Source organism: Streptomyces sp. NPDC025638 (assembly GCF_055558775.1).
Genome location: NZ_JBVHLX010000010.1, coordinates 112327 through 207373, shown reverse-complemented (window position 1 = coordinate 207373; position 95047 = coordinate 112327). Strand labels below are relative to the sequence as shown.

80 protein-coding genes, 2 tRNA genes and 1 riboswitch (1 of these 83 cut by a window edge) are annotated in these 95047 nt (G+C 71.2%); of the genes, 49 read left to right on the top strand and 33 right to left on the bottom strand.

Annotation, left to right across the window (positions count from 1 at the left end):
• Positions 1–483 precede the first annotated feature (483 nt).
• A complete protein-coding gene (locus tag ACZ4EG_RS25805) occupies positions 484–999 on the bottom strand; it encodes a hypothetical protein (RefSeq protein WP_453553511.1) in 516 nt (171 codons plus the stop codon).
• 40 nt (positions 1000–1039) lie between these two features.
• The gene (locus ACZ4EG_RS25800) at positions 1040–2173 is read right to left on the bottom strand and encodes a magnesium and cobalt transport protein CorA (RefSeq protein ID WP_453553509.1); all 1134 of its coding nucleotides are present in this window, start codon (positions 2171–2173) and stop codon (positions 1040–1042) included.
• A gap of 489 nt (positions 2174–2662) precedes the next feature.
• On the opposite strand from ACZ4EG_RS25800, the gene ACZ4EG_RS25795 reads away from it, so the two are divergent.
• Positions 2663–3247 (top strand): suppressor of fused domain protein, encoded by a 585-nt coding sequence (locus ACZ4EG_RS25795; protein ID WP_453553507.1) that lies wholly within the window; start codon positions 2663–2665, stop codon positions 3245–3247.
• Positions 3248–3298: 51 nt separating this feature from the next.
• Here the strand turns inward: ACZ4EG_RS25795 and ACZ4EG_RS25790 are convergent, their stop codons facing one another.
• Complete coding sequence (locus ACZ4EG_RS25790) at positions 3299–4522, bottom strand: MFS transporter (protein ID WP_467792250.1); 1224 nt, start codon at positions 4520–4522, stop codon at positions 3299–3301.
• A gap of 169 nt (positions 4523–4691) precedes the next feature.
• On the opposite strand from ACZ4EG_RS25790, the gene ACZ4EG_RS25785 reads away from it, so the two are divergent.
• The 3 genes from ACZ4EG_RS25785 to ACZ4EG_RS25775 all read left to right on the top strand — a co-directional run bounded on the left by ACZ4EG_RS25785 (position 4692) and on the right by ACZ4EG_RS25775 (position 6982).
• Complete coding sequence (locus ACZ4EG_RS25785) at positions 4692–5333, top strand: DUF6758 family protein (RefSeq protein ID WP_316748169.1); 642 nt, start codon at positions 4692–4694, stop codon at positions 5331–5333.
• Between the two features lie 111 nt (positions 5334–5444).
• Positions 5445–6302 carry a PHP domain-containing protein gene (locus tag ACZ4EG_RS25780; RefSeq protein WP_467792249.1) on the top strand — a complete coding sequence of 286 codons (858 nt, stop codon included), beginning with the start codon at positions 5445–5447 and terminating at the stop codon, positions 6300–6302.
• A gap of 74 nt (positions 6303–6376) precedes the next feature.
• Positions 6377–6982, top strand: a complete 606-nt coding sequence (locus ACZ4EG_RS25775) for a MarC family protein (protein WP_467792248.1) — start codon at positions 6377–6379, stop codon at positions 6980–6982.
• 114 nt (positions 6983–7096) lie between these two features.
• Here the strand turns inward: ACZ4EG_RS25775 and ACZ4EG_RS25770 are convergent, their stop codons facing one another.
• Positions 7097–7249, bottom strand: coding sequence for a hypothetical protein (locus tag ACZ4EG_RS25770; RefSeq protein WP_184968404.1), 153 nt, complete (start codon positions 7247–7249; stop codon positions 7097–7099).
• Positions 7250–7420: 171 nt separating this feature from the next.
• Between ACZ4EG_RS25770 and ACZ4EG_RS25765 the strand changes: the two genes are divergently transcribed.
• A complete protein-coding gene (locus ACZ4EG_RS25765; RefSeq protein ID WP_467792363.1) occupies positions 7421–8314 on the top strand; it encodes an NYN domain-containing protein in 894 nt (297 codons plus the stop codon).
• Here ACZ4EG_RS25765 and ACZ4EG_RS25760 read toward each other — a convergent pair.
• Together ACZ4EG_RS25760 and ACZ4EG_RS25755 are read right to left on the bottom strand one after the other, a co-directional pair.
• Positions 8311–9222 carry an alpha/beta fold hydrolase gene (locus ACZ4EG_RS25760; RefSeq protein WP_467792247.1) on the bottom strand — a complete coding sequence of 304 codons (912 nt, stop codon included), beginning with the start codon at positions 9220–9222 and terminating at the stop codon, positions 8311–8313. The genes ACZ4EG_RS25765 and ACZ4EG_RS25760 overlap by 4 nt on opposite strands.
• A 118-nt stretch (positions 9223–9340) precedes the next feature.
• The gene (locus tag ACZ4EG_RS25755) at positions 9341–11737 is read right to left on the bottom strand and encodes a DEAD/DEAH box helicase (RefSeq protein WP_467792246.1); all 2397 of its coding nucleotides are present in this window, start codon (positions 11735–11737) and stop codon (positions 9341–9343) included.
• A gap of 485 nt (positions 11738–12222) precedes the next feature.
• On the opposite strand from ACZ4EG_RS25755, the gene ACZ4EG_RS25750 reads away from it, so the two are divergent.
• Entirely contained in the window at positions 12223–12981 is a 759-nt protein-coding gene (locus ACZ4EG_RS25750; RefSeq protein ID WP_467792245.1) for a ferritin-like domain-containing protein, read from the top strand.
• Between the two features lie 49 nt (positions 12982–13030).
• Here the strand turns inward: ACZ4EG_RS25750 and ACZ4EG_RS25745 are convergent, their stop codons facing one another.
• The 4 genes from ACZ4EG_RS25745 to ACZ4EG_RS25730 all read right to left on the bottom strand — a co-directional run bounded on the left by ACZ4EG_RS25745 (position 13031) and on the right by ACZ4EG_RS25730 (position 14963).
• Positions 13031–13300, bottom strand: coding sequence for a hypothetical protein (locus ACZ4EG_RS25745; protein WP_453553491.1), 270 nt, complete (start codon positions 13298–13300; stop codon positions 13031–13033).
• 230 nt (positions 13301–13530) lie between these two features.
• Entirely contained in the window at positions 13531–13758 is a 228-nt protein-coding gene (locus ACZ4EG_RS25740) for a DUF3107 domain-containing protein (RefSeq protein ID WP_467792244.1), read from the bottom strand.
• A gap of 168 nt (positions 13759–13926) precedes the next feature.
• Positions 13927–14571, bottom strand: a complete 645-nt coding sequence (locus tag ACZ4EG_RS25735) for a TetR/AcrR family transcriptional regulator (RefSeq protein WP_453553487.1) — start codon at positions 14569–14571, stop codon at positions 13927–13929.
• Positions 14572–14738: 167 nt separating this feature from the next.
• Positions 14739–14963 carry a hypothetical protein gene (locus tag ACZ4EG_RS25730; protein WP_453553485.1) on the bottom strand — a complete coding sequence of 75 codons (225 nt, stop codon included), beginning with the start codon at positions 14961–14963 and terminating at the stop codon, positions 14739–14741.
• Positions 14964–15130: 167 nt separating this feature from the next.
• Here ACZ4EG_RS25730 and ACZ4EG_RS25725 point away from each other — a divergent pair, with 167 nt between their 5' ends.
• From ACZ4EG_RS25725 to moeZ, 7 genes are all read left to right on the top strand, one after another.
• Positions 15131–16144, top strand: a complete 1014-nt coding sequence (locus ACZ4EG_RS25725; protein ID WP_467792243.1) for an alpha/beta fold hydrolase — start codon at positions 15131–15133, stop codon at positions 16142–16144.
• An 8-nt stretch (positions 16145–16152) separates the two neighbouring features.
• Positions 16153–17631, top strand: coding sequence for a DUF3152 domain-containing protein (locus ACZ4EG_RS25720; RefSeq protein ID WP_467792242.1), 1479 nt, complete (start codon positions 16153–16155; stop codon positions 17629–17631).
• 238 nt (positions 17632–17869) lie between these two features.
• Positions 17870–19543, top strand: coding sequence for a DUF3492 domain-containing protein (locus ACZ4EG_RS25715; protein ID WP_453553479.1), 1674 nt, complete (start codon positions 17870–17872; stop codon positions 19541–19543).
• Positions 19540–20850, top strand: coding sequence for a hypothetical protein (locus tag ACZ4EG_RS25710; RefSeq protein WP_467792241.1), 1311 nt, complete (start codon positions 19540–19542; stop codon positions 20848–20850). Before ACZ4EG_RS25715 ends, ACZ4EG_RS25710 begins: the two co-directional genes overlap by 4 nt.
• A gap of 193 nt (positions 20851–21043) precedes the next feature.
• Entirely contained in the window at positions 21044–22000 is a 957-nt protein-coding gene (locus ACZ4EG_RS25705) for an NAD-dependent epimerase/dehydratase family protein (protein WP_363294078.1), read from the top strand.
• Positions 21988–22740 carry a spherulation-specific family 4 protein gene (locus ACZ4EG_RS25700; RefSeq protein WP_467792240.1) on the top strand — a complete coding sequence of 251 codons (753 nt, stop codon included), beginning with the start codon at positions 21988–21990 and terminating at the stop codon, positions 22738–22740. Before ACZ4EG_RS25705 ends, ACZ4EG_RS25700 begins: the two co-directional genes overlap by 13 nt.
• 63 nt (positions 22741–22803) lie before the next feature.
• Positions 22804–23982, top strand: a complete 1179-nt coding sequence (moeZ, locus tag ACZ4EG_RS25695; RefSeq protein WP_467792239.1) for an adenylyltransferase/sulfurtransferase MoeZ — start codon at positions 22804–22806, stop codon at positions 23980–23982.
• A gap of 89 nt (positions 23983–24071) precedes the next feature.
• Here the strand turns inward: moeZ and ACZ4EG_RS25690 are convergent, their stop codons facing one another.
• From ACZ4EG_RS25690 to ACZ4EG_RS25680, 3 genes are all read right to left on the bottom strand, one after another.
• Positions 24072–25616 carry an alpha/beta hydrolase gene (locus tag ACZ4EG_RS25690; protein WP_467792238.1) on the bottom strand — a complete coding sequence of 515 codons (1545 nt, stop codon included), beginning with the start codon at positions 25614–25616 and terminating at the stop codon, positions 24072–24074.
• Between the two features lie 134 nt (positions 25617–25750).
• Entirely contained in the window at positions 25751–27289 is a 1539-nt protein-coding gene (locus tag ACZ4EG_RS25685; protein ID WP_467792237.1) for an alpha/beta hydrolase, read from the bottom strand.
• Between the two features lie 74 nt (positions 27290–27363).
• Positions 27364–30105: a lysylphosphatidylglycerol synthase transmembrane domain-containing protein gene (locus ACZ4EG_RS25680; RefSeq protein WP_467792236.1), complete on the bottom strand. Its 2742-nt coding sequence runs from the start codon at positions 30103–30105 to the stop codon at positions 27364–27366.
• 186 nt (positions 30106–30291) lie between these two features.
• On the opposite strand from ACZ4EG_RS25680, the gene ACZ4EG_RS25675 reads away from it, so the two are divergent.
• The 5 genes from ACZ4EG_RS25675 (at position 30292) to nudC (ending at position 40540) form a co-directional block, all read left to right on the top strand.
• A complete protein-coding gene (locus tag ACZ4EG_RS25675) occupies positions 30292–30678 on the top strand; it encodes an MGMT family protein (protein WP_453553465.1) in 387 nt (128 codons plus the stop codon).
• Between the two features lie 257 nt (positions 30679–30935).
• Entirely contained in the window at positions 30936–34325 is a 3390-nt protein-coding gene (locus ACZ4EG_RS25670) for an ATP-dependent helicase (protein ID WP_467792235.1), read from the top strand.
• A 123-nt stretch (positions 34326–34448) separates the two neighbouring features.
• Positions 34449–37988, top strand: coding sequence for a UvrD-helicase domain-containing protein (locus ACZ4EG_RS25665; RefSeq protein WP_467792234.1), 3540 nt, complete (start codon positions 34449–34451; stop codon positions 37986–37988).
• A 47-nt stretch (positions 37989–38035) separates the two neighbouring features.
• The gene (locus ACZ4EG_RS25660; RefSeq protein WP_467792233.1) at positions 38036–39439 is read left to right on the top strand and encodes a dipeptidase; all 1404 of its coding nucleotides are present in this window, start codon (positions 38036–38038) and stop codon (positions 39437–39439) included.
• Positions 39440–39595: 156 nt separating this feature from the next.
• Positions 39596–40540 carry an NAD(+) diphosphatase gene (nudC, locus tag ACZ4EG_RS25655; protein WP_453553457.1) on the top strand — a complete coding sequence of 315 codons (945 nt, stop codon included), beginning with the start codon at positions 39596–39598 and terminating at the stop codon, positions 40538–40540.
• Positions 40541–40615: 75 nt separating this feature from the next.
• Here nudC and ACZ4EG_RS25650 read toward each other — a convergent pair whose 3' ends face one another.
• On the bottom strand, positions 40616–40858 hold the full coding sequence (locus tag ACZ4EG_RS25650) for a mycoredoxin (RefSeq protein ID WP_263212324.1): 243 nt from the start codon (positions 40856–40858) through the stop codon (positions 40616–40618).
• Between the two features lie 181 nt (positions 40859–41039).
• Here ACZ4EG_RS25650 and ACZ4EG_RS25645 point away from each other — a divergent pair, with 181 nt between their 5' ends.
• The 5 genes from ACZ4EG_RS25645 (at position 41040) to ACZ4EG_RS25625 (ending at position 44930) form a co-directional block, all read left to right on the top strand.
• Positions 41040–43235, top strand: a complete 2196-nt coding sequence (locus tag ACZ4EG_RS25645) for an ATP-dependent DNA helicase UvrD2 (protein WP_467792232.1) — start codon at positions 41040–41042, stop codon at positions 43233–43235.
• A gap of 164 nt (positions 43236–43399) precedes the next feature.
• Positions 43400–43723: a hypothetical protein gene (locus tag ACZ4EG_RS25640; protein ID WP_453553451.1), complete on the top strand. Its 324-nt coding sequence runs from the start codon at positions 43400–43402 to the stop codon at positions 43721–43723.
• 173 nt (positions 43724–43896) lie between these two features.
• On the top strand, positions 43897–44265 hold the full coding sequence (locus tag ACZ4EG_RS25635; protein ID WP_019072119.1) for a WhiB family transcriptional regulator: 369 nt from the start codon (positions 43897–43899) through the stop codon (positions 44263–44265).
• A complete protein-coding gene (locus tag ACZ4EG_RS25630) occupies positions 44262–44585 on the top strand; it encodes a hypothetical protein (protein WP_467792231.1) in 324 nt (107 codons plus the stop codon). Before ACZ4EG_RS25635 ends, ACZ4EG_RS25630 begins: the two co-directional genes overlap by 4 nt.
• 135 nt (positions 44586–44720) lie before the next feature.
• Positions 44721–44930: a hypothetical protein gene (locus ACZ4EG_RS25625; RefSeq protein ID WP_467792230.1), complete on the top strand. Its 210-nt coding sequence runs from the start codon at positions 44721–44723 to the stop codon at positions 44928–44930.
• Positions 44931–44936: 6 nt separating this feature from the next.
• Here ACZ4EG_RS25625 and ACZ4EG_RS25620 read toward each other — a convergent pair whose 3' ends face one another.
• Together ACZ4EG_RS25620 and ACZ4EG_RS25615 are read right to left on the bottom strand one after the other, a co-directional pair.
• Positions 44937–46298, bottom strand: coding sequence for an ABC1 kinase family protein (locus tag ACZ4EG_RS25620; RefSeq protein WP_467792229.1), 1362 nt, complete (start codon positions 46296–46298; stop codon positions 44937–44939).
• Complete coding sequence (locus ACZ4EG_RS25615) at positions 46291–47505, bottom strand: TOMM precursor leader peptide-binding protein (RefSeq protein ID WP_467792228.1); 1215 nt, start codon at positions 47503–47505, stop codon at positions 46291–46293. Before ACZ4EG_RS25615 ends, ACZ4EG_RS25620 begins: the two co-directional genes overlap by 8 nt.
• 225 nt (positions 47506–47730) lie before the next feature.
• On the opposite strand from ACZ4EG_RS25615, the gene ACZ4EG_RS25610 reads away from it, so the two are divergent.
• The 4 genes from ACZ4EG_RS25610 to ACZ4EG_RS25595 all read left to right on the top strand — a co-directional run bounded on the left by ACZ4EG_RS25610 (position 47731) and on the right by ACZ4EG_RS25595 (position 51627).
• On the top strand, positions 47731–48327 hold the full coding sequence (locus ACZ4EG_RS25610) for a M48 metallopeptidase family protein (protein ID WP_467792227.1): 597 nt from the start codon (positions 47731–47733) through the stop codon (positions 48325–48327).
• A gap of 137 nt (positions 48328–48464) precedes the next feature.
• On the top strand, positions 48465–50162 hold the full coding sequence (locus tag ACZ4EG_RS25605; RefSeq protein WP_467792226.1) for a TerD family protein: 1698 nt from the start codon (positions 48465–48467) through the stop codon (positions 50160–50162).
• 11 nt (positions 50163–50173) lie between these two features.
• Positions 50174–50854: an AIM24 family protein gene (locus ACZ4EG_RS25600; RefSeq protein WP_467792225.1), complete on the top strand. Its 681-nt coding sequence runs from the start codon at positions 50174–50176 to the stop codon at positions 50852–50854.
• A 17-nt stretch (positions 50855–50871) separates the two neighbouring features.
• The gene (locus tag ACZ4EG_RS25595) at positions 50872–51627 is read left to right on the top strand and encodes an AIM24 family protein (RefSeq protein ID WP_263212342.1); all 756 of its coding nucleotides are present in this window, start codon (positions 50872–50874) and stop codon (positions 51625–51627) included.
• Between the two features lie 61 nt (positions 51628–51688).
• On the opposite strand, the gene ACZ4EG_RS25590 is transcribed toward ACZ4EG_RS25595, so the two are convergent.
• Positions 51689–52216 carry an NUDIX hydrolase gene (locus ACZ4EG_RS25590; protein ID WP_467792224.1) on the bottom strand — a complete coding sequence of 176 codons (528 nt, stop codon included), beginning with the start codon at positions 52214–52216 and terminating at the stop codon, positions 51689–51691.
• The gene (locus ACZ4EG_RS25585) at positions 52213–53649 is read right to left on the bottom strand and encodes a zinc-dependent metalloprotease (RefSeq protein ID WP_453553436.1); all 1437 of its coding nucleotides are present in this window, start codon (positions 53647–53649) and stop codon (positions 52213–52215) included. The genes ACZ4EG_RS25590 and ACZ4EG_RS25585 overlap by 4 nt, the downstream gene beginning before the upstream one ends.
• A gap of 192 nt (positions 53650–53841) precedes the next feature.
• On the opposite strand from ACZ4EG_RS25585, the gene ACZ4EG_RS25580 reads away from it, so the two are divergent.
• The 3 genes from ACZ4EG_RS25580 (at position 53842) to ACZ4EG_RS25570 (ending at position 57024) form a co-directional block, all read left to right on the top strand.
• Positions 53842–54954 carry an SDR family oxidoreductase gene (locus ACZ4EG_RS25580; protein WP_467792223.1) on the top strand — a complete coding sequence of 371 codons (1113 nt, stop codon included), beginning with the start codon at positions 53842–53844 and terminating at the stop codon, positions 54952–54954.
• A 170-nt stretch (positions 54955–55124) separates the two neighbouring features.
• The gene (locus ACZ4EG_RS25575; protein WP_453553432.1) at positions 55125–55586 is read left to right on the top strand and encodes a molybdenum cofactor biosynthesis protein MoaE; all 462 of its coding nucleotides are present in this window, start codon (positions 55125–55127) and stop codon (positions 55584–55586) included.
• Positions 55587–55926: 340 nt separating this feature from the next.
• Complete coding sequence (locus tag ACZ4EG_RS25570) at positions 55927–57024, top strand: YlbL family protein (RefSeq protein WP_453553430.1); 1098 nt, start codon at positions 55927–55929, stop codon at positions 57022–57024.
• Between the two features lie 72 nt (positions 57025–57096).
• Here the strand turns inward: ACZ4EG_RS25570 and ACZ4EG_RS25565 are convergent, their stop codons facing one another.
• Positions 57097–57639: a PPA1309 family protein gene (locus tag ACZ4EG_RS25565; RefSeq protein ID WP_453553428.1), complete on the bottom strand. Its 543-nt coding sequence runs from the start codon at positions 57637–57639 to the stop codon at positions 57097–57099.
• A gap of 164 nt (positions 57640–57803) precedes the next feature.
• On the opposite strand from ACZ4EG_RS25565, the gene ACZ4EG_RS25560 reads away from it, so the two are divergent.
• The 4 genes from ACZ4EG_RS25560 (at position 57804) to ACZ4EG_RS25545 (ending at position 63712) form a co-directional block, all read left to right on the top strand.
• Positions 57804–60770, top strand: coding sequence for a UPF0182 family membrane protein (locus ACZ4EG_RS25560; protein ID WP_467792362.1), 2967 nt, complete (start codon positions 57804–57806; stop codon positions 60768–60770).
• Between the two features lie 43 nt (positions 60771–60813).
• A tRNA-Met gene (locus ACZ4EG_RS25555) sits at positions 60814–60887 on the top strand.
• A 205-nt stretch (positions 60888–61092) separates the two neighbouring features.
• Entirely contained in the window at positions 61093–62961 is a 1869-nt protein-coding gene (locus ACZ4EG_RS25550) for a tetratricopeptide repeat protein (protein WP_467792222.1), read from the top strand.
• Between the two features lie 677 nt (positions 62962–63638).
• Positions 63639–63712 (top strand) — tRNA-Met (locus ACZ4EG_RS25545).
• 87 nt (positions 63713–63799) lie between these two features.
• Here ACZ4EG_RS25545 and ACZ4EG_RS25540 read toward each other — a convergent pair.
• Entirely contained in the window at positions 63800–64216 is a 417-nt protein-coding gene (locus tag ACZ4EG_RS25540; protein WP_363294104.1) for a Fur family transcriptional regulator, read from the bottom strand.
• Positions 64217–64342: 126 nt separating this feature from the next.
• On the opposite strand from ACZ4EG_RS25540, the gene ACZ4EG_RS25535 reads away from it, so the two are divergent.
• On the top strand, positions 64343–65812 hold the full coding sequence (locus tag ACZ4EG_RS25535) for a catalase (protein WP_467792221.1): 1470 nt from the start codon (positions 64343–64345) through the stop codon (positions 65810–65812).
• Between the two features lie 79 nt (positions 65813–65891).
• Here the strand turns inward: ACZ4EG_RS25535 and ACZ4EG_RS25530 are convergent, their stop codons facing one another.
• Together ACZ4EG_RS25530 and hisN are read right to left on the bottom strand one after the other, a co-directional pair.
• Positions 65892–66287: a CBS domain-containing protein gene (locus tag ACZ4EG_RS25530; RefSeq protein WP_263212359.1), complete on the bottom strand. Its 396-nt coding sequence runs from the start codon at positions 66285–66287 to the stop codon at positions 65892–65894.
• 149 nt (positions 66288–66436) lie between these two features.
• Positions 66437–67237, bottom strand: coding sequence for a histidinol-phosphatase (gene hisN, locus ACZ4EG_RS25525; protein WP_390708802.1), 801 nt, complete (start codon positions 67235–67237; stop codon positions 66437–66439).
• 174 nt (positions 67238–67411) lie between these two features.
• Between hisN and ACZ4EG_RS25520 the strand changes: the two genes are divergently transcribed.
• On the top strand, positions 67412–68020 hold the full coding sequence (locus tag ACZ4EG_RS25520) for a TetR/AcrR family transcriptional regulator (protein ID WP_453553420.1): 609 nt from the start codon (positions 67412–67414) through the stop codon (positions 68018–68020).
• Positions 68021–68118: 98 nt separating this feature from the next.
• On the opposite strand, the gene ACZ4EG_RS25515 is transcribed toward ACZ4EG_RS25520, so the two are convergent.
• The 5 genes from ACZ4EG_RS25515 to ACZ4EG_RS25495 all read right to left on the bottom strand — a co-directional run bounded on the left by ACZ4EG_RS25515 (position 68119) and on the right by ACZ4EG_RS25495 (position 72746).
• Positions 68119–68442 carry a DMT family transporter gene (locus ACZ4EG_RS25515; RefSeq protein ID WP_390708804.1) on the bottom strand — a complete coding sequence of 108 codons (324 nt, stop codon included), beginning with the start codon at positions 68440–68442 and terminating at the stop codon, positions 68119–68121.
• Between the two features lie 76 nt (positions 68443–68518).
• Positions 68519–69529 carry a ribosome small subunit-dependent GTPase A gene (gene rsgA, locus ACZ4EG_RS25510; RefSeq protein ID WP_453553418.1) on the bottom strand — a complete coding sequence of 337 codons (1011 nt, stop codon included), beginning with the start codon at positions 69527–69529 and terminating at the stop codon, positions 68519–68521.
• Positions 69530–69542: 13 nt separating this feature from the next.
• Positions 69543–70868, bottom strand: coding sequence for a 3-phosphoshikimate 1-carboxyvinyltransferase (gene aroA, locus ACZ4EG_RS25505; protein WP_467792220.1), 1326 nt, complete (start codon positions 70866–70868; stop codon positions 69543–69545).
• 163 nt (positions 70869–71031) lie between these two features.
• Entirely contained in the window at positions 71032–71754 is a 723-nt protein-coding gene (locus ACZ4EG_RS25500) for a M50 family metallopeptidase (RefSeq protein WP_390708807.1), read from the bottom strand.
• Positions 71755–71945: 191 nt separating this feature from the next.
• Positions 71946–72746: a DUF2249 domain-containing protein gene (locus tag ACZ4EG_RS25495; RefSeq protein ID WP_467792219.1), complete on the bottom strand. Its 801-nt coding sequence runs from the start codon at positions 72744–72746 to the stop codon at positions 71946–71948.
• A 72-nt stretch (positions 72747–72818) separates the two neighbouring features.
• Here ACZ4EG_RS25495 and ACZ4EG_RS25490 point away from each other — a divergent pair, with 72 nt between their 5' ends.
• The 13 genes from ACZ4EG_RS25490 (at position 72819) to ACZ4EG_RS25430 (ending at position 87655) form a co-directional block, all read left to right on the top strand.
• Positions 72819–73559: a helix-turn-helix transcriptional regulator gene (locus tag ACZ4EG_RS25490; protein ID WP_453553411.1), complete on the top strand. Its 741-nt coding sequence runs from the start codon at positions 72819–72821 to the stop codon at positions 73557–73559.
• Positions 73556–74740, top strand: a complete 1185-nt coding sequence (locus tag ACZ4EG_RS25485) for a hypothetical protein (RefSeq protein ID WP_467792218.1) — start codon at positions 73556–73558, stop codon at positions 74738–74740. Before ACZ4EG_RS25490 ends, ACZ4EG_RS25485 begins: the two co-directional genes overlap by 4 nt.
• Positions 74737–77445, top strand: a complete 2709-nt coding sequence (locus ACZ4EG_RS25480; RefSeq protein ID WP_467792217.1) for a multicopper oxidase domain-containing protein — start codon at positions 74737–74739, stop codon at positions 77443–77445. Before ACZ4EG_RS25485 ends, ACZ4EG_RS25480 begins: the two co-directional genes overlap by 4 nt.
• A 44-nt stretch (positions 77446–77489) precedes the next feature.
• Positions 77490–78305, top strand: a complete 816-nt coding sequence (locus ACZ4EG_RS25475) for an SOS response-associated peptidase (protein ID WP_453553405.1) — start codon at positions 77490–77492, stop codon at positions 78303–78305.
• Between the two features lies 1 nt (position 78306).
• On the top strand, positions 78307–78933 hold the full coding sequence (locus tag ACZ4EG_RS25470; RefSeq protein WP_467792216.1) for an alpha/beta hydrolase family protein: 627 nt from the start codon (positions 78307–78309) through the stop codon (positions 78931–78933).
• Positions 78934–79229: 296 nt separating this feature from the next.
• Positions 79230–79913 (top strand): RNA polymerase sigma factor SigR, encoded by a 684-nt coding sequence (gene sigR, locus ACZ4EG_RS25465; protein WP_453553401.1) that lies wholly within the window; start codon positions 79230–79232, stop codon positions 79911–79913.
• Positions 79910–80221, top strand: a complete 312-nt coding sequence (gene rsrA / locus ACZ4EG_RS25460) for a mycothiol system anti-sigma-R factor (protein WP_453553399.1) — start codon at positions 79910–79912, stop codon at positions 80219–80221. Before sigR ends, rsrA begins: the two co-directional genes overlap by 4 nt.
• Before the next feature lie 137 nt (positions 80222–80358).
• Positions 80359–81666, top strand: coding sequence for an HD-GYP domain-containing protein (locus tag ACZ4EG_RS25455; protein ID WP_467792215.1), 1308 nt, complete (start codon positions 80359–80361; stop codon positions 81664–81666).
• Positions 81663–82976, top strand: coding sequence for an HD-GYP domain-containing protein (locus ACZ4EG_RS25450; RefSeq protein ID WP_467792214.1), 1314 nt, complete (start codon positions 81663–81665; stop codon positions 82974–82976). The genes ACZ4EG_RS25455 and ACZ4EG_RS25450 overlap by 4 nt, the downstream gene beginning before the upstream one ends.
• Before the next feature lie 148 nt (positions 82977–83124).
• Positions 83125–84105 carry a tetratricopeptide repeat protein gene (locus ACZ4EG_RS25445; protein WP_453553393.1) on the top strand — a complete coding sequence of 327 codons (981 nt, stop codon included), beginning with the start codon at positions 83125–83127 and terminating at the stop codon, positions 84103–84105.
• Positions 84106–84256: 151 nt separating this feature from the next.
• Entirely contained in the window at positions 84257–84907 is a 651-nt protein-coding gene (def, locus tag ACZ4EG_RS25440) for a peptide deformylase (RefSeq protein WP_390708817.1), read from the top strand.
• Positions 84908–85202: 295 nt separating this feature from the next.
• Positions 85203–86288: an epi-isozizaene synthase gene (cyc1, locus tag ACZ4EG_RS25435; protein ID WP_467792213.1), complete on the top strand. Its 1086-nt coding sequence runs from the start codon at positions 85203–85205 to the stop codon at positions 86286–86288.
• Positions 86285–87655, top strand: a complete 1371-nt coding sequence (locus tag ACZ4EG_RS25430; protein WP_467792212.1) for a bifunctional albaflavenone monooxygenase/terpene synthase — start codon at positions 86285–86287, stop codon at positions 87653–87655. The genes cyc1 and ACZ4EG_RS25430 overlap by 4 nt, the downstream gene beginning before the upstream one ends.
• A 22-nt stretch (positions 87656–87677) precedes the next feature.
• Here the strand turns inward: ACZ4EG_RS25430 and ACZ4EG_RS25425 are convergent, their stop codons facing one another.
• From ACZ4EG_RS25425 to ACZ4EG_RS25400, 6 genes are all read right to left on the bottom strand, one after another.
• Positions 87678–88643 (bottom strand): helix-turn-helix domain-containing protein, encoded by a 966-nt coding sequence (locus tag ACZ4EG_RS25425; protein ID WP_467792211.1) that lies wholly within the window; start codon positions 88641–88643, stop codon positions 87678–87680.
• Positions 88644–88890: 247 nt separating this feature from the next.
• Positions 88891–89904 (bottom strand): ribonucleotide-diphosphate reductase subunit beta, encoded by a 1014-nt coding sequence (locus ACZ4EG_RS25420; RefSeq protein WP_467792210.1) that lies wholly within the window; start codon positions 89902–89904, stop codon positions 88891–88893.
• Entirely contained in the window at positions 89904–92267 is a 2364-nt protein-coding gene (locus tag ACZ4EG_RS25415) for a ribonucleoside-diphosphate reductase subunit alpha (protein ID WP_467792209.1), read from the bottom strand. The genes ACZ4EG_RS25420 and ACZ4EG_RS25415 overlap by 1 nt, the downstream gene beginning before the upstream one ends.
• Before the next feature lie 124 nt (positions 92268–92391).
• A riboswitch (cobalamin riboswitch) is annotated at positions 92392–92532 on the bottom strand.
• Between the two features lie 52 nt (positions 92533–92584).
• Entirely contained in the window at positions 92585–93091 is a 507-nt protein-coding gene (locus tag ACZ4EG_RS25410) for a GNAT family N-acetyltransferase (protein WP_453553381.1), read from the bottom strand.
• An 86-nt stretch (positions 93092–93177) separates the two neighbouring features.
• On the bottom strand, positions 93178–94806 hold the full coding sequence (mctP, locus tag ACZ4EG_RS25405) for a monocarboxylate uptake permease MctP (protein ID WP_467792208.1): 1629 nt from the start codon (positions 94804–94806) through the stop codon (positions 93178–93180).
• On the bottom strand, positions 94803–95047 hold the 3' portion of the coding sequence (locus tag ACZ4EG_RS25400; RefSeq protein WP_467792207.1) for a DUF3311 domain-containing protein. 28 nt of this gene lie beyond the right edge of the window; the window shows 245 of its 273 coding nt (coding positions 29–273); its start codon lies beyond the right edge, outside the window; it ends in the stop codon at positions 94803–94805. The genes mctP and ACZ4EG_RS25400 overlap by 4 nt, the downstream gene beginning before the upstream one ends.

Genomic DNA, 95047 nt, shown 5'->3' with positions numbered 1-95047 from the left:
GCGCCGGGCGGTGTGTGCGGTGCTTGGTCCCGGGGTTGGTCGTCGCGTCGCCGCGGTGGCGTTGCTGAGCGTGCGTTGCTCACCGAGGAGGCGTGGGAGTCCGACGGGGATCGGTCGGCGCCAGTGAGCGCATCGGCACTCACTGGCCCGGCGGCCTGGCGGCGTCTTGCAGCGGGTGGTGGCCGGGCCGGGCAGGCGTCGGGGTAGCGGCGCTGCGGAGCCTTCGGGCGCCGGGCGGTGTGTGCGGTGCTTGGTCCCGGGGTTGGTCGTCGCGTCGCCGCGGTGGCGTTGCTGAGCGTGCGTTGCTCACCGAGGAGGCGTGGAGGCCGACGGGGATCTGTCGGCGTCAGGCAGCGCGTCGGCACTCGGCCCCGTACGCCGAAAGCCCACCCGACACCCACGGCCTCCACAACGCGGCTCACCGACGGCGACTCGGTCCAGACGTCGGCAGGGAGCAGCGGTGCTCGCGGGCCAGCCGGTGAGTTACCTGCGTTTGCGGCGACCCGCGAGGAGCCTGGGGAGAGCCGCCGGGATCGGGTGGCGGGTCGTGGCCGGGGTCGGTTGGGGGGCCGCGGCCAGGTTGGTGGAGGGGAGCGGGGTCGTGGAGCCCGTCGGGGTCAGGCGGAGCACCCGGCACTCGCGGGCCCAGCGGGCGGTCATCGCCTCGCCGTCCGGGGCGTTGAGGCGCTTGCCCTTGAGCTCGGCCACCGCCGCCTCCCACTCGGCGGAGCCGGACGGCAGCTCGGACACGGACGCCGTCCAGGAGACGAGCCGGCCGCCCTTGTCCTTGCTGCGCACGGTCACCTCGGCGAAGCCCCCGTCGGCCAGCCCGGGGAGCGGCTGCTCCCCGGGGCCGTCACCGACCAGGCACACCGCACCTTCGTGCCACACATGCCACAGCGCACGGGCGGCCGGGGCGCCGGTGCCCTTGACCCAGATGAGGCCGGACTTCTTCGTGGCCTCCTCGACGAGGGCCTGGTCGAGCAGCTCGCTTGTCATGCGTTCAGCCTATCCGCGCGCCCCGCCGCCGTGGCCGCCCTCACAGCCAGCCGTTGCGCTTCAGTGTGCGGTGGATGCCCAGACACAGGGCCACCGTGATGCCCATGATCACCGGATAGCCGTACTTCCAGTGCAGCTCGGGCATGTACTTGAAGTTCATGCCGTACACACCGCACACCATCGTCGGCACGGCGATGATCGCCGCCCACGCCGTGATCTTGCGCATGTCCTCGTTCTGCGCGACCGAGGCCTGCGCGAGGTTGGCCTGGAGGATGGAGTTGAGAAGCTCGTCGAAGCCGAGCACCTGCTCCTGGACGCGGGCCAGGTGGTCGGCGACGTCCCGGAAGTACTTCTGGATGTCCGGGTCGACCAACCGCATCGGACGCTCGCTCAGCAGCTGCATCGGCCGCAGGAGCGGCGAGACCGCGCGCTTGAACTCCAGCACCTCACGCTTGAGCTGGTAGATCCGCGCCGAGTCCACACCACGCGACACCCCGCCCTTGCGGGCGGGCGAGAAGACCTCGGTCTCCACCTCGTCGATGTCGTCCTGCACCGCGTCCGCGACCGCGATGTAGCCGTCGACGACGTGGTCGGAGATGGCGTGCAGCACGGCCGAGGGACCCTTGGCGAGCAACTCGGGGTCGTCCTGGAGCCGGTGGCGCAGCGCCCGCAGCGAGCCCTGCCCGCCGTGCCGGACGGTGATGAAGAAGTCCCGGCCGGTGAAGCACATCACCTCACCGGTCTCCACGACCTCGCTGTTGGCGGTGAGCCGGTCGTGCTCGACGTAGTGGATGGTCTTGAAGACGGTGAAGAGTGAGTCGTCGTAGCGCTCCAGCTTCGGTCGCTGGTGCGCCTGCACCGCGTCCTCGACGGCCAGCGGGTGCAGCCCGAACTCGCTCGCGATACCGGCGAATTCGGCCTCGGTCGGCTCGTGCAGACCGATCCACACGAACCCGCCGTCACGGCGCACCAGCCGCATCGCCTCCTGCGGGGTCATCGGCTTGGCGCTCTCGACCCGGGCGCCGTCGCGGTAGACCGCGCAGTCGACGACGGCCGAGGGCGTCGAGGGGTCGCGAGTGGTGTCGTACGGGCCCGTGTCCATCCGCAGGCTGCTCTTGCGCAGCGAGGGACGGGAGGGACGGACCGCGGCACGCAGGTCGCGGATCATCGACATGGCAGGCTCCTTCGCAACGAGCAGCGAGGCACGCAAGGGCCGCTGCGACGGGTGGAACTGCCCGGAATGAGGACGTCCGTGCTACGGGATGTTTGGCACGTCCACAAAGCGGGGAGCACCGCTCCGTCGCGGTGGTGGGCTTCGCTGCTGATTCGACTACTGATGCAGATCAGACAGATCAGACAAAACGAAACGAAGTGCTCTTCCGTACGACGACTGGAGCGTGCACGCATGCGGGAGGCGGCAGCCAGGCAGACGAGCCGAAGCAGCTAGTTCAACGGCAGGAAGAGCGGGTGGTACTGCACGGTCGACTTCGGTCCATCGCAGCCCCACCTCCTCCGGCCGGTCCCTCGTAAGGGAGTCTCATCGGCGTCGGGACCCGATCGCGACGCTTCTGCGTGCTGTCCCGAACCACCGGCTCAGAGTATCAGCCGCCCATGGTGTCAAGGCGCGGCTTTGCCCGGTACTGACGAGTTCTATGCTCACCGCATGGTTGATGTTCTTCCTCTTGTCGAGGCGCGGTTGAGTACCACGCTCGGAGAACCGGACGCGCGCGCCGCGGTCACCTTCCTCGGTACGGACCGCATCGAGGTGCTCCGTTTCCAGGAGGGCGACATCGTCCGCTACGCCACGCTCGGCATGTCCGCGCACCCCATGACGGACCCCAACGCGATGCTCGCCGACCCGGTCGAGGGGCCGCGGGCGGAGCTGGTGCTGTCCGTCCGCGCCGGCCGCGCCGACACCGACAAGGTGCTCCGCCCGCTCGCCGTCCTCGGTTCGTCCCCGCAGGTGGAGGGTGTCGTCGTGGCTCCGGGCGCCTCCCTCGACGTGGGCGAACCCTTGTGGCCCGGCGCCCCGTTCACCTCGGTCCTGGTCGGTGAGCCGGGCGGGCTGGTCGAGGATCTGGAGCTCGACGAGCCGATGGATCCCGTACGGTTCCTGCCGCTGCTCCCGATGACCCCGAACGAGGCCGCCTGGAAGCGGGTGCACGGCGCCCAGGCCCTCCAGGAGCGCTGGCTCGCGAGCGGGACGGATCTGCGGGATCCCGCCCGCGGATCCGTCCCGCTCGACTGACGCCGGGCCTCGCGAGAGTGACCGATCTCACCAACGCAAGTCGGGATTCGGTCAGTTGGCAAAGACCGTGACGCCGTCCTCGGTGGCGTGCGCGGTCTCCAGCTCCTCGGCCTCGTTCGTGAGGGCCTCGCGTCGTACGAGCACCACGAGCGCGCCCAGCACCGCGGTGACCGTCGCGACCACGAACGGGATGCGCGCGTCGGTCCACTCCTCGATCTTCGGCGCGAAGTACGGCGCCGCGGCGGCCGCGAACCACCGCACGAAGTTGTAGCCCGCGCTCGCCACGGGGCGCGGCGCGTCCGACACGCCCAGGGCCAGTTCGGTGTAGAGCGTGTTGTTCACGCCGATGAAGGCGCCGGACAGGATCGTGCAGACGACGGCCGCGGTGTGGTTGCCGTAGCCGAGGACGAGCACATCGGCGGCGAGCAGCACCAGCGAGCCGCCGAGCACCTTCAGCGAGCCGAACCGCTTCTGCATCCGCGGCGCCACGATCACCGAGAAGACGGCGAGCAGCAGGCCCCAGGCGAAGAACACGGCGCCCGAGCGGTAGGGGGTCATGTTGAGCACGAACGGGGTGAAGGCCAGCACGGTGAAGAACGTGTAGTTGTAGAAGAACGCCGAGACGGCCGCGGAGGCGAGTCCGCCGTGGCCCAGCGCCCTGATCGGGTCCAGGACGGAGGTCTTGCGCGCGGGCCTCGGCTGTTCCTTCAGGAACGCCGCGATGCACAGGAAGCCGATCGCCATCAGGGTGGCCGTGCCGAAGAACGGATAGCGCCAGCTGATGTTGCCGAGCAGAGCGCCCAGCAGCGGGCCGCACGCCATGCCCAGGCCGAGGGCGGACTCGTACAGCAGGATCGCGGCCGCGCTCCCGCCGGCCGCCGCGCCGACGATGACCGCGAGCGCGGTGGAGACGAACAGGGCGTTGCCCAGGCCCCAGCCCGTCCGGAAGCCGACCAGTTGGCCGACCGAGTCCGACGTGCCCGCGAGACCGGCGAAGACCACGACGAACGCGAGGCCGAGCAGCAGGGTCTTGCGGCCGCCGATCCGGCTGGAGATGAAACCGGTCAGCAGCATCGCCACGGCGGTGATCAGGAAGTAGGAGGTGAAAAGGAGGGAGACCTGTCCGGGGGTGGCGTTCAGGCCCTGGGCGATGGACGGCAGGATCGGGTCGACCAGACCGATGCCCATGAAGGCGACGACGGAGGCTCCGGCCGTCGCCCAGACCGCCCTGGGCTGCCGCAGGATGCCGCCCGCACCCGTGTCGAAGGCGTCCATGTCCGCTCCAATCCCGAGGCTCCCGACGAGGAGATGGTTGCTATCTACACATACTAAGTTAGCTCGGCTAACTAATGCAAGATGCATCTTGTTTTGCGCGGTGACCGGTTCCGTCCGGACGGGTGATCGTCCTTGACGTGGGGGAGCGGGGGTAGGACCGTGGGGCCCTATGAGGGGCGAACCCAGTTGCCCGAAGTGTGGTGGCCGGGTCAGGGCTCCCGGACTCTTCGCCGATTCGTGGCAGTGCGATGTGCACGGGACCGTGCATCCGGTGCAGCCCGTGATCCCGCCCAGCGTCGAGGCCCTCGGCGTGGTGGTGCATCGCACCCAGGTGCCGGTCTGGATGCCATGGCCGCTGCCGGTGGGATGGCTGTTCACGGGCGTGGCCTGCGCGGGCGACGACCGCAGCGGCGGCCGGGCGACCGCGGTGGCCTGCTCGGGGCCCGGTCCGCTCGGCGGCATGGGCGAGATGATCCTGGTCGCCGAGGAGCTGGGTGTCGGTCTGGGTGCGCGTTACGCGGGCATCGACGGCCCGGATCCGGGGCCGTACATGAACGTCGAGAAGCCGCCCCAGGCCAAGGTGCTGGCCGCCGGCCGCCCGACCCCGCTCTGGCATGTCACCGGCTCCCCGGACGACCGCGCCGTGTTCGCCGGCGAGGCGCGCGGGCTGTGGCTGTGGGCGGTGGTCTGGCCCGAGCAGACCGGGCTGCTGATGTACGACGAGCTGGTGCTGACCGATCTGCGGGACGCGGGCGCCGAGCTGGACCTGGTGCCGTGCGGTGCGCTGTCGCCGAGACTGTTGCAACCCTGAGCGTTGCCTGTAGGGGGTGTATAGGGGGTGCGGGTGTGACAGGGCACCCCTGGGACCCGGCTATCCTTAGGTGTCCCCTTCCGTCCCGTCACCGCTTGGAGTGTCCGCGTCGTGCGCATCGATCTGCACTGCCACTCCACGGCCTCCGACGGTACGGACACCCCGGCCGAGCTGGTGCGCAACGCCGCCGCGGCCGGTCTGGACGTCGTCGCGCTGACCGACCACGACACCACCCGCGGATACGCCGAGGCCCTCGCCGCGGTGCCGGCGGGGCTCACCCTCGTCACCGGCGCCGAACTCTCCTGCCGTCTCGACGGCGTCTCCATGCACATGCTGGCCTACCTCTTCGACCCCGAGGAGCCCGCCCTGCTCGCCGAGCGCGAGCTGGTCCGGGACGACCGGGTGCCGCGGGCCAAGGCGATGATCGCCAAGCTGAACGAGCTGGGTGTGCCGGTCACCTGGGAACAGGTCTCGCGGATCGCGGGCAACGGCTCCGTCGGCCGTCCGCACGTCGCCTCCGCGCTCGTCGAGCTCGGTGTCGTACCGACGGTGAGTGACGCGTTCACGCCCGAATGGCTGGCCGACGGCGGCCGGGCCTTCGTGGAGAAGCACGAGACCGATCCCTTCGAGGCGATCCGGCTCATCAAGGGCGCGGGCGGCGTCGCCGTCTTCGCCCACCCGGCCGCCGCCAAGCGCGGCCGCACGGTGCCCGAGCCCAGGATCGCGGACATGGCCGCGGCCGGTCTGGACGGCATCGAGGTCGACCACATGGACCACGACGCCGATGCCCGGACGCGTCTGCGCGGGCTCGCCGCCGAGTTGGGGCTGCTGGTCACGGGGTCCTCGGACTACCACGGCAGCCGCAAGACCGTGGCGCTGGGCGAGTACACGACGGACCCCGAGGTGTACGGGGAGATCACGCGGCGGGCCACCGGCGCGTTCCCGGTGCCGGGGACCGGCGGAGCCTGAGGCCCACCCCTCTCACGCCCACCTTCATCCTCTTCACCCTCTTCTTCCTCTTCACTCGCAAGGCTTGCTCACCCATGTTCGACGTCGCCGTCTTCGGCTCCCTCTTCCTCACCCTTTTCGTCATCATGGATCCCCCCGGGATCACCCCGATCTTCCTCGCGCTGACCGCCGGACGCCCCGGCAAGGTGCAGAAGCGCATGGCCTTCCAGGCCGTCTGTGTCGCCTGCGGTGTGATCACCGTCTTCGGACTGCTCGGCCACCAGATCCTGAACTACCTGCATGTCTCCGTCCCGGCGCTGATGATCGCGGGCGGGCTGCTGCTTCTGCTCATCGCGCTCGACCTGCTCACCGGCAAGACGGACGAGCCCAAGCAGACCAAGGACGTCAACGTCGCCCTCGTACCGCTGGGCATGCCGCTGCTGGCCGGGCCGGGCGCGATCGTCTCCGTCATCCTGGCCGTGCAGAAGGCCGACAGCGTGGCCATGCAGGTGTCGGTGTGGTCGGCGATCCTCGCGATACATGTCGTGCTGTGGCTGGTGATGCGCTACTCGCTGCTGATCATCCGGCTCATCAAGGACGGCGGCGTGGTCCTGGTGACACGGCTCGCGGGCATGATGCTCTCCGCCATCGCCGTGCAGCAGATCATCAACGGGGTCACGCAGGTGATCAAGGGCGCGTGAGTTCCGGGTCCGGCACGTGAGCTCCGGGTTTCCGGAGCCCACGTATGCGCAGAGCCCCCGTACGGCGTCGGTGCCGTACGGGGGCTCTGAAGCTTCAGCGGTTATCCGCGTCTGTTACGAGGCCGTGGTCTCGGCCGGTCGGATCCACAGGCGCTGGCCGATCGCGGCGGCCTGCTGGACGATCCGGTTGACGGAGGCGGCATCCACGACGGTGCTGTCCACGGTCGTCCCGTCGACCTCGTCGAGTCGCATGATTTCGAAGCGCATGGCCTCTCCCTTCGTCTTGCTGTTCCGTCATAGTCAACGGGCTGCGTGTTACAAACATTCCCTACGCTAAAGAAATTTTTCGAACGCCTAATTACCGACTGGTAAGAGGTTGCCACGAGACCGACCGGGACCGGTTGTGTTCGCAGCGTGACCGCCAGGACAATGGAGGCGATGAACGACGACCTCGCGGCCCTGCAGGCCCGCATCGAGCGCACGAACGAGCTGCTGCAGCGCATGCTCGCCGAAGTGGCGAAGACGCCCTCGACCCATGCGATCTTCGTCGACGCGGGGTATCTGTACGCGGCCACGGGTCGGCTGGTGGCCGGGACCGAGGACCGACGCGCCTTCGACCTCGACGCCGAGGGCCTGATCGAGGCGCTCATCGACCGAGCCCGCACGATCTTCGCGGACAGCAGACTGCTGCGGGTCTACTGGTACGACGGCGCCCGGCGCCGCATCCACACGGCCGAGCAGCAGTGCATCGCCGAACTCCCGGACGTCAAGGTCCGCCTCGGCAACCTCAACGCCAACAACCAGCAGAAGGGCGTCGACTCGCTGATCCGCACCGACCTGGAGTCACTCGCCCGCCACCGCGCCATCAGCGACGCGGCGCTCATCGGCGGCGACGAGGACCTGGTGTCGGCGGTGGAGGCCGCGCAGGGGTACGGGGCCCGCGTCCACCTGTGGGGCATCGAGGCCCCCGAGGGCCGCAACCAGGCGGAGCCCCTGCTCTGGGAGGTCGACAGCCAGCGCACCTTCGACCTCGAATTCTTCAAGCCGTACGTCTCCCGGCGCACCGCGCCGGCGTACGAGGCCATGGCCAACCGGCCGACGCGCGAGGACGTCCGCTTCGTCGGCGCCCAGATCGCCGCCAAGTGGCTGTCCGCCCGCGGCCGCGAGGCCCTCGTCGAGCTGCTCCCGGGCCACCCCTATCTGCCCGGCTCCGTCGACCAGGACCTCCTCGTCGAGGCCGAGGGCCTGCTCCAGTACTCCCTGCGCGGCCAGGCGGACCTGCGCCGCGCCCTGCGGGACGGCTTCTGGGAGCACCTGCAGACGCAGTACTAGCCCCCTGGCCCTGCTGCACCAGCCCCCTGGCCCTGCTGTGTGACCCGGTCCCAGAAGCCGGCGATCGCACGGGCGGTGGTGAGCGGCTGGTCGGTGTTGGGCGAGTGCTCGGCGCCCTCGACGACCGTCCGCCGGGCCCTGAGCCGTACGGCCATCTCGTCGAGGAGCGTCACCGGCCAGGTGTCGTCCAGCGCCCCCGACAGGACGTGGAACGGCAGGGGTACGGCGGCGAGTTCGGCGACACGGTCCGGCTCGGTGCACAACTGGCGCCCCGTGGCGAGGAGTTGGGCGGGCTTGTTGCCCAGCCAGCGGCGTCGCAGGTCCTCCCGGTCGTCGAGGCCCTCGTCGAGCTCGCCGGTCTCGGTCTCCTCCGGCGCCTCCATCGCCCGTATCGCGTCCCACACTTCGTCCATCGACATCACGGCGAGGGCGTCGCGCAGCAGCTTCACGCGCTGCTGCTGGGAGACGGAGATCTGGGCCGGGCCGGAGGCCATCAGGGTGAGCGACAGAAAGGGGGTGTGGTCGATGAGCACGGCGGCACGCGAGATCTGCCCGCCGAGCGAGTGCCCCAGCAGATGCACGGGCGTCCCGAGCGCCTCCGCCTGGGCCAGCACGTCGCGCGCCAACTCCTCCTGCGCGTAGGCCGATTCGTCGTGCTCCGGGCCGTCGGACTCGTACTGTCCGCGCCCGTCCACGGCGACGGTACGGTACCCGCGCTCGGCCAGCGGCACATGCAGCGGGTTGAAGTCCTCCTTGCTTCCGGTGAAGCCGGGCAGCAGCAGCGCGACGCCCCTGGGCTCCGCACCGGCGGCCACGGGAGCGTCGACGACGGCGAACTCGCCTCGCGCGGTACGCAGGGAGTACGCGCGGGCGCCGGGGGGCGGGACGAACGTGGGAGGCCTGCTCATGAGCAGAGGCTATCGGGCGCCCGCCCGCCGCGGTGGGGCAGGGACGCCGACGGCCCGGTCCCACACGAGGTGGGCCGGGCCGTCAGGCTGTTTCTCGGGTCGCTGCCTGCTCGCCGGATCAGGCCTCCGGGGCCTCCACGGCCGCGGCTGCCTTGCGGGTCCGGCGCGCCCTGGGCTTCGCCTCGGCCGGGTCGCCGGTGGCTTCGGCGGCGGCTTCGACGGAGGCGGCGGCCTTGCGGGTGCGGCGCGGCTTGGCCGTCGGCTCCTCGGTGGCCTGCGCCGGAATTCCGGCGCTCACCGCGGCGGCGGCCTTGCGGGTCCGGCGCACGGCGGGCTTGGCCTCCACACCGTCGACCACGTCGACGGCGGCCGCTGCCTTCCGGACGCGGCGCGGCTTGGCCTCGGCCTCGGCGGCCTCCGGGGCTTCCACGACGGCCGCGGCGGCCTTGCGGGTGCGGCGCGGCTTGGGCTCCGTCGCTTCGGCGGTCTCCGCGGCGGCCTCGGGGGCGGCGGCGGTCTTCCGCGTGCGGCGGGGCTTGGCCTCCGTGCCCTCGGCCGTGTCCACGGCGGCTTCGGCGGTGGTGGCGGCCTTGCGGGTGCGGCGGGGCTTCGCCTCGGTGGCCTCGGCCGTGTCGACCACGGCCTCGGCCGCCTTGCGCGTACGACGGCGCGGCGCGGCCTCGACGGCCTCGGCGGCGGTCTCCGGCGCCTCCACGGCGGCCGCGGCGGCCTTGCGGGTGCGGCGCGGCTTGGCCTCGACGGCCTCGGCCGTGTCGACCGCGGTCTCGGCGGCAGCCGCCGGCTCCGCGGCCTTGCGGGTGCGGCGGCGCGGCTTCGCCTCCGGCGCCTCGGCGGGGGCCGTGGCCACCGGTGCCTCGGGCTCGGCGGCGACCTCGGCCGTGCTCTCGGCCGGCGTCACCGGCTGCTCCGCCGACTTGCGTGTACGGCGGCGGCGCGGCTTCTCCGGGGTCTCGATCGCGGCAGGACCCTCTGCCGTGGTCACCGCGGCCTCGGCGGCCTCGGTCACCGTCGGCTGGGCGGCCGCGGCCACCGGCTGCTCCGCGGACGCCCCACTGCGGGTGCGGCGACGGCGGCGCGGGGTCCGGGTGGACGTCGGCTCCTGTGCCTCGGCGGCTTCGGCGGCCGGCGACGCGGAGTCGACCGGAGTCGTACCGGCCGTGGAGTCCGTGTCCGCTCCGCCGCGCGTACGGCGGCGACGACGCGGCGTACGCGCCGGACGCTCACGCTCACGCTCCGCGGAACGGTCCTCGCCATGACCACTCTGGCCACCCCGGCCACCGCGACCGCGCGCACCGCGGCCACCGGTCTCGCCCAGGTCCTCCAGCTCCTCCGCGTTCAGACCGGCGCGCGTGCGCTCCGATCGCGGCAGAACACCCTTGGTGCCCGCGGGGATGCCGAGGTCCTCGAAGAAGTGCGGGGAGGTGGAGTACGTCTCCACCGGGTCGTTGAAGCCCAGCTCCAGCGCCTTGTTGATGAGCTGCCAGCGCGGGATGTCGTCCCAGTCGACGAACGTGATCGCCGTACCCTTCGCGCCCGCGCGGCCCGTACGGCCGACACGGTGCAGGTACGTCTTCTCGTCCTCGGGGGACTGGTAGTTGATGACGTGGGTCACGCCCTCGACGTCGATGCCGCGCGCGGCGACGTCGGTGCAGACGAGGACGTCCACCTTGCCGTTGCGGAAGGCGCGCAGCGCCTGCTCGCGGGCGCCCTGGCCGAGGTCGCCGTGGACCGCGCCGGAGGCGAAGCCGCGGCGCTGGAGCTGCTCGGCGATGTCGGCGGCCGTGCGCTTGGTGCGGCAGAAGATCATCGCCAGTCCGCGGCCGTCGGCCTGCAGTATGCGGGCGATCATCTCCGGCTTGTCCATGGAGTGCGCGCGGTAGACGAACTGCTTGATGTTGGCGACGGTCGCGCCCTCGTCGTCCGGCGCGGTGGCCCGGATGTGGGTGGGCTGCGACATGTACCGGCGCGCGAGGCCGATGACCGCGCCCGGCATGGTCGCCGAGAACAGCATGGTCTGGCGCTTGGCCGGAAGCATGTTGATGATCTTCTCGACGTCGGGCAGGAAGCCCAGGTCGAGCATCTCGTCGGCCTCGTCGAGGACCAGGCACTTGACGTGGCTCAGGTTGAGCTTCTTCTGGCCCGCGAGGTCCAGGAGCCGGCCCGGGGTGCCGACGACCACGTCGACGCCCTTCTTCAGGGCCTCGACCTGGGGCTCGTAGGCCCGACCGCCGTAGATCGCGATGACGCGCACATTGCGCACCTTGCCCGCGGTCAGCAGGTCGTTGGTGACCTGCGTGCACAGCTCGCGCGTGGGGACGACGACGAGCGCCTGCGGGGTGTCGGTGAGGGATTCGGGGGCGGCGCGTCCGGCCTCCACGTCGGCGGGGACGGTCACGCGCTCGAGGAGCGGGAGGCCGAAGCCCAGCGTCTTGCCGGTGCCGGTCTTGGCCTGGCCGATGACATCCGTGCCCGAGAGGGCGACGGGGAGCGTCATCTCCTGGATGGGGAAGGGAGTGATGATGCCGACGGCTTCCAGGGCCTCGGCGGTCTCGGGAAGGATCCCGAGTTCTCGAAACGTCGTAGTCAGGGTGCTGCCTCTTCTGTGAGTCGCGGCGCGAGGCGAGCGCGGGGGGTCTTTGACGGACCGTGCCGGGGACGTCGGCTGCCTTACGGGCAAACCCCTCGGGCAAGCCGTATGGCACGGGACCACTGCCGACGCTCTAGCGCTCGTACCGCTGAGGGTGTCCCTCCGGTTGTCGTACGCACAGTGCCGTACGGCCAGGAGGGCTGTCGGGTCGGAGCCGATCGGGCCACCGACCGGGCATCCTCATACGTGCGGCCTGTCGAGGTACGACGACGTACCAGCAGGCGCATTACCACCATACCCCGGAATCGCGCACATGCGATGGCCGATTTGGTCACGTAGTCGTCGTCACAGTGGTTGACCAGGGGCTTCCGACGGGCGACGGGCGGGCTATTGTGCGCTTCATGACGAGCTCTGACAAGCCTGACAACGCCCCCGTGGAAGCCTCGCCCGAAGCCACCGGAGTCGCCGCCCAGGACTGGGCGAAGGCCTCCGGCGACCCGCAGTACCGCGCCGCGGTCGTGGACCTGCTCGGCGCACTCGCCTACGGAGAGCTCGCGGCGTTCGAGCGGCTCGCGGAGGACGCCAAGCTGGCGCCCACGCTGGCGGACAAGGCGGAGCTGGCCAAGATGGCCTCGGCCGAGTTCCACCACTTCGAGCAATTGCGGGACCGGCTCACCGAGATCGGCGAGGAGCCCACCCAGGCCATGGAGCCCTTCGTCGCCGCCCTCGACGGCTTCCACAAGCAGACGGCGCCCTCGGACTGGCTGGAGGGCCTGGTCAAGGCGTACGTGGGCGACTCGATCGCCAGCGACTTCTACCGGGAGGTCGCGGCCCGCCTCGACTCCGACACGCGCGAGCTCGTCCTGGCCGTCCTGGACGACACGGGACACGCCGGCTTCGCCGTCGAGAAGGTGCGCGCCGCGATCGACGCCGACCCGCGCGTGGGCGGCCGTCTCGCTCTGTGGGCGCGGCGTCTCATGGGCGAGGCGCTCTCGCAGTCCCAGCGGGTCGTCGCCGACCGGGACGCGCTGTCCACGATGCTCGTCGGAGGCGTCGCGGACGGCTTCGACCTCGCCGAGGTCGGTAGGATGTTCTCCCGGATCACCGAGGCGCACACCAAGCGGATGGCGGCGCTGGGACTGGCGGCGTAGTTGCTTCGCCCCGGCGCGGGGTGCTTCCGCGGACGGCGCCGGTCAGGTCCTACGCCGGGGCTGATCGTCGCCGGAGTCTCCCGGCCGGGCGCAGCAGCAGCGACAGCGAGGCGGCGGAGACGATCGCCGCGCCGAGGAGGCTCAGCAGGACCGTGCCGGGGCCCAGCGCGCTGTGGGTGATGAAGTCACCGAAGAGGGCTCCGGCCACGCCCGTGCAGAACACCAGGGGACGGGCGGGCAGCCGGTGGGACAGACGGCGGACCGCCGCCCACGCGAGGACCGCGCCGAGCAGGGCGGAGCCGACAGCTTCCAGGATCATTACGGGTCCCTCCCACACGGCCGGCCTGCGCTTCACGGTCGTAGCCCGTCATACCCGTGACCTGCGGAATGCAATCCTCCCCTGTGGGTGACTTGTGCTCCGCATGTGGGGCTCTTCCGCGCAGGGGTGTGCAGGCTTTTTCCCCGCGGGAGGCCACAGGTTTCTTGCGGGAGTTCACACGGAAAGGGGCCCGACAGCTGTACGCCGTCGGGCCCCTCCGTCAGCTGTGACTACAGCGCGCTGAAGCCCACCTTGCGGACCGTCGGCTCGCCGAGCTCGACGTACGCCAGGCGGTCCGCCGGCACCAGCACCTTGCGGCCGCGCTCGTCCTCGAGGCTGAGCAGCTGCGTCTTTCCGGCCAGGGCCTCGGACACCGACCGCTCGATTTCCTCCGCGCTCTGACCGCTCTCCAGAACGATCTCGCGGGGCGCGTGCTGCACGCCGATCTTGACCTCCACGGCTATGTCCCTCCGACGGTCAGTGAAGTGCGCGACCTTCCGCGCCGTACCCAGCACACATTAGCCCGGTGAGGGGACCCGCACGCAGCGCGCAAGAACGCCAGGAGCGAACAGCGGCCGGGAACAAACCCGGCCGACGTGCCCACGACCCTCGACGGCTCTGTTCGGTCAGTGGTTCTGTTCGATGCCGTGCAGCGGGAAGCCGGCGATGCCCCGCCAGGCCAGCGAGGTCAGCAGCTGGACCGCCTGGTCGCGCGGGACCGTGCGGTCGCTGTGCAGCCAGGAGCGCGCGACCACCTGGGCGAGCCCGCCGAGACCGGAGGCCAGCAGCATCGACTCGGCGCGCGACAGGCCCGTGTCCTCCGCGATGACGTCGCAGATCGCCTCGGCGCAGTCGTTGGTCACCTTGTCGACGCGCTCGCGCACCGCGGGCTCGTTCGTCAGGTCGGACTCGAAGACCAGGCGGAACGCGCCCCCCTCGTCCTCGACGTACGCGAAGTAGGCGTCCATGGTCGCCCGGACGCGCTGCTTGTTGTCGGACGTCGACTCCAGCGCGCCCCGCACGGCCTGGATCAGGGACTCGCAGTGCTGGTCCAGCAGGGCCAGGTAGAGGTCGAGCTTGCCCGGGAAGTGCTGGTAGAGCACCGGCTTGCTGACCCCGGCGCGCTCGGCGATGTCGTCCATCGCGGCAGCGTGGTAGCCCTGCGCCACGAAAACTTCCTGGGCGGCGCCCAGCAGCTGGTTCCGTCGGGCACGGCGCGGAAGGCGAGTGCCCCGCGGGCGTGCCGCCTCTGTCTGCTCGATGGCTGTCACGCCGCCTCCCAATGTCGTCCACATGCGGTGTGCGCCGCGCGGCCATCGTACTTTTCAGTAACCGTGGTGTGCGCGGTGCGAGCGCAGAATTTCACGTACCGGACGGCGGCGAAAGCCCGTCGAAGGGCAACAAACGGGGCAGGTCACTCCCCGTGTCCCCGTCGGCGTCAGCGGTAATCGTCCTCGTCGAGGGACACGACCCGCCTCTGTTCGAGGAGATCCGCCTCGTTCGCGACGGCCGGGTCGACGTTCTCCAGGGGGTCGTCACGGTCCGGTGCGACGTCCGCGTGCTGTTCCGCGGCGTCGTTCTCGGGCGCCTCGACGTCGATCTCCGCGGCCTCGTCGTCGGCGAGTTCCTCGAAGACATCCGGATCGGTGGGGTCAACGGCCATGGCGGGCTCCCTTCCGTGGAATGTTGTCCCTGGGAGAAGCAGGGGCGACAAGCGGGTGCCCTCTGTAAGAGCGTAGGAGACACCCGATTCGGACGCTATGCGATTCAGGCCTGTTCTGTGACCGCGAACACACGATCCACTGCGTGATCGTCTCGTAACATTGGCGCATGTCTTCGACCGAGCTGCCGTTCGTGCCTGCCACCAGCGTGCTCCCGAAGGTGGCGCGCGTCAGGGTCGCGGAGGGCGAGCGACTGGGTCCGGTGACGCTTCCCGGTGCCACGCTGTCCATCCGGTCGAGACCACCCGCGCGCGAGGGACTGCCGCCCGCGCTGTACGTCCATGGGCTCGGCGGTTCCTCGCAGAACTGGTCGGCGCTCATGGAGGGGCTGGACGGTGTCGTCGCCGGCGAGGCGGTCGACCTGCCGGGCTTCGGCGACTCCCCGCCGCCCGACGACGGCGACTACTCCATTACGGGACACGCGCGCGCGGTGATCCGCTATCTCGACGCGACCGGACGCGGCCCTGTCCACCTCTTCGGGAACTCGCTCGGCGGCGCTGTCGCCACGCGCGTCTCCGCCGTGCGCCCCGATCTCGTACGGACGCTCACGCTCGTCTCGCCCGCGCTGCCCGAGCTGCGCGTGCAGCGGACCGCGGTGCCGACGGGGCTGCTGGGGGTGCCCGGCGTGGCCGCGCTGTTCACCCGGCTCACCAAGGAGTGGACGGCCGAGCAGCGGGTCCGCGGAGTCCTGGGGCTGTGCTACGGCGACCCGGGGCGGGTGACGCCCGAGGCATTCGGACACGCCGTGGACGAACTGGAGCGGCGGCTGCAACTGCCGTACTTCTGGGACGCGATGGCGCGTTCCGCGCGCGGGCTGGTCAACGCGTACACGCTGGGCGGGCAGCACGGGCTGTGGCGCCAGGCCGAGCGCGTCCTGGCCCCGACCCTCCTGATCTACGGCGGCCGCGACCAACTCGTCGGCTACCGCATGGCCCAGCGGGCGGCCCGCGCCTTCCGCGACTCCCGCCTGCTCTCCCTGCCCGACGCCGGGCACGTCGCGATGATGGAGTACCCGGAGGCGGTGGCCGCGGCGTTCCGTGAACTCCTCGCGGACCTGGGGGAGTCGGTGCCGACGGCCCCCGACGGCGGTTCCGGCGCGGTCGACGCGGGTGCGGGGAGCTGAGGGCCGACGTGGGACGCCACAGCCGCCGCGGATCCTCCGCCAAGAGCGATGCCGCGGACATAGGGGGAAGGCGGGGGCCACGAGACTCCGCCGGGATCGAGGGGCCGCCGCGTGTGCCCGGTCCGGGGGCGGGTCACGTACCGCTCCCCGGACAGCGGCAGGCACCGACGGGCGAGGGGACGGGATTCGCCGACGGGACTCCCGCGCGCGGCGTGCCGCGTCTTCCTGACGGCACGCCGGCTCATGGGGTGCCGCGTCTGCCCGACGGGACTCCCGCGCGCGGCGTGCCGCGTTTCCCCGGCGGCACGCCCGCCCATGGCACCCCCCGTTTCCCCGACGGCACTCCTCAATCCCGCGGTGGGCATCCCGAGCAGCGTGAAGCCGGGGGCGGCTGGGGCGAGTTGAGAGGGCGTGGCGGTGCGCCCGGAGCCGGTGCGCCAGGGCTCGGCGTGGCGGGGCCCGGCGTGGCCATACCGCGGCAGCGACAGGCGATGCCGGGCGTACCGCGGCAGGACTACCTCGACGCCTTCGACGAGGACGACGACGTCTTCACACCCCGGTCCGGAGCCGGCATCAGCGCCCAGCGCACCGAGTCGCCCACCCTCGACACCGTCCCGACTGTCCCCGAGCCCGACGCGGACGACGGCACGCCCCCGGCGGCGCCGTCCGGGGAGACGAAGAGCACCAAGGGCCGGGCGTTCACCGGCATCGCGGCCGCCGCCGTCACCACCGTGCTCGCGGTGGTCGTGGCCGGGCAGGTCGCCGACAGCCGCGACGACGCCGATGTGCGGTCGCAGTCGGCCACCGACCAGGCCCGCGCCGACCAGGACTCCACCTCGCGCGGCCAGGGCCGGACCACACCGTCCGCGGCGCCGAGCGTGGCGACGCTGACGTACGAGCAGAAGATGGACACGAAGTACCCGCTTGGGGTCACGCTCAAGGGCTCGGGGAAGTTCGAGGCCGTACCCGGCGTCGACAGGGCGCCCGGCAAGGGCCAGAAGTACACCTATCGCGTGGACGTGGAGCAGGGGCTCGGCCTGGACGCCGAACTCTTCGCCCAGGCCGTGCAGAAGACGCTCAACGACAACCGCAGTTGGGCCCACGGCGGCGCCCGGACTTTCGAGCGCATCTACTCCGGCAAGCCCGACTTCGTGATCACACTGGCCAGCCCCGGCACCACCGCGCAGTGGTGCGCCAAGTCCGGTCTCGACACGACGGAGGACAACGTGTCGTGCGACTCCGCCTCCACCGAGCGCGTGATGATCAACGCATACCGGTGGGCGCAGGGCAGCAAGACATACGGGAACGAAATCCACGCCTACCGGCAGATGCTCATCAATCACGAGGTCGGCCACCGGCTGGGCTACGGCCATGTGAGCTGCGACAGGAACGGCGCGTTGGCCCCGGTCATGCAGCAGCAGACCAAGTTCCTCGACCACGACGGAATCCACTGCCTGCCCAACCCCTGGCCCTACCCCAAGAGTTGACATGCGCCTCGCGCGTCGTGCACCGGTCGGTGGCGGGCGAGGGTGTGACGTTCCGTGTTCGAACCATCTCTTAGCGCCAGCGAACGTCAGTCGCACGGGAAAGTTACTCGCGTTCACCCCTTTTGGTGGCGCGATGGACAACCGTCCGTCGCGCCACCGTCATGTCCGCATACGTTCGTCCCGCTGTGAGCCGCCACCGTGACGGCGGCTCCTCACACGGGAGATCGGGGGTGCGCTCGTGCGCATCGGACTGCTTACGGAGGGTGGCTATCCGTATCTGAACGGTGATGCCAGGCTCTGGTGCGACCGGCTCGTGCGCGGGCTCGGGCAGCACGAGTTCGACATCTACGCGCTCAGCCGTGGCCGGCAACAGGAGGACGAGGGCTGGATCCCGCTTCCACCACAGGTCAGCCGGGTCCGCACGGCCCCGCTGTGGAGCGCCGAGGACGACGGCGTGGTGCACGGGCGGCGCGCGCGCCGGCGCTTTGCCGGCTGCTACGGAGAACTCGTCGCAGCGGTCTGCACCGGATCCGATGACCAGGCGGACCGTTTCGCCACTGCGTTGTACGGGCTCGCGGAACTCGCGCGCGACGAGGGCGGACTGGTCGGCGCGCTCCGCTCCGAAGCCGCCCTGCGCGCGCTGGAACACGCCTGCCGCGCACCCGGCGCACCGCGCACGGCGCGCGAGGCCCGTGTGCCGGATCTGCTCGCCGTCGCCGCGCACCTCGAACGCAGCCTGCGCCCCCTGTCCCTCGACTGGTACGAGGACGACGGCCTCGGCTCTGTCGACCTGTGCCATGCGACCGCCGGCGGCGCGGCGGCGCTGCCCGGACTGCTCGCCCGTCACTTCTCCGGCGTACCGCTGCTGGTGACCGAGTACGGCGTGCGCCTGCGCTCGCACTACCTCGCCTCCGCCGAGGCCGCTCCCGCCGTGCGCGCGCTGCTCGCCTCCTTCCACGGCAGGCTCGCCGCCGAGGTCTACACCCGGGCCGCGATCCTCACACCGGGCAACGCGCACGCCCGCCGCTGGCAGGAGCATTGCGGCGCGGACCGCTCAAGGATCCGCACGGTCTACCCGGGCATGGAGGCGTCCCGCTTCGCGGAGGTGGGCGAGTCCGCCGACCACGCCGAACCGGGCACGCTGGTGTGGGTCGGCCGGGTCGAACCCGCCAAGGACCTGGTGTCCCTGCTGCACGCCTTCGCCGAGGTCCGCAAGGAGGAGCCCAAGGCGCGGCTGCGCGTCGTCGGCGCGGCGACGGGCGCCGAGGGCGAGGCGTATCTGGGCCACTGCCGGGCGCTCGCCGCGCAACTCTTCCCGGACGAGGCCGAGGGCGTGCACGCGGTCGGCGACAACCCGGTCTCCTTCGAGGAGATCGGAGAGCCCGACGCCCCGTCCCTCGCCGACGTGTACGCCTCCGGCGCCGTGACCGTCCTCTCCAGCGTTGTCGAGGGCTTCCCGATCAGCCTGGTCGAGGCCATGTTCTGCGGCCGCGCGACGGTGTCCACGGATGTCGGCGCCGTGGTCGAGGTCATCGGCGGCACGGGGCTCGTCGTACCGCCGCGCAATCCGCGGGCGCTCGCGGAGGCGTGCGTGGCGCTGTTGCGCGACCCCGAGCGCCGTGAACGCCTCGGCGCCGCCGCCCGTGCCCGGGCGCTCGAACTGTTCACCGTTGAGCAGAACATCGCGGCATTTCACGGCATTTACCTGGAGATCCTCTCGCACTGCCCGGTCCGCCGGGTCGTCCTCGGCGAGACCGGCGAACCCCTCCCGTTCGCCGTCCCGGCCGAGGCCCATCTCCCCGGGCGCTGGACCGGTTCCGCGTCCCGCGTCCTGGCACGCGGCGGCCCCGCCTGGGCCTCCGGCCCACCGGTGCGAGCCACCCCCTTGACGCTCACGGAGGGAGTCCGATGAGCGACCTGGGCGAACTGGACCGCCCCGGAACCCCGAGCAGCCCCGGCGCGTGGGACACGCGCTCGGAGGGGTGGCTCGCGGGGGAGGAGCCGGAGCCCGCTCCCGGGGACGGGCGGGCACAGGACTCCTCGCGCGGGGCCGAACCGCCGGCGACCGCGGGCGGCAGAGCCCGCGCGGGCACGGTACGGAGCCGCGGACCCGCCGTCCGCCGGGGCGCCGCGGACCCCGTGAAGGCGCTGATGCACCGTCACCGCGAGCTGTGCGAACGCGCCGTGGACCCGCTGGAGATCGCGGCGGGTCTGGAGGCGCACGGCGTCACCGACCGGACCGCCGCCCGCTTCCGCCACCGCGACGTCTTCTCGCTCGCCGAGGAGATGTACGCGCGCGTGCCCCGCGACGACGACCCGCTCCCGCCCCCCGACCCCACGGCCGCGCCCCGCGCACGCGCCGACTGGGCCCTGCTCGCCCTCCTCCCCGGAGCGCTGAGCGCGGCGGTCGTGACCGCCCTGCACCTCACCCACGGCCGAACGCGCCTTGTGGCGGTCACCGTGGGCGTCCTCGCCGTGACCCTCGGCGTGCGCGCGGCACTGCGCCGCGGCCCGCTCGCCACCCCACCCGACGGCCACATGTGGCGCACGCCGCTCGGCACGCGCGCGTCCGCCCCCTGGCTCCTCGCCTACGCCCTCCTCGGCGACGGCCTGCTCCACGCGGTCCTCCAGGGCGGCCCCGACGGCCCGCCCACCGGCGCTGCGGGCGGCCCCTGGCCCCTGGCCACCGCACCCGTCCTGGCCCTCGCCCTGTCCTGCGCCCCGGCGGCCTGGACCGCCCATCTCTTCGCCGCACGCATCCACCGCAGGCTCACGGGCAGCCGCGGCCTGGAGGAGTTCACCGCCGCCGCACGGCCGCTGCTGCTCGGCACGGTCGCCCTGTTCCTGAGCGCCCTCACGGGCCTGGCCGCCCTGTCCGGCACGGCCCTGCACGAGCCCGCCGCTCTCCCGCAGGTTCTCACCCTGGGCGCCCTCCTCCTGCTCGCCCGCCTCCTCACCGTGCACCACCATGCGCACGCCCCGGCCCGCGTCCTCACCACCGCGGCCGCGGTCGAGGCGACGGCCCTGGCCCTGGTCCTCGGCGGGCGGCTCCCCGGGTGCGCCTTCCTGGCGGCCCCCATCGAGACCCTCGTGGACACATGGGGCGAGGGCAGCGTCCCCGCGCTCGCCTGCGGGACGGCCGCCCTGGCCCTGTTGCTCCACGCGGCCCGCACCCTCACCCGCGCCTCGGCGCACACGCCGACGGGAGAGCAGCGATGACCGGCACGCCACCGCTCCCTTCGCGCCGGAGCCGCCCACCGGAACCCAGACCTTTTCCAGCCGCAGGCGCCCTGCCCAGCCGCCGGAGGCAACCGCATCATCCCTTCGAAGGAGAACACCAGATGACCACCTCCCGACCCGGAGCGCCCGGAGCCACCGGAGCAGCCGGAACGCACACCCCGGGAGCCGCACGATGAGGGTCCTGCTGATCGGAGCCAACGGCTACCTCGGCCGTTTCGTCGCCGACCGCCTGCTCGCCGACCCGGCCGTCCAGCTCACCGCGCTCGGCCGCGGCGACGACGCCGACGTCCGCTTCGACCTCGCGTCCGGCAGCCCCGGCGCACTCACCCGCTTCCTCGACGCGGTGCACCCCGGCGTCGTCGTCAACTGCGCCGGAGCCACCCGCGGCGGCGCCCGCGAACTCACCCGGCACAACACCGTCGCGGTCGCCACCGTCTGCGAGGCCCTGCGCCGCAGCGGCTGCGGCGCCCGCCTCGTGCAGATCGGCTGCAGCGCCGAGTACGGCCCCAGCCAGCCCGGCTCCTCCACGGCCGAGGACGCCGTCCCCCGCCCCGGCGGCCCGTACGGCGTCAGCAAACTCGCCGCCACCGAACTCGTCCTGGGCTCGGGTCTGGACGCCGTGGTCCTCCGCGTGTTCTCGCCCGCCGGACCCGGCACACCGGCCGGCTCCCCGCTCGGCCGCCTCGCCGAGGCGATGCGCCGCGCCATGCAGTCCGGCGACGGCGAGCTCAAGCTCGGCGGCCTGGGCGTCCAGCGCGACTTCGTCGACGTCCGCGACGTGGCCCGCGCCGTGCACGCCGCCTCTCTCTCCGCCGCGCAGGGTGTCATCAACATCGGCTCGGGCCGCGCCGTCCGCCTGCGCGACGCCGCCGCCGTTCTCGCCCGCGTCGCCGGATACGGCGGCGCCCTGCACGAACTCGACGGGCCGCCCGGACCCCTGAGGGCATCCATCGGCCACCCGCGCCCCGACTCCGACCACGCCCCGGTCGCGTTTCCGTACCCCGACGGCTGCGGCAGCTGGCAGCAGGCCGACGTGCGCACCGCACGCGACCGGCTCGGCTGGCGGCCCCGCATCAACCTCGAAGAGTCCCTCGCCGACATCTGGATGGAGGCGGCATGCCGCATCTGACCAGCATCAAACGTGGCACCGCGGGCACCGTCGCCCGCACCGGCTTCGGCATCCCAGGCTTTGCGCATCCCCTGGTGGCCCCGATGGAGTGGGGCGAACTCACCCGCCCGGGCACGCCCCTGCACTGGGTCGTCCTCAACGTGTCGGGCGGCGGCCCCGGCATGCGCCCCGACCCGCACTGCCTGGAAGCGGCCGGCCGGCTGCGCAACGCGGGTGTCCGTGTTCTCGGTCACCTCGACGACATCTACGGCGCCCGCGCCTACGCGGACCTGCTCTCGGACGCGCACCGCTACCTCGACTGGTACCGGGTCGACGGCTTCCTCCTCGACCGCTGCCCCGGCGAGCGCACCTCGCTCCCCGAGGTCCGCCGCACCGTCGACGCGCTGCGCGCGATCAGCGCCGACGCCCATGTCGTCCTCGGCCACGGCACCCACCCGCACCCTGGCTACGCCGCGAACGCCGACCAGTTGGTGACCTTCTCCGGCTCCTGGGCCGACTACCGCTGGTCGCAGGTGGCGGAGTGGACCGCCGACTACCCGCCCGACCGCTTCTGCCACTTCGTGCACGGCGTGCCCCGCGGCCATCTCGACGAGGCGCTGCGCATCGCCCGCTGGCAGGGCGCGGCGACGATCTACTTCACCGACCGCACCGATCGCGGCGGCCGGGCCGACCCCTGGGAGACCATGCCCGGCTACTGGGACGAAATCGTCTCGCGGATCGGAACGGGTGTCTCGGAATGAAGAAGGCCATGGCAGTGTTACAGGGAGAACAACTGTAGTGATTGACCGACCAACGGAGTCCCCGTGTCGTTGCCACCCCTGGTCGAGCCAGCCTCTGAGCTCACCGTAGACGAGGTCCGCAGGTACTCCCGCCACCTGATCATCCCCGATGTCGGGATGGACGGGCAGAAGCGGCTGAAGAACGCCAAGGTGCTCTGTGTGGGTGCCGGCGGCCTGGGTTCGCCGGCGCTGATGTACATGGCCGCGGCCGGCGTGGGCACGCTCGGCATCGTGGAGTTCGACGAGGTCGACGAGTCGAACCTGCAGCGTCAGATCATCCACAGCCAGTCCGACATCGGCCGCTCCAAGGCCGAGTCCGCTCGGGACACCGTCAAGGGCATCAACCCGTACGTGAACGTGATCCTTCACGAGGAGCGGCTCGAGGCCGACAACGTGATGGACATCTTCAGCCAGTACGACCTGATCGTCGACGGCACGGACAACTTCGCGACCCGCTACCTGGTCAACGACGCCTGCGTGCTGCTGAACAAGCCGTACGTGTGGGGCTCGATCTACCGCTTCGACGGCCAGGCGTCCGTCTTTTGGTCGGAGCACGGCCCCTGCTACCGCTGCCTGTACCCGGAGCCCCCGCCCCCCGGCATGGTTCCCTCCTGCGCCGAGGGCGGCGTCCTCGGCGTGCTGTGCGCGTCCATCGGCTCCATCCAGGTCAACGAGGCCATCAAGCTGCTCGCCGGCATCGGTGAGCCGCTGGTCGGCCGGCTGATGATCTACGACGCCCTGGAGATGCAGTACCGCCAGGTGAAGGTCCGCAAGGACCCGAACTGCGCGGTCTGCGGCGAGAACCCGACCGTCACCGAGCTCATCGACTACGAGGCCTTCTGCGGCGTCGTGTCCGAGGAGGCCCAGGAGGCGGCCGCCGGCTCGACGATCACTCCCAAGCAGCTCAAGGAGTGGATCGACGATGGCGAGAACATCGACATCATCGATGTCCGCGAGCCGAACGAGTACGAGATCGTCTCCATCCCGGGCGCCCGGCTGATCCCGAAGAACGAATTCCTGATGGGCACCGCCCTGGAGACCCTCCCGCAGGACAAGAAGATCGTCCTGCACTGCAAGACGGGTGTCCGCAGTGCGGAAGTCCTCGCCGTGCTGAAGTCCGCGGGCTTCGCGGACGCCGTGCACGTCGGCGGCGGCGTGATCGGCTGGGTCCACCAGATCGAGCCGCACAAGCCGGTCTACTAGGCCCACGCCTTCCCCGGTCCCGGAGGGGCTCGGCACCATGGGTGCCGGGCCCCTTTCCGTTGCCCGGGGGCCTTGGCCCGACGGCGGCGCTACGAGCAGACCTTGCCGTCCTTGGGCACCGTCCCGTCGAGCAGATACGCGTTCACCGTCGAGTCGACGCAATCGCTCCCGTTGCCGTACGCCCCGTGTCCCTCGCCCTTCCAGGTGAGCTCCACACCGACACCCTTGCCCAGCTCGTCCGCCATCCTGCGGGCGCCCTCGTACGGCGTCGCCGGGTCCCCGGTGTTGCCGACCAGCAGGATCGGCGCCGCACCCGGCGCACTGACCTCCGGGGTGTCGTACTGTCCGGGCACCGGCCAGTCGTGGCACCAGCCGGCCGTGTCCCAGCCCAGGAAGTCCCCGAACACCGGCGAGATCTTCTCGAACTCCGGCTGCAGCTTCTTCGTCTCCGTCAGCGTGGGCCGCTGCTTGTCGTCCAGGCACGATATGACCCGTTGTGCATGCGTGGTCGTGCCGTAGTGCCCCGCGGAGTCGCGCTCGTTGTAGTTGTCGGCGAGCGACAGCAGCTTCGAACCGTCACCCTGTTCGGCGGCCTTCAGGGCGCTGGTGAGCGTCGGCCAGCTGGCCTCGCTGTACAGCGGCAGGACGATTCCGGTGACCGCGAGCGTCTGTGTCAGCTTGCGCCCGGACGACGTCGGGAGCGGCTTGGCGTCGATCCCGTCCAGCAGGTTCACGATCTTCTGCGAGCCCTGCTTCGGGTCCTGGCCCGTGGACTTGAGGTAGTCGTCCAGGGCCCGCTGGAAGCCCCGGGCCTGGTTCTCGGCGTGGCCCACCGAGTCGGCGCTCGGGTCGACCACCGCGTCCAGGATCAGCCGCCCCACGTTCCTGGGGAACAAGTGGGCGTACACACCGCCCAGTTCGGTGCCGTAGGAAATGCCGAAGTAGTGCATCTTCGTGTCGCCGAGGACCTGGCGCATCAGATCCATGTCGCGTGCCGTGTCGGTCGTCGACACATGCGCCATCAGCTTCCCGGCGGCCTTCTTGCAGCCCTTGCCGAAGTCGGTGGCGTCCTGGAAGTAGGCCTGTTCCTCGGCCGGCGTGTCCGGGGTGGCGTCCACCGTCTCGGCGGACTGGATCTCCCGGTCGCCGCGGCAGCGGATGCCCTCGCTCGCCCCGACCCCGCGCGGGTCCCAGCTCACCAGGTCGTACCGCTGGCGCAGCTTGGAGACCGTGGCCGCGTAGTACGGCATCATGGACACGCCCGAGCCGCCCGGACCGCCGAAGTTGAACAGCAGCGAGCCGATGTGGTCGCCTCCGGTGGCCTTGGCATGGATCAGTGCCAGGCCGATCGTCTCGCCGTCCGGCTTCGCCCAGTCCAGCGGCACCTTGAGCGTGGCGCACTGCCAGTCGGCGCTCGGCGCCGGGGCGTCTTTTGTGGCCTTGCAGCCGCCCCAGGCGAGCTTCTGCGCCGTGAGCGAGGCGGGCAGGGCGGCGGACGTGGCGGTCGGCGATCCCGACGGCGTATCGGACCGGCCCTTGCCCTCGTCCCCGCTTCCGCCGGACGATCCGCTGCTGCATCCGGCCACCAGCACAGCTGCTGCGACCGTGGCCGTCCATCGTGCGAAACGCGACATGTGCACCCCCCTCACGAGCTCTCCGCCCTGAGCCGCGGGGAGCAGTCAGGCCATAGTAGGCGGATCAAGCCGAGCCTGTGCCGGCCTGTGGATAACTCTCTGACCTGCGACTTCTCTCGGCAATCCGAGTGAGTTCAGGAGCAGACGGTCCCGGCCGGCGGCACCTTCCCGTCCAGCAGATAGCCGTTCACCGTGTCCTGCACGCACTTGTTCTTGCTGTCGTACGCGCCGTGTCCCTGCCCCTTGTACGTCAGCTGGACGCCGACGCCCTTGCCGAGCGCGTCCACCATCTTCCGCGCGCCCTCGTACGGGGTCGCGGGGTCGCCGGTGTTGCCCACGACGAGGATCGGCGCCGCCCCGGGCGCACTCACGTCGGGATGATCGGCGGCACCCGGTACTGCCCAGTTGGTGCAGCTGAGCATGCCCCAGGCCAGGAAGTCCCCGAACAGCGGGGAGGCGGAGCGGAACTGCGGCAGCCTCTGCTCGACGAAGTCGGCCGTGTACCGCGGTTTGTCGTCGGCGCAGTTGATGGCGGTGTTCGCCGCGGTGATGTTGCTGTACTCGCCGTTCTCACTGCGGCCGTTCATCGAGTCGGACAGCAGCATGAGGATCTTGCCGTCGCCGTCGTAGGCCTGCTCAAGACCCTCCGTGAGGTACTCCCAGAAGTCCTTGGAGTACAGGGACTGCGCGATGCCGTTGGTCGCGGCGGTCTGGGTCAGTTGGCGGGGGAAGATGCCCGGGATCGGTTTCTTGTCGAGGTCACTGAGCAGCTTGGCGATGCGGTCCTTGACGTCCTGCGGGGTGTCGCCGATCGGGCACTCGGTGGTCTTCGACGTGCAGTCCTCGGCGAAGTTGTCGAGCGCGAGCTGGAAGCCCCGGGCCTGCCCGAGCGAGCTCTGTTCCGGGTTCTGCGTGGGGTCGACGACCCCGTCGAAGACGGCCCGGCCCACGTTCTTGGGGAACAAGTGGGCATAGACGCCGCCGAGTTCGGTGCCGTACGAGATGCCGAAGTAGTGCAGCTTTTCATCGCCGAGGACCTGGCGCATGAGGTCCATGTCGCGGGCGGCGTCCGTGGTGCGCACATGCGGGAGGACCCTCTTGGAGTTCTTCTCGCAGGCCCGGTTGAACTGCTTGGTGCGGTTCAGGAGCTGGGCGCGCTCGGCCGCGTCGTCGGGCGTCGCGTCCTGCTGGAAGAACTCGTCGAGCTGCGCGTCGCTCTCGCACTCGACCGGGTCACTGCGCCCGACCCCGCGCGGGTCGAAGCTCACCAGGTCGTAGCGGGGGCGCAGCTTGGCGTAGTCCTCGCCGAAGGCGGGCAGCGTGGTGACGCCGGAGCCGCCGGGGCCGCCGAAGTTGAAGATCAGCGAGCCGATCCGCTTGCTCGGGTCGCCGCTAGCCTTCGCCCGGATCAGCGCGAGGCCGGTGGTGGCGCCTTTGGGGTTGTTCCAGTCGAGGGGCGCCTTCATGGTGGCGCACTGCCAGGTGCCGCCGTTCGGCAGCGGCGACGGGGGGCTGCCGCCGCCCTCGGCCGGGGACGGCGCCGGGCAGTCCTTCCAGTCCAGTTTCTGCGCGGTCAGGTCCCCGTCGCCGGAGCCGCTGCTACAGCCCGCCACCAGGGAGGACAGCAGTACGACGACGGTCACGGCGGCGCGGATCCGGAAGGGCTTCGGCATGCTCCCATCCTGGGGCGGGGCACGGTGGGGCGCTCGGGGCGCGGGCCGTACGAGGTACTTCCGCCGGCGTACGGCTACAGGGCGCCCTTGCGCGTCAGGTGGTTGAAGGCCAGCCAGCCCGGCAGCACCGGCAGCCACAGGGTCAGGAGCCGGAACAGCAGGACGGCCGGTGCGGCGACCTCCTTGGGGAGGCCGACGGCGATGAGGCCGACCGTCAGGGTCGCCTCCACCGCGCCCACACCGCCTGGGGTCGGCGCCGCGGACCCGAGCGCGTTTCCGGCGAGGAAGACGACGGCGACGCTGGCGATGCTGAGCGAGGTGGAGTTGTCGCCGAACGCCCGGATCGACGCGTCCAGGCACATCACGAAGCAGGCGGTGAGCAGGAGCATGCCGCCGATGCCGGTGACCAGCTTCTGCGGCCGCTGCAGCACGTCCAGCATGCGCGGCACCACACCCGCGAACAGCGACCTCACGCGCGTGACGACGAATTTCCGCAGGAACGGCACCGAGGTCACCACGAGCACGAGCACCGCCACCGTGAGCAGGCCGGCGATGACCGTCCGGGACGGCGACAGCGACGGGGTCTTCTCGGTGCCGGTCAGATAGCCGAAGGACAGCAGCATCAGGATGTGGCAGCCGAGCCCGAACAGCTGCGAGGCGCCGACGCTCGCCACCGCGAGCCCGGGCCGTACTCCCGCGCGCTGCAGGAAGCGCGTGTTGAGTGCGACACCGCCGACCGCGGCCGGTGCCACGATCTTCACGAAGGACCCGGCGACCTGCGCCGCCACGGTCCGTGGGAACGGCACCCGCTCGGGCACGAACCCCAGCAGTGCCATGGCGGCGGCGACATAGCTGAGCGCCGAGAACAGCACCGCAGCGATCAGCCAGCCCCACTGGGCCTGGGCGAAGAGGGTGCCGAACTCGATGTGCGTGAGCTGGGTCAGCAGGTAGTACGCGCCGATGGCACCCGCGATGAAGCTGATCAGCGTGCGCGGCCGCACCCGCTCCAGGCGGGCCGGCTCCACGGGCGCCTGCGGCCTGATCCGCAGCACCGCGTGCCGGATCTGTGTCAGCAGATCCTCTTCGCGGGCCTCCTCCAGAGCCTCGTCGATGGCCCGCTTCTCGGCCCGCTGTTCCGCGCGCACCGTCTTCTTGTCGGGCTTGTCGAGTACGGGTCCGCTGTCGTCCGAGCCCTCCTCCAAGCGGGCCTGCTTGGCCTGCCGCGATGCCTCGAGGACCGCCTCGCGCTCCCGCTGCGCCCGCTCGCGGGCCAGTTTTCGCAGCGTCGCGCGCGTGGAGCGGGTCAGCGCGATCGGCTGGAGCATCGGCAGGCAGTCGGCGACGACGTCCGGACCGAGCACGCGAACGGCGGAGGCCACGGCCCGCTCGGCGCCCACTCGCAGGCCGAGCGTGGTGACCAGCTGGGCGACGTCCATGCGCAGCAGCAGATCGCCGGCCGCGATCTCGCCACCGCGCAGATCGGTGAGGACCACCGTGCCGGAACGATCCACCACAATCGCGTCACCCGCCAGCCTGCGGTGCGCGATGCGCCGCGACTGCAGCGCCTGCACCTGGTGCCAGGTGTTGCGCAGCAGTTCGTCGGTGATCTCGTCGTCCGCCAGCGTGTCCAGCGTGCGCCCGCCGGTGTGCTCGTAGATGAGCATGACGGCGTCGGGGCCCAGCTCGGAGGTCGCGATCAGCTTGGGCGCGTTGGCGCCGGCCGCGATGGCCGCGTAGGCGAGCAGGGCCTCCTGCTCCAGCGCCTGGCGCAGCGACTGCAGGCTGCTGCGGGTGGCGAAGCCGCGCAGGGTCAGATTGCGCCACGCGCGGTAGAAGAAGCCCTGTGCCTGCTGCTCCCGGTCGACCACTGTGACGTCGAGCGGCGGGCCGTCCTCCAGGGTGACGAAGTAGCGTCGGCCGCGGTCGCCGTTCTCCGTGTCCGCGGCCTCCTCGCGCGCCGCCGAGACGGGGTGGAACCCCACGTGCCGCAGGCCGGCCATCAGCGTCTGTCCCGTGGGGCGGACGTTGGGGGAGCCGACCGCGTACAGCGTCCCGTAGGCCACGGTCCAGCCGATCAGCACCGTCAGGATGATCGAGAACGGCGTCGTGTAGCCGGTGACCAGCATCGAGAACGCGTCGAGCATCAGCACGATCCACAGCACGGCACGCCAGCGGGGCCGCCGGGACATGCCGACGGCCGTCATGTACGCGATGACGGGTGCCAGATAGCCGTGCACCGGGTCGGTCAGGGCGTGGATGTCACCGGGGGAGGGCTGAGTGAGCGCCTCCTGGATCGAGTCGGGGGCGGCTCTGGCGACCCACAGGTCGGTGGCGAGGGTCACTCCGTGTGCGAGGACCGCCGCGAGCACGCCGTCGGCGATGCGCAGCCCGTCCCGCTTGATCAGCCGCTCGATCGCGAACGCGACCGGCACCAGGAGGATCGCGATGCTCGACGCCAGTCCGGCGATCTTGATCAGCAGATCGGGTGCCTGGCCGGTGCCCTTGTTGATGTCCTGTTCGAGCCCCGAGGTCGTTCCGTGTGCGAACGCGGCGATCGCGAGCAGGATGACGATGGCGAGCACGCCCACCAGGAGCCGCATCAGGTCGGACGGGCGGTGCACGCGCGCGGGGAGCAGCGGTTCGTCGCCCTCGACCTCGTCGACGTGAGCGTCGTCCGGGTCGTCGGCCCGGTTCGGCGGATCCGTCGTGTGTGCGGTCTCTTCAGGGCTCTTCTCGTGCACGTCGGCGGTGTCCGGACGCGAAGGGACGGCAGAGCCGCCCTCCGCGCCTTCGGCGTGCACGCCCTGCTGCTTCATCGTCTCTTCTTGGTCTCGTATCACCAGTCACCGCCCGCACGATGGTGGCATGCCCCACCGGCACACGGGGGCATCAGGGTGCAAATGCGGGGGCGCACAGTCTGCCGGAAGCGCCGCTCCAGGGCGAGGGATGCGTCCGGTGACGAGTGCGTCACGTTGTCGGTGGGGTGGGGCAGGATGGGGCGAATGAGCGAGGAGAACCTTCCTGAGGGCGCCCGGGCGGGAGGCACGGAGGCGCTGCCGGAGTACGCCGAGCGGGTTCTCGACGTGGCCGAGCGGATTCCGCCCGGTCGTGTCATGACGTACGGGGACGTCGCAGAGTGGCTGGAGGAGGGCGGTCCGCGCCAGGTCGGCCGCGTGATGGCCCTCTATGGGGGAGCCGTGCCGTGGTGGCGCGTCGTGCGCGCCGACGGGGTGCTGCTTCCGGGGCACGAACTGCGGGCCCTCGACCACTATCGCGCGGAGGGCACCCCTATGAAGGAGGCGAGCAGGGCCGCCGAGGGCCACCTGCCGCGGCTCGACCTGAGGCGTGCGCGGTGGGACGGCGACGAGGGCGCGGAGGGTCACACCTGACAGCTTCCGCCATCGGACCCCTCCGAGGGGAACCCGTGGCCCGTACGGGGGACACGAGGGACGTCCGTGGCATGCCGTACGTTCGTGAGGCGTGGGACGCGCGTGTCGCAAGAGCCGGGAGGGAAGAAGCGGAAGCCTCACTTCCGTCCCGCCCGGCGGCGTAGCGTCGACGGAACGCGTCCCCCTCACCCCGCGGCCACCGCTCTGCACGCACGGCGGCCCGACAACCAGTACGACCACCAGGACCGGCGAACCACGTGAGCTCCTCTTCCTCCACAAGGCGCCTGCCGCACCCCCAGGTGCGGCAGGGGAACCGTGGCGCTTACCGACTGGTGCGTACCCCGCCGACCGAACAGGTTCCCCCTCGTCTTGACGCCGCCCAGCGCGCGGTGGTTGACCACCGGTCCGGTCCGCTGCTCGTTCTCGCAGGTCCCGGCACCGGCAAGACCACCACGCTGGTGGAGTCCGTGGCCGCGCGGATCGCCCGCGGCGGGGACCCCGCGCGGATCCTCGTGCTGACGTTCAGTCGCAAGGCGGCCGTTGAACTCCGCGACCGCATGGCCCTGCGCATGGGGGCGGCCCGGGCGCCTCGGGCGACCACGTTCCACTCGTACTGCTATGCCCTGGTCCGTGCCCACCAGGACAGCGACCTGTTCGTGGAGCCGCTGCGACTGCTCTCCGGCCCCGAGCAGGACGTCACCGTCCGCGAACTGCTCGCGGGCGAGCCCGATCTGGAACGCCTCGGCCTCACCCACGTGCGCTGGCCGGACGAACTGCGCGCCTGCCTGACCACCCGCGGCTTCGCCGACGAGGTCCGCGCGGTGCTCGCCCGCAGCCGGGAACTGGGCCTGGGCCCCGACGCCCTGGACGCCTTCGCCCGCCGGATCGGCCGCCCCGACTGGCGGGCCGCCGCCGCGTTCCTCGCCGAGTACCTCGACGTGCTCGACATGCAGAGGGTGCTCGACTACGCGGAACTCGTCCATCGCGCGGTGCTGCTGGCCCGCCGCCCCGAGGCCGCGGCCCGGCTCGCCGCGCAGTACGACGCCGTGTACGTCGACGAGTACCAGGACACCGACCCGGCCCAGGTGCGCCTGCTGCACGCCCTGGCCGGCGGCGGCCGCACCCTGGTCGCCTTCGGCGACCCCGACCAGTCGATCTACGCGTTCCGGGGCGCGGACGTGAACGGCATCCTGGACTTCCCCGCGGCCTTCCCGCGCGCGGACGGCCGTCCGGCTCCCGTCGAGGTCCTGCGGACCTCCCGGCGGTCCGGTGCCGCCCTGCTGGCCGCCACCCGTCTGGTGACCCAGCGCATGCCGCTGACCCGCCTGCCCGCCGACAAGGTACGAGCCCATCGTGAGCTCGTTCCGGCCCGGGACGGAGGCCGAGTCGAGGCGTACACGTACCCCACGGCCGGTACGGAGCTGGACAACATCGCCGACATCCTCCGCAGGGCGCACCTGGAGGACGGCGTTCCCTGGGGCGAGATGGCCGTCCTGGTGCGCGCCGGAGCGCGCACCATCCCGACGGTCCGCCGCGCCCTCACGGCCGCCGGCGTCCCCCTGGACATCGACGGCGACGACCTGCCCCTGCGCCACGAGCCGGCGGTGGCACCGCTGCTGACGGCGCTCAGGGCGGTGGCGACGGCGGAGGCGGCAGGGGGCGTACGGGGCGACGGCGAGGCATCCGCGCCACGGGGCAACGCCGGGGAGCAGCTTGCGGAGACCGCCGAGCAGTCCGCCGATCGATCCGCCGAGGACCCGGCTCCGGACACCTCCTGGCTCACCACCGAGACCGCCCTGACCCTGCTCACCTCCCCCCTCGTCGGCATGGACGCGGCCGACCTGCGCCGTCTCGGCCGGGCCCTGCGCGGGGAGGAGCGCGTGGCGGGCAACCCGCTGCCGCCGCCCTCGGACGAACTGCTCGCACAGGCCCTCGCCGAACCCGAACGCCTGGTCGCGCACGACCCGGTGTACGCCCGCGGGGCCCAACGGCTCGGCGCGCTGCTCAGGAAGGCACGGGAGTGCCTCGCGGGCGGCGGCACGGCCGAGGAGGCGCTGTGGGAGCTGTGGCAGGGCACCCCATGGCCCACCCGTCTGGAACGGGCCGCCCGGCGCGGCGGCGCGGCCGGCCGCAACGCCGACCGTGACCTGGACGCCGTGTGCGCCCTGTTCGCGACCGCCGCGCGCGCGGAGGAGCGCACCGGCGGCCGGGGCGCGCTGAACTTCCTGGAGCAGATCGAGGCCGAGGACATCGCCGCCGACACGCTCACCCGGCGTGCCGTACGGCCGGACGCCGTCCGTCTGATGACCGCGCACCGCTCCAAGGGCCTGGAATGGCGCCTGGTCGTGGTCGCCGGCGTCCAGGAGGGCCTCTGGCCGGACCTGCGCCGCCGCGGCTCCCTTTTGGAGGCCGACCGCATCGGCCGCGACGGGCTCGCCGAACCGCTCACCCCCGGTGCGCTGCTCGCCGAGGAGCGCCGCCTCTTCTACGTCGCCGCCACACGCGCGCGTGAACGCCTCGTCGTCACCGCGGTGAAGGCGCCCGCGGACGACGGTGACCAGCCCTCCCGTTTCCTCACGGAACTCGGCGTCGAGCCGCGGGACGTCACCGGCCGCCCCCGCCGCCCGTTGTCCGTGGCCGCGCTCGTCGCCGAGCTGCGCGCCACGACCGTCGACCCGCGCGCTTCTGCCACCCTCCGCGAGGCCGCCGCCCGCCGGCTCGCCCGGCTCGCGGCGCTCGCCGACGAGGACGGCCGCCCACTGGTCCCGTCGGCCCACCCCTACCGCTGGTGGGGCATGTTCGAGCCGACCGAGAGCAAGGTGCCGCTGCGCGACCGCGACCAGCCCGTGGTCCTGTCCGGCAGCGCCCTCGACCAGCTCGCCAACACGTGCGCTCTCCAGTGGTTCCTGGGCCGCGAGGTGAAGGCCGACGCGCCCGCCACCGCTGCCCAGGGCTTCGGCAACGTGGTGCACGTCCTCGCCGACGAGGTTGCCTCCGGACGCACCCCTGCCGACCTTGCCGTCCTCATGGAGCGCCTGGAGTCGGTGTGGAACGCGCTCGCCTTCGACGCGCCCTGGAAGTCGGCGCAGGAGATGGAGCACGCGCGCGTGGCGCTCGAACGCTTCCTGAAGTGGCATGTGCTGGACCGCACCGGGCGCACACCCGTGGCGAGCGAGCACGACTTCGACGTCACCCTCGAAGCGGGCGACTACGAGGTGCGCATCCGCGGCCAGATGGACCGCGTCGAGACGGACGGCGAGGGACGCGCGTACGTCGTGGACTTCAAGACCGGCAAGCAGCCGGTCAGCGCGGCCGAGGTGGCCCGCCATCCGCAGCTCGCCGTCTACCAGTTGGCGGTTGGCGCGGGAGCCGTGGACGACGCCTTCGACGGCGTACGCCCCGAACCGGGCGGTGCCGAACTCGTACAGCTGCGCCAGGGCGCGGCCAAGCGCGACGGCGGCGAGACCCTGCCCAGGGTGCAGGCCCAGGAGCCGCTGGAGGGGGAGTGGGTCGGTGACCTGCTGGCCACCGCCGCCGGAAAGGTCCTCGACGAGCGGTTCACGCCGAGCACCGGCCAGCACTGCACGCACTGTGCGTTCCGGGCGTCGTGCAGCGCGCGGCCGGAGGGACGGCACGTGGTCGAGTAGCGGGCGGCACACAGTCGGGCGACAGGCGTGACGCATCGCACCACCCGCGCCGACCTGCGGCTCTCCTCGTCTCGGCGGCCGATCGGGCATCCGCTGTCAGTGTCCGCCGCTAGCCTCTCCGACATGGCCGCCCGTATCACCGACCCCGAGCAGCTCAAGGAGCTCCTCGGCATCCCGTTCACCCCGGAGCAGACGGCCTGCATCACCGCGCCGCCCGCCCCGCAGGTGATCGTGGCCGGAGCCGGATCGGGCAAGACCACGGTGATGGCGGCACGGGTGGTGTGGCTGGTCGGCACCGGACAGGTCGCCCCCGAGCAGGTCCTCGGCCTGACCTTCACCAACAAGGCCGCCGGTGAACTCGCCGAACGCGTCCGCAAGGCACTGGTCAGGGCCGGCGTCACCGACCCCGACGTCATCGACCCGGACAACCCGCCCGGCGAGCCGGTGATCTCCACGTACCACGCCTTCGCCGGCCGCCTCCTGACCGACCACGGCCTGCGCATCGGACTGGAGCCGACATCACGGCTGCTCGCCGACGCCACCCGCTACCAGCTCGCAGCGCGCGTACTGCGCGAGGCTCCCGGCCCCTACCCGGCGCTGACCCGCTCCTTCGCCGACCTGGTCAGCGACCTGCTCACCCTCGACTCCGAACTCGCCGAACACCTCGTACACCCCGAGGACCTGCGCGCGTGGGACGCCGACCTGTTGGTGAGCCTGGAAGGCGCCAGGCTCACCAACGCCGACCTGCGCAAGGTCCCCGAGACGGCCGCCGCCCGCCGCGAACTCGCCGAACTCGTCGTGCGTTACCGGGCCGCCAAGCGCGAGCGCGACCTGCTCGACTTCGGTGACCAGATCGCCCTCTCGGCAGCCCTAGCCCGGATCCCCGAGGTGGGCCGCGTGCTGCGCGACGAGTTCCGCGTGGTGCTCCTCGACGAGTACCAGGACACCTCGGTGGCCCAGCGCGTCCTGCTGGCGGGCCTGTTCGGCGAGGGCACGGGCCATCCGGTGACCGCCGTCGGCGACCCCTGCCAGGCGATCTACGGCTGGCGCGGCGCCTCCGTGGCCAACCTCGACGACTTTCCCGAGCACTTCGCCGACGCCGAGGGCCGACCCGCCACCCGCCAGGCACTCAGCGAGAACCGCCGCAGCGGCGGCCGCCTCCTCGACCTCGCCAACGGCCTCGCCGAGCCGCTGCGCGCCATGCACGCGGGCGTGGAGGCGCTCCGCCCGGCCCCCGGCGCCGAGCGCGACGGCACGGTCCGCTGCGCCCTGCTGCCCACCCACGCCGAGGAGATGGCCTGGATCGCCGACTCCGTCGCCCACCTCGTGCAGACCGGCAAGGCGCCCGGCGAGATCGCCGTCCTGTGCCGTACGGCAACCGATTTCGCCGAGATCCAGGGCGCGCTCGTCGCCCGCGACATCCCTGTCGAGGTCGTCGGCCTCTCCGGGTTGCTGCACCTGCCCGAGGTCGCCGACCTGGTCGCCGTCTGCGAGGTCCTCCAGGACCCCGGCGCCAATGCCTCCCTGGTGCGTCTGCTGACCGGCCCGCGCTGGCGCATCGGCCCCCGCGACCTCGCCCTCCTCGGACGGCGCGCCCGACTTCTCGTGGCCCACGCGCGCGTGGGCGCCGACGACGACCCGGACCGCCGGCTCGCCGAGGCCGTCGAGGGGGTCGACCCGTCCGAGGTGATATCGCTCGCGGACGCCCTCGACACATTCCTGGAGACACCCCTGAACGGCGCCGACGCCGAGGGGGACGACGACGGGCTGCCGTTCTCCCCGGACGCACGCGTGCGCTTCGCCCGCCTGGCCACCGAACTGCGCGAACTGCGCCGCTCGCTGGCCGACCCGCTGATGGACGTCCTGCACCGCGTCCTCGCCGTCACCGGCCTGGAGGTGGAGCTGTCGGCGTCACCGCACGCGCTCGCCGCCCGCCGCCGCGAGACCCTGTCGAACTTCCTGGACATCGCCGCGTCCTTCGCCGCGAACGACGGCGAGGCCACCCTCCTGGCCTTCCTCGGCTTCCTGCGCACCGCCGCCCAGTACGAGAAGGGCCTCGACAACGCCCTCCCCGGCGGCGAGAACACCGTCAAGGTGCTCACCGCGCACAAGTCCAAGGGCCTGGAGTGGGACGTCGTCGCCGTGCCCGGCCTCGTCACCGGCACGTTCCCCAGCACACAGGGCCGCGAGAAGTGGACCTCCCAGGCCAAGGTGCTGCCGCACGGGCTGCGCGGCGACGCCGACACACTGCCCGACGTCGAGGCCTGGAACTCCCGGGGGATGAAGGCCTTCCAGGAGGCGATGAAGGAACACCAGCACACCGAGGAACTCCGCCTCGGCTACGTCACCTTCACCCGCCCCCGTTCCCTGCTCCTCGGCTCCGGCCACTGGTGGGGCCCCGCCCAGAAGAAGTCCCGCGGACCCTCCGACTTCCTGCTCGCCCTGTACGACCATTGCGCCGCCGGGTACGGCGAGATCGAGGCCTGGGCGGACGAGCCCACGGAGGACGAGGAGAACCCGGCCCTGCACCGGGCGATGGCCGACCAGGCCTGGCCGCTGCCCCTGGACGCCGCCGCACTGGCCCGCCGCCACGCGGCCGCCGAGACCGTACTCGCCCACCTGGAAGACCTCGCCACCCACCAGGACGCCCACCCGGCGGCCACCCACGACCCCGACACCTGCGACGACCCGGACTGGCCCCCGCCACCGGACGAAGAGGTGCCCGACGCGGACCCGTTCTTCGAGGAGGACGCCGACGACTGGGAGTCCTGGACCACGGACCGCCCCGCCGTCCCGCACCAGGCCGGACCGAGCGAGCGGCCGGCCGTTCGCCTCCCGGAGCCGGAGCCGGAGCCGGAGCCGGAGCCGGAGCCGGAGCCGGAGTCGGAGCCGGAGCCGGAGCCGGAGTCGGAGTCGCGGCGGGCGCGTGACCCGGAGCGCACGCCCTTCACTCCCGAGGAGGCCCGCGCCATCGCCTCCTGGGACCGCGACCTCGACGCGCTCACCGGAGAGCTCCTGCGCGCCCGCCGCAGCGTCACGGACGTCGTCCTGCCGACCACACTGACCGCGACCCAGCTGCTGCGCCTGGCCGAGGACCCGGACGGTCTCGCGCAGGAACTCGCGCGCCCCATGCCGCGCCCCCCGCAACCCGCCGCGCGTCGAGGCACCCGATTCCACGCCTGGGTGGAGGCCCGGTTCGAAGAATTGACGCTGCCCATGCTGGAGCCCGAGGACCTGCCGGGCAGCGAGGCCGAGATCGCCGACGAACGGGACCTCGAAGCGCTCAAGGACGCCTTCGAACGCAGCGAGTACGCCCACCGCACGCCCCACCGCGTCGAGGCCCCCTTCCAGCTCGCCCTCGCGGGCCGCGTCGTACGGGGCCGTATCGACGCCGTTTACAAGAACGGCGACGGGGACGGAGTGACGTACGAGATCGTCGACTGGAAGACCAGCCGCGGCCGCGCCGCAGACCCGCTGCAGCTAGCCGTCTACCGGCTCGCGTGGGCCGAGCAGCAGGGCGTACCACTGGAATCGGTCACGGCCACCTTTGTGTACGTCCGCAGCGGAGAGGCCGTACGGCCGGAGAACCTGCCGGACCGCGCCGCCCTGGAGCGGCTGCTCCTGGGGGAGCCGGAGTGGCACTCGGGCGAACCCCGAGTGTGACGAACAGCCCGATCAGTATGTCCGCACGGGCCGATAGGCTCGTGGACATGAGCCAGACCCCGGACAGCGCCGTCCGTACGTACATCGAGCAGTACCGCGCCGCCTTCCTCGACGACCTCGCCGCATGGCTGCGCATCCCCTCCGTGTCGGCCCAGCCCGACCACGCTCCCGATGTCCGGCGCAGCGCCGACTGGCTCGCCACCAAGCTCAAGGAGACCGGCTTCCCCGTCGCCGAGGTCTGGGAGACGCCGGGCGCCCCGGCAGTCTTCGCCGAGTGGCCCGCAGGCGACCCGGGAGCCCCGACGGTCCTCGTCTACGGCCACCACGACGTGCAGCCCGCCGCCCGCGAGGACGGCTGGGACAGCGAGCCCTTCGAGCCCCTGGTCCGCGGGAACCGTCTCTACGCGCGCGGGGCGGCCGACGACAAGGGCCAGGTGCTCTTTCACACACTCGGCGTCCGCGCCCACCTCGCCGCCACCGGCCGTACCGCCCCGGCCGTCAACCTGAAGCTCCTGATCGAGGGCGAGGAGGAATCCGGCTCCCCGCACTTCCGGGCCCTTGTCGAGGAGCACGCTGCCCGGCTCGCCGCCGACGCCGTGATCGTCTCCGACACCGGCATGTGGTCCGAGGACACCCCGACGGTGTGCACCGGCATGCGCGGCCTCGCCGAGTGCGAGATCCGGCTGTACGGTCCCGAGCAGGACATCCACTCGGGCTCCTTCGGCGGTGCCGTGCCCAACCCCGCGACCGCGGCCGCCCGCCTCGTCGCCGCCCTGCACGACGAGCACGCGCGCGTGGCGGTCCCCGGTTTCTACGACGGCATCGTCGAGCTCACCGACCGCGAGCGCGCGCTCTTCGCCGAGCTGCCCTTCGACGAGCGGCAGTGGCTGCGCACCGCCAAGTCCCACGCCACCCACGGCGAGGCAGGACACACCACCCTGGAACGCATCTGGGCCCGCCCCACCGCCGAGGTCAACGGCATCGGCGGCGGCTACCAGGGCCCCGGCAGCAAGACGATCATCCCGTCCTCGGCCATGGTGAAGCTGTCCTTCCGGCTGGTCGCGGGCCAGGACCCCGACCACATCGAGAAGGCCGTCCGCGCCTGGACCGCCGATCAGGTGCCCGCCGGGATCCGCCTCGAAATCGTCTTCGGCTCGGCCACGCGCCCGTGCCTGACCCCGCTGGACCACCCCGCCCTGCGGTCGGTGGCCCGCGCCATGGGCCGCGCCTTCGAGGGGCCGGTCCGCTTCACCCGCGAGGGCGGCTCCGGGCCCGCCGCCGACCTGCAGGAGGTCCTCGGCACGCCCGTCCTGTTCCTGGGTATCTCCGTCCCCTCCGACGGCTGGCACGCCCCGAACGAGAAGGTCGAGCTCGACCTCCTCTTCAAGGGCGTCGAGACCTCCGCGTATCTGTGGGGCGACCTCGCCGAGAACTGGCGCCATGCGCCCTGACCGGCCCGCGCCGCACGGAGCGGTACCGCGCGCGGGGCACACTGGAGGGACCGCCCCGCCCGTCCCGTCCGCACCCGGCCCGGTCCCCTCATGTCCTTCGTCCCGCTGAACCGCCCGCCGAAACAAACCGTTCCACTGGGGGAGTTGGAAGCACCCGTGACCACCTGGACCGACCACACCGCCGACCGACCCATCTCGCTCACCGCCCCGAGCGGCATCGACCGCGCCGCCCACCACCGGCTCGACGAGGCCTGGCTCGCGGCGGCGTGGAGCCACCCCACGACCCGCTGCTTCGTGGTCTCCGGCGGCCAGGTCCTCATCGACGAGACGGTGGACGGCCGGACCGAACTCATGATGACCCCGTCCTTCGAGGCCCCGCTCACCGAGGCGCACCGCTACTTCCTGGGCACCGACGAGGACGGCATCAGCTACTTCGCGCTCCAGAAGGACGCCCTGCCCGGCCGCATCGACCAGTCCGCCCGCCCGGCGGGTCTGCGCGAGGCCGGTCTGCTGCTGTCACCGCGGGACGCGGGCCTCATGGTGCACGCGGTCGGCCTGGAGAACTGGCAGCGCACCCACCGCTTCTGCTCCCGCTGCGGCGAGCGCACCGTCATCGCCGCGGCCGGCCACATCCGCCGCTGCCCGGCCTGCGGCGCCGAGCACTACCCGCGCACCGACCCCGCCGTGATCATGGCCGTCACCGACGAGGACGACCGCATTCTGCTCGGCCGGCAGGTCCACTGGCCCGAGGGCCGCTTCTCGACGCTCGCCGGCTTCGTCGAACCCGGCGAGTCCATCGAGCAGGCGGTGCGCCGGGAAGTCTTCGAGGAGGCCGGCATCACCGTCGGCGAGGTCGAGTACATCGCCAGCCAGCCGTGGCCGTTCCCGTCCAGCCTCATGCTCGGCTTCCTGGCCCGCGCCACCTCGACCGACGTCAACGTCGACGGCGACGAGATCCACGAGGCCCGCTGGTTCTCCCGCGAGGAACTGCACGCCGCGTTCGAGTCGGGCGAGGTGCTGCCCCCGTACGGCATCTCGATCGCGGCCCGCCTGATCGAGCTCTGGTACGGCAAGCCGCTGCCGACGCGGAGCTCCTTCTGACGAGATCCACGAAGAAGGCGGCTCCTGAGACATCTCAGGAGCCGCCTTCTTGCAACAGCCTCGGCCGTGCAGTCGTCACACGCCGATCTTCTGCTTGACCTGCGCGAGCGAGGGGTTCGTCAGCGTCGAGCCGTCGGCGAAGCGCACCGTCGGAACCGTCTGGTTTCCGCCATTCGCCTTCTCCACGAACGCCGCGGACTCCGGGTCCTGCTCGATGTTGATCTCGGTGTACGCGATCCCCTCGCGGTCCAGCTGGCTCTTCAGCCGGCGGCAGTAGCCGCACCACGTGGTGCTGTACATCGTCACAGTGCCCTGCATCTCGCTCGCGCTCCTATGGCAGCTCGGGGTAGGTCGTCCAGCACAGGAACGTACGCGACCCGGCCGCCATTCCCGCCGGGGGTATGCACCGCACGTGACGCCTGCCGCATTAGTACGACTGCAGGGGTCTCCCTGTGGACAACCGGCACAGCCGTCTCCGGCGACCTGGCAGCATGGCCATGTGACAGCAGCAACGCACTCCACCCTCTTCCCGCCGGTACCGGACACGGCCGACGCGGTGCTCGAAGGGCTCGACCCCGAGCAGCGCGAGGTGGCCACCACCCTGCACGGTCCGGTGTGCGTGCTGGCGGGCGCCGGCACGGGCAAGACGCGGGCGATCACCCACCGCATCGCCTATGGCGTGCGCGCCGGTGTTCTCCAGCCCTCCAGCGTGCTCGCCGTCACCTTCACCAACCGTGCCGCGGGCGAGATGCGCGGCCGACTGCGCCAGCTCGGCGCCCAGGGTGTCCAGGCCCGCACGTTCCACTCCGCCGCGCTGCGCCAGCTGCAGTACTTCTGGCCGAAAGCGATCGGTGGCTCCCTGCCCCGGCTCGTCGACCGCAAGATCCAGCTCGTCGCGGACGCGGCCGCCGCCTGCCGGATCCGCCTCGACCGCGGCGAGCTGCGCGACGTCACCGCCGAGATCGAATGGTCCAAGGTCACCCAGACCGTCCCCGCCGACTATCCGCTCGCCGCCGTGAAGGCAGGTCGCGACGCCCCGCGCGACCCGGCCGAGATCGCCCAGCTCTATGCGGTCTACGAGGACCTCAAGCGTGACCGCGCCGTCATCGACTTCGAGGACGTCCTGCTGCTGACCGTCGCCGTCCTGCAGGACCGGCACGACATCGCCGACCAGGTCCGCTCCCAGTACCAGCACTTCGTGGTCGACGAGTACCAGGACGTCAGCCCCCTCCAGCAGCGCCTGCTGGAGCTGTGGCTCGGCGACCGGGACAGCCTGTGCGTCGTCGGCGACGCCAGCCAGACGATCTACTCGTTCACGGGAGCAACCCCCGACCACCTGATCGACTTCCGCGCCCGCCACCCCGGCGCCACCGTCGTCAAGCTCGTCCGCGACTACCGCTCCACGCCCCAGGTCGTCCGCCTCGCCAACGGTTTGCTCGCCCAGGCCCGCGGCCGGGCCGCCGACCACCGCCTCGAACTGGTCTCCCAGCGCGCCCCGGGCCCCGACCCCGTCTTCAGCGAATACCCGGACGAGCCCGCCGAGGCCGAAGGCGCCGCCCGCCGGATCCGCGAGCTCATCGACGCCGGCGTGCCGGCCGCCGAGATCGCCATTTTGTTCCGCACGAACTCCCAGTCCGAGACCTACGAGCAGGCCCTCGCCGACGCCGGAGTCCCCTACCAGTTGCGCGGCGCCGAGCGGTTCTTCGACCGCCCCGAGGTACGCAAGGCCGGCGTCGCACTGCGAGGAGCCGCACGCTTCGGCGGCAACGACACGCTGCTGGACGACGTGGTGACCCTGCCCTCCCAGGTGCGCGCCGTCCTGTCGGGCGAGGGCTGGACCACCGAGCCGCCGGCCGGCTCCGGGGCCGTCCGGGAACGCTGGGAGTCGCTGGCCGCCCTGGTCAACCTCGCCCACGACTTCGCGGGCGCCCGGCCCGACGCCACCCTGAGCGACTTCGTCGCCGAGCTCGACGAGCGCGCGGGCGCCCAGCACGCCCCCACTGTCCAGGGCGTCACCCTGGCCTCACTGCACTCCGCCAAGGGCCTGGAGTGGGACGTCGTCTTCCTGGTCGGCATCACCGAGGGCATGATGCCGATCACCTACGCAAAGACCGACGAGCAGATCGAGGAGGAACGCCGGCTCCTCTATGTCGGCGTGACCCGCGCCAGAGAACGGCTCCATGTTTCCTGGGCTCTGGCTCGAGCACCCGGCGGCCGTCCGAGCCGCCGCCCCAGCCGCTTCCTCGACGGACTGCGTCCCGGCTCCGCCGCCACCATGGGCCGCTCGGCCGCCGGCACGTCCGGAGGCGTCGAACGCGGCTCCACGAGCGGCACCGTGGCGGCTCCCCGGCGCACCCAGCGCACCCCCGCCCGCTGCCGAGTCTGCGGCCGGACGCTCACGGACGCGGGCGAGATGAAACTGATGCGCTGCGAGGACTGCCCCTCCGACATGGACGAGGGGATCTACGAGCGACTGCGCGAGTGGCGCGCGGACCAGGCCCGGCGCAGCGGGCAGCCCGCCTTCTGCGTCTTCACCGACAAGACGCTGATGGCCATCGCCGAGGCCGTCCCCGACGACGACGGCGAACTGGCCCGCATCCCCGGCGTCGGCGTGCGCAAACTCAACCGCTACGGAGCCGAAGTTCTGGCCATCTGCGCAGGCCGGGAAGTCGTGGGCGACGACGAGCGCGACTGATACGAACTCGTCGAAAAAATAGTTTGCGCATGCCCCAGCAATCCCCATAGGTTCTAGGCACGGAAACCGCGGCCTTCTCGGAGGCCCTGATTCCGTGTTGTACTTGCATATCCGAACGGGCTGGCTCACCCCAGTCCGAGAGACGCCGAGAGGAGGCGAGTCCAGTGATCAGCATCAACACCAGCTCTGTCAGCACGGTCAAAATGACCGATCGCTCGGCCGTCTCCCTGTGCATGCTCGGCGCCTCGAACCCGGGCACCGGTCTGTCCGGCATTCGTGCCGCGCGTCCGGCGTCCGCCTCCGTTTCTCTCGCGGAACTTCCCGTCCGTGAGCGCAGCGAGCGACCGACCAAGGCACTGGAAGCAGTAGTGGCACAGGCCCATGCCTATGCCTTTACGGCGGCCGGTGCCGGATTCCGGACGCAGACGAAGCAGCACCACCTGATGTGGGCCTTCCGTGGGCCAGAACCCTGGAGTGATCCAGCCTGATCGAATCAGGCCGGCGCCTTCAGGGCCGCGGAACCCCATCCGGGATCCGCGGCCCTTCTGTTTGCCCCGAACGGGGGCGACGGAGCGAAGGAGCCTCGGGACAAGAAAAGAACCCGGTACCAGCCGCCACCCGGTCCCACCGGACCGGAACGACCAGACGAGGAAGACGAACCGTGCAACTCGAAGCGCACGCCCCGTCCGTACCGCCTTCCGAAACGATCCCCCCGCCCGGCCTCACGGAGGACTCCACCTTGACCCCGCTCACTGCGCTCACCGCGCTCGACGACGCCATCGAGAACCTCGGCGTACCCGTCCCCTGCCGGTCCTACGACCCGGAGGTCTTCTTCGCCGAGTCGCCGGCCGACGTCGAGTACGCCAAGTCCCTCTGCCGCACCTGCCCGCTGATCGAGGCCTGCCTCGCCGGCGCCAAGGAGCGGCGTGAGCCCTGGGGCGTCTGGGGTGGCGAGCTGTTCGTCCAGGGTGTCGTCGTCGCCCGGAAGCGGCCGCGTGGTCGCCCGCGCAAGAACCCGGTCACGGCATGAACACCGCAGGAACGATCGATCGCCCCCTCACGCACGACCCCAAGAAGCAGGCCCCGATGAAGCCGTCCACCAACGAGCCCGCAGGCTCCGCAACCCCAGACTTCACCACCAGTGGCGCGACCGACTCGCGTCAGAACAGGACCCGAGAGATGCAACTCATCCCAGAAGCCCTGGCTCGTGCGCATATGCGCGACCGGCTGCACGAGGCCGAGCGGGAACGCCGGGCGCTGCGCCTGGCGACTGCCCGCCGGATGCAGCGCCGGGCCGAGCGCGCCTCGATGCGCGCCCGCCGTGCGCTGGCCATGGCCGTCATGCAGTAACCCACCACACCTGAAGCGGTGGCCTCCCGGCAACGGGAGGCGATAGCTCCCCGCGGGGGCCGGTCCGTCCGAACGGACCGGCCCCCGCGGTGCGTTTACGCGCACAATGTCCGGTCACGGCGTTATCGTCACCGGGTGACGAGTCGTCCCGGAGACAGTGACCACGGCGGCTTCCCCGCGGAGCCCCGCTTCCTGGTGTGTGCCCGCTGCGGCACCCGCGCCGAGGATCCGCAGCCCACCTGGACCTTCTCCGTGGAGAACGGCGCGCGTCACTACTTCTGCGACGCCTGCGCCCGGGACAACCTCAGGGCGATCGAGGGCCGGCTGGACTCGGCCTGGTGGTGACGGCTCTCAGGCCCCCGCCGCCGAGTCGTCCACCTCCCCCGGCACGAACCCCGGCAGCCACTCCTCCAGTTCCTGGCGCAGCCGGACCGTCGCCCCCAGCTGGCACAGCACGCCGATGGTGCTCAGGGTCACCCGGTGTATCAGGAGGTACGAGGGGGGCAGGTTGAGCTGTTTGCCGAGTTGGTAGGCGGGGGAGCGGGGGTCGGCGATGCGGGCCGCCTGGCTGCGCATCCAGTTGCGGGTGAAGGTGAACTCGTCCACCAGGGCCGGCTCGATGATCGGCAGGAGGTAGTCGAGGACCGCGTCCGGGTCCAGCTCTATGGACGACTTGACGAACCCCTCACCGCACAGCAGCTCGTAGACCGCCTCGGCCTCGCCGTCCAGGGTCATGCGCAGGGAGTCGCCGATCGGTGTCGGCAGGCCTCCGGGGAGGCGGTCGACGGTGCCGAAGTCGAGGACGCCCAGACGCCAGTCGTCCTCGCCGTCCGGGCCGCCGGGGAGCAGGCGGAAGTTGCCCGGGTGCGGATCGGCGTGCAGCAGACCGGTGCGGGCCGGGCCCGAGAAGAGGAAGCGGGCCAGGAGCTGGCCGGCGCGGTCGCGTTGTTCCGTCGTGCCGTCCGCGATCACCTCCGAGAGGGGGATCCCGTCGATCCACTCGGTGACCAGGATCTGGTCGCACTGGTGGACCACTGCGGGGACCAGCACATCGGGGTCGTCCTGGAACTCCTCCGCGTGCACCTGCTGGGCCTGGGCCTCCAGGCCGTAGTCGAGCTCCTCCGAGACGCGGTCCCGGAGCTCGGCGATCAGCGGCTTGATGTCCATGCCGGGGATGAGCGGGCCCAACAGGCGGGCGAACCGGCTCAGTTGGGTCAGGTCGGAGAGGAGGGCCTCGCCCGCTCCGGGGTACTGCACTTTGACCGCCACCTCGCGGCCGTCGTGCCACACACCCCGGTGCACCTGTCCGATCGAGGCCGCCGCGGACGGTTTGTCCTCGAACTCCAGGAACAGATCCCGCCAGTCCGCCCCCAGCCGTTCCACGAGCACGGAGTGCACGGTGCGGGTGGGCATCGGCGGCGCCGCGTCCTGGAGCTTCGTCAGCGCGGCGCGGTAGGGGCCGGCGATCTCCTCGGGCAGCGCCGACTCGAAGACGGACATGGCCTGCCCGAACTTCATCGCACCGCCCTTCAGCTCCCCGAGGACCTTGAACAGCTGCTCCGCCGTGCGTTGTTGCAACTCGCGGCCGACGATCTCCGCGGACTCGCCTACGATCCGCTTGCCCAGGCCCCAGGTCGCCCGGCCGGCGAAGCCGAGCGGGAGCGCGGCGAGCTTGGCGGTCCGGGTGACCGCCTTCCGGGGAAGATCAGACATGCGCCCTCCAAGTCCCAGCCGGCCGCACGGCGTCTGCCTTGCGCGGTCGCTCCGCCGACGGCCGTTGTCCCGCCATTGTCTCGTGCCCTTCCGCATTCGTTGAGGTGTGTTCCCCCATACCTCTCTCCGCGGCTCCGCACGGGCATGCCGGGTGCGGCCAGACCGGTCGCGCATGCCAGTGGAGAGCCGGCAGGGAGACCTCCCATCGGGCGCCCGTGCTCGACGGCGACTCCCCGTCCAGGAAGGCGAGCGCGTGGGCGGCGGCGAGTCCGGCGACGGTCGTCGCCAGCGTCAGATCGCACGCGCCCACCCGGCGTGCCCTGCCGGAGCGCCACTGTGCGACCAGCCGGGGCCAGGCCGGATCCCGGTCCGTGCGGTCCTGGTGAAGACAGCCGGCGCAGCCGGTCCCGCCCGGCAGGACGAAGGGCCCGACGATGCCGGTGCCCTCCACGACACCCGCGTAGAGATGGGGGGTTCCGGTGGTCATGAGCGCCTCGGCGGAGGACGGGTCGGGTGTGTGGACGGACACGTCGTCCCTGGGGGCGAGGATCACCAACGAGAAGCCGGGGTCGTCGGCGGCGGGCGGTGCGGGGCGGCTTCGGCGGGGTGGGTGGTCGGGCGCCGCCCCGCGGACCGCCTGGCGCGCCGCCTCGTTCCTGCGCTCGCCGACCGACTCCGGGGGCAGCCCGCCCGGCGCGACGTCCCACGGCTCGACCCGGCCGACGTCGCGCACATCCACCTCGCCGACCCCCGCGCCGGACAGCAGCGCGGCCAGCACGCAGCCGACCCGGCCCGCACCCCTCACCTGTACGCGCAGGGAGCGGCGGGCCGCCATGCGGCCGATCGCGCCGCCCGGTTCGGACGTGATCAGGGACAGCGACGCCAGATCGGGGCGCAGCCGGTCCAAGACGTCCTTCTTCTCCCGCAGGGCATCGGCCGCAGGCCCGCCGCCCCGGGCATCGTCGAGCAGGCCCGAGCGCGACAGCCGCTCCACCAGCGCGTCGACATGGCCGTCCGGCAGGTCCATGCCGTGGCCCTCTTCGCGCAGGAGCGGAAGCCCGCGCGTGCCGTTGAGCAGGTCCAGGAAGCTGCCCGTCGCCGCGTCCATCGGACCGAGCGTCATCGCGTGTGCCGGAGTCATCCCGAACTGCACGGTATTGAGGTCGCGCCAGCCGCGCCTGAGCGCGGGTTTCACCATCGGATGCATCACAGATCCCCCGTTGCATCAGAAAAATCCCGGAACATCCCTGTTCGCCGGGGAACCGGTCGCGTTCCGCCGACAAGTGCCAGCATGCCCGGTGGCGGGGGCGGGCGCCGAAAGTTGTCCACAGGCGGTGGGTTTTCGTCGTACAAATCAAACGCATGTGGGGGATCGGCATTGAACCGTCCCGGACCCGGGACTTCACGCCAGTGCAGCGGGTAACGTCGGGGCGTGCCCGCCGACCCCCTGCACCGCGCCGGAAAGCCACAGCGCAGCACGACGAGCCTGCCGCCGAGCGGCTCGGGGGCGAGCGCGATCGAGGTTCGCAGGAGCGCCCGGCGACGCCGGACGGTCTCCGCGTACCGCGAGGGCGATCGCACCGTCGTGCTGATCCCCGCCCGGATGTCCGAGGCGGAGGAGCAACGCTGGGTGACCGTCATGCTCGACAAACTCGCCGCCCAGGAGAGCAGGCGAGTGCTGGGCGACGCCGAACTGGCCGAGCGTGCCCAGCGGCTGTCGGACCAGTACTTCGGCGGCCGGGCACGGCCCGCCTCTGTGCGCTGGGTCACAAATCAGAACACGCGTTGGGGGTCGTGCACCCCGGCCGAGGGGAGTATTCGCCTCTCGCACCGGTTGCAGGGCATGCCGGAGTACGTGGTCGACTATGTGCTGTGCCATGAGCTCGCGCATCTGCTGGTGCCCGGGCACGGGCCTCGTTTCTGGCGGCTGTTGGAGGCCTACCCGCGGACCGAGCGGGCCCGCGGTTATCTCGAAGGTGTGGTCGCGGCGGGACGTTTGCCTCATTTGCCCGATGTGCGCGGTGAGTGAACTGCCCGGCGGGCGGAGCGTCCCACGCCGCTGAGCGCGGTTGTGTACCGGGTCTGTACCGACGTCGTCCGGTGTCCGGTTTTGCCGTTAGCCTGGCGCGACGCACTTACATTCGGGATGGGGGACGGTCGTTACGCATGGCCAGGGAATTCCAACGCGGCCACAAGGCCAGGATCAGTGACCTCACCGCGGGCATGGATCTGTACGTAGGCGTGCAGATTTCCGCCCCCGGACTGACCTTCGACATCAGCTGCTTCGGCCTCGACGCCGACGAACGTCTCTCGGACGACCGGTACTTCGTCTTCTTCAACCAGCCGAAGTCCCCCGAGGAGTCCATCCAGCTGCTGGGCGCCCAGGCGGGCGACACGGAGTCCTTCCGGATCACGCTGGACAGGATCCCGCCGCAGATCCAGAAGCTGTCGTTCACGGCGACGATCGACGGCGCCGGGCAGATGTCGCAGATCAACCCCGGATACGTCCGCATCGTCGCCGGCGGTGAGGAGGTGGCCCGGTACTCCTTCAACGGCTCGGAGTTCTCCACCGAGCGGGCCGTGATGCTGGGCGACTTCTACCTGAAGGACGTGTGGCGGTTCGCCGCCGTCGGCCAGGGCTTCGACGGCGGCCTGGAGGCGCTGCTGAAGAACTTCGGCGGTGAGGTCGCCGAAGAGGAGGCGCCCGCCGCCCCGCAGCAGCCGCAGACCGGTGCCGCTCCGGGCTTCGCCGCGCCCGCCCAGGCCGCGGCCCCGCCCGCGTTCGGTGCCCCGGCCGCCCCGGCCCCTGCTCCCGCCCCGGCCCCTGCTCCCGCACCGGCGCCGGCCCCCGCGCCCGTTCCGCAGGGATTCACCCCCCCGCCGGGAACCACGCCGCCCATGCCCAACGTGCACGCCGCGCCGACCGTCATCGCGCCCCTGGCCCCGCCCGCCGGCGGCACGGTGCCCCCGCCGGCCCCGGCGCCCGCCCCCTACGGCCAGCCCCAGCAGCCGTACGGACAGCCTGCCGCCCCGAACGCACCCATGCCCCCCGGCTACGGCCAGCCCCCGGCGCCGCAGGCCCCGCCCCCCGGCTACGGCCAGCCGACCCCGCCCCCGGGCTATGGTCAGCAGGCGCCGTTCGGGCAGGTCCCCGGCCAGCAGCCCGCCTCCTACGGAGTGCCGCAGGGCGCTCCCCAGGGCGGCGCCGGTGTGGCCGCCGCGCTCCAGCAGTTCAAGGAGACGCCCACCGGGCAGCGCTGGACGCAGCAGAACAAGAAGCTGATCCGGGTCGACCTCGGTATCGGCGGCCAGCCCGTCCTCGCCCGCCAGGGCAGCATGGTGCTCTACCAGGGCAAGGTCGACTTCAGCTACAAGGGCGCCGGTTTCGCCGGCCGGATCGTGGGCAACGCGACCGGCCAGGAGATGCAGCTGATGCGCTGTACCGGCCACGGCCAGGTGTTCCTCGCCGAGAACTCCACCCACCTGCACCCCGTCGAGCTCCAGGGCGACGCGATCTGTGTCTCCGCGGAGAACGTCCTCGCCTTCGACGAGAGCCTCCAGTACGAGGTCCGCCGCGTCGAGGGACACGGCATTCCCGGGGGCGCGCTGTTCACGATGCAGTTCCAGGGGACCGGCACGATCGTCGTCAAGACGCACGGCACGCCCGTCGTCCTGCCGGTGACGCCCACCACGTTCGCCGACTGCAACGCGGTGGTCGCGTGGTCCGCCGCCTCCCAGGTGATCGTCTCCAGCCAGGTCCGGATGCGCCGCAACGCCTATCCGGGCGACACCGGCGAGAGCGTCAACCTCCAGTTCCGGGGAGCGCCCGGCAACTTCATCGTCGTCCAGCCGTACGAGGTCTGAGGGAGCCCGTCATGAACCAGCCACTCGCGGGCTACGCCCCCGCACCCGTCACCACCCGCATGGAGAACCACGGCAACCACATGCTGAAGGTCGCCATGCAGACCGGGAACGACCTCCTCGCGCGCGTGGGGTCGATGGTCGCCTACGAGGGCTTCGTCCAGTACGAGCCCAACCCGCCGGCCGTGCGCCAGATCGCCCGCGACTGGATCACCGGCGAGGGTGCCCCCCTGATGAAGTGCTCCGGCGACGGCCTGCTCTACCTCGCCGACTACGGGGCGAACGTCGTCGTGATCAACCTCAACGGCGACGGCATCTCCGTCAACGCCACCAACCTGCTCGCCTTCGACGCGCACCTCACCTGGGGCGTGGAGCGGGTCAAGGGGCTGGCGAAGTTCGCCGGACAGGGGCTGTGGAACACGAAGATCTCCGGTCAGGGCTGGGTGGCCCTGACCTCGCGCGGCAAGCCGATCGTCGTCGACTGCGGCGGCGGTGAGGACGAGACGTACGTCGACCCCGACGCGCTCGTCGCCTGGTCCCCGAACCTCAAGGTCAAGGGCAAGCGCAGCTTCAAGGCGCAGTCGCTGATCGGCCGGGGCAGCGGCGAGGCCTTCCAGATGGCCTTCTCCGGCCAGGGGATCGTCGTCGTCCAGCCCAGCGAGGACAGCACCGACCGCCTCCGGATCCGGGGCTGAGGGGGACCAGAGACACCATGCAGAGCCCGCTTTTCGCCTTCAACGACTCACAGGCCCAGGAGCGCTACAGCCTGCAGAGCAAGCAGATGCTGCGCGTCGTCCTGGAGGGCCACGACGACATCCTCGCCCGCAAGGGCACCATGGTCGCCTACCAGGGCCTCGTCGAGTTCGACGCCGAGTACCAGAGCAACAACCAGGCGCGCGCGCGTGCCTACACCGGCGAGGGTCTCAACCTGATGCGCTGCCACGGGCAGGGCACGGTCTACCTCGCCAACCTCGCCCAGCACATCCACGTGGTGGACGTGGAACAGGACGGGCTGACCGTCGACAGCAGCTATGTCCTGGCCATGGACTCCTCACTGCACCACGAGGTCATCGCCGTCGACAGCCTGTACGGCATCTCCGGCTCCGGGAAGTACCAGCTCAACATCACCGGTCGCGGCAAGGTTGCCCTGATGACCTCCGGTGCGCCGCTGATGATGCAGGTCACGCCCGACAAGTACGTCAACTGCGACGCCGACGCGATCGTCGCCTGGTCCACCGGGCTGCGTGTGCAGATGCAGGCCCAGACGCACTCCTCCGGTGTGTGGCGGCGGCGCGGCAACACCGGCGAGGGCTGGGAGCTGAGCTTCATGGGCAGCGGCTTCGCGCTGGTCCAGCCCAGTGAGCTGCTGCCGCCGCAGAACGCGGTGATCGGCCAGGGCGTCGCCGCGCAGTTCGGCATGGGGCAGCACGGGGCGCGAGCGCAGAACCAGGGGAACGTCTGGAGCTGAGCGTCCGGCAAGCCGACGTAAGGGGCGACCGCCTGGGCGGCCGCCCCTTACCCGTCGTGGCTCAGGCTCCGAGCCTGGCGCGCGTCGCCTCCAGCAGCCGTACGACCGAGTCGTCGGCGACCTCCGCCACCTCGTCGTAGGCGAACCAGCGCACGTCCAGCGACTCGTCGCTGACGGCGTGCTCGGCGTCGCGCGGGGCGAGGACCGCGTACTGGACGTCGAAGTGCCAGTGGCACGGCGGGGGGATCGGATGCCGGTCCAGGCGGACCGGGCCGCCCGCAAGCAGCGTCAGACCCCGGATGCCGGACTCCTCGGTCGCCTCACGCAGCGCCGCCGCCTCCAGCGTCACGTCGCCCGGCTCGCAGTGGCCGCCCATCTGCAGCCACATCCGCAGCTTCCTGTGCAGGGTGAGCAGCACACGGCCGCGCTCCGGGTCGATCACCAGAGCGCTCGCCGTGACGTGGCCCGCGTGGCAGGCCTTCCACATGCCGTCCGGGTGTTCCGCCAAATGGTCCAGGTAGGACCGGCACAGCTCTTCCTGGCCCCCGAAGCCCTTCAGCACGAGGACCGCGTCGTCGTGCAGGCTCACTCGGTGTCGTCGCCCTTGTCGTCCTCGGTGTCCTTCTTCAGGTTCGGCTTCTCGCCGGAGCCGCCCGCCGCCTCACCGAGGAGCTTGTCCAGCTCGGAGAAGTCGAGCTGCTCGCGGTGCACGAAGCCGTCCGGGTCGTCCAGGTCGGTGGCCGTCGGCAGCATGTCCGGGTGGGCCCACAGGGCGTCCCGGCCGTCGACCCCGCGGGCGTCGGTGAGCGAGGCCCACAGGCGGGAGGCGTCGCGCAGCCGGCGCGGGCGCAGCTCCAGGCCGATCAGCGTGGCGAACGTCTGCTCCGCCGGGCCGCCCGTGGCACGGCGGCGGCGCAGCGTCTCGCGCAGGGCGTCGGCGGACGACAGACGCGGCTTCGCGGCCGCGTGGACCACCGCGTCCACCCAGCCCTCGACGAGCGCCAGAGCCGTCTCCAGACGGGCCAGAGCGGCCTTCTGCTCGGGCGTGTCCTCCGGCTGGAACATGCCCTGCTGAAGCGCGTCCTGCAGCTGCTCCGGGTTCTGTGGATCGAACTGGCCGACGACGTCCTCCAGCTTGGCCGTGTCGACCTTGATCCCGCGCGCGTACCCGTCGACCGCGCCGAACAGATGCGAGCGCAGCCACGGCACATGGGCGAACAGGCGCTGGTGGGCGGCCTCGCGCAGGGCGAGGTAGAGCCGCACCTCGTCCTTCGGCACGCCCAGGTCCTTGCCGAACGCCTCGATGTTCACCGGCAGCAGGGCGGCCTTGCCCGCCGGGCCGAGCGGCAGCCCGATGTCGGTCGAGCCGACGACCTCGCCCGCGAGCACGCCCACGGCCTGCCCGATCTGCGTGCCGAACATGGCACCGCCCATCGAGCGCATCATGCCGATCAGCGGGCCGGCCATGGCCTGCATCTCCTCCGGCAGGACATCGCCCATCGCCGCGCCGACGCGCTCCGCGACCGGGTCGACGAGCTCCTTCCACGCGGGCAGGGTCGCCTCGACCCACTCGGCGCGCGACCACGCCACCGCGGAGCCGGCACCGGACGGCAGGGACGTCGCGTCGTCCAGCCACAGGTCGGCCAGGCGGACGGCCTCCTCGACCGCCGTGCGCTCGGCCGGGCCGATGCTCGTGTCCTTGACGCCGTCCTGCGTGCCCTGGGAGACCGTCTGGCGGGCGATCTGCTTGGCCATGTCCCAGTTCACCGGGCCGCCCTCGTAGGAGAGCATCTGGCCCAGCTGCTGGAACGCGGCGCCCAGGTCGGTGGGGTTCAGTGAACCGAACATGGCAGCGAGCGGATTGTCCGCACCAGGGCTGCCAAGGCCCCCGGCTCCGGGCCCGAAACCGAACGGGTTGGCCGGTCCCTGCCCACCACCGCTCTGCTGGTCCTTCTTCTTGCCCTCGTCGCCGTCTTCCGGCTCCTCCGGCGGAAGGCCGAATCCGAATGGGGTGTCACTCACGGGGTTCCTCGGCTGGTAAGGCCGCCGGTTCTCTCCGGCGGCGCGGCTGCCCGACAACACCACCCAGCGTAGACACCCGGGCCGGTTCGGGCCTCGGTGCTTCGCCGACTCTCGGCCTGCGGCAGGATGGATGCCACCTGGTACGTACGCGTCACTCGCGCCCGTACTGAAGACAACCGCTGGAGACGCCCGGTGAGTTCCCCAGATCCGCAGGTTCGCGGAGCGCGAAACCATTCCACCCCTCCCGCGGTGCGCGGGCCCGTTGTCGCGGTCACCGGTGCCGCGACCGGGGTCGGCGCGCTGCTCACCGAGCGGCTCGCCGCGTCCGAGGCGATCAAGCAGGTCGTCGCCATCGACGAGCGGCGCGGTGAGTGCGCGGCGGCGCAGTGGCACATTCTCGATGTGCGGGATCCGGCCATCGCGGACAAGCTGCGGGGCGCGGACGTGGTGGTGCACCTGGCGCTCGACCTCGACCTGGGGAGTGACGCCGCCGCCCGGACGGCCTACAACGTACGGGGGACGCAGACCGTGCTGACCGCCGCGGCGGCGGCCGGAGTGCACCGTGTGGTGCTGTGCACGTCGTCGATGGTCTACGGGGCGCTGCCGGACAACGAGCTGCCGCTGTCGGAGGACGCGGAGCTGCGGGCGACGGCCGAGGCCACCGGTGTGGGGGACCTGCTGGAGATCGAGCGGCTCGCGCGGCGCGCTCCGCGGGCGCATCCGGGGCTCAATGTCACCGTGGTGCGGCCCGCCGTGCTGGTCGGGGGCACCGACACCGCGCTGACCAGGTACTTCGAGTCGCCTCGGCTGCTTGTCGTGGCCGGGTCGCGGCCCGCCTGGCAGTTCTGCCACGTCGAGGATCTGTGCAGTGCTCTGGAGTACGCGGTCGTGGAGAAGGTCGACGGGGAGCTGGCCGTCGGCTGCGACGGGTGGCTGGAGCAGGAGGAGGTCGAGGAGCTCAGCGGGATCCGGCGGATGGAGCTGCCGTCGGCCGTCGCGCTGGGTGCCGCGGCACGGCTGCACCGGATCGGGCTCACTCCGTCGCCGGCCGGGGACCTGGCGTACACGATGTACCCCTGGGTGGTGAGCGGGAGCCGGCTGCACGACGCCGGGTGGCGGCCGCGGTGGACCAATGAGGAGGTGCTCGCGGAGCTGCTGGAGGAGGTGTCCGGGCGGCACACGGTCGCGGGGCGGCGGCTCGGCCGCAAGGACGCCACGGCCGCGGGTGCGGCGGGGGCGACGGTGGCCCTGCTGGGCGCTGCCGCCGTGGTCCGGCGGGCTCGGAAGGCTCGGCGGCGCCTGTGAGCCAAGGGGCTCTGCCTCCATCATCCGCCCCAGCGGCTCCCGTTCTCCGCTCCCGGACCGGCGGGAGGCCGGTTGCGGAGTGGCCCTGTAGGACACTCCGAATCGCCCCGCGCGCGTGACTGATGAAAGCCGCATTCCGTGTCGTCCGAAGCATGGGGCACGATGGAGGCATGGCACTCACGAACGATCACCCCGGCGAGCAGACGGCTCAGCAGCCCATCAAGCTGATCGCCATCCGCGAGACCGCGCTCTCCGTGGACGAGGTTTTCCGGGCCGTCGGGGACGAGGCGGCGGGCGGCATCGCGCTCTTCGTGGGGACCGTGCGGAATCACGACGGCGGGGCCGACGTCGATGAGCTCGGGTACTCGTGCCACCCGAGCGCCGAGGACGAGATGCGGAGGATCGCCGAGAAGGTGGTCGCGGAGTTCCCGGTGCGGGCGCTGGCCGCCGTCCACCGTGTGGGGGACCTCGGGGTCGGGGATCTCGCCGTCGTCGTCGCGGTCGCGTGTCCGCACCGGGGCGAGGCCTTCGAGGCCTGCCGGAAGCTGATCGACGACCTCAAGCACGAAGTGCCCATCTGGAAGCACCAGAAGTTCTCCGACGGGACCGAGGAATGGGTCGGGGCCTGCTGAATTCACCCCGCCGTCCTCCGGTTGCGTAACCACACCCCCGGCGTGAGCGTTGTCAGTGCGGATGGTTAATCTGCTGATCAGTCAGTTGCGGACGCTCATGGGGTCGGGAGGTCGGCATGGCGGCGCTCGCCTGGTTGCTTATTCCGTTTGTCGCTGCGATAGGCGCCGGTCTGTGGGGAAGTTGGGCCAACCGGACCCGGAAGGCCCGCAGCGACGGCCCGGAGCTCGACGGGTATGCCCGCTTCCGCGAGGCCATGGAGAGGTCCCACTCCAACACCTGAGGCATGTGACGGGGGTGCCCTGACGGTGTGCTGACAGACGCGTCCCGTACTGTCGAGATATGCCACGCCGCACCGCGACGATGCTCGCCTCCACCCTGATGCTGATCGCGTTCCTGTGCGCGGGAGTGCTCATCCCCGTGCCGTACTCGGAGATGTCCCCGGGGCCGACCGTGAACACCCTCGGGGACCATGACGGCGAGCCGGTGCTGCAGGTCTCCGGGCACAAGACGTACGCCACGTCCGGGCACCTCAACATGACCACCGTGCGGGTCACCAGCGCCGACTACAAGATGAACCTCGTCGAGGCCGTCTACGGCTGGCTGGCGCACGACACCAAGATGGTGCCGCACGACACGCTCTACCCGGACGGCAAGACGGAGGAGCAGTCCACCCAGGAGAACGCCGAGGAGTTCAGCCAGTCCCAGGAGAGCGCCAAGGTCGCGGCCCTGAAGGAGCTCGGCGTCCCCGTGAAGTCCTGGGTGATCGTCTCCACGGTGGTCAAGAACTCCCCGGCCGAGGGCAGGCTGCACGCCGGTGACGTGATCAAGGCCGTCGACGGCACGGCGGTCAAGCAGCCTTCCGACGTCGCGAAGCTGGTGACCAGGCACAAGCCCGGTCAGGACGTCGTCTTCACCGTGGTCCCGGCCAAGGAGCAGGCCGCCGCCGAGAAGGCGAACAAGACGGCGACCCGGACCCAGGACGTCACGATCACCACCGCGACGTCCAGCGACAGCGGCGCCAAGCGGGCCATCGTCGGGATCTCCGCGGGGACGGACCACACCTTCCCGTTCACCATCGACATCAAGCTCGCCGACGTCGGCGGGCCCAGCGCCGGACTGATGTTCGCGCTCGGCATCTACGACAAGCTCACCCCGGGCAGCCTCACCGGCGGCAAGTTCGTCGCCGGCACCGGCACCATCGACGACGAGGGCACCGTCGGGCCGATCGGCGGCATCGAGATGAAGACCGTCGGCGCACGCAACAAGGGCGCCCAGTACTTCCTCACGCCCGCCGACAACTGCGCGGCCGCCGCGAAGGACACCCCGAGCGGTCTCACCCTCGTCAAGGTGAAGACCATCGACGACGCCCTCGGCGCCCTCAAGGACATCCGCAGCGGCGACACCGCCGCCCTGCCGAAGTGCACCACCAAGGGCTGACCGTCGGCACCCGCGCACGGCTGGGGGCGCTCCTCGTCACGAGGGGCGCCCCCAGTGCCGTACCGCAGGACCTCAGTCCTCGAACGTCGCCTTCAGAGCCTCCGCCAGACCGGGCACCAGGTCGGGGCCGGTGAGAACCTCCGTCGGGGTGTCCTTCTCGCGCAGCCGCACCGCGGACTCGCGGGTGCCGTCACGCAGGACGGCGACCGTCATCCGGACCTCTTGACGCTCGGGGTGGTCCGCAACCCACTTCGCCAGCTTCGCCCCGCTCATGCCCTGCGGGACCTGGGCCTCGGCGGACGGCGGCAGCATCAGACGCTCGACCGTGAGCGCGCAGCCGGCCACCGCGTCGGGCCAGGCGATGGTGCCGAGGAACTCGTCGAGCGCCTTGTCCGTTGGAACCTCGTCCTGCTCGATCGGGGTGAGACCGGTGGCACCGGACTCTTCCTGCAGGCCCAGCTGGGCCGCGAGGGCAGGTTCCTGGGCCCGCAGCCGTGCGGTGTCTACGAGGGCGAAGAGGCGAGCTGGCTGGTCCCAGCCGAGGCCGGAGGCGTACTCGTCGATCTCGAGTACGGCCCGGGTGAGCGGGCTCGCTGCCATGGGAGTGTTGGACATGGTCACAATCCTGCCTCGTTCCCGACCGGAATCGGGAACCGAGTAAACGGTGAGTAAGTTGCATAGGTGTGGGCCCACGATCACGGGGGGCCACGGACGGTCCACGAACACGGGGGCCTGACGGATCAACAGCGAACTTCGAGGTGCGCACCTTGGCTTTCCAGATGCCGGACCGCGGCGGGGGCCCGACGGGGCCGCGGATCAGAGTGGGCCGCCCGTCCCGGCACGCCCGCAGCCTGCTCATGACACTGGGCGTCCTTGCCGTCCTCGGCATGGCGTTCACCATGTTCGCGGGCTTCTGGACGGACTGGCTGTGGTACCGCTCGGTGCACTACTCGTCCGTGTTCACCATCACGCTGTGGACCAAGATCGGGCTCTTCTTCGTCTTCGGCCTGCTGATGGCGGCCGCGGTCGGCTTCAACATCTGGCTCGCGCACCGGCTGCGGCCTCCGCTGAGCGCCATGTCCATGGAGCAGCAGAGCCTCGACCGCTACCGGATGGGCATCGCGCCGTACAAGACATGGCTGCTGCTCGGCATCACCGCGCTGGTGGGCCTCATCGCGGGCGCGTCCGCGGCGGGTCAGTGGCGGACCTGGCTGATGTGGGTCAACGGCGTGCCCTTCCACCAGGAGGACCCGCAGTTCCACCTCGACGTCTCCTTCTACGCCTTCGATCTTCCCTGGTACCGCTTCCTGCTGGGCTTCGGCTTCGCCACCGCGATCCTGTCCCTGATCGCCGCCGCGCTGACCCACTACCTGTACGGCGGGCTGCGCGTCACCAGCCCGGGCGCGCGCGCCACGGCAGCGGCCACCGGGCATCTGTCGGTGCTGCTCGGCATCTTCGTCGCCCTGAAGGCGGTCGCCTACTGGCTCGACCGGTACGGACTCGCCGTCAAGTCCAGCGACTTCAAGGCGACCGGGAACTGGACGGGCCTGCGGTACGTCGACGCGAACGCCTATCTCCCGGCCAAGACGATCCTGTTCTGCATCGCCGTCATCTGCGCGCTGCTGTTCTTCGCCACCCTGTGGCGGCGCACCTGGCAACTGCCCGTGATCGGCTTCGGCCTGATGGTGCTCTCGGCGATCCTCATCGGCGGCCTGTACCCGGCCATCGTCCAGAAGTTCCAGGTCCAGCCCAACGAGCAGGCCAAGGAAGCCCCGTACGTCCAGAAGAACCTCAAGGCGACCCGCGAGGCGTACGGCATCGACGACGCCCAGGTCGGCGAGTACGAGGGCAAGAGCAACACCGCGGACAAGACGAAGCTGCGTGACGACGTCGACGGCGCGGCGAGCATCCGGATCATGGACCCGAACGTCGTCTCGCCGACGTTCCAGCAGCTCCAGCAGATGCGGAACTACTACGGGTTCCCGACCAACCTCGACGTCGACCGGTACCCCACCAAGGACGGCAAGGACCAGGACACCGTCATCGGTCTGCGTGAGCTGAACCTCGACGGCATTCCGAAGAACAACTGGATCAACGACCACTTCCGCTACACCCATGGCTACGGCGTGGTCGCCGCCAAGGGCACCGAGGCCGACTCCGAGGGCCGCCCGGTCTTCACCGAGTACGACCTGCCGTCCCAGGGCGACCTGCCGACGTACCAGCAGCGGATCTACTACGGCGAGAAGACCAACACGTACTCGATCGTCGGCGGTCCCCAGAAGGAGATCGACTACTCCGACGACAACGGTGAGAAGACCACCAGCTACAAGGCGAAGAGCGGGGTCAACCTCTCCAACCCGATCAACCGGGCCGCGTACGCGGTGGCGTTCAACGAGCCGCAGATCCTCTACTCCGGCGCGATCGGCGAGGGCTCGCGGATCCTGTACAACCGCACGCCCAAGGAGCGCGTCGAGGCGGTCGCCCCCTGGCTGACCATCGACGGAGACGCGTACCCGGCGGTCGTGGACGGTCACATCCAGTGGATCGTGGACGCGTACACGACGACGAACGGCTACCCGTACGCCTCCCGTACGACCCTGGGCGATACGACGGCCGACTCGCTGACCGCCACCAACAACTCCCGTGCGGTGGTGGCCCAGCAGAACCAGGTCAACTACATCCGCAACTCGGTGAAGGCGACCGTCGACGCGTACACCGGCGAGGTCAAGCTCTACCAGTGGGACACCAAGGACCCGGTGCTGAAGACCTGGATGAAGGCCTTCCCCGGCACGGTGAAGCCGAAGACGGCCATCTCCGACTCGCTGATGGCCCATCTGCGCTACCCGCAGGACCTGTTCAAGGTCCAGCGCGAGCTGCTCACCCGCTACCACGTGACGGACGCGCAGACCTTCCTGACCGGCAGCGAGGTGTGGCAGGTGCCGGACGACCCGACCAACAAGTCGGGCAACGCGGTGCCGCCGTACTACCTGAGCATGCAGATGCCCGGCCAGACGTCGCAGGCGTTCTCGCTGTCCACGACGTTCACCCCGAACGGGCGTGACAACCTCAGCGCCTTCATGTCGATCGACGCCGAGGCCGGCACGCCCGACTACGGCAAGATCAGAATCCTGAAGCTGCCGACGAGCACAACGGTCAACGGGCCCAAACAGGTTCAGAGCCAGTTCAACTCCGAACAGGACATCGCCTCGGCCATCAGCCTGCTGAGCCGCGGGCATTCGAGCGTGGAGTACGGCAACCTGCTGGCGGTGCCGCTCGACGGCGGACTGCTCTACGTGGAGCCCGTCTATGTGCGCGGCGGCGGTCTCAAGTACCCGCTGCTGCGGAAGGTGTTGGTGAGCTACGGCACCAGCTATGCCTTCGAGGACACGCTCGACCAGGCTCTCGACAAGGTCTTCGGAGTGAAGGGTTCGACCAGTACGCCACCGGACACCGACACCGGCAATCCGCCGACGTCCGGCAACCCGACGGTCCAACAGGCGCTGAGCGACGCCCAGAAGGCTTTCGACGCGGGGCAGGAAGCCCTGAAGAAGGGCGACTGGGAGGCGTACGGCAAGGCGCAGAAGGACCTGCAGGACGCGCTGAAGCGGGCCGAGGACGCCCAGTCGAAGGCCGGCAGGACCGGCGGCGGCAACAACGACGGGAAGACGGGCGGCAGTCCGAGTCCGAGTAGCAGTCCCAGTCCGAGCGGCAGTCCGAGTCCGAGCGGCAGTCCGAGCAGCGGCTGATCAATTCTTCATCCCGTGACGTGATACGGTTGCCGCACAACGGCGCGGGGTGGAGCAGCTCGGTAGCTCGCTGGGCTCATAACCCAGAGGTCGCAGGTTCAAATCCTGTCCCCGCTACTGAAGTCGAAGGCCCGGATCCTTTCAGGATCCGGGCCTTCGTGGTGTGCGAACGCATGTGCCGGTCGGCGGTGTCGCCGTGCCGCCGTGGGGACTTGGCCCGTGTGTGTTTGACTTGTCTCTCTGTGGGCATGTCGACAAAACGCTGAAGTGACCTCCCGGGCTGCGGTATACCGGGTGTACCGAGGTTGCAGGTGGTGCGACGATGGACGTTATGGGGGACAAGGCAACTCTGTTGGAGACCGGGCGTTTTGCGCAGAATTATGACCATGCGCAGCCTTCTGACGTGGTGGAGCCTTCCGACTTGGTGCAGCCTTCCGGCCGGGACGAGGCCGGCGAGGCTGCCGAGGAGGCGCGTCAGCGGCTTGCCGTGGAGGCCGGTGACGTCGAGGCGATGAGCGTCCTCGGTGCCATGCTGCTGCGCCGTGGCGATCTCGACGGAGCCGAGCCCCATCTGCGTGCCGCCACCGCCGCCGGCGACCGTGCCGCCGCCAACAACCTCGGTGTCCTGCTGCATCAGCGCGGCTATGCCGAGGAGGCCGCCGGATGGTGGCGGATCGCGGCCGTCGCCGGTTCCGCGGCCGCCGCGCATGCGCTGGGCCGTCACCACCGTGAGCGCGGGGACGAGCCCGCCGCCGAGTACTGGCTGCGGCAGTCCGCCGAGCAGGGGCACGCGCTGGGTGCGTACGCGCTCGCCGACCTGCTGGAGCACCGGGGGGTGGCCGGCGCCGAGCAGTGGATGCGGGCCGCGGCCGAGCGGGGGCATCGTGAGGCGGCGTACCGGCTGGCTCGCGCGCTTGATCGCAAGGCCGGGGTGGAGGGGGACGGCGGTGCTGACAACGGTGTCGCGTCCGTCTTCCTGGAGGAGGCCGAGCAGTGGTACCGGCAGGCCGCCGCGCGTGGACACCGGCGGGCCGCGCTGCAGCTCGGGGCGATCCTGGAGAAGCGGGGCGAGCTCAAGGAGGCCGGGCGCTGGTATCTGACCTCCGCCAAGGACGGGGAGGCGCGGGCCGCCTGTGCGCTCGGGTTCCTGCTGCGTGACGCCGGGGACACCGAGAGTGCCGCCGTGTGGTGGCTGCGGGCCGCGCAGGACGGTGACGGCAACGCGGCGAACGCGCTGGGCGCGCTGCACGCCGAGCGCGGGGAGACGCAGACCGCAGAGCGGTGGTACCGGGCGGCCATGGACGCCGGGGACGACAACGGGGCGTACAACCTGGGGCTGCTCTGCGCCGAGCAGGGGCGGACCGCGCAGGCCGAGCAGTGGTACCGGCGGGCCGCGTACGCCGGGCACCGGGAGGCGGCGAACGCGCTGGCGATCCTGCTGCTGCAGGTGGGCGACACGACCGGGGCCGAGCCGTGGTTCTCCAAGGCGGCCGAGGCGGGGAGCGTGGACGCCGCGTTCAACCTGGGGATCCTGTACGCCGGGCGGGGCACCGAGGACGACGCCGTGGTCGCGCTGCGGTGGTACGAGCGGGCGGCTGCCGCCGGGCACACGGAGGCGGCGCTGCAGGTCGGGATGGCGCGGCTGCGGGACGGGAACGAGCAGGAGGCCGAGCGGCATCTGCGGTGCGCGGCGGGTGGCGGGAGCGCGGAGGCGGCGTACCGGCTGGCCACCGTGCTGGACGCGCGGCGGCCGGCGGCGTCCGCGCATGAGCTCGGGGAGTCGGTGCACGAGAAGACCGAGTGCGAGGAGTGGTACGAGCGGGCGGCTTCTCAGGGGCATCGGCGGGCGCAGGTGCGGGTCGGGATGCTGGCCGCGGCGCGCGGTGACGTCGTGGAGGCGGCGCGGTGGTACCGGGAGGCTGCCGAGGCCGGCTCGCGGAACGGGGCGTTCAATCTGGGGCTGCTGCTGGCTCGGGAGGGGAGTGAGCCGGAGGCGGCGGTGTGGTGGACGCGGGCCGCTGACGCGGGGCATGGGCGGGCGGCACTTCGGCTTGCCCTCGTCTACGCGCGTCGGGGGGAGTTGGCGGAGGGGCAGCGGTGGGCCGACCGGGCGGTGACGCTGGGGCCGGAGGAAGTTACTGAGCGGGCGGCGCGGTTGCGGGATGCGTTGCGGGAGGAACTGTCGGCGTGACGCTGCGCTGAGCTTCAGCGGCTTCTCTGCCCACCCGCCCACCCGACTCGGTCGGCCAAGAGGTTGCCGCCCCCTGGGGCTCCGCCCCAGACCCCGGCGGGGGGCTGCGCCCCCTGCGCCCCTGCGAGTCTGGCTCGGTCGGCCGAGAGATCACCGTCTCCTGGGGCTTCGCCCCCGGACCCCGGGCGGGGGCTGCGCCCCCTGCGCCCCTGTGTCTGGCTCGGTTGGCTGGGAGGGCACGGTTGCCCTCGGCTGCGTCCCGGGTCCTGGTGGGGGCTGGGGGGATGGCCGCATGACTCGGTCGGCCGAGAGGTTGCCGTCTCCTGGGGCTTCGCCCCCGGACCCCGGGCGGGGGCTGCGCCCCCTGCGCCCCTGCGTGCTGGCTCGGTTGGCTGGGAGGGCACCGTTGCCCTGGCTGTGCCGCGGGCCCTGGTGGCGGGTGCACCGCTGGCCGCCCGATTCGGTCGGCCAAGAGAGGTCACCGTCTCCTGGGGCTTCGCCCCGGACCCCCGGCGGGGGCTGCGCCCCCTGCACTCCTGCCAGGCTCCGTTGGCTGACAGGTTGCCGTTTGCCTGGGGCTCCGCCCCAGGTCCCGGGCCTGCGGGGCTCTTGCCCCGCACGCCCGGACAAGCAATTTGCTTCCCTCCGCGTCCTTGACGTAATGTTGCGTTCACCGACGCGGGGTGGAGCAGCTCGGTAGCTCGCTGGGCTCATAACCCAGAGGTCGCAGGTTCAAATCCTGTCCCCGCTACTGAAGGCCGAAGGGCCCGGATCCTAGGATCCGGGCCCTTCGGCCTTTGTTGTGGCGTCCGATTCCGACAGAGGACGCGCGTGGGCTTCAGGACGATGCGCAGTTCGGGCAGGTGCCGCGGTATGTCACCTCTACGTCCGAGACCGTGAAGCCGAAGCGTTCCGAGTCGGGGAGGTCGGCCAGCGGGTTGCCCGTCGGGTGGACGTCGCGGATCGCGCCGCACCGGGCGCAGACCAGGTGGTGGTGCGGCCGGTGTGCGTTCGGGTCGTACCGCTTGGCGCGCTTGTCCGTGGAGACCTCGAGCACCTCGCCGAGGGTCACCAGCTCACCCAGCGTGTTGTAGACGGTCGCCCGGGAGATCTCCGGCAGCTTCGCGACGGCGCGCGCGTGCACCTCGTCGGCCGTCAGGTGGACGTGTTCGCCGTCCAGAACCTCGGCCACGACGCGCCGCTGCGCGGTCATCCGCCATCCGCGTCCGCGCAGCCGTTCCAGAAGGTCGCTCATGAGGACCAGCCTAACAGCAAGGGGACCCAAGTCCCGAACAGGTGTGAGTTTGGAGGCTTGCTTGAATTAGATATTGTCTATTGTAGGATCTAGGCTGGCTTTAGCCAAGGGATAGAAGAGTTGGTCATGGCGCAGGAGGCTCACGTGACGCAGGGACCGCTTACGACGGAGGCCGGTGCTCCGGTCGCCGACAACCAGAACAGCGAGACCGCGGGCGTCGGCGGCCCCGTCCTCGTCCAGGACCAGCTGCTCCTGGAGAAGCTGGCCCATTTCAACCGTGAGCGCATCCCGGAGCGGGTGGTGCACGCCCGGGGCGCGGGTGCGTACGGCACCTTCACGGTGACCGCCGATGTCACGCCCTACACGCGCGCCGCGTTCCTCTCCGAGGTCGGCAAGCAGACCGAGGTCTTCCTGCGCTTCTCGACCGTGGCCGGCAATCTGGGTGCCGCGGACGCGGTGCGCGATCCGCGTGGCTGGGCGCTGAAGTTCTACACCGAAGAGGGCAACTACGACCTCGTCGGCAACAACACCCCGGTGTTCTTCATCAAGGACGCCATCAAGTTCCCGGACTTCATCCACACCCAGAAGCGAGACCCGTACACGGGCTCGCAGGAGGCCGACAACGTGTGGGACTTCTGGGGGCTGTCCCCCGAGTCCACGCACCAGGTGACCTGGCTGTTCGGCGACCGCGGCATCCCGGCGTCGTACCGCCACATGAACGGCTACGGCTCGCACACCTTCCAGTGGAACAACGAGGCCGGCGAGGCCTTCTGGGTCAAGTACCACTTCAAGACCGACCAGGGGATCAAGAACCTCACCCAGCCCGAGGCCAACCGGATCGCCGGTGAGGACCCGGACTCGCACCAGCGCGATCTGCGCGAGGCCATCGAGCGTGGCGACTTCCCGACCTGGACCGTGCAGGTGCAGATCATGCCGGCGGCGGACGCGGCGACGTACCGCTTCAACCCGTTCGACCTCACCAAGGTGTGGCCGCACGCGGACTACCCGCCGATCGAGATCGGCAAGCTGGAGCTCAACCGCAACCCGGAGAACATCTTCGCCGAGGTCGAGCAGAGCGTCTTCTCGCCCGCGCACTTCGTGCCCGGCATCGGTCCCTCGCCCGACAAGATGCTCCAGGGCCGTCTCTTCGCCTACGGCGACGCCCACCGCTACCGCGTCGGCATCAACGCCGACCACCTGCCGGTGAACCGCCCGCACGCCACCGAGGCGCGCACCAACTCCCGTGACGGCTTCCTGTACGACGGCCGTCACGGCGGTGCGAAGAACTACGAGCCCAACAGCTTCGGCGGGCCGTTCCAGACGGACCGTCCGCTGTGGCAGTCCACCGCGGTGACCGGCGGGACCGGCAACCACGCCGCCCCCGTGCACGCCGAGGACGACGACTTCGTCCAGGCGGGCAACCTCTACCGTCTGATGTCAGAGGACGAGAAGGACCGGCTCGTAGAGAACCTGGCGGGCTTCATCGCCAAGGTCTCGCGTGACGACATCGCCGAGCGTGCGATCGGCAACTTCCGCCAGGCGGACGGTGACTTCGGCAAGCGGCTGGAAGCCGCGGTCCAGGCCCTGCGCGGCTGACACACAGCAGTACCGCGTCGCTTGCCGTGGCGGGCGGGCCGGATCCCCGGGAGGTCGGGGTCCGGCCCGTTTCGCATGTTCAGAGTGCTGGTGCGGGCTCCCTTGCGGGTGCCCAGCAGCGGATGATGTCGCGGACCGAGACTATTCCGGCGGGCTCGCCGTGGTCGAGGACGATGAGGTGCCGGAAGCCGCCGTGCGCCATGGCCCGGGCCGCCTCCTCCAGCGTCCAGTTGGGCGTGGCGAACACGACGTTGTTGGTGGTGTGGGCGTGCGTGCGTTCCGTGTCCGGGTTCTGGCCCAGGCCGACGGAGTTGAGGATGTCGCGTTCGGTGAGGATGCCGATGCCGCCCTCGTCGGGGTCGAGCACGATGGCGGCGCCCACACGGCGGGCGGACATCAGGGCGGCGGCTTGTCGGAGGGTGTGTGCCGGGCCGATGGTCAGGACCACCGTGCTCATGGCGTCGCGAACGAGCATGGTCTGGAGCCACCTCCTACGAATCACTGACATAGTTCAGGGATTCACAAGTTCACAAGTGAGGGTGTCTTCAGGGTGGCAGGTAAAGCGGAGGTCAACAAGAGGGCGCGCGCAGCCAGTTGAGGGCGTGCGTGATCACCTCGTGCTGCTCAGTAGCGCTGGTTGAGATACCCCAGCAACTCGTCGTGGAGCAGACCGTTCGACGCGGCCGCGTTGCCGCTGTGCGGGCCGGGGCGGGCATCGAGGCCGGTGAAGGTGCCGCCGGCCTCCGTGACGACGATCGCGTTGGCGGCCATGTCCCACAGCGACAGCTCGGGTTCGGCGCAGATGTCCACCGAACCCTCGGCGACCATCATGTAGGGCCAGAAGTCACCGTACGCGCGCGTGCGCCAGACCTCGCGGGTCAGGTCGAGGAAGCCGTTCAGCCGGCCCCGCTCCTCCCAGCCGCTCAGCGAGGAGTACGCGAACGAGGCGTCCGAGAGCTTGGAGACGCGCGAGACATGGATGCGGGTCGCCGAGGACAGGCTGCGGCCGGTGAAGGCGCCGTGGCCCTTCGCGGCCCACCAGCGGCGGCCGAGGGCGGGGGCGGAGACGACGCCGACGACGGGCTGGAAGCCGCCCTCGCCCGCCTCCGTCAGGGAGATCAGGGTGGCCCAGACGGGGACGCCGCGGACATAGTTCTTGGTGCCGTCGATCGGGTCGATCACCCAGCGGCGGGGGCCCGTGCCCTCGATGCCGTACTCCTCGCCCAGGACCGCGTCCCGGGGGCGGGCGCGCTGGAGCTGCCCGCGGATGAGCTCCTCCGCGGCCTTGTCCGCCTCGCTCACCGGGGTCATGTCCGGCTTGGTCTCGACCTTGAGGTCGAGTGCCTTGAAGCGGTCCATGGTGGCGGCGTCGGCCGCGTCCGCGAGGACATGGGCGAGGCGGAGGTCGTCGAGGTAGTCCGGCATGGGACGAACGGTATCCGCCGTGGTCGTCGCACGGCTACACGGGGCCGTTCGGCAAGACGCTCCGATTGCCCGCGCGCAGTGGCCGAAGGGCGCCCCCCGGTGCCCTCGCGAACCCTTGACAGTGCATCCATGCGCGTCAAATCTGGGCGCAGAGCCGCTCGCCCCAGGGAGGCGATGATGCCTGCAGCGCGGGAATCCCTACTGGACGCCGCGTACACGGCGCTTGCGCGTCGGCCGTGGTCCGCCGTGCGGATGGTGGACGTGGCCGCGACGGCCGGGGTGTCCCGGCAGACGCTGTACAACGAGTTCGGGAGCAAGGAGGGGCTGGCCAGGGCGCTGGTGCGCAGGGAGGCCGACGGATATCTCGCGGGGGTGGAGCGCGCCCTCGCCAGCTACTCCGAACCCCGGGACCGGCTGACCGCCACCGCCGAGTGGACCGCCTCGGCCGCCCGTGAGAACGCCCTCGTGCGCGCCATGCTCACCGGTTGCTGGAGCGAGCGCCTGCCCGCGCCGACCCTCTCCGCCGTGCCCTCCTCCTCGGCCGTACCGGCACAGCGCCGGGCGGACGGCCCGCTGCCGTCGCCGGGGGACTTCGTGCAGATCGTGCGGGACCGGGCGGTGGCGGTGCTCGCCGGGCCCGGTGGTGCGCGGGGCGACGGCGGCGAGCTCGTCCGGTCCTGTGAACTCGTCGTACGCCTCGCCCTGTCCTTCGTGGCCGCGCCGCCGGGGGAGGGCGGGATCGCCGAGCTGGTGCGGGGCGCCCTCCACCGGCAGTTGGCGTGACCCTCCCCCGCTGTCCCCCGAACCCGCCCTGCGGGCAAGGGGGTTCGGGAGCGTACGGTTCGGGAGTTCGGGAGCGTGCCGTACGAGCGGCGCGCCGTCTAGCGGGCCGAGCCCGACAACTGCAGGCCGATCACGCCGATGATGACGAGGCTGATCGAGACGATCTTCAGGGTCGAGACCAGGTCGCCGAGGAAGACCATGCCGTAGATCGCGGTGCCCGCCGCGCCGATGCCCGTCCACACCGCGTAGGCGGGGCCCACGTCCAGTTTCCTCAGGGAGAGGGTCAGCAGGCCGAAGCTGCCGAGGGCGAAGATGCAGAACGCGATCGTGGGCCACAGGCGGGTGAAGCCGTGGGAGAGCTTGAGGGAGACGGCGAAACCGGTCTCCAGCATTCCGGCCACGATGACCAGCAGCCACGCCATGTGCTGTCCTCCCGTACGTCCGGCTCGGTGCGATTATGCACTTGCCGGACTCGCGTAAAGGCAAACAACGCGGTGGTCAGTCGCCGTCCTTGCGCTCCCGCGCCGCCAGCAGCCGGCGCAGCGAATACAGCCGCGCCGGGTCCGCGTGACCCTCGGCCACCCACTCGTCCAGCGCGCATTCCGGCTCGTCGTGACTGCACGCGCGCGGGCAGCCCTCGGTGCCCGGCGCCAGGTCCGGGAAGGCGTGGATGACCCGGGACGGGTCGATGTGCGCGAGGCCGAAGGACCGTACGCCCGGGGTGTCGACGACCCAGCCGGCCGCGCCGGTGAGCGGCAGCGCGAGCGCCGAGGTCGTGGTGTGGCGGCCGCGGCCCGTCACCGCGTTCACCCGGCCCGTCGTACGCCGGCGGTCCTCCGGGACGAGGGCGTTGACCAGGGTCGTCTTGCCCACGCCCGAGTGGCCGACGAACGCCGTGATCTTGCCGTCGAGGTACTCGCGGACGCGGTCGGCCGCGTCGCCGTTCTCCAACTCCTCGCGGCTGGTGACGACGTAGGGGATGTCCAGGTCGCCGTAGAGCTCCAGCAGCTTGTCGGGCGGGGCCAGGTCCGACTTGGTCATCACCAGCAGGGGTTCGAGGCCGCCGTCGTAGGCCGCGACCAGACAGCGGTCGATCAGACGGGGGCGCGGTTCCGGGTCGGCCAGGGCCGTGACGATGGCCAGCTGGTCGGCGTTGGCGACGACCACGCGCTCGTACGGGTCGTCGTCGTCGGCGGTCCGGCGCAGCAGCGAGGTGCGCTCCTCGATGCGGACGATACGGGCGAGGGTGTCCTTCTTCCCGGACAGATCGCCGACGAGGGCCACCCGGTCGCCGACCACCGCCGCCTTGCGGCCCAGTTCACGGGACTTCATCGCCAAGATTGCCGTGTCGTCGACGAGGCAGGTCAGACGGCCCCGGTCCACGGTGAGGACCATGCCCTCGGCCGCGTCCTCGTGTTTCGGGCGGATGTTCGTGCGAGGCCGGTTGCCCTTGCGGTTCGGGCGGCTGCGGATGTCGTCCTCGTCGGTGTGCTTGCCGTAGCGGCGCATGGCGGTGAGTCCCCTACGCCCTGTCGCTCCCGAGCATCCCTGTCCACATCTCGGGGAAGTCCGGCAGCGTCTTCGCCGTGGTCGCCACGTTCTCGATCTGTACGTCCTCGACGGCCAGGCCGATGATCGCGCCGACGGTCGCCATGCGGTGGTCCTCGTAGGTGTGGAAGACGCCGCCGTGCAGCCGGCGCGGGCGGATGTGCAGGCCGTCGGCCGTCTCGGTGACGTCTCCGCCGAGCTCGTTGATCTCCTTGGTGAGCGCGGCCAGCCGGTCCGTCTCGTGCAGGCGCAGATGGGCCACGCCCCGCAGGGTGGAGGGGGAGTCCGCGAGGGCGGCGACCGCAGCGATGCCCGGGGTCAGCTCGCCCACGTCGCTCAGGTCGACATCGATGCCGTGGATGGCACCCGAACCGGTGAACTCCAGCCCGTACTCGGTGAGTTCGCAGGAACCGCCCATTTCGGTGAAGATCTCGCGCAGCCGGTCACCCGGCTGGGTCGTCCGGGACGGCCAGTCCGGGACGAGGACCTTGCCGCCGGTGACCAGGGCCGCCGCGAGGAACGGCTGGGCGTTGGACAGGTCCGGCTCGATGGTCAGGTCGCGGCCGAGCAGGGCGCCCGGGGTGACCCGCCACACGTTCGGCTCGCCGCCCGACTCCGGGGTGTCCACCTGGGCACCGACCGCGCGCAGCATGTCCACCGTCATCCGGATGTGCGGCATGGAGGGCAGCGAGGCACCGATGTGGCGGACCTCGACGCCCTGGTTGAAGCGCGGGCCGGACAGCAGCAGCGCAGACACGAACTGCGACGAGGACGAGGCGTCGATCGACACCGGGCCGCCGTCCAGCGCACCGCCGCCGTGCACGGTCAGCGGCAGCGCGCCCCGGCCGTCGTCGTCGATCCGGGCGCCGAGCGCGCGCAGCGCGTCGATCACACCGTTCAGGGGGCGCTCGTACGACCGCGGGTCGCCGTCGAAGCGGACGGGGCCGTCGGCCAGCGCGGCGACCGGCGGCAGGAAGCGCATGACCGTGCCGGCGTTGCCGACGTCGACGGTGGCCGGGCCGTGCAGGCCCGTGGGGAGCACGCGCCAGGCCTCGCCGGAGCCGTCGGGGCCCACGCCTTCCTCGATGTCGACGCCCATGGCACGCAGGGCACCGGCCATCAGCAGCGTGTCGCGGGATCGCAGGGGGCGGCGCAGCCAGCCCGGCTCGGAGGCGAGGGCGGCGAGCACCAGGGCGCGGTTGGTGACGGACTTGGACCCGGGCACGTGGACCGTCGCGTCGACGGCTCCGCTCGCGTGCGGGGCGGGCCAGAGGGCGGTGTGCGCGGGGTTCGGGGCCATAGGGCCACTTTATAAGGAGGCCGTGGTTCGGGTGCGGCGCCGTTGCGGCTGGTGGCGCCCGCGGGGCGGGGCCGTGAACCGGCCCGGCCCCGCGCCCCGGTGCGGTTCGGGGCGCCTTCTCGTCCCTCCGGCAGTCGGCTGTCGTCCCTCCGGCAGTCGGCTGTCATCCCTCCAGCAGCCAGCTGCCCCCGCCGATCAGCGAGCACAGTGACACCGCGTGGAACAGGAACAGCCACAGGCCCGCGGGGACGTGCGTCAGGCGGGACAGCTGGTCCGCGTCCGAGTCGCCCGCCCCACCGCGTGAACGCTTGGCCTGGAGTTCGAAGGCCGGGCGCACGCCGCCGAACAGCAGGAACCACACCACCGCATACGCGAACGCCGCCTGCACCTGGGGGCCGGCCAGCCAGGACACCAGCAGGAAGGCGGCGCCCGTGACGATCACCGTCAGCGCCCCGTAGGCGTTCCGGATCATGACCAGCATGGCCACGAGCAGGGCCGTCGCCGCCCACAGCAGCAGCGTGATGTGCCCGGCGGCCAGCAGCGCGGCGCCGCCCAGGCCCAGCAGCGGGGGAGCGGTGTAGCCGGCCGCAGCGGTGAGGATCATGCCCGGGCCGGTCGGCTTGCCCCGGCTCACGGTCAGGCCGCTGGTGTCGGAGTGCAGGCGTATGCCCGTCAGCTGCCGGCCGGTGAGCAGCGCCACCAGGCCGTGGCCGCCCTCGTGCGCGATGGTGATCGCGTTGCGCGAGACGCGCCACGCGGTGTGCGGGACGACCGCGGCGAGCGCGGCGACCAGGGTGGCGATCACCACCCACAGGTCGGGGTCGGGCTGGGTGCCGACGAGACGGTCCCAGAGGTCGGGCAGCGCGGTGGCGGCGGTGCTGTCCATGTGTGCTGTTGCTCCCTCTGGTCGTTCGGAGTGTCGCAGTGTGGCACGTCTGCGCGGACGGTATCTGAGACGCCGACCTGGCGGCGATCGTTCCCGGCGGTAAACGTGCAGGTCACAGCATTAGAGCCCCGGAGTGGTCCGGGGCTCTTGCCTTACCCGTGCTTGCCGGTCGGACGGCCCGCCCGTGGTGGTCAGCGATGCGTGAGCAGCAGACGCCACGCGTCCGGGCCGCGCTGGAGGTACTCCACCGCGAACGCGCCCGGGTGACGGTCCTCGATCTGGCCCAGCAGGGGCAGCGGGTCGTGCGGCGCGACCAGGATCATCGCCTGCCCGGAGGGCACCGCGGCGATCGCGCCGAACACCGTGGCATGCCGCAGCGAGTGGGGGACGTCGCGCACGTCCAGCTCGGGCACGTCCGTCTCGTCCGAACCGCCGCAGCCACAGGTGCCACCGCAGCCACCGCCGGACGCGGCCGCCTCGCCGGCCTCACCGTGCTCGTGGCCGTGGCCGTGGCCGAGGATGTCGTGCATGCCCGCCAGGAGTCCGGCGAGGGAGATGTCCGGGGAACCGGCCAGCAGCGGCAGGATCAGGGTGTTCTCCTTTTCCAGGTGCTCCTCGAACAGCACCTGGAGCGCCCGGCCGTCGGTCGCCGCCTGCACGGCCGAACCGGCGGTGCGCAGCGCCTCGACGAGCGCGGTGAGCCTGCGGTGCTCGGCGAGCATGCCGTCGATCAGGAGGCGCGCGGCGGGCAGGTCGTGGGCCACGGGGTAGAGGGTCTCCTCCTCGGCGGCCGCGTGCGGGATCAGGTCGCGGTCGCAGAAGGCGACCAGTTCCGCACGGACCCGGTCGGCCGCCGCCGGGTCGCGCTCCGCGGCCGCGATCAGCATCGCGACCCGTCCGGCCAGGTCACCCGCCAGCTGCGTGTGGTGCGCCTCGACGGCTTCGGCCGCCGCCGCGTCCTGGGGGTCCGATGCGATGGTCAGGGTGCTCATGAGGGTCGTCCTTCCAACGGCCGGCAGCCCGTCCCCGTTCGGTCCGGGCCGATACTGCAATATAGTACGGACATGACCGTGGAAAATAACGGACCGCTTCCCGGCAGCGGAACGAACCGCGTACCGCTGTCCCGGCAGCGCCGCGGTGTCCTGCAGGACCTGCGCGGCCAGGCCGCCCCCGTCACCGCGAGCGCGCTCGCCAAGGTGTGCGCGCTGCACGTCAACACCGTCCGCGAGCACCTGGACGCCCTGGTGGACGCCGGCCTCGCCACCCGCGAGGCGTCCAACCCCTCCGGACGCGGCCGCCCCGCCTTCCGCTACCGGGCCCGCCCGCCGCAGGAGTCGCCCGCACGCGAATACGCCGGGCTCGCCGCCGTCCTCGCCGCGCAGATCGCCCGCTCCAGCGCCGACCCGCGCCAAGACGCCCTTGCCGCCGGCGAGCAGTGGGGGCTCCTCCTCACCGCCCGGCAGACGCCGACGGCGGATCCCAAGGAGGCGCGGACCCGGCTGCTGGACCTCCTGGAGGAGATCGGCTTCGCCCCGGAAGCGGACGCGGACGCACGCCAAGTCCGGCTGCGGCGCTGTCCGTTCGTGGAGACGGCGCGTGAACACCCCGGTGTCATCTGCGGTGTTCACGAGGGACTGGTCCGGGCCGGGCTCGCCGCGCTGGGCGGGGCGCCGCAGGAGGTCGAGTTGCTGCCGTTCGCCGAACCGGACGCGTGCCGACTGCACTTGGGTCTGACCGAGCGAGCCGACGACGAGGACGGTGCCGGGCACCCGACCGCGGCCGGCACACCCGGGGCGAACCGGTGACCCCGCCGTCCGGCTCCGCCCCCGGCAGCAGCGCCGCCCGGCGCGCGGGCGCCCGCCGAGCACCCCTGCTGCTCGCCGCCGGTCTCTGCCTCCTCGCCGGTCTCGACGCCGCCCTCGGCCTGCTCGGCCTCCCGGCCCCGGTCACCACCGACCGGCTCCCGCAGGTGCACGGCGTGCTGATGGTGCTCGGCTTCGCCGGCACGCTGGTCGCGCTGGAGCGCGCCGTCGCCCTGGGCCGCCCCTGGGCCTATCTGGCCCCCGGCTGCCTCGGCGCCGGGGGCCTGTTGCTGCTCAGCCCGGTCGACCTGGTCGTACCCCGGCTGCTGCTCGTCGCCGGATGCGCCGCGCTGGTCGCCCTGTACGTGCGCTTCTGGCGCAGGCAGCCGAGCGCCGCCCTGCTCGCCCAGGCCGCGGGCGCCGTGCCGGCACTGGGTGCGGCACTGCTGTGGCTGGGCGGGATCGACGTACCGGGCATGCTGCCCTGGCTGGTGGCCTTCCTCGTGCTGACCATCGCGGGGGAGCGGCTGGAACTCGCCCGGGTGGCCGTCCTGGCGCCCTCGGCGGAACAGACGTTCCTGTGCAGCGTCGGCGCGGTCACCGCGGGCGTGGTCGCCACCCTGCTGTGGCCCGCGATCGGCACCGTACTGCTCGGCGCCGCGCTGCTCTCCCTGGTCGCCTGGCTCGTGGTGCACGACGTCGCCCGCCGGCTGCTGCGCTCCACGGGCCTGCCCCGCTTCACCGCGGCGTGCCTGCTCGCCGGGTATGCCTGGCTGGGCCTGGCCGGCACCCTGTGGCTGCTCAACGGGCCCATCACCGAGGGAACGCGGTACGACGCGGTGGTGCACTGCGTGTTCCTGGGCTTCGTGATGTCGATGATCATGGCGCACGCCCCGGTGATCCTGCCAGCCGTCCTGCGCCGTCCCCTGCCCTACCACCCGGCGCTGGCGGTGGCGGCCTGGCTGCTGCATCTGTCGCTGGCGCTGCGCGTGCTGGTCGGTGACCTGCGGGACGTCCGAGGCGCGTGGCAGCTCGGCGGGGTGCTCAACATCGTCGCCGTGCTGCTGTTCGTCGTATCGGCGGCCGCCGCCTCCGTCATCGCCACGCGGCGCGCGTCGGCGACGGCAACGGCCTCCGCCTCTTCCTCCGCGTCAGCACCCTCCGACCCGAGGACCGCCCGGTGACCACGAACCTGTCTCCCTCCACGGCGAGCGGATCCGCCCCGAAGCCCCCGGGCCGCTCCCCGCGCACCCGCTGGCACCTCGGCGTGAACGCGATCGTGGTCGTCTGGCTCGCCCTCTTCGCCGCGGTCGGGTCCGGCCACCACTTCCTGCCGCACGCCTTCTGGCTGCTCGTCCATGTGCTGCTGCTCGGGGCGGTCACCAACGCGATCGTCATCTGGTCGGGCCACTTCGCCGCCTCCGTCCTGCGGCTGCCCGAGGCGAACCGGGGTGCCCCCGCCGCACTGCGCCTGGTCTGCCTGAACGCCGGTGCGGTCGGCGTGATCGGCGGCATGCTCTTCGACCGGTGGTACCTCGTCCTGGCCGGTGGATGCCTGGTCGCGGCCGCGGTCACGGCGCACGCCGTATGGCTGGTACGACTGCTGCGGCGGGCGCTGCCCGGCCGGTTCTCCATGACCGTGCGCTACTACGTGGCCGCCTCCGCCCTGCTGCCCGTGGGCGCCGCGCTCGGCGTCGTCATGGCGCGCGGTGACCTCGCCGGTGATCTGCCCGAACGGCTGCGCTTCGCCCACGAGACGATCAACCTGCTCGGCTGGGTCGGCCTCACCGTCGCCGGAACGCTCATCACCCTGTGGCCGACGATGCTGCGCACGCGGGTGGCGGACGGCGCGGAACGAGCGGGCCGCGCCGCCCTTCCCGTTCTGCTCGCCGGACTCGGCGCCGCCGTCGCCGGCACCCTGCTCGGCCCGCCGCCGCTGGCCGCCCCCGGCGTGGTCGGCTACGCCGCCGGGCTGGTCGTCGCTGGCGCGCCCTGGCTGCGTGAGGCCCGGGCGAAGGCACCGCGTTCCTTCGCCGCGTGGTCGGTGGCCGCGGGCTGTGGATGGCTCGCCGGCTCGCTGACCGTCCTGTCCGGCATCCTCGTCTCCACGACCTCCTGGATCACGGTGGGGGAGCGCTTGTCGCTGCTGACCGCGCCGCTCGCCGCCGGCTGGATCGCCCAAGTACTGCTCGGCGCGCTGAGTTTCCTCGTCCCCGTGGTCCTGGGCGGCGGCCCCGCCGCCGTACGCGTCGCCACCGTGAGCCTCGAACGGGCCTGGCCGGCCCGGCTGGCCGTCACCAACGCCGCCCTGTTGCTGTGCGTGCTGCCGGTGCCGTCGATGGTGCGGGTGGCGTGCTCGGTGCTGCTGCTGCTGGTGATGCTGCTGTTCTTCCTGGTGCTGCTCGTGCTGACGGTCGTACAGGGGATGCGCAACCGCCGCAGGGCGGCGCAGGGAGATCCGCCTCCGGCTCCGGCCGAGGTCCGGGCGCGACCGCACCGGGTGCTCGGTGGCGTTGCCCTCGGGCTCGCGGTCGTGATGCTGGCCGTCGCGGGCGGCGGGGCGGCCGACGTGCGGTCGCTGCCGATCCTGGAGCGGTCCGCCGCCACGAGCGCCGACGGGGGCGCGGTGACGCCGACCGGCCGTACCACCACGGTCGCGGTGACGATCCGCAACATGCGCTTCTCGCCGGCCTCCGTCGACGTGCCCGCCGGAAACCACCTGGTGATCGACCTGCACAACACCGGTACCGACACCCACGACCTGGTGCTGGAGACCGGCGCCCGCACCGACCGGCTCAGTCCGGGACAGAAGGGCACGCTGGACGCGGGAGTCGTCGGCCGCGACCTTGAGGGCTGGTGCTCCATGGTCGGCCACCGGCAGATGGGGATGGTCTTCGCCGTGAACGTCACCGGGGCCGGTGCGGACTCCGCCGCGGACAGCGGCGGGACCACCCATGACCACAGCGGCGCAGGCACGTCCGCGGCCACGAAGGACACCGCCGCGGAGGCGTTCGACCCGATGGCCGAACCGGCCGCCGGCTTCACCGCCCGCGACGCCCAGCTCCCGCCCGCCACCGGCGGAGCCGGCCACCAGGTGCACAAGAGGACGATCACCGTGAAGGAGGTGACGAGGGAAGTCGCCCCCGGCGTACGGCAGAAGCTGTGGACCTTCGACGGCACGGCCCCTGGGCCCGTGCTGCGCGGACGCGTCGGCGACACCTTCGAGATCACCCTCGTCAACGACGGATCGATCGGCCACTCGGTCGACTTCCACGCCGGATCGCTCGCGCCGAACGGGCCGATGCGCACCATCAAGCCCGGCGAGTCCCTGACGTACCGGTTCACGGCCACCCGCAGCGGCATCTGGATGTACCACTGCTCGACCATGCCGATGTCCCTGCACATCGCCAACGGCATGTTCGGCGCGGTGATCATCGACCCGCCCGGCCTGCCCACGGTGGACCGTGAATACGTGCTGGTCCAGTCGGAGTTCTACCTCGGCAAGCAGGGCGGCACGGCCGACGCCGCCAAGGTGAACGCCAAGGACTACGACATGGTCGCCTTCAATGGCTATGCCAACCAGTACGATCACGACCCACTGACCGCCGGGGCCGGTGAGCGCGTACGGATCTGGGTGCTGGCGGCCGGGCCGAACGAGTCCAGCGCGTTCCATGTCGTGGGCGGCCAGTTCGACACGGTGTTCCGTGAGGGTGCATACGACTTGAGACGGGGAGGGTCGCAGAGCGGGGGCGCGCAGGTCCTCGACCTTGCCCCCGCCTCGGGTGGATTCGTCGAGCTGTCCTTTCCGGAGGCCGGTGACTATCCGTTCGTCACGCATGTCATGAGCGACGCGGAACGGGGTGCGCACGGCGTCTTCCGGGTCCGGTGAGCGGCGACAATGGCACCAAACGGTCTGTCGGAGGGGTGTTTGACATGTGCGGACGGTATGCATCCAGTCGTCGGCCCGAAGATCTTGCGGGAATCTTCGAGGTCGAGAAGTGGGAGCCCGAAGAGACCCTGGAGCCGGATTACAACGTGGCTCCGACCAAGGAGGTCTACGCCGTCCTCGACCGCCCCGTGAAGGACGCCGAAGACCCACGGCCGGTGCGCCAGCTGCGCCGGCTGAAGTGGGGACTGGTGCCGTCCTGGGCCAAGACCCCCGAGGGCGGCGCCCGGATGATCAACGCGCGTGCGGAGACCGTGCACGAGAAGCCCGCGTACCGCCGCGCCTTTGCGGCCCGGCGCTGCATCGTCCCCGCCGACGGCTACTACGAGTGGGTCACCGGCAAGCAGGAGCGGGACCTGGAGGCCGAGGGGAAGAAGAAGCGCCCGCGCAAGCAGCCGTACTTCGTGCTGCCCGCCGACGGCTCGGTCTTCGCGATGGCCGGGCTGTACGAGTTCTGGCGCGACAAGACCCTCCCCGACGACCACCCGCAGGCCTGGTGGGTCACCTGTTCCGTGATCACCACGGAGGCGGAGACGACCCCCCTGGCCGTCGCCCCGGCCGAGGGACCGTTCTCGCTCGCCGAGATCCACCCCCGGATGCCGCTGATGCTCACGGAGGACCGCTGGGACGCCTGGCTGGACCCCTCCCGCACGGACCCGGAGGACCTGCGCTCCCTGCTGGAGCCGCCCCCGGCCGGCCTGATGCGCGCTTACCCGGTCTCCACGGCCGTGAGCAACGTCCGCAACAACGGCCCGGAGCTGCTGAAGGAGCTGGAGGGGCCGGAAGAGGGCACACTCTTCTAGCGTGATCGAGATTGTCGAGACCGACGCCGGGACCGCCCGCATCACCTGGCACCGGGCGAAGAAGGCGCGGCTGGTGCTGGCCGCGAGTCATGGGGCGGGCGGCGGCATCGAGGCGCGTGACCTGCAGGCGCTCGCCCAGGTGCTGCCGGAGCACGGCGTGACCGTGGCCCTGGTCGAGCAGCCCTGGCGGGTCGCGGGCAAGAAGCTCGCGCCCGCGCCGAAGACCCTGGACACCGGCTGGCGCGGCATCTGGCCCGCGCTGGCCGGGATGGAGCTGCCGGTGATCTCCGGCGGCCGCAGCGCGGGCGCCCGGGTCGCCTGCCGCACCGCCACGGAGCTGGGCGCGCACGCCGTGCTCGCGCTGAGCTTCCCGCTGCACCCGCCGGGCAAGCCCGAGAAGTCCCGCGCCGACGAACTGCTCGGCGCCGGGGTGCCCACGCTCGTCGTACAGGGCGGAAACGACCCCTTCGGCAAGCCGGACGAGTTCCCCGCGGGGGCGTACGAGCTGGTCGAGGTGCCGTACGGCGATCATGGCTTCGCGGTCCCCAAGCGCGCGGAGATCACCCAGGAGCGGGCCCTGGAGATCATCACGGACGGTGTCGTCCAGTGGGTGGCGTCACTCGGGTAACGCAGGGAATGCCGGGGCCGGGACAACTGTTGTGGCGGACAGAAGTGCTGGACCGCCGGCACCGTCGTCGTAGGAGAGGAAGCCGCCGCATGGGTTCGACCATCTGCCCTCCCGTCGCCCACCATCCCGTGGACAGGCTTCGCCCGGCAGAGTTTGATCCGAGCCGCCCTGAGCTGGACTGGACGGTGCTGCACGCGGCCAAGACGCCTCCTATTCGAGCGGCGGCAGGCACGGGTCGTGTTCTATCCTCCGAAACGAGTGGGACCGGTTTCGGTCCCACCCGGGATCTTGAGGAGGTGGGTCCGGTCACTGGGACCGACGCAGGGACCGACAACGGCCAGGCGGAGCTGCCCGAGGGCCGGGGCATGGGCGCGGAGTCGACCGCGGAGCGCAGCGCGCGCTTCGAGCGGGACGCGCTCGAATTCCTCGACCAGATGTACTCGGCCGCGCTGCGCATGACGCGCAATCCCGCCGATGCCGAGGACCTGGTGCAGGAGACGTACGCCAAGGCGTACGCGTCCTTCCACCAGTTCCGTGAGGGCACCAACCTCAAGGCGTGGCTGTACCGGATCCTCACCAACACCTTCATCAACTCGTACCGCAAGAAGCAGCGCGAGCCCCAGCGCAGCGCGGCCGAGGAGATCGAGGACTGGCAGCTCGCCCGTGCCGAGTCGCACATGTCGACCGGTCTGCGCTCGGCCGAGTCGCAGGCGCTCGACCACCTGCCCGACTCGGACGTCAAGGAAGCACTGCAGGCGATCCCCGAGGAATTCCGCATCGCCGTCTATCTGGCGGACGTAGAGGGCTTTGCGTACAAGGAGATCGCGGACATCATGGGGACACCCATCGGTACGGTGATGTCCCGGCTGCACCGGGGCCGCCGTCAACTGCGCGGCATGCTGGAGGACTACGCGCGTGAGCGCGGCCTGGTCCCGGCGGGCGCCGGAGAGTCGAACGAAGCGAAAGGCTCGGGCTCATGAGCTGCGGAGAGCCGCACGAGACGGACTGCGGTGAGGTCCTCGATCATCTCTATGAGTTCCTCGACAGTGAGATGCCGGACGTCGATCGCGACAAGTTCAAGCAGCACTTCCAGGAGTGCTCCCCGTGCCTGGAGAAGTACGGCCTGGAAGAGGCCGTGAAGAAGCTGGTCAAGCGGTGCTGCGGGCATGACGACGTACCGACCGACCTGCGCGCCAAGGTCCTGGGGCGGCTCGACCTGATCCGTTCCGGCCAGACCGTGCCGGAGCACGACGTGACCGCCTCGCCGGTCACGCCCCAGGAGTCCTGACCCCGCGCCCGGACACCGTGTCCTGATCTTGGGGACATCACCCGAATGTGCTAATCCGCGGGTCATCGGCCCGCGGACCCCCTGGCCCCCGTCCTAGGCTCCGAAGCCTGGGCACGCACGGTCGGGGGAGGGGTGTCATGGAGGTGGTTCCGGCACGGGCACGCGTGTACGTGGCCTGTGTCGCCCTTCTCGCTCTGTTCTGTCTGCTGTCGCTGCGCGGAAACCACTCACCCTGGTGGGTGATCGCGCTGCTCGCCGCGCTGTACGCGGCCTGCGAGCACGTCGCGCGGCGCCGGTTCGCGGGCACCTTCTACCCCGTCCTGCTCGCCGGGGCCTTTCTGCTGCCTCCGCCCGCCGCCGCGCTCGTACCGCTGCCGGCCGCCCTGCTCTCCCACGGCGGACAGCCGTCCACGCCGCTCCGGCGCGTCTGGCGGGGCGCCCAGCCGGCGCTGGCGGTGTGGGGCGCGTCCCGGGTGCACTGGGCGCTGGGCGGGCGCGACGCGGTCGTGGCGTCCCACTTCCCTTATGTGCTCGTTCCCGCCGGGGCGGCCGTGCTGGTCTTCTGCCTGGTGCTGGCCGTGCTCGACGGCGGGATCCTCGCCCTCGTCGAGCGGGTGCCGGCCCGGCGGGCCTGGCGGGGGCTGCTGTCGCGCTCGCTCGCGCCGATCGCGGCGCACGGGCTGGCCGGGCTGATGATGGCGGTGCTGTGGCGCAGCCCGTACGGCCCCGTCGCCGCGCTGCTCGTGCTGCTGCCGATGTGCGTGTCCTGGTGGGTGTTCGCGCAGTACCACCGGGAGCGGGCCGCCCACCAGGCCACCATCCGCGCGCTGGTGCAGGCCGTCGACATCAAGGACGGGTACACCCGCGGTCACAGCGAGCGGGTCGGACATGCCTCCGTGATGATCGCCCGTGAACTGGGCATGGACGGCGAGCGCGTCGAGGTGCTGCGCTTCGCCGGGATCCTGCACGACGTGGGGAAGCTGGGCGTCCCGACCCGGCTGCTCCGCAAGGACGGGCCGCTCACCCCCGAGGAGCGCCGGGTCATCGAACTGCATCCCGAATACGGGCACGAGGTGGTGCGGGGCATCTCCTTCCTCGGCGAGGCGCGCGCGGCGATCCTGCACCACCATGAGCGGCTGGACGGAAGCGGCTATCCGTATGGGCTGGCCGGCGGGCAGATCCCGGAGTGCGCGCGGGTGGTCGCCGTCGCCGACGCCTTCGACGCCATGACGTCCACGAGGTCCTACCGCAGGGCCCGGCCCGTCGCGACGGCACTGGAGGAGCTGGAGCGGTGCGCGGGGGCCCAGTTCGACCCCAGGATGGTCGCCGCGCTGGCACGCGCTCTGGCCCGGCACGGCTGGCATCCCGCCGTCACCGCCGACGAGACGCGGCACGCGGCGTCCCCGCCCGAACCCGTCCCGAGCCGGCCCGGAGCCGGGCGATGACGCCGCTCCGCCTGATATCCGGCTCCGCCGTCGTCCTCGCCCTCGGCTGCCTGGCCGTCACCCTGTGGACCGGCATCGGCGACCGGGGAGTCGCCCTCTGCTTCGGCCTTCTCATAGCCGTCGGCGAGCTCTCCCTCCCCCAGGCTCTCGGCTCCGGCCGAGCGGAGGGGACCGAAGTGACCGGCGCGCGCGTGCGGGAGGCCGCGCCCGTCGGTGCCGCCGGAGCGCTGTCCTACGCCCTGCTCGGCGAGGTCGCCGGCCGCCCCGCCCAGCACGATGCCGCGCAGGTCGTCACCGTCGTCCTGGCAGCCTCCCTGCTCGGCAGCGTGCCGCACATCTGGCAGGGCCGCAGCCCCACCCTCGACCAGCTGGCCCGCCGCGTCCTGACCGTCGGCTTCGCCGCCGTCTGCTTCCAACCCCTCTACAACCAGGGCGTGTTCGGCTCCTGGGGCGGACCGGCCTACGCCCTGCTGGTGCTCGCCCTCCTCGTGCTCACCGCCCTGTGCGACGCGGTCCTGGCGGCCGCGCAGGCGCACTCCCGCACCCGGTGGCCGTTCGGCCCGCTGCTGAGGGACGAGCTGCGGGGGCTGCTCGGCATCGGGTCCGCCGTGTGCGCCACGGGCGCGGTGATGGCGCTGGCGGTCGCCGTCGCGGGACTGTGGGCCCTGCCCGTGTTCTGCCTTCCGCTGCTGCTCACCCAGCTCTCCCTGCGCCGGTACGCGGCCGTACGGGCCACCTACCGGCAGACCATCGCCTCACTCGCCCGGGCCACCGAGGTCGCCGGGTACACCCCCGCCGGGCACGCCCGTCGCGTCGCCGCGCTCAGCGGGGCCGTGGGCCGGGACCTGGGGCTGTCCGGGACCGAGCTGACCGTGCTGGAGTACGCGGCCCTGATGCACGACATCGGCCAGCTCAGCCTGGTCGACCCGGTGCCGGCCGGGGCCACCGCCGGGCTGCCCCCGGAGGAGCAGCGGCGCATAGCGCTCCTCGGCGGGGCCGTCGTACGGCAGACCGGGGTGGACGCGGCGGTCGCCGTGGTCGTGGAGCGGCAGGCCGACCCCTACCGGGAGCAGCCGGTGGCCGCGCGGATCGTACGGGCCGTGAACGCATACGAGGAGATGGCCAGGGAAGCAGGACCCGGTGGGCCGCTCAAGGCCCTGGAGGAGCTGCGGCTGGGCACCGCGGGGGACTATGCGCCCGAGGTCGTGGAGTCGCTCGCCCGGGTGCTCTGGAATCAAAGGTGTGGCGCGGTGGGGGTCCCCCCAGGCGTTGAGCTCCGGGGGAGCCTCGGGCAGGGTGGTGGCAGGTGACGGGCGGCACTGTCTGACCCTGTCTCTTCCTGGGTAACCCATGGGTAATGAGCGTCCTTCCTGCCGTACGTGGTTGGATGCGAGGGAGAGGGTGTCCGGGGGCACAAGCCAGCCCACTGTGCGGAACTGGAACTGGCAGGCGGGAATCGTGAGGATCTTCGGCAAGGGACGGCACCGGCCCTCCGCCTCCTGGCGGCAGGCCACAGATCGCGCGTTCACGCTGATCGGCGACGGCCGGTACGAGGACGCGGGCGAGCTGCTGACGCGCGCCGCCGACCTGGAGCCCTGGCTGTCGGAGTCCTGGTTCAACCTCGCCCTGCTGCACAAGTTCCGGCACGACTGGGAGCAGGCCCGGGCCGCCGGCCTCAGGGCCGTGGCGCTGCTCGACCGGGAGACCGGGGCACCCGACTGGTGGAACGTCGGCATCGCCGCCACCGCCCTGCAGGACTGGCCGCTGGCCCGGCGGGCCTGGCAGGCCTACGGGCTGCGGGTGCCGGGCGGAGCCGCCGTCTCCGGGGAGCCGCTCGGCATGGAGCTGGGCAGCGCGGCCGTACGGCTGTCACCCGAGGGCGAGGCCGAGGTCGTGTGGGGACGCAGGCTCGATCCGGCGCGGATCGAGGTGCTGTCCATTCCGCTTCCCTCGTCCGGGCGACGCTGGGGCGAGGTCGTACTGCACGACGGGGTGCCCCACGGGGAGCGGACCACGGCCACCGGGCATGCGTTCCCGGTGTTCGACGAGATCGAGCTGTGGGCCCCGTCGCCCGTCCCCACCTGGGTGGTCCTGCTGGAGGCCGCGACCGAGGCCGACCGGGACGCGCTGGAGCAACTGGCCGCCGACGCCGGCTTCGCCGCGGAGGACTGGTCGTCGTCCGTGCGGCTGCTGTGCCGTATGTGCTCGGAGTCGCGCATGCCGTCCGACGAGGGCGACGGCACCCATCTCGACCCGCACGACCACAGCGAACCCGGCCACCCGGGGCCGCTCGGCCACCGCACCGACGGGCAGCTGTGGGTGCCCGAGCGCGAGTGCGGGGTGGCTGCGCCGGCTTCGCTGGTGAGGGGGTTGCTGGACGGGTGGGTTGCGGACAGTCCGGACTCCAGGGATTGGCGGGACCTCGAAGAGGTTTGCTAGGGGGCGTTGTCGGCTGCGGGGCCGTTGTGGCTGGTCGCGCCCACGCGGCGGAGCCGCATATCGATACTGTCCCGCGCCCCTGTGGGGCGCGGTCCCCGTACCCTGTATCAGCATCTACTCCCCGTTTTTGTCAGGAAGGCATACGTCGGTCATGGCGCAGCAGGACACCGATCAGCAGCACGCGGGCGTGCTCCCCGTGGACGACGAGGGCTTCGTCATCGACACCGAGGACGCGGAGGAGCGCGAGAACGCCTGGCGTGAGCGTGGCACCTCGCGGCCGATCACGGTTGTCGGGAACCCGGTGCTGCACAAGGAGTGCAAGGACGTCACCGAGTTCGGCGAGGAGCTCGACCAGCTGGTCGCGGACATGTTCACCAGCCAGCGCACCGCCGAGGGCGTGGGCCTGGCCGCCAACCAGATCGGCGTCGACCTGAAGGTCTTCGTCTACGACTGCCAGGACGACGAGGGCGTCCGGCACGTCGGCGTGGTGTGCAACCCGAAGCTGGTCGACCTGCCCGCCGACAAGCGCCGCCTGGACGACAGCAACGAGGGCTGCCTGTCCGTGCCGACCGCCTACGCGCCGCTCGCCCGCCCGGACTACGCCGAAGTGACCGGGCAGGACGAGAAGGGCAACCCGGTCAAGGTTCGCGGCACCGGCTACTTCGCACGGTGTTTGCAGCACGAGACCGACCACCTTTACGGCTACCTGTACATCGACCGTCTGTCGAAGCGCGAGCGCAAGGACGCGCTGCGGCAGATGGCCGAGAACGAGCCGCGCTACCCCGTGGTCGCCAACGACTGAGGCCCGCGCACACCTCTGTGACGCCTGATCAGGAACGTTCCTGATCAGGCGTCGTTCTTTTATGTCCGGCTTCACACCGTCTGCGCGTCGCAAATTCGATCCTTTGTGCGCTTCTAGCAATCCGCAATCAGTCACACAAGGGGGGATTCTCGGCACGGTGGGGTAGTGAGTGAAGCAAATCCGTTCCCAGAGCGGTCAGTTGTAGTGCTGAATGGGAAGTGCGGGGATACGCAACGGCGCACGCCCGGCACGGTGAGAGGGGTGTGTGCTTCTGGCGGCTGAGAGGGGTTTGTTCGTGCATGCTTTCCCACACAGCACCACATGGATGCCGACGGCGGTCCCGGTCCCGCCGACGCTGGCTCTGCCGTTGATCGAGTCGGCGTTTCCCCGGCAACTGCATCCGTATTGGCCGCGACTACAGGAGAAGACCCGCCTCTGGCTCCTGGAAAAGCGGCTCATGCCGGCGGACAAGGTGCAGGAATATGCCGATGGCCTGTGCTACACCGACCTCATGGCGGGCTACTACATAGGTGCCCCCGACGACGTCCTGCAGGCCATCGCCGACTACAGCGCGTGGTTCTTCGTCTGGGACGACCGCCACGACCGCGACATCGTCCACGGCCGCACCGACGACTGGCGGCGGCTCAGGTTCCGCTTACACGCGGCCCTCGACTCACCCGGGCCCCACGAGTCCCATCCGGACCCTGTGGTGGCGGGATTCGCGGACAGCGTGCGGCGGTTGTACTCCTTCCTGCCCCGGACCTGGAACGCCCGGTTCGCCCGGCACTTCCACGCGGTGATCGAGGCGTACGACCGGGAGTTCCGCAACCGCGTCAGGGGATACGTCCCCGAGGTGGAGGAGTATCTCGCCCTGCGGCGCCTGACCTTCGCACACTGGATATGGACGGACCTGCTGGAGCCGAGCGCCGGATGCGAACTCCCGGACGCCGTGCGGAAACACCCGGCATACCGTCGTCCGGCGCTGCTGAGCCAGGAATTCGCCGCCTGGTACAACGACCTCTGCTCCCTCCCGAAGGAAATAGCGGGCGAGGAGGTCCACAATCTCGGAATCAGTCTCATCACCCATGAGGACCTGACTCTGGAAGAGGCAGTCGTCAAGCTACGGCGGCGCATCGAGAAATGCGTGGAGGAGTTTCTCGAAGCGGAAATGATCGCCCTGCGGTTCGCCGACCGGCTCGATGACGGCACCGTGCCCGGAAAGGAACTCGGTGCCGCCGTACGGTCCTGCCTCTGCAATATGCGGAACTGGTTCAGTTCCGTCTACTGGTTCCACCACGAGTCCGGCCGGTACATGGTCGACAGCTGGGACGACAGGTCCACGCCCCCGTACGTCAACAACGAAGCGGCAGGTGAGAAATGACCGTCGAGTCGGTGAAGCCCGCGGCACCCGAGGTGCCCGAGTTGAGTGAGCCGCCCCTCGCGGGGGGTGGCGTCCCGGTCCTCGGCCACGGCTGGCGACTGGTCCGCGATCCGCTGGCCTTCATGGCCGGGCTGCGTGAGCACGGTGACGTCGTACGGCTGAGGCTCGGCCCGAAGACGGTGTACGCCGTCACCACCCCCGCGCTCACCGGCGCAATGGCGCTGAGCCCCGACTACAAGATCGACGGGCCGCTGTGGGAGTCCCTCGAAGGCCTGCTCGGCAAGGAGGGCGTGGCCACCGCGAACGGCACCCGGCACCGGCGCCAACGACGCACCATCCAGCCCGCGTTCAGGCTAGACGCCATACCCGCGTACGGGCCGATCATGGAGGAGGAGGCGCACGGGCTGACCGAGCGCTGGCGGCCCGGCGAGACCGTCGACTGCACCTCCGAGTCCTTCCGGGTCGCCGTGCGGATCGCGGCCCGCTGTCTGCTGCGCGGCGAGTACATGGACGAGCGCGCCGAGCGGCTGTGCGTCGCCCTCGCGACCGTCTTCCGCGGTATGTACCGCCGGATGGTCGTCCCGCTCGGACCGCTCTACCGGCTGCCGCTGCCGCCCAACCGGAAATTCAACCGAGCCCTGGCCGATTTGCATCTGCTCGTCGACGAGATCGTCGCCGAGCGCCGGGCATCCGGTCAAAAGCCGGACGATTTGCTGACGGCATTGCTGGCGGCGAAGGACGAGAATGACGAGCCCATCGGGGAACAGGAGATCCACGACCAGGTCGTCGCGATACTCACCCCCGGAAGCGAAACCGTCGCCTCCACGATCATGTGGCTGCTCCAGGTGCTCGCCGAACATCCGGAACACGCCGAGAAGGTACGTACCGAGGTCGAATCCGTGACCGGCGGCCGGCCCGTCGGATTCGAGGACGTACGGAAGCTCACGTACACCAACAATGTCGTCGTCGAGGCGATGCGTTTGCGTCCCGCCGTATGGATATTGACGCGGCGCGCGGTGACCGACACCGCGCTCGGCGGCTATCGCATTCCGGCCGGGGCGGACATCGTCTACAGCCCGTACGCCATCCAGCGCGACGGCCGGTCCTACGCGCACAACCTCGACTTCGACCCCGACCGCTGGTTGCCGGAACGCGCCAAGGGCGTACCGAAATACGCCATGAGCCCGTTCAGCGTGGGCAATCGCAAGTGCCCCAGCGACCACTTCTCGATGGCCCAGCTCACCCTGATCACGGCGGCGCTGTCGGCGAAGTACCGCTTCGAACAGGTCGACGGGTCGAACGACGCGACCCGCGTGGGCATCACGCTCCGTCCGCACCGGCTGCTGCTGAAGCCCGTGCCATGGTGAGACGCCCGTTGCCGGTGCGCGCTCAGGCGGCCTGCGGGCCCCGGAACGCGCGCCGGTAGGCGTTGGGGGTGGTCCCCAGGGCCCGTACGAACTGATGGCGCAGCGCGGCCGCGGTGCCGAACCCGGTGCGCGCGGCGACCGCGTCCACCGTCTCGTCCGTGCCCTCCAGCAACTCCTGTGCCAGCAGAACGCGTTGGCGCAGGATCCAGCGGTAGGGCGTGGTGCCCGTCTCCTGCTGGAAGCGGCGCGCGAAGGTGCGCGGTGCCATGAGGGCGCGGGCGGCCAGCTGCTCGACGGTCACCTCCTCGTCGAGGTGCTGCTCCATCCACACCAGTACCTCGCCGACCGTGTCGCACGAGTCCCGGGGCAGCGGACGTTCGATGTACTGCGCCTGTCCGCCGTCCCGGTGCGGCGGCACCACCATCCGCCGGGCGATCTTGTTGGCAACCTCCGGGCCCTGTTCCTTGCGCACGATGTGCAGACAGGCGTCGATCCCGGCCGCGGTGCCGGCGGAGGTGATCACCGGGTCCTCGTCGACGTACAGGACGTCCGGTTCGACGCGGGTGCGCGGGAAGCGCCGGGCGAGCGCGTCCGCGTGCCGCCAGTGCGCGGCACAGCGCCGTCCGTCGAGCAGTCCGGCGGCGCCCAGCACGAAGACGCCGGAGCAGACGCTGAGCACACGGGCGCCCCGGTCCACGGCCCGGCGCAGGGCGGCGAGCAGCTCGGGCGGATAGTCCCGCCCGACGTTCGCGTCGGAGGCCGGTACGGCGATCAGATCGGCCTTCTCCAGCCGGTCGAGGCCGTACGGCGTGGAGACGGTGAGCCCGCCGACATGGGTGCTCAGCGCCGGACCCTCCGCCGAGACCACGGCGAAGTCGTACACCGGCAGCCCCTCGTCGCTGCGGTCGAGGCCGAACACCTCGCAGACGACTCCGAGTTCAAAGGGATGCACACCGTCGAGCAGGACGGTGGCCACGTTCCTCAGCATGCGTCCAGTGTGCCTCGGAAGTGGCAGTAATTCGAGGGTGTGCGGCAGTCCTGCCACTGTTTGTAAGGAGTATTCGGCGCGACAGTGGTGACATGACTACAGCGCAGACAGAAGCCCTGATCGGAATGACCGTCGCCCTCGGGATCCTGGTCCTCCTGGTCCTCCCCTCACTGATCGGCATCGTGCGCGACCGGCGCATCGACCGACAGCTCAGGGAGGCCCAGGAGACCGGGAAGGCAGGACGGGGTCAGAAGTCCTCGTCCAGGTCGACGGTGCCCTCCACCGCCACCTGGTACGCCGACGGACGCCGCTCGAAGAAGTTGGTCAGCTCCTGAACCCCCTGGAGCTCCATGAAGGAGAAGGGGTTCTCGGAGCCGTACACCGGAGCGAAGCCGAGGCGGCTCAGCCGCTGGTCGGCGACGCACTCCAGGTACTGCCGCATCGACTCGGTGTTCATGCCCGGGAGGCCGTCACCGCACAGGTCGCGCGCGAACTGCAGCTCGGCCGCGACGGCCTCCCTCAGCATGTCGGTGACCTGCTGCTGAAGCTCGTCGTCGAAGAGGTCCGGCTCCTCCTTGCGGACGGTGTCCACCACCTCGAAGGCGAAGGACATGTGCATCGTCTCGTCGCGGAACACCCAGTTGGTGCCGGTGGCCAGACCGTGCAGCAGACCCCGGCTGCGGAACCAGTAGACGTAGGCGAAGGCGCCGTAGAAGAACAGGCCCTCGATGCACGCGGCGAAGCAGATGAGGTTGAGCAGGAAGCGCCGCCGGTCGGCCTTCGTCTCCAGGCGCTCCAGCTTCTCCACCGAGTCCATCCACTTGAAGCAGAACGCGGCCTTCTCGCGGATGGAGGGGATCTTCTCCACGGCCGCGAAGGCCGCGGCGCGGTCCTCCGGGTCGGGGAGATAGGTGTCCAGGAGCGTCAGATAGAACTGGACGTGCACCGCCTCCTCGAAGAGCTGCCGGCTCAGATAGAGCCGCGCCTCGGGGGAGTTGATGTGCTTGTACAGGGTCAGCACCAGGTTGTTGGCCACGATCGAGTCGCCCGTCGCGAAGAACGCGACCAGACGCCCGATCAGATGCTGCTCACCCGGCGTCAGCTTCGCGAGGTCGGCGACGTCCGAGTGGAGGTCGACCTCCTCCACGGTCCAGGTGTTCTTGATCGCGTCCCGGTAGCGCTCGTAGAAGTCGGGGTAGCGCATCGGGCGGAGAGTCAGCTCGAAGCCCGGGTCGAGCAGGTTGGTGTTACGGCTGGACATTACTGGCAGGCCTCGCAGGACTCGGGGTTCTCAAGGGAGCAGGCGACGGCGTCGGGGTCGGCGACCTGCTGGACGGGGATGGACGCCGGCGTCTGCGCCTGGGCGGCGCGGGCGATGCGGGTCGCCGGGCGCGAGCGCAGGTAGTACGTCGTCTTCAGACCCTGCTTCCAGGCGTACGCGTACATCGAGGAGAGCTTGCCGATGGTCGGCGTCTCCATGAAGAGGTTCAGGGACTGCGACTGGTCGAGGAACGGGGTCCGGTCCGCGGCCATGTCGATCAGCCCGCGCTGCGGGATCTCCCACGCCGTGCGGTACAACGCCCGTACGTCGGCCGGGATCCACGCGAAGTCCTGCACCGAGCCGCCCGAGTCGCGCAGCGCCTCACGGGTGCGGGCGTCCCAGACGCCCAGCTCCTTGAGGTCCTTCACCAGGTACGAGTTGACCTGGAGGAACTCGCCCGACAGGGTCTCGCGCTTGAAGAGGTTGGAGACCTGCGGCTCGATGCACTCGTACACGCCCGCGATCGAGGCGATGGTGGCCGTCGGCGCGATGGCCAGGAGCAGCGAGTTGCGCATGCCGACGGCGGCGATCCGCTCGCTCAGCGCCGCCCAGCGCTCCGGCCAGGCGAGCTCGACGCGGTAGTGGTCGGGGTGCAGCACGCCCCGGGCCGTACGGGTCTTCTCCCAGGCCGGCAGCGGGCCGTTGCGTTCGGCCAGGTCGGCGGAGGCCTCGTACGCGGCGAGCATGATGCGCTCGGCGATCCGGGTCGACAGGGCGCGTGCCTCGGGCGAGTCGAACGGCAGCCGCAGCTTGAAGAAGACGTCCTGCAGGCCCATCGCACCGAGGCCGACGGGACGCCACTTGGCGTTGGACCGGCCGGCCTGCTCGGTCGGGTAGAAGTTGATGTCGACGACACGGTCGAGGAAGGTGACGGCCGTGCGGACCGTCTCGTCCAGCCGCTCCCAGTCGATGTCGCCGTCGACGACGAACGCGCCGAGGTTGACCGACCCCAGGTTGCAGACCGCAGTCTCCCCGTCGTCGGTGACCTCCAGGATCTCCGTGCAGAGGTTGGAGGAGTGGACGACGTGGCCCGGCTCGGCCGTCTGGTTGGCGGTGCGGTTGGCGGCGTCCTTGAAGGTCATCCAGCCGTTGCCGGTCTGCGCCAGGGTGCGCATCATGCGGCCGTAGAGGTCACGGGCGGGGATGGTCTTCTTCGCGAGCCCGTCCGCCTCCGCCTTGCGGTACACGGCGTCGAACTCCGCGCCCCACAGGTCGACCAGCTGCGGCACGTCCGACGGGGAGAACAGCGACCACTGCTCGTCGGCGTCGACCCGGCGCATGAACTCGTCCGGGATCCAGTGCGCGAGGTTGAGGTTGTGCGTACGGCGGGCGTCCTCGCCGGTGTTGTCGCGCAGCTCCAGGAACTCCTCGAGGTCGGAGTGCCAGGTCTCCAGGTAGACCGCGGCCGCGCCCTTGCGCCGGCCGCCCTGGTTCACGGCGGCGACGGAGGCGTCGAGGGTCTTGAGGAACGGGACGATGCCGTTGGAGTGCCCGTTGGTGCCGCGGATCAGCGAACCACGGCTGCGGATGCGGGAGTACGACAGCCCGATGCCGCCGGCGTGCTTCGAGAGGCGGGCCACCTGGTGGTAGCGGTCGTAGATGGAGTCCAGCTCGTCCAGTGGGGAGTCGAGGAGGTAGCAGGACGACATCTGGGGGTGCCGCGTGCCGGAGTTGAAGAGCGTGGGGGAGGAGGGCAGATAGTCGAGGCGGCTCATGAGCGCGTAGAGCGCGGCGACTTCGTCGACGGAACGGGCGGAGTCGTCCTCGGCGAGACCCGCGGCGACCCGCAGCATGAAGTGCTGGGGCGTCTCGACGGCCTTGCGGGTGATGGGGTGGCGCAGCAGGTAGCGGCTGTGCAGGGTGCGCAGGCCGAAGTAGCCAAAGCGGTCGTCGGCGGCCGCGTCGACCAGCGAGTCGAGCCGCTCGGCGTGCAGTCGTACGAACGCGGCGGTGCGGTCGGCGATCAGCCCCTCGCGGTGCCCCACGGCGACGGACCCGGTGAAGGACGTCACGCCCTGCGAGGCGGCCTCGGCGCGGATGGAGAGGGTCAGCAGCCTGGCGGCCAGCCGGGAGTAGGCCGGGTCCTCGGAGATGAGGCCGGCGGCCGCCTCCGTGGCCAGCTCGCGCAGCTCCGACTCGTCCGCCCGGGCGGAGCGGCCGCGCAGCGCGGCGGCGGCGACCCGGCCGGGGTCGGCGTCGGGCAGGTCGGCGGTCAGCTCGGTCAGGGTCCGCAGCAGCGCGGCACCGGGACCGTCGGTCTCCAGGCGTGTCGCTGAAGCCGGTTCGGCTGGCGCGATGGTCACGTGGGGCTCTCCCAGGCTCGGCACGGGGGCCTTGCGCAGGGCAGGGGGCGGCACACGAGCGCACGCGGCGTCGCGTCCACCGGCCCACTCCACGAGGCCCGGACGTCGGGGCACCCGGATTGGACGGCCGGGCGCACTGTCGGCAGGTCCTCGGACTGACGCGAGCGCGCATCACCCCCGGGGGGCGGATACGCGCAAGTACACCGTTGCGGGACAGTTCCGGATTCGCACCGGATTCCCCTGCGGCGACAGCGAGCATGAGCATACATCTAGTGCCGGGTGCTCGCGTCACCCCCAGATGTTGTGTCGTGGCGGTGTCAGAGTGTCAACTCGTAGGTGAGGAGAGTGATGTCGTCGAGGTGGGGGAGGGGATTCCAGTCCCGCTCGGGTGTGCGCACGAAGCCCATGCGTTCGTAGATGCGATGGGCGGCCCGCATGGAGCGCTGGCTGGACAACACGATCCGTACGCAGCCCGGCGTGGCCCGTGCGCGATCGACACAGGCGCGCACCAGAGCCTCCCCGACGCCGCGGCTGCGTGCCGCGTGGCCGACCGCGAGCATCCGTATCTCGGCCTCTCCGGCGCGGGCGATGTCGGCCATGGGCCCGCCTGCCGGCACGAAGGTGACGCCGCCGAGCACTTCGCCGTCCGCCACGGCGACCAGCACCTCCGCGGCGGCCGCGCGCTTGGCCACGTCCCTGAGCTCGCCGAGGTAACCGTCGCTCTCCCCGAAGTCGAGGAGGCCGTCCTGGAGATAGGCCTGGGCCGTGATCTCGCCCAGGGTGCCGTACTCGTCCGGAGCCGTCCGCCTGATCTCGATGTCCATGGGACCGAGTGTGCAGGACGGGTACGACAACGGGCCGCCGGATTTTCTCCGACGGCCCGTTCTTGTCCGCTCAGTGACCGGCGTCCTCAGTGGCCGGCGTCCGCGGTCGCCGGCGGCAGCTCAACCTGGACGCCCGGGTCGCCGGCGTCCGCCGTGTAGTCCGCCGGGCTGGTCTCGTCGACGCCCTCGGGGGCCTTCAGCGCCTTCAGTACGAAGGTCAGCACCACCGTGACGGCCACGTTGAGCACGAAGGCGGTGAGGCCGATGTAGCCGATCTCCCCGATGCCCGGGATCTCCTTGGCCGAGCCGCCGAAGTGCTTCTGCGTCGGCGAGGCGACGCCGTACGCGGCGACGGTGCCGTACACCATGCCGACCGCCCAGCCCGCGAGCAGCGCCCAGCGGTGGAACCAGCGGGTGAACAGGCCGCCGACCAGGGCCGGGAAGGTCTGCAGGATCCAGATGCCGCCGAGCAACTGGAAGTTGATGGCGACCGTCTTGTCCATCGTCAGGACGAAGACCAGGGCGCCCACCTTCACCAGGAGGGAGACCAGCTTGGAGACCTTGGTCTCCTGCGCGGGTGTGGCGTCCGGCCTGATGAAGTCCTTGTAGATGTTGCGGGTGAACAGGTTCGCGGCCGCGATGGACATGATGGCCGCGGGCACGAGGGCGCCGATGCCGATCGCCGCGAAGGCCACGCCCGCGAACCAGTCCGGGAACATGTTCTCGAACAGCTGCGGGATGGCCAGCTGGCCGTTCTGCACCTTGACGCCCGCCGCGATCGCCATGAAGCCCAGCAGGGCCAGCAGGCCGAGCATCAGGGAGTACAGCGGCAGGATCGTGGTGTTGCGGCGGATCACGTCACGGCTCTTCGAGGAGAGCGTCGCGGTGATCGAGTGCGGGTACATGAAGAGCGCGAGCGCGGAGCCCAGGGCCAGCGTGACGTAGGTCCACTGGCCGGCCTCCGGCGGGGTGAGGGCGCCGCGCGGCTTGCCGGTCGCCGGGTTGACCTGGCTGAACGCCTCGCCCGCCTTGGTGAAGATGTTGTCGAAGCCGCCCAGCTTGATGGGGATGTAGATGATCGCCACCGCGATGACGATGTAGATCAGCGCGTCCTTCACGAACGCGATCAGGGCGGGCGCGCGCAGGCCCGAGGAGTAGGTGTACGCGGCCAGCACGCCGAAGGCGATCAGCAGCGGCAGGTCCTTCACGAACCAGTGGGTGCTCTCGCCGCCGCCGACGCCCATCACGTCGAGGACGGCCTGGATGCCGACCAGTTGGAGCGCGATGTACGGCATCGTCGCCAGGATTCCGGTGACCGCCACCGCCAGCGACAGGCCCTTCGAGCCGAAGCGGCCGCGCACGAAGTCCGAGGTCGTCACATAGCCGTGCCGGTGGGACACCGACCACAGGCGCGGGAGGAACATGAAGATCAGCGGGTAGACGAGGATCGTGTACGGCACGGCGAAGAAGCCGGCCGCGCCCGCCGCGTAGATCGCCGCCGGTACGGCGACGAAGGTGTACGCCGTGTACAGGTCGCCGCCGAGCAGGAACCAGGTGATCCAGGTGCCGAACGACCGTCCGCCCAGGCCCCATTCGTCGAGGCTGTGCTCGTTGTCGGCCCTGCGCCAGCGGGCTGCCAGGAAGCCCATGACCGTGACGGCCAGGAAGAAGAAGACGAAGACGCCGAGCGCGACGCCGTTCACGCCGTCCTTCACTTCGACGCACCCCCGCTCCGCCGGACCGCCGCGCGGGTGCGCTGGTCACGCTGCCACAGCTTGTACGCGGTCATCGTCAGCGCGGTTGAGATGACCACCCACAGCATCTGGTACCAGTAGAAGAACGGGATCCCGATGAACTCGGGGTCCGTCCTGGCGTAGGAGCCGACCCACAGCATCGCCACGAAGGGCGCGATCAGACAGAGGGCGATGACGACGCGCAAGGGCGTCACCACCGTCG

Excerpts from the sequence above, each read along its gene's own strand:
- ACZ4EG_RS25805 (WP_453553511.1), bottom strand. The coding sequence starts at position 999 with ATGACAAGCGAGCTGCTCGACCAGGCCCTCGTCGAGGAGGCCACGAAG.
- ACZ4EG_RS25800 (WP_453553509.1), bottom strand. The coding sequence starts at position 2,173 with ATGTCGATGATCCGCGACCTGCGTGCCGCGGTCCGTCCCTCCCGTCCC.
- ACZ4EG_RS25795 (WP_453553507.1), top strand. The coding sequence starts at position 2,663 with ATGGTTGATGTTCTTCCTCTTGTCGAGGCGCGGTTGAGTACCACGCTC.
- ACZ4EG_RS25790 (WP_467792250.1), bottom strand. The coding sequence starts at position 4,522 with ATGGACGCCTTCGACACGGGTGCGGGCGGCATCCTGCGGCAGCCCAGG.
- ACZ4EG_RS25785 (WP_316748169.1), top strand. The coding sequence starts at position 4,692 with ATGAGGGGCGAACCCAGTTGCCCGAAGTGTGGTGGCCGGGTCAGGGCT.
- ACZ4EG_RS25775 (WP_467792248.1), top strand. The coding sequence starts at position 6,377 with ATGTTCGACGTCGCCGTCTTCGGCTCCCTCTTCCTCACCCTTTTCGTC.
- ACZ4EG_RS25770 (WP_184968404.1), bottom strand. The coding sequence starts at position 7,249 with ATGCGCTTCGAAATCATGCGACTCGACGAGGTCGACGGGACGACCGTG.
- ACZ4EG_RS25765 (WP_467792363.1), top strand. The coding sequence starts at position 7,421 with ATGAACGACGACCTCGCGGCCCTGCAGGCCCGCATCGAGCGCACGAAC.
- ACZ4EG_RS25760 (WP_467792247.1), bottom strand. The coding sequence starts at position 9,222 with ATGAGCAGGCCTCCCACGTTCGTCCCGCCCCCCGGCGCCCGCGCGTAC.
- ACZ4EG_RS25755 (WP_467792246.1), bottom strand. The coding sequence starts at position 11,737 with ATGACGCTCCCCGTCGCCCTCTCGGGCACGGATGTCATCGGCCAGGCC.
- ACZ4EG_RS25745 (WP_453553491.1), bottom strand. The coding sequence starts at position 13,300 with ATGATCCTGGAAGCTGTCGGCTCCGCCCTGCTCGGCGCGGTCCTCGCG.
- ACZ4EG_RS25730 (WP_453553485.1), bottom strand. The coding sequence starts at position 14,963 with ATGGCCGTTGACCCCACCGATCCGGATGTCTTCGAGGAACTCGCCGAC.
- ACZ4EG_RS25725 (WP_467792243.1), top strand. The coding sequence starts at position 15,131 with ATGTCTTCGACCGAGCTGCCGTTCGTGCCTGCCACCAGCGTGCTCCCG.
- ACZ4EG_RS25710 (WP_467792241.1), top strand. The coding sequence starts at position 19,540 with ATGAGCGACCTGGGCGAACTGGACCGCCCCGGAACCCCGAGCAGCCCC.
- ACZ4EG_RS25705 (WP_363294078.1), top strand. The coding sequence starts at position 21,044 with ATGAGGGTCCTGCTGATCGGAGCCAACGGCTACCTCGGCCGTTTCGTC.
- ACZ4EG_RS25700 (WP_467792240.1), top strand. The coding sequence starts at position 21,988 with ATGCCGCATCTGACCAGCATCAAACGTGGCACCGCGGGCACCGTCGCC.
- ACZ4EG_RS25690 (WP_467792238.1), bottom strand. The coding sequence starts at position 25,616 with ATGTCGCGTTTCGCACGATGGACGGCCACGGTCGCAGCAGCTGTGCTG.
- ACZ4EG_RS25685 (WP_467792237.1), bottom strand. The coding sequence starts at position 27,289 with ATGCCGAAGCCCTTCCGGATCCGCGCCGCCGTGACCGTCGTCGTACTG.
- ACZ4EG_RS25680 (WP_467792236.1), bottom strand. The coding sequence starts at position 30,105 with ATGAAGCAGCAGGGCGTGCACGCCGAAGGCGCGGAGGGCGGCTCTGCC.
- ACZ4EG_RS25675 (WP_453553465.1), top strand. The coding sequence starts at position 30,292 with ATGAGCGAGGAGAACCTTCCTGAGGGCGCCCGGGCGGGAGGCACGGAG.
- ACZ4EG_RS25665 (WP_467792234.1), top strand. The coding sequence starts at position 34,449 with ATGGCCGCCCGTATCACCGACCCCGAGCAGCTCAAGGAGCTCCTCGGC.
- ACZ4EG_RS25660 (WP_467792233.1), top strand. The coding sequence starts at position 38,036 with ATGAGCCAGACCCCGGACAGCGCCGTCCGTACGTACATCGAGCAGTAC.
- ACZ4EG_RS25650 (WP_263212324.1), bottom strand. The coding sequence starts at position 40,858 with ATGCAGGGCACTGTGACGATGTACAGCACCACGTGGTGCGGCTACTGC.
- ACZ4EG_RS25630 (WP_467792231.1), top strand. The coding sequence starts at position 44,262 with ATGAACACCGCAGGAACGATCGATCGCCCCCTCACGCACGACCCCAAG.
- ACZ4EG_RS25620 (WP_467792229.1), bottom strand. The coding sequence starts at position 46,298 with ATGTCTGATCTTCCCCGGAAGGCGGTCACCCGGACCGCCAAGCTCGCC.
- ACZ4EG_RS25615 (WP_467792228.1), bottom strand. The coding sequence starts at position 47,505 with ATGCATCCGATGGTGAAACCCGCGCTCAGGCGCGGCTGGCGCGACCTC.
- ACZ4EG_RS25605 (WP_467792226.1), top strand. The coding sequence starts at position 48,465 with ATGGCCAGGGAATTCCAACGCGGCCACAAGGCCAGGATCAGTGACCTC.
- ACZ4EG_RS25600 (WP_467792225.1), top strand. The coding sequence starts at position 50,174 with ATGAACCAGCCACTCGCGGGCTACGCCCCCGCACCCGTCACCACCCGC.
- ACZ4EG_RS25595 (WP_263212342.1), top strand. The coding sequence starts at position 50,872 with ATGCAGAGCCCGCTTTTCGCCTTCAACGACTCACAGGCCCAGGAGCGC.
- ACZ4EG_RS25575 (WP_453553432.1), top strand. The coding sequence starts at position 55,125 with ATGGCACTCACGAACGATCACCCCGGCGAGCAGACGGCTCAGCAGCCC.
- ACZ4EG_RS25570 (WP_453553430.1), top strand. The coding sequence starts at position 55,927 with ATGCCACGCCGCACCGCGACGATGCTCGCCTCCACCCTGATGCTGATC.
- ACZ4EG_RS25565 (WP_453553428.1), bottom strand. The coding sequence starts at position 57,639 with ATGTCCAACACTCCCATGGCAGCGAGCCCGCTCACCCGGGCCGTACTC.
- ACZ4EG_RS25560 (WP_467792362.1), top strand. The coding sequence starts at position 57,804 with ATGCCGGACCGCGGCGGGGGCCCGACGGGGCCGCGGATCAGAGTGGGC.
- ACZ4EG_RS25550 (WP_467792222.1), top strand. The coding sequence starts at position 61,093 with ATGGACGTTATGGGGGACAAGGCAACTCTGTTGGAGACCGGGCGTTTT.
- ACZ4EG_RS25540 (WP_363294104.1), bottom strand. The coding sequence starts at position 64,216 with ATGAGCGACCTTCTGGAACGGCTGCGCGGACGCGGATGGCGGATGACC.
- ACZ4EG_RS25535 (WP_467792221.1), top strand. The coding sequence starts at position 64,343 with ATGGCGCAGGAGGCTCACGTGACGCAGGGACCGCTTACGACGGAGGCC.
- ACZ4EG_RS25530 (WP_263212359.1), bottom strand. The coding sequence starts at position 66,287 with ATGCTCGTTCGCGACGCCATGAGCACGGTGGTCCTGACCATCGGCCCG.
- hisN (WP_390708802.1), bottom strand. The coding sequence starts at position 67,237 with ATGCCGGACTACCTCGACGACCTCCGCCTCGCCCATGTCCTCGCGGAC.
- ACZ4EG_RS25520 (WP_453553420.1), top strand. The coding sequence starts at position 67,412 with ATGATGCCTGCAGCGCGGGAATCCCTACTGGACGCCGCGTACACGGCG.
- ACZ4EG_RS25515 (WP_390708804.1), bottom strand. The coding sequence starts at position 68,442 with ATGGCGTGGCTGCTGGTCATCGTGGCCGGAATGCTGGAGACCGGTTTC.
- rsgA (WP_453553418.1), bottom strand. The coding sequence starts at position 69,529 with ATGCGCCGCTACGGCAAGCACACCGACGAGGACGACATCCGCAGCCGC.
- aroA (WP_467792220.1), bottom strand. The coding sequence starts at position 70,868 with ATGGCCCCGAACCCCGCGCACACCGCCCTCTGGCCCGCCCCGCACGCG.
- ACZ4EG_RS25500 (WP_390708807.1), bottom strand. The coding sequence starts at position 71,754 with ATGGACAGCACCGCCGCCACCGCGCTGCCCGACCTCTGGGACCGTCTC.
- ACZ4EG_RS25495 (WP_467792219.1), bottom strand. The coding sequence starts at position 72,746 with ATGAGCACCCTGACCATCGCATCGGACCCCCAGGACGCGGCGGCGGCC.
- ACZ4EG_RS25490 (WP_453553411.1), top strand. The coding sequence starts at position 72,819 with ATGACCGTGGAAAATAACGGACCGCTTCCCGGCAGCGGAACGAACCGC.
- ACZ4EG_RS25475 (WP_453553405.1), top strand. The coding sequence starts at position 77,490 with ATGTGCGGACGGTATGCATCCAGTCGTCGGCCCGAAGATCTTGCGGGA.
- rsrA (WP_453553399.1), top strand. The coding sequence starts at position 79,910 with ATGAGCTGCGGAGAGCCGCACGAGACGGACTGCGGTGAGGTCCTCGAT.
- ACZ4EG_RS25455 (WP_467792215.1), top strand. The coding sequence starts at position 80,359 with ATGGAGGTGGTTCCGGCACGGGCACGCGTGTACGTGGCCTGTGTCGCC.
- ACZ4EG_RS25450 (WP_467792214.1), top strand. The coding sequence starts at position 81,663 with ATGACGCCGCTCCGCCTGATATCCGGCTCCGCCGTCGTCCTCGCCCTC.
- def (WP_390708817.1), top strand. The coding sequence starts at position 84,257 with ATGGCGCAGCAGGACACCGATCAGCAGCACGCGGGCGTGCTCCCCGTG.
- ACZ4EG_RS25430 (WP_467792212.1), top strand. The coding sequence starts at position 86,285 with ATGACCGTCGAGTCGGTGAAGCCCGCGGCACCCGAGGTGCCCGAGTTG.
- ACZ4EG_RS25425 (WP_467792211.1), bottom strand. The coding sequence starts at position 88,643 with ATGCTGAGGAACGTGGCCACCGTCCTGCTCGACGGTGTGCATCCCTTT.
- ACZ4EG_RS25420 (WP_467792210.1), bottom strand. The coding sequence starts at position 89,904 with ATGTCCAGCCGTAACACCAACCTGCTCGACCCGGGCTTCGAGCTGACT.
- ACZ4EG_RS25410 (WP_453553381.1), bottom strand. The coding sequence starts at position 93,091 with ATGGACATCGAGATCAGGCGGACGGCTCCGGACGAGTACGGCACCCTG.